The sequence below is a fragment of the Gelidibacter sp. genome, assembly GCF_035515035.1.
GTDB lineage: Bacteria > Bacteroidota > Bacteroidia > Flavobacteriales > Flavobacteriaceae > Gelidibacter.
On sequence record NZ_DATJCA010000152.1, the window covers coordinates 1 to 115,343 of the forward strand.

Genomic DNA, 115,343 nt, shown 5'->3' on the forward strand with positions numbered 1-115,343 from the left:
GCCAGGTGCCCAATACATTAAAAAGGGTTTATCTGGTGAAAAAGCCTGTTGCTCTCTTAACCATTTGATAGCATCTTCAGTAATATCTTCGGTCAAGTGGTAGTAATCGTGCCCTTGCGTAGTATGGGGATGATCAACTACAGTGGTGTTCCTAACCATATGGGGTTCGTATTGCGAGGCTTCACCAGCTAAAAACCCGTAAAAATATTCAAAACCATATCCGGTAGGCCAATAATCAAACGGTCCTTTTGATGTGGTAAGTTCAGCTGGGGTGTTGTGCCATTTTCCAAAAGCACTGGTGTTATAGCCATAGGCTTTTAAAACCTCAGCAACTGTGGCAGAGGTCTTAGGTATAGTACCACTAAAACCATCCCAATCATTCGCGATTTCAGCAATTTGACCGTTACCTACCACCGTATGGTTTCTTCCGGTAAGGATGGAAGCACGGGTTGGCGAACACATTGCAGTTGAGTGAAAGCGATTGTAGGAGATACCTAAATTTGCCACCCTACTTAAATTTGGGGTATTGATATCCCCTCCGTAGGTAGATGGTGTTGCAGGACCCGCATCATCAATCAGAATAATTAAGATGTTAGGAGCATCGGGACTCAGGCGTTGAGGATCCACCCTTTTTTTATAAGTGGATGTTTTCATGGTCAGTCCGGCTTCACTGGCCGAAGGAGTGGGCGGAAATGGCAACACATCCTGGGCGCTGACAAAAGCGGTTCCAAAAAGCAGGAGTGCTGTGGTTATTGTTGATGATAAAGTAGCATGAAATTTCATAATTTGAATGCTTTAATGATGAATACTGATCCAAAAATAGTTACAAGATTCCGGCTATATAAGTTTAATACCGTTACTTAACGGTTAAATATCAATGATATCGGCGCTTTGTAGAAGGTGGTTATTCACACTTCTTAAAATTCTTTTATGAAAAATTTAGGTATATTTGATAAAGGTTAGGTTTTATCGAAATGTGTTGAGAAACCTTTTCATTATATAATGCTTTATCGCCAATTTTATAATAAAAACTAAATATCAAACCTCCTTTCTGAATGTTTTTAGGGAATGTCCATTGCTGATACGACTAATTTATAAACAGCACTTTAACTAATAATTTACCATGCTAATCAATGATAAATATATAAATGCCACTAAACCAATCAGAACATAGTGACCCACCACATTACTCTGATAAGGAGATACTTGGAGAATTAAAGAAGATACTTTCCAGCGATTTATTTTCCCGTTCTTCCGTATTATCCAGTTTTTTAAAATTTATCGTTGAAGAAACTATAAAAGGCCATACGGAGGGCCTGAAAGAATATGTTATTGCCGTGAATGCCCTAGGAAAACCGGAAGATTTTAATCCGCAAATTGATGCTATTGTTAGAATTCATGCAGGACGACTAAGAAGATTGTTAAAGGAATATTACACTACATCGGGAATCAACACTTCGCTTTTAATTGAGGTTGTTAAAGGCACCTATGTGCCGGTATTCCGACCGCACGTCGTTGACACCCTACAGTTACCAAACACAGAGAAGCACAAACCACTGCCCTTGCCGCGTTCAAAACTTACATTGGCCATTCTTCCTTTTCGAAATTTATGCCCAAATAATGAATATCAATTCTTCGTTGATGGCTTAGGCGAAGAGATGACCCGAGCTTTTAGCAATTACCAAGATATTGCGGTCATTGGGCATCATTCCGCCCGAAAATATGCCGCAAGCTTAGAAGATATAAGAGTCATTGGGGCCGACTTAGGGGCGCATTATGTCATCACGGGTTCGGTAAAACGCTCTACCAAAGAGATCCGGGTAAATGTGGCCTTGGTAAAAACCATAAATGGCACTCAAATTTGGTCACATTCCTACAATGAGGCTTTGGATATTGATAATCTATTGGCAATCCAAGATCAGATCGTTGCCAATGTATGTGCACAACTTGGGGGCTATTACGGGTTTATCATTCATGAAAAATCTAAAACTTATGAGGAGGCCATTACGACTATGGAGTCCTTTGATGCCGCACTTTGGAATTATTATTTCCACATGAATTTTTCCGAAACTGCTTATTTGCAAACACGACGAGCGCTTGAAGCAGCATTGGTCCAAGATCCAAATTTTGCTACCGGTCTGGCCATGTTGGCAGAATTATATCTGGATGCCCACGCTCTTGGTTACCCTACCGTAGAGCATCCCGTGAAAGTTGCTTATCAACTTACCAAAAAGGCCATCAAGGTTGATCCACAATGTCAACATGCCTACCAACAACATGCATGGGCACTTCTTTATATGAAACAAAAAGAAGCCTCCATAAAAGCATTGGAACACTGCATTGTAATAAATCCTTCGGCCGTGACTACCATGGGGACGGTGGGATTCATTTATGCATGTTTGGGCGATTACAAACGTGCTGAAGCCATGCTCAAGCATTCCATAAATTTAAACCCACATTGTCCATGGTGGTTTTATTTAGGCTTTTTCTTCATTCATTACCAAAAGGAGGCCTATGATCAGGCGCTGGCCTCTGCCAATAACATACATACGGTAGATGTCTTTTATGATCCCTTGACTAAGGCGCTTGCTAAAAGTCAACTGGGCATGCATCAGGAAGCTAAAGGTGATATGGCACTCTTTAACACCAAGTTTCCCACCATTGCGGCAAATCTTGAGGAGTCACTCTCTACGGTTCTCTACGACAAATTACTGATTGAAAAACTCTTAATGGGGGTCAGAGAATTAGAACTTCCTGATGACACAGAATGAGTCTAACGACACTTTCTAAAAATTCTTTGGCAGCGCCATGCTCATAAGATGGTTAAAAACTCATATTCTTCACCAATAGTTTAAAAATTTATACCGTATTGAATTGCATAGTTATTGTAAGAAAATAGAATATATTCCTTAAAATTTTATCTATATTTGATCTAAAGAGATTAAAAGATCCATTTTTGATAAAGAGGCAGCTAATAATTAGGACCTTAGTTTCATTCAGATTTGTGCTCATGTGCTAATTTTTAGGAGCAAAATATAAAGAAACTGTCATAATGGTTACAACATACAGACCCCTAAGATCGCCGCAATTTTTGGTGCCCTACAGGAAAAGATCTGTCGAATGTTGCTTAAAAAATAAAGTGGATGTCGCCAAACTCATCAGAGCATAACCGTTTACCTGATTACTCCAAAAAGGAGATCTTGGAAGAATTGAATCACATTCTTTCCAGCGATTTATTTTCCCGATCTACCGTATTATCGAATTTTCTAAAATTCATCGTAGGAGAAACCTTAGAAGGCCATACTGAAAGTCTAAAAGAATATACCATTGCCGTTAATGCCTTGGGAAAATCAGAGGACTTTAATCCCCAAATAGACGCTATTGTAAGAATTCATGCGGGACGGTTAAGGCGTTTGTTAAATGAATATTACCAAGGCTCAGGAATTACAGACACCATAAAAATTGAGATGGTAAAAGGTTCTTACGTCCCTGTATTTCGACCCCATTTGAGTATAAAATCTGATGCTATACTTAGAGATACTGAAGTTATAATTAAAGAAACTTTAGAGCCCGTTTCTTTTTCGCGCTCCAAACTTACCTTGGCCATCCTCCCTTTCCGAAATTTATGTGCCCATGGTGATTATCAGTTTTTTGTAGACGGATTTGGCGAAGAACTCACCCGTATCTTCAGTAATTACCAAGATGTTGATATCATAGCGCATCACTCAACCCGTCAATACGCCAACAATCCTGAAGATATTCGAGTGATCGGTTCCAATTTGGGAGTCCACTACCTGATCACCGGTTCTGTAATCCGGTCTTCCAAAGAAATAAGGGTAAATGTGGCCTTGATAAAAGCCTTAAATGGGATGCAGGTGTGGTCTCAAACCTATAACAACCCATTGGATGATGACAACCTAATTGACATACAGGATCAGATTGTTGAAAATGTATCGTCCGTGCTGGGAGGTTATTATGGCTTTATCATTCACGAAAACGCCAAATACAACGAAGAACCTTCAAATCTGGAATCATTTGATGCGACACTTTGGAATTACTATTTCCACATGAATTACTCGGAGGAAACTTACTTAAAGACCCGTACTGCTTTGGAGAAGGCCATAGCAAGTGACCCTAGTTTTGCCACAGGTTTGGCGATGTTAGCAGAGTTTTATGTTTTGGCCCATACGTTGGGATACGCCACCGTCCAGGATCCGCTCAAAGTGGCGCTTGAGCTTAACAAGAAAGCTCTAAAGGTGGACCCACATTGCCAACGTGTCTACCAAGAATATGCCTGGACCCTTCTTCATTTAAAAAGAAAAGAGGAAGCCCTATTAGCTATGGAACAATGTCTTTCTATAAATCCTTCTTCAGTTTCAACAATGGGTGCCATTGGGTTTGGTATGGCCTGTGCCGGAGAATATGACCGTGCCGACGTATTATTGACTAAATCTTTGGATTTAAACCCACATTGCCCTTGGTGGTTTTACCTAGGCTTTTTCTTGGTTTACTATAAAAAACAAGAGTACCAAAAAGCTCTCGAATACGCCAACAAAATGGAAACCGTGGATGCCTATTTGGACCCGCTTACTAAGGCGGCGGCAAAAGGACAACTGGGCATGATTGATGAGGCACATGAGGATGTCAAACGGTTGCATGAAGAGTTTTCAGAAAACATCAGTAATCTATATGAATCTATGGCATTTTTGCTTGATGAAACTTTAGTGGCAGAAATCATTGAAGGGGTAAAAAAAGCAGGCGTCATAACGGGATAGAACGTTTTCCTTAGGCATTGACCAACACAAAAATCCTTAAAAAAAAATCTCTCTCAAACCTTCCAATTCCTTTTCATATAAGGGGATTGGCCTTTCCATTTAACATTCCTTTTTAACCGTTAAGTAACCGTGTAACACTTATTTGCGGGATCCTATTCCTATACATTTACATTAAATAACAGTGTTAGTCTGATCTCTTATGAACAAGAAAATCAATTCTATCGTCCAAATATTTCCGGATTTTGAGGAGAAAATTGATTTTCTATTTCAAACTGATGAGAATTTCCGAGACCTCTGTTCGGATTATATTTTATGTGCCGCGATGGTGCAAAAAATGATGAAAGACCTTAAGAAGGAAACCTCCAATCGTGAAGAATACGAAGAATTACAGCAAAACCTCGAGGAGGAAATTCTGCAAATTCTAACGAAAGATAGGCACTAATCACTATTAAACTTAAAAACAATTAATCCATTACAAACCTTTAAAACATCCATTATCATGAAAAAATTATGTTTAACCTTTATTCTCGTCCTGATTACCTTCACTTCATCTCTTCTCGCGCAAAGCAACAAAGAAGAAGTAGATATGATGCAAGCCGTATTTGGCATGGAAAAGAAAGACATTGTCTCTGAATTTATCCAACTTGACCAAGGCAAAAGTGACGCTTTTTGGGCTTTGTACGATGACTATGAAACCAAACGAAAAGATTTGGGCAAACGTCGGATCAATTTACTCAACACCTATATTGACAGTTATGATTCCTTAGATGATTTGACCACAGGTAAAATTCTTGATGAGATGATGAGCCTTCAGGTCAGCACTGATAAGCTCCTTAGTGCCTATGCCAAAAAAATCAAAAAAGCAGTGGACGTCAAAACAGCGGCCCAATTTTATCAAATTGAAGGCTATGTTTTAAGTAAAATACGCTCCTCCATTATGGAAAATATTCCGGTGATCGGAGAACTTTACAATTAAATTAAAAGAGCGACGCCTCGAGCTGAAGCTGAAAGGTTGAGATAAGCAGTCTGCAGATTGTCATTCTTTCGCTTCTTCTTTACAGTTGGCACTTCTCATACTGCAGTTCCAATTAAGTTTAAGAGCGCCTATTAAAGTGGCTATTAACCAAATAAATATGATAATCATGAATCTAAAACACGCATTGAGCATCTCAATCGGCCTTATTTCAATTATGGCGATGAATGGTCAAAACACCCAAGAGCAGGAAACTGCCAAATCGATCAAGGAGATCAAAGAAAAATTCAACACAGATGTCCCTGAGAATATTTTGACACCGAGTGTGGTAGAAACACGCATTGGAACCCTAAAATTCTTTGATGGTTTGCCATCAAAAGAAACAGTAACAAAAGTTTATGACAACCTTGACTTTATAAGAGGAGTGGAAACTTTTTTAAATGGAATTCCTGCCACTTCAATTGAAGGCCTCCGCCTTGGATTCCGTAGTGCGGGGTCTGACAACTTCAACAAAGTAGCCATTTTTGATGATTTGCTGGATTCAAACCCCTTTTTTCTAACCGGTAATACGAGTACCGTTTATGCCCTCTCTATTTTAAATCTAAATGAAGATGGGCCAATGGTGGTAGAAGTCCCTGCCGGTACCGGACCAGGAACTGTAGATGATGCATTCTTTCGGTTTGTTATAGATATGGGAGGCCCCGGCCCCGATAGAGGCAAAGGCGGTAAATATTTGATTCTTCCTCCGGATTATAAAGGCGAAACACCGGAAGGGTATTTCGTGGCGACATCACCCAGTTATGTCAACTTACTCGTACTGAGAGGATTTTTGGTGGATGGAAAAACTGATGCATCCAAAAAAATGTTTCGTGAAGGCTTAAAAATTTATCCGCTTAAAGACAAAGATAAGCAGCCCGCCATGGAGTTTATCAATGTTTCTACGAAAGAATTCAATACCATTCACGCCAACAACTATGATTTTTACCATGAGTTGAATGAAGTGATTCAGCGTGAGCCTATTGGCCTTCTGGATCCAGAATTAAGAGGCCTGTTCGCCAGTGTAGGCATTGAAAAAGGACAGCCTTTTAACCCAGACGATAGAATGAAAGGAATATTGACGGATGCCGTAGCAGTAGGTAATGCCACTGCCCGAGCAATCCTTTTTAAATCTAGAGACAAAGAGGCTGCTATTTTCAAAACCGGCCATTGGGAAGCAGGTTTTATGGGAGGAAATTATGAATGGTTAAAAAATGATGGAAACGGAGGCCGTTACTTAGACGCAAGAACACGATATTTTTATGGCGCTACCGTAAACACACCCGCCATGGTATTAAAAATGGTGGGTTTAGGTTCACAGTATGCATACGCCATGCTGGATTCTGAAGGAAATTATCTGGACGGAAATAAAAATTATACTCTAAATATTCCTGCCAATGCGCCTGCAAAAGAATTTTGGTCCATTGTGATGTATGACCCACAAACCCGCTCCATGTTGCAAACTGATCAGGAGTTTCCAAGTATAAGCAGCCAGAGAACGCCACTTGTAAAGAATGAAGATGGCTCAATCACCATATATGTGGGACCAAAAAACAATGCGCCTAAAGGCAAGGAAGCCAATTGGTTACAATCCAAGGCTGGGAAAGGGTTTTTCGTGGCTTTTAGATTGTATGGCCCACTAGAACCTTGGTTTGACCAAACTTGGATTCCTGGTGATTTCGAGCTGCAGAAATAAGAATAAATTCAAAGTATAATTGTCTTTTGATGTCTGTACGAGCCTTTCATTTTCGCTGAGGCTGAACTTCATCAAAAGACGAGAAGGGATAACTTAAGAAAACTAAGGGCATATCCTTAAAAAACTTAAATCAACAAATCATGAAAAAAACAAATCTAATTTTAATATCGACAGTGCTAGCAGCATTTCTGGCCATGTCCTGCAATGAAAAGAAAGATAAAAAGGATACTGAAGCCTCTACGGAGTTGTCTTTGGATTCAATAACTGCCATAGCAAAGGAAGCCTACATTTACGGTTACCCTTTGGTGGATAACTACCGAATTCAGTACGCCTATTACGTGGACGAAAACAATCCCGAGTACATGGCGCCCTGGAATAACTTAAAGAATATTCACAAGGTTTATACCCCGGCCGATGTTGCGGTGCAATCAGCAAATTCTGACACACCATACTCTTGGATGGGTCTGGATCTACGTGCCGAGCCGATCGTGATGTCCTTGCCGGAAATTGAAAAGAAGCGGTACTACGACGTCCAAATATGGGATGCCTATACCTACATCATCGGCTATGCGGGCTCGAGAACCACTGGCAACGACGCTGGCAACATTATGGTGGCTGGACCGGGCTGGAAGGGCGAGACGCCCGAAGGCATTAAGAAGGTTTACACCTCCAATACGGACTTTGGCGTTCTCGCAATACGCACGCAGTTATTTGACCCTGCCGATATGGACAATGTTGTAAAAATCCAAGATCAGTATAAGGTGCAACCGCTATCCGCATTCCTTGGTACAACACCACCGCCCGCTGCACCCGCAGTGGATTTCATAAAGCCACCAACCCAGGAGGAACAGCGGACTTCTTTGGAGTTTTTTAATGTCATGAACTTTGTGCTGGGCTATAGCCCGACGGTGCCGAGTGAAGTAGCTCTCAGGGAACGTTTCGCCAAGATCGGGATAGAGGGTGGCAAGATTTTCGACCCCAACAAGTTGTCGCCTGAAATGAAGTCCGCTATTGAAAAGGGTCGTGACGCAGCTTTGCAGGATTTTGCAGGTGGTGTAAAAGAATTCAGCGAAGGGAAGCTTACCTCTGGTGATCTCTTTGGCAGTCGCGAATATTTAAAGGACAACTACATGAATCGCTGGCTTGGCACAATCGGAATCTATGGCAATGCCAAAGAGGAAGCAATGTATCCTGCTTATCGCGTTGACAGCGATGGTGAAGCACTTAACGGCGCCAATCGATACACCCTGCACTTCGACAAAGGCGCATACCCGCCGGTCAAGGCATTCTGGTCATTGACTATGTATAAGCTGCCGGAGAGTCTGCTGGTGGAGAATCCGATCAACCGATACCTCATTAATTCACCGATGATTCCGAATATGAAAAAAGATGCCGATGGTGGACTCACCATCTACATCCAGAACGAATCTCCCGGCAAGAACAAGGAATCGAACTGGCTACCGGCACCAAAGGGACCTTTTGCTGCCTACATGCGCCTATACTGGCCTGACGAAGCTGCATTGGACGGTTCGTGGACTGAGCCAAAAATGGATAAGGTGAAGTAACTTAACCTCGATTTGAACCAAATTTAAAACAGCAATAATGAAAAAAACTAATCTACTATTTGTTACGACTTTGCTAGCAGTATTTCTGGCAATGTCCTGCAATGAAAAGAAGGATAAAAAGGAAACCTCTGCATCCACGGAGTTGTCTTTAGATTCTATAACAGCCATCACTAAGGAGGCTTATATATACGGCTATCCAATTGTTGATAATTACCGAATTCAATACGACTATTTTCAAGATAGTACCAATTCAGAATTTAAAGCACCCTGGAATAATGTGGCAAATATCGCCCGTGTGTATACGCCTAAGGATGTCGCTGTGCAGTCACCTAATTCAGATACGCCATATTCATTTGTAGGGTTTGATTTACGTGCAGAGCCTATTGTGATAACCACACCCGAAATTGAGAAAGATCGTTATTTTATGATCCAATTTATTGACGCCTATACCCATAATTTTGATTATGTCGGCTCACGTACTACGGGCAATAAGGCAGCGAAGTATATGGTTGCAGGACCTAGCTGGAAGGGAGAAACTCCGGAAGGCATAGACAAAGTTATAAAATCTGAGACGCAGTTTGTAATGGCATTCTACAGAACCCAACTTATTAATCCCGGAGATATTGATAATGTAAAGAAAATTCAAGCGCAGTTTAAAGCAGAGCCTCTATCTTCTTATCTGGGGACAGAGCCAGTGAAGGTTGATAAAATTGATTTTTTAAAACCTATATCTCAAGAAGAGCAAAAATCCTCATTGGAATTCTTCAAGGAGTTGAATTTCGCTTTGCAATTTACACCACCCAATGCTACCGAAACAGAATTGATGTCTCGTTTCGCCAAAATTGGAGTGGGTGCCGGCAAAGATTTTGACGTTCAAAAACTATCTCCAGAAGTAAAAGCCGCTATGGAAAAAGGAATTCAGGAAGCTTGGACAGAATTTGCAGGGCTCAAGAAAAAATTTGATTCCGGTGAGGTAACTTCAGGAGACATATTTGGAACTCGTGAGTTTTTAAAAAATAACTATCTCTATAGAATGGCTGGGGATGTGATTGGGATTTTTGGGAATTCGAAAGAGGAAGCCATGTATCCTTTTTACGGCGTGGATGCGGATGGCAATCCACTGGATGGAACTACAAATAAATACACTTTGCATTTTGACAAAGGAGAATTACCACCTGTTAATGCATTTTGGTCGCTGACGATGTATAAAATGCCACAGAGTTTATTGGTCGATAATCCCATCGATAGATATTTATTGAATTCACCAATGATTCCAAATTTCGTTAAAGATAAGGACGGCGGTATTACACTTTATGTTCAAAGTGAGTCTCCTGGTAAAGCGAAGGAAGCGAATTGGTTACCTGCGCCAAAAGGACCGTTTATTATTGTGATGCGGTTGTATTGGCCAAAAGAAGCAGCATTGGACGGCACTTGGAAAAATCCGCCGTTGGAGTTGGTTAAAACTTAATTTCAGATTCCATAATACATTCATTAAACTTAAAAAAAATGAAAAAATTAAATCTATTAATTTTCGCCTGTTTGCTTTGTAGCGCCTTGGCCATTGGTCAAGAAAAAGAACAGGAGCCTCAAGCCGGAGCAGATTTGCAAAGTAAAATTCAAAACCCCATTGCAAACCTGATCAGTATCCCTTTTCAAAATAACACCGATTTTGGAATTGGACCCGATAATCGGACACGCAATACCTTGAATATTCAACCGGTCATTCCGTTTACGTTAAGTGAAAACCTTAATTTAATTACCAGGACCATTATTCCAATAATGTCGCAGCCTGTTGGTCCAAGTGACAACGAGTTTGGATTGGGCGATATTAGTTTAAGCTTGTTTCTTACACCGGCCAATCCAGGGAAAATCATTTATGGCGGAGGTTTGGCATTAGGCCTACCCACCGCAACAGATGCCTATTTAGGATCTGAAAAATGGACGGCAGGACCCTCAATAGTAGCGTTGTATCAACCTACCGGATGGACAATAGGCACCTTAATCCAAAATTCCTGGTCCTACGCTGGTGCGGACGATCGCGGGGATGTCAATTTCTTTTATAGTCAGGTATTCATCACCAAAAACTTGGAAAAGGGATGGTACGTTAATACCGCCCCAATTATAACCGCCAATTGGGAAGCACCAACAGGGGAACAGTGGACCATTCCGTTAGGCGCCGGATTTGGCAAATTATTTCGATGGGGGAAACTCCCAATTAATGCACAAGCCGGTTATTATGTGAATCTGGAAAAACCGACAGGCGGTCCTAATTCACAATTGCGTGTGCAAGCAACCTTGTTGTTTCCTAAATAGAATCCTAATGACTGACCCTTTACGGGAAAGTTTACTAATACTTATTGACATGAAATGGTACTCGGTGATATTAAAGAGAATTTTGAAAGGGATCCTTTTGTTCTTGGTACCAGTCATGCTTCTGCTTATTCTAATTAAAAAAGCTGTGGTTTTAGTACGTGGGCTTATTGAACCCCTTAAAGCAGTCTTGCCCGAAGAACGTTTTTTAGGCATAGGGATGCTTACTTTATTGACGTTGTTCATCATTTTAACCATTTGTTATTTGGCAGGATGGCGCGCAGAATTGAAAGGAACGAAATCCTTCCTTCCATTTTTTGAAGAACATATTTTAGTGCTCATTCCAGGATATACACTGCTTAAATCAAGCGCCGATGAAGCTATTGGTGATGCACCAGAGAACTGGAAGGCAGTTTTAGTAGACGATGACGACAATTTTAAATTTGGGATTGAAGTAGAACGACATGCCGATGGCTACAGTACTGTGTTCTTTCCGGAGCCGCCTGATGCCAAATCAGGGGAAATGAAGATCTTCAAATCATCAAAACTCAAGCCTGTGGATATTCACGCCAGTAAAATGATTGGTATTGCCAGAAAGTATGGTCAGGGGGCAGCGTCGCTATTGGAGAAGTTGGTGAATGAAAAAGGAAAAGGTAAGAATTAAATGTGGGGTATTAAGTATGGGGTATCAAGTATTAAGTATTAAGAACCAAGAGTACCAAGCAGGAATCAAGAATGAAGAATGAGAAAAATAATAGAAATAGATAATATAGTAGTATAACAAATTAATCTCAAACAAAACCATGAAAAAATCAACCCATTTAATTTTAATTCTCACCCTTAGCCTTGTGTTTAGCGGATGTTCCAGTGTTAAAGTCTTGAACTCCTGGAAGGCAGACGATACCGAATCCATCATGGATAATAACTTTTTGGTCATTGCACGAACCGCAGATACACAAGCCCGGATTGCTTTTGAGAACGAGATTGTCAAGCAATTAACCGAAAAGGGAATTAAGGCGACGGCAAGTTTTACAAAATTTCCAAAACTCAACCCTGATCAAGAAATGACCGATGATAGAAAAAATGAGATTATAACCATCTTGGAGAACGAAGGTTTTAATGCCGTGGTTCTCACCGTGGTCAAGGAGGTAGAGAACTTAACTAAAACCACTCAGGAAGGTGGGTATTATTCTGGCGGTAACTATTATGGTTACTACCCAAGATATTACGGTGGATTTTATGGCTATTACCATAACCCGATGTCGTATTCAACACTGGGAAATTATGTTCCTGAGACCTATACAACCGTCAACTCAAAAAATTACGTTCTAGAAACGGTTATTTACAACCTCGACGAAAAAGAAGAAAACCAACTGGTGGCAGTTGTAACCTCAAAAATTGAAGACCCAGAAAGCGCTTCAAAAACAGCAGCGCAATACGTGAAAGCCATTACTAAGAGTTTAGATAAAAAATAAATCTAATTAAGAACCACGGGCTTATTGCTTAGTGACCTAGCCGTAGTACCATGGCTAACCACACAAAAAAAGTCCAATCGAATAATAAATGACCGTCATGATGATCAGACACAATCTATTAATTATAGTCGTAGCGGCACTGTTTATGCAGCAAGCGCATGCGCAATACGCTACAAAAAAAATTAAGGAAATCCACGACGCCTATACGGATAGTCTCAAGCAAGTAAAATACGACAATGTCTTTCCCATCTTTGGCCAAAAGATTTATCAAAAGGGTTTTGATATCCCCTATCCAACAGGAATAATGGTCAACTACGTGTACGCCAAACAGGGTCTTATAATCGAAAACATGAGATTAGGACTGAAAACCGGAAGTGTAGATTTACCTCTAACAGGAGTGGATTTTATAGAATTTGGAAATAATTACAGTACAGCACGAACGGTATTGGTGAGACCCGACGTATGGGTGCTTCCTTTTTTAAATGTTTATGGTTTATTTGGGAGAGGCACCTCAACGACCGAGGTCAATTTAAAATTTCCTATTGAATTGAAATCTGTAGTTGACCAAGGGATCAGTTCCAACGGATTTGGTGCTACCGCTGGCGGCGGTGTAGGTCCAGTTTGGCTCGCTTTAGATTGGAATATAACCTGGAGCAAACCGGAACTCTTGGATAAATCAGTAGAAGTCAACACTTTTGGAGCTCGCATAGGCCACACCTTTGTCAATAGTTCAAAGCCGTATCGGAATATTGGCCTTTGGGTAGGCGCCATGAGTGTGTCCTTAGGTTCAGATACGGTGGGTGAGCTTACCCTCAAAGATGCGCTTCCACCGGAAACTTGGGAACGCGCTGATGAGATTGTGGCCACTTATGATGATTGGTATAACCATACCGCCACCATAGCCCAAAAGAAAATTGCCGACCAAACCATTGGTCCTCTGGTAGATGCCATTGGCGCAGCAGATGGATCGGCTGTCATCAGATATGGTCTTGATAAACGCACCAAAGAGAAATGGAATGGGCTTATTGGCGCACAGTACCAATGGAACAAAAATTGGATCTTTAGAGCAGAAGGTGGGGTGATCGGCGATCGTAAATCATTACTAATTTCCGCTAACTGGCGCTTTTTACTTTAAATTTAATGAAACCGATAGAAACGCATTTTAATAACTAATATGAATTAATACTATATAGAACATGAAATTAGTCTTACGTTTTGCTATCGCTGTCATCTGCATATTTACATTTTTAAATGCCTTAGTATTCGTTGGCATCTCTGTTTACCATAGTATCCACGGTTACACCATAATCTTAAGTGGTAATATGGCGGAACGTCCCGGGGTTCATTTGGCTGAAGCATTGGATACGTTCTTATTGGCTACGGTATTTATTATTTTCGCTATTGGTATTGGTAAGCTTTTTGTCCCGGACAATAAGCTATTAAAAAAAATCCAACTGAGCTGGCTAAATCCCAAAAGCTTTTCTGATCTTAAAGGACTTCTTTGGGAGGCTGTACTGACGACTCTCGTGGTATTGTTTGCAACTTCATTAGTTCATGAAATAAATAATCTGAGATTGGAACTGTTAATACTCCCTGCAGCGATACTTCTCATCGCCATTGCCTTGCGAATGATGAAAAGTTCCCATTGAATAACAATAAACATACAGATATCATGAAGGCTTTTAAATCCAGATTTTCAAGAATGCGGTTGAAAATAATTCAACTCGGCCTCTTCCTGTTGAGTACCCAAGTGCTATTTCCACAGGAAGCCCAATCAATAAATCCTATCCTAACCGATAAATTTATCATCAACGCAGGTTTGTTCAGTACGTTAAGTACACTTAAAATTAACGCTATTGGTGAAGGAACGGACGGTGGAAGGTTGGAAGATATCGATTTTGACGAGCAGTTTAATATTAACGATTACCAAAACACGTTTTCATTGACCTTTACTTGGCGCTTTGCAAAAAACTGGAATCTATCGGCAGAATACTTTGGCGTAAATCGTGAAAGTGAGGTGGTTTTAAAGGAAGATATTGAATGGCGGGACGTGACCTTCAAAAAAGGAACAGGCGTTAAAGGCGGCTTTGATTTTGCCCTTTATCGTGCCTTTATAGGAAGGGTTATTGCCAGAGGCGACCACTTTGAATTTGGTGGAGGCCTGGGAGCCCATACCATTAGAATCTCTCCTTTTATTGAAGGTCAGGCCTATGTTAACGATAAAGAATTTGAATACCAGCGCAATAGGGTCAGCTCCACCCTACCTTTGCCAAACATTGGACTTTGGTTTATTTATGCACCTACTGAAAAGCTCTCGTTAAACGCTAAACTAGATTGGTTTGGAATAAAAGTGGACAATACCGCGGGCGAACTGTGGGATATTACCCCTACTTTAAGTTATCAAGTCTTCCGGAATGTTGGTGTAAGTGTAGGCTACAAGTATTTAACCTTTGGTGTAGACATAGATAAACCCAGATGGCAAAAAAATATTGACCTGCAATTCAAGGGCCCTTCTTTTAGCTTGTTTGGGAATTTTTGATTTGTTTTAGACTTTTCAGCTCTTTTTGAATTTGTTTTCCGATAAAAAATACCATGACAATTAAAATGACTATTGCTGATACCACAATATAAGTGTAAAACCCTTTTGACAAATTTTGTTTGAAAGACGGCAATAAGATGATAAACCCAGTGGCGTAAAGCGCAAGAATAATGGGTGTTGCCACGTAATGCGTGGTTATTCTTTTTTTATAGTAGCTTATCATATCGGTCCTAAAGGCAGCCACATCTTTTGTAAAATCCATACGCTTAAGGTCTTTAATACTTACGTACTCTATCATTATCCTTACTATTAAAGAACCAATCATTAAGAACAGTCCTAAGGTCACAATGAGGTTTGAATAGGCGTTGATATAAAACAAAAAGCCTATCAAAACCAATGTTGTAGTTAAAAGAACTCCGTTGGTGATCCGCTGTTTATTTTTAATTCCATTAATTTTTTGCATGATAATCTTAGAACCATCTTGAGGTATTTTGGGTTGTGGTTGTTCTTCCCACTGCGATTTTAAATCTTCAAATGTTTTCATTGTGTAACACATTTAGTTAATTCGTTTTTTATTCTGTGGATCCTTACTCTAATGGCTTCATGGCTTAAACCCATAATCTCGGCGATTTCCTTTTGGGGCAAACCTTCCAATTCAAGTAAAATAATCGATTTATTATCGGTGCTTAATTTCCCGATGCACTGATACAATTGTTTTAACTGGAATTCTTTGGAAACAGAAAGGCTCTCTTCGGATGCCTCCAAATGGCTCAAATGGTCTGAAAGGGGGACTGCTTTTTTTTGGCGCAGTTCCATAAGACAGGTGTTTACCGCAATCCTATAAATCCAAGTTGATATATTCGATTGGTTGCGAAAGGAATCCCAATGTTGCCAACACTTTATAAAGACTTCCTGCGCCAAATCCTTTGACAAGGCGTCGTCGCCATTGGTGTATCCTTGACAAAGACGGAATACCTTTGGATAATTGGTAGTGAAAATCTGCTCAAACGCTTTCTCTTGTGGTGTCATGGATTATTGAAGGGCTTCAAAGAGGTTTTTTAATAGCCAGTCTGGTTGATCGTACATGATGAAATGGGCCGCATCAGGCGCATATTTGATAGTATATTCTTTAAGGTTTTTATATTGTTCGTCATAAATGGCCTTGACTGCTGCCTCTCCATAGGGTTGGGTAGCCGCCAAAATGGTGACTGGAACCGTAATTTTTGCGATGGTCTCCCTTAAATCCAATTTAAGCAAATCGGTGTAGCCGTACACATAAGTTTCACGATCGGTTTGTAAAATCCATGATTTAATTTGTTCATGCTTGTCCTTATTCAAGGCCATGCCAGAGGTCATTTGCGTTGCCATGGTTTCAAAGTTACCATCATCCATGGTCAGTAAGCTTTGGTTATAAGGATTATCATAAACTATGGTCTCACTATCAAAATTAGGCATTATTAAGGCACCCGTTGAAACTAATGCATCCACAACAATTATTTTTTTAAAATCAAATTGGTTTTCAGAGGCTAGCCATAAGCCCAAGGTTCCGCCAAGGCTATGGCCAACAATGCTTGCTTTTTCTAAATGATTTTCTAAGATGTATTGGGAGATGCCTTCTTTAATCTTGGGCAACCACGGTTTTTCTATGGCAGGCACAGTTCCAAATCCAGCGAAAGTGAACACATAACAGGTGTTGGTCTTGGATAATTCTGAAACCACATCCTCCCATACTTCGCCAGGGCATGTAAATCCCGGAAAGAATAAAATGGGATCGCCGGTTCCTAACGTGATTACTTCGAAAGTTTTGTGTTGGGCAGCAACCGAGAAACTGACCAGACCGATCATTGCAAATAGATAGTTTTTAATTGTTTTCATGATAGCGATTTTAATTGATTTTCCCTTTAGATGCAAAATGATTAAAATGTTACATGAAAAGTTTTTTGGGCATAAAAAAAAGCCTCACTTTGAAAAGAAAGGCTCCTGTTTTCGTCAATGAGACACCCTAGTAAAATTTATCAATAATTTCGATTAGCTGTTTTTGGTTTTCGTCCATTTTTAGTATAATGTTTTTAGTATGTAAAGATTCAGGTAATCTAATTTCGATTTGATACATGTTGTGTGTTAGCTCAACTTTCTCAACGGATAAAGGATATTTTTCTATTTTTAATACTCTTTCAAGTTCTTTGTAAATCGAATAAGCAACGAATGATAGACAGATATGAGCTTCGATTCTTTTTCGTTTTCGATGGTAGATTGGACGTATTCGTAAATCTGTTTTAGACATTCTAAAGGCTTTTTCAATATGCCATAAGTTTCTGTAACTATCGATTATTTCTTCTGGTTTCAGTTTGCAATTGGTGATATATCCTTTTAAACCGTCCCATATTTTATCTTTATCGAACTTGTCTTTATCAATGGTTACCTTGATTTCGCCTTCCATTTTCAAGTACTTATTATAACCTCTGTTATTGATGTTTGATTTGGTGAGTTTACCTGTTTTTATCTTTTTCTCTAACCTTTCTAGTCCTTTCTTGCGATTATGTTCATCTTTTTTAGCTCTTTTATCAGAATAGGCAATGATTAATTTTACATCTTCAGGTTTCTCTATTACGGCAAATTCATTGTTTTTCAAGTTTGATTCAAAAATTTTAATTTTAATCGTTTCGGATTCATTTTTAATTCTTGCACCAAGTATAAATTGATAGTGATTTTCTAGAAGTGCTTTGATGTTATTAGAAGATAATAAACCTGCATCTGCCACTACAATTGGTTTTGATAAATTGAACTTTTTGCTGAGTTTTTCAATAGTAGGTATTAAAGTATGTCCTTCGTAAATATTACCTTCAAAAATATCATAACCTATGGCATAACCTTCCAGACCTACCAACAAGCCTAAAAATATTTGAGGATTGCTATGTTTCCCGTCTTTACTAAAGCCTGTTTTACGCAAATCATCTTCATCACTGGCTTCAAAATAAAGAGTGGTCATATCGTAGAACACAATACTGATATTATTGTTTAATATCCGTTTTGTATGGGCAAAAGCAATCTGCTCAACTATGTTCTTCAATTCATCGTTTAATTTATCCAAAAAACGATAGACTGTACTTATATCAAGGCTGATTCCTTGATAACGATAAAGATATTCGATGGTTTTTAGCTTACTTAGAGGAAAAGTCAATCGAGCAATCACCAAATGTCTAAAAAGCTCTTCATTTATAGCATTAAAGCCTATATGATCGAAGATTTTACCGAAAACCAATTCTGGACCTATAGTGCGTATTTGTCCATTTTCAACTTCGCTCAAAAACGATTCTATTAAAGTATCTTTTTCCAAAACAAACAAACTTGGAGAGGATTCTAATCGACGAATTTCCTGTTTGGCCTTTAGCACATTGCTTAAAATTGTTTCAGGTATTGAAGAACTGCCAAAAGATTTTATAACTTTATATTTTCCGTGAGATTTGGATATTATCTGAACGCTGATGCTGCCTGACTTGTTCTTCTTTTGTCTTATAAACATGGAGCTAAATTAACTAAAAAAACAAACGGGACACCCGAAGTCCTGCTTTACAGATTATAAGTAATACATAATCAGCATGTTAGTGGGTTATTGTTTTGGTGTGACGAAAACAGGAAATGTTACATGAAAAGTTTTTTGGGCATAAAAAAAAGCCTCACTTTGAAAAGAAAGGCTTTTGAATTATAAGGTTAGCTTACGCTGAACCTAAAGGTTTCCTGCCTGCGCAGGAACTTGTTTAGTTGTTTAGGGCTTCCGCGCCACCAACAATTTCTAAAATTTCATTAGTAATCGCAGCTTGACGTGCTTTGTTATAGGTCAATTTGAGTTGATCTCTCAATTCGGTGGCGTTATCTGTTGCTTTATGCATTGCAGTCATACGCGCGCCATGTTCTGAAGCGAAAGAGTCTCTAAGGGCTTTATAAAGCTGTGTCTTTAATGATTTTGGGATGAGTTCCTTTACGATTTCTGCTTTTGAAGGCTCAAAGATATAATCGGTGTCAATTTCCTCAGCACCTTCCATTGGTACAATTGGTAAAAATTGCTCGCTCATTACTTCTTGGGTTGCCGCGTTTTTGAACTTGTTGTATACTAAAACAATCTTATCCGTTCTATGGGTCAAGAAATGGTCCATCAATAAGTCGGCTATTTCTGCAACATTGTCAAAAGTCAAATCGTCAAAAACATCACTTTTATTGGCAATCACTCGGTCGCCTTTCTTAAAAGCATCGCTGGTCTTTTTTCCAATGGCAAAAACAGAAACATTTTTACCGGCATACTCTTCTTTTATCAAACGATTGGTTTCTTTGATAATATTTGAGTTAAATGCACCTGCCAAACCTCTATTGGAAGTTACGGACACCAAAGTTACATTTTGGACATCACGCTGTTCTGCAAATTCACTTCCAGAATCAGCGTCTAAAGTCGCGCTTAAGGTTTGTAATAGTTCCGTTAATTTATCAGAATACGGACGCATCGCCGTAATAGCATCTTGCGCTTTCTTCAACTTTGCAGCAGAAACCATTTTCATGGCACTGGTGATCTGCATCGTGGAAGACACCGATGATATTCTGTTACGTATTTCTTTTAAGTTTGCCATTTTTTGTTAGTATTAAGTATTAAGATGTTAGAATTAAGACTAACAAAAAAATACTTTCTAATAGTTGACCTTATAAATTAGATTTGAAAATTTCTCCTCTCAATCTTCGTACTTGATACTTTGTACTTCGTACTTAATACTATTTTCTATACTTCGCCGATAACTCCTTAGCCACTTCTGCCAATGTATCAGTTATCTCATCCGTAAGTTTTCCTGCTTTTAAGGCTGCCAGTGTATCACTATGCTTACCTCTTAAGAATTCTAAATAATCACGTTCAAATTCTTTTACTTTTTCTACAGGAACATCTCTCAATAAGTTTTTAGATCCGGCGTAAATGATGGCCACTTGCTCTTCAACTTTAAAAGGATCGTTTTGGGCTTGTTTCAAGATCTCAACGTTACGTTTCCCTTTTTCAATAATATTCAAGGTTACCGCGTCAAGGTCAGATCCAAACTTCGCGAACGCTTCCAATTCACGGTATTGTGCTTGATCTAATTTTAAGGTACCCGCTACTTTTTTCATGGATTTGATCTGTGCGTTACCACCAACACGAGATACTGATATACCTACGTTAATTGCTGGACGAACCCCAGAGTTAAACAAGTCACCATCCAAGAAAATCTGACCATCTGTAATAGAAATTACGTTAGTTGGGATATAGGCCGATACGTCACCTGCCTGAGTCTCAATAATTGGCAAGGCCGTTAATGAGCCACCACCTTTTACGATAGGTTTCAACACCTCTGGCAAATCGTTCATTTCTCTTGCAATTGCATCGTTATCGATGATTTTTGCCGAACGCTCCAACAATCTTGAGTGAAGGTAGAAAACGTCACCAGGGTACGCCTCACGTCCCGGTGGACGACGTAGCAATAATGAGATCTCACGGTAGGCTACTGCTTGTTTCGATAAATCGTCAAAAACGATCAATGCAGGACGGCCAGTATCTCTAAAATACTCACCAATGGCAGCACCAGCAAATGGCGCATACACTTGCATAGCAGCAGGGTCTGATGCATTGGCCGCAACAATTGTTGTATAGGCCATAGCTCCTTTTTCTTCCAATGTTTTTGCAATCAAAGCAACTGTTGACGCTTTTTGTCCAACCGCTACATAGATGCAATATACAGGCTCACCTGCATCATAAAATTCTTTCTGATTGATAATGGTATCAATACAAACTGCGGTTTTACCAGTTTGACGGTCACCAATAACCAACTCACGTTGTCCTCTACCTACAGGAATCATGGCATCAATAGACTTGATACCTGTTTGTAAGGGTTCAGTTACCGGTTCACGGTAAATAACACCAGGAGCTTTACGTTCTAATGGCATTTCATAAAGCGTTCCACCAATAGGACCTTTTCCATCAATTGGAGTTCCTAAAGTATCTACAACACGTCCTACGATTTCTTCACCAACTTTTAGGGAAGCAATACGCTCAGTTCGTTTTACAATAGAGCCTTCGCTGACGCCCACTGAAGGTCCCAACAATACGACGCCTACGTTATCTTCTTCAAGATTCAGTACGATGCCTTCAAGACCATCTGCAAATTCAACCAATTCGCCATATTGAACGTTTGCTAAGCCGTAAACACGGGCAATACCATCTCCAACAGTCAAAACTGTTCCTACTTCGTCCAATGAAGCGCTAGCTTCAAATCCTGACAATTGTTGCTTTAAGATTGCTGAAATTTCAGCTGGTTTTACTTCTGCCATTTTCTATTAGATATTAGAGGTTAGACGTTAGAGGATAGTCCTCTATTTCCAACTCTTTAGTTTAATGTAAATTCTCTTTTTAATTTATTTAATTTGTTTGCAATACTTGCATCGTACTGAATATCTCCTACACGCAAAATAAAGCCACCCAAAATGGATTCGTCCACTACATTTACAACTTCTGCTTCTTTTCCGGTAAGCTCTTTTACTTTCGCCAATACTTTAGCTTTAAGATCATCGGATAAAGGCACTGCTGAAGTCACTTTTGCCACTTGCTTGCCTTGACTTTCATTAAATAGCTCCGTATACCTTTGCGCGACCTCACCCAATATAGGAATACGGGTGTTTGTAATTAAAGTATCAATCAAATTTGAACTTAATGGGTTAAGGTCTTTGAAAATTGCCAATAACGCCGATTTTTTTGTTGCAGCAGGTATTACAGCACTCAAAAGCATGTCTTTTAACTCTGTACTTGCTTCTACAGCATTAGCAATGGATTTCATATCAGCATTGACAAGCTCTGCCGAGTTTTGGTCTTTAGACAGATCCAAAACTGCTTTTGCGTAACGTATTGCTGTTCTTGTTTGTGCCATAATATTGGATAATAGACTTTAGCCGCTAGAAACTAGACGTTTTAATCTTAAACTTAATTTAATTTTGCATCACTCAACATAGACTCGACCAATTCTAATTGTCTGCCTTTATTGGATAATTCTTCACGTACTACTTTTTCAGCAATTTCAATAGAAAGGCTGGCCACGTGATTTTTAAGTTCAGCCATAGCCGATCTCTTTTCGTTTTCAATAGCTTCTTGAGCTTGAGTGATCATTTTAGTCGCCTGTTCCTGAGCTTCTTCTTTGGCATCACTGACCATTTTATTTTTGATATCACGAGCATCTTTTAACATGGCTTCACGCTCAGCACGTGCTTCGTTAAGGATGCGTTCATTATCAGCCTTAAGATTTTCCATCTCCATACGCGCTTTATCAGCCGCTTCCAATGCATTCTTAATGCCATTTTCACGTTCATCAATTGCTCCTAAAATTGGTTTCCATGCGAACTTTTTCAATACGATAAGAAGAATAAAAAAAGTGATGAGTGACCAAAAAACAAGTCCTAACCCTGGTGTAATTAAATCCATTTATAAATAGGTTTTAGTTTTAATAATTTAAATTTAAAATACAGAGGCAACCAACCGTTACCTCTGTATTTCTTAATCCTAATTAAACGATTAACGACGCAACAACACCAAAAAGTGCTACTGCCTCTACGAAAGCTGCTAAAATAAGCGCTGAAGTCTGAAGTTTTCCTTGGATTTCCGGTTGACGAGCCATAGCGTTCATAGCTGACTCACCGATTTTACCAATTCCCATTCCTGCTCCAACAACTGCGATACCAGCTCCGATTGCTGCAATTCCTGTAATAGTCATAATACAAAATTTAAATTAATTAATGATTGTCTTCTGCGGTTGCCGAACCAATGTACAATGCTGACAACACGGTAAATATATATGCTTGAATTGCAGTAACTACAATTTCTATGATTAAAATGAACAATGAGAACCCAACAGATACCGGTGCGATAAACACACTCTTAAAGATAAAGATTAGGGACATCAAGGATAGGATGATAATATGTCCTGCTGTAATGTTAGCAAACAAACGAATGGTCAAAGAGAATGGTTTTACAAACATTCCGATCACCTCAATCGGCGCTAAGAATATTTTCATTGGCACAGGAACCCCAGGCATCCAGAAAATATGTTTCCAGTAATTTTTATTACCACTAAAAAGCGTGATGACAAAAGTGAACAATGCTAGGGACAGGGTGAATGCAATATTACCACTCACGTTGGCACCGTTTAAAATAGGAATCAGACCAAAGATATTATTGATCCAGATAAAGAAAAACACGCTCAATAAGAAGGGCATGTACTTTCTATATTTATTTTCACCAATCATCGGAATGGCCACCTCATCTCTAATAAAAATAACGAGTGGCTCCATAAAAGAAGCAATGCCAGATGGCACAAATCGGTTTGATTTTTTATACTTGCGGGCTGAAGAAATAAATATGACAAATAACAGTAACATGGTCACCCACATCATAAAGACGTTTCGGGTAATAGAGAAATCTAAAGGTAGAGCGGCATTTGTAGGATGCGCTTCTTCGTCAAAATTTAAGGTGTCAACACCGGAATTCAATTGGTAGATCTTTTCGTGATATTTTACAAAGCGCTCACCATTTTTTTCCACAATTTGCGATCCTGAATCATCGTGATGAAACTCGCTTGACATAAACGTAACCAAGCCGTTATCCGTATAAAGAATAATTGGCAACGGAATAGTGACAGGTTGTTTATTCCAGTCTACAATGTGAAACTCATGCGCATCCTTAACATGGTGCATGATCATTTCCTTGGCATTGAACCCCTTGTCTTCACTATCATTTTCTTGAGCAGCAACTCCAAAATTGGCAATTGCAACAGAAAAAACTAAAAACAATACGGCTCTTAAAGTGTTTAATGTCATTATAAATAGCTTAAAAATACCTTGCTGTAAATTCCGTGCAAATGTACATACATTATGTTAAATGTCAAACACTTTTTTATCATTATTAAACCCACGGTTGTTATGGGGTTTTTTGGAGGAATTTTGTAATGGAATAAACCTCAAAAGCCAAGTAGATAAAATAAGGAATAAAAAAGTTGAAAATGTCCGGTTGTTTCTTCTCGAAATCCGATAGAATTATAGGTAAAAGGAACAAAATAGCCAGAAACATTTTTACAAATGTACTTCCCATAAAGAGTACAAAAATATCGGTTTTACCAGTGGAAAATTTATAGTTTACTGCAGTATACAGTAAGGTGGTCACTGAAAAATGAAAGACATAAATTTGCCATACGGGGAAAAACAATTTCAGTTCAGATCCAAAATAGGTTAGCAAATAACTATGCATGCCATAGAGCACTAAACTTAAAACCGTGATGAGAAGTAAAAAATTAACTTGTCTTTTTAGAAAGGTTGGATTCATTAAATATGATAAAAATTTGTTGGATATTATTTTTATTCCGCACAAGGTTTCAAAAAACCCATACCTCTGCATGGTGGCATTGAGAAACGATATTCCAATCAGGAAATTAGGCCCTTACCAAAAATGGGAGAAAAACTTTCCTCCCTTTCGCCAAGCACAAGGTACAACGTGAAAAAGTCACAAGTTTTTTGTGATGTACTTTATTTCTCGTCTTTTGAATTTGCAATAATACGTCTTATTACAAAAACTACCGCCACAATGGTAGAGGTTAAGGACAAAATAATAGTCCATAGATTGCCTTCATTACCATAATGGTCGTCAAGCTTGACCCCTATAAAGCTGCCAATTCCGATAATAGCAAACATTTGAATGCCTATACTCGAATATTTCGCATAGCTATTAAGCGGGTTGCCCTTTTTCGGTTGCTCTGGCATTGATTTCTGGTGCTTTTGACGTGTTATTATAGACATGTTCTTTAAGAGTGCCTTTCATGAGGCAGGTGGCATTGAACGCAGCCCCTGGCTCTACGGCCAATTTGCCCACTTCCACTTCGCCTTCAACAAATGCTGAAGATTTTAATGACAAGGTATCTGAAAGAATAAGTTTTCCTGAAAATTTCCCTTCAATATCAGCATTGGCGCCATTAAGTGTGCCTTTGATAATGCCTGTTTTTCCAAGAACTACTTTTCCGGGCGTTTTAACGTTGCCCAATATGGTTCCTTCAACTCTAAAATCGCCATCGCTAATGATATCACCTGTGATGGTGGTGCCTTTGGCAATAGTGTTTTGTTGATTAACTGATTCTGAGGTTGTTTTTCCTTTTTTTGGTTTTTCTGTAAACATAATTCTGGTGGTTTATTGATTTTCTAGGTAGTCTTTGAGGTTTTTATGTCGTTGCACAATTTCATAGTTAGGTGATGAAATGGCAATATAAGGTCGGGTAATATTAGCTTTTCGTTCTCTGAGCAAATCGGCAAATCCGCTAGCTCCGTAAATACTTTTTAGGCCGTGGACCACTATAAACGTCGTGTTGGGGTCATAAACATCTTTGGAAACGCTCAAATCAAAATACCTGATTTGGGTGACCTCATCATTCAACAGCTTTAAAAAGGCATCCAAATCTTCGTTAGTGGCATTATCAAATTGATACAGAACATTGAATTTGGTGCCAATGGAATCTGATTTAAATTCCCTGTCTGACAATGCAGGAATGACATTTTTCATGATTTCCTGAGCGCGTTTGCCCTCTTCGGAATTTGGAAAGTTTAAAGCGATATAATTTACACCCTCTTTATAAGCTTCAAAGCCGTACAAACGGCCTTTTGCCGAAGCTTTTAAAATTTCAAACTTAGGCACGATGGGCTCTCCTTGGAATTCCAGAATGTACTTATCACTCTGATCGATGACTTCTTGAAATTTTTGTGCTTCATAATTGGCATAAGTACGCTCATAAATACTTTCAGGACTGTTCTCATCCTTGGACATTTCCGATTTTGGATTTAAAAGTATGGCCGCATATCTTGATTCTGGATTATTTGTAATGATATCCTGCTTGATCTGCTCGGCTGCATTGGGTTCGTCCAATCGGCCATATAATTTGTACAAGTTGTATTTGGCCGGCAATACGAGGCGCTCTTCTGGATTGTTTTGCATCAAGGTAGTGAGCTTTTCCTTGGCAAGTTCGTATTCTTGAAACTTCTCCTTATAGATGACACCCAATTGATAATAGGCGTAATTTCTGTCTTTATTGAGGCTGTCAATAACTTTTTGATCTGACGGGATTTTTGAAACATAAAACTCCGGATCGTAACGCTCCTCTTCTGAAGCATCACTGCCCAAATTATTACTTTGAACGGTAAGTTCATTACTTCGCGTACTTGAAAGTCGCCAATTATCTTGAAGTGAACGGTCTCCCCAAATTTTTAAAAACTCATTTTTTCCGTAGGCTACGGTATTGGTATTATAAAAATAAAAGGTTGATTTAGCACCTCCCGGCGGATTTGCACTACTTGTAAAGCTTCCAGCATTTCTGTTATTGCCGATATTATCTGCGGCTACAATACCTGAACTTGCTTTTCTTAAGGCAATTTCTTCTTGCTCTTTTAAAACCTGAGCTTCGGCCTTTAATTTATCGATGTAGGTTTCAAAAATGGCCATTCTATCGGCGTCCGATAAACTTACCAAATTCAAGATACTATCGTTGACTTGAGCTACATTTTCATAATAAATGACATCATCCAAATTTTCCCTTTTGCGTTTGATGGTTCGGAAAGGCTTGGAGTCGATCACCATATTGGTCAGCGTACTATCATAATAAGCACCTGCGGTTTTATACTCCGATTTATCAAAACTCATATCACCCAGCGTCACGTAATCGAGAGCTCGTAAGTGTTTATCGCCAGAAGAAGATCTTAGGGATTTGTTATAATAGACAACCGCCAAAGAATCGCGATCCGCAGCTTTATGGAATTCTGCAATCCGGTAATAGATTTTGTCCAAAAATGGTCGGTTTTCACGGTCTTCCTCAAGCTTGGTCAGATAGTCATGAAAGGCCACAACGTCACCAGTATCAAGCATAAAATTGGCAGCTTTAGCCAAATGGGCATTGATATAATAAGCTCGTGGCACTTTTCTGTGCAAATCAATCACCTTATCAAAGGCTATATTGGCACTATCTTTATATCCAAACTCATTGTAAAGTTGGCCTCTAATATAATTGTAACGTGCTTTTTCGTTATTTTTCTTGGTATGGGCGGCCGCTATTGCCAATTGGGCCAAGGCACTGTCTTTTGCTTGAATGTTGATGTAGGCTTCTGCCAGAGTAGCGGTGGCATCAGCTAAATCCTGATCGCTCAATTTCTCCAGTCGCAACAATCGCTTTAAATTCTTGATGGCAAGCTCATTGTTTTCAAGCCGCATATTGGTTTTTTCACGCCAAATCTTGGCTTCATTGATTTTGTCGCTGGCCGCATATTTGTAGAGAATATAATTAAAAGCTTCTACTGCTGGAATAAAACGTTGATCAAAATAACGCGCCTTGCCCAGCAATAAATAGGCTTCATCAATTTGAGGGTTGTATTCCCTGCCTTTGATATTCATCCCATGGGTTTGAACCGCCTTGATTGCTTTTTCTTCAGCACGTTCAAAATCGGAATTTTTGGATTGTCCCGGAAGCATAAAATCATCCGTAGTTTCCATCCGTTCTACGGAAAGCAATTCCCAAAAATTATCGGTAAACGCATTGTCCACGGCGGCCCTTCCGTTTTCCAGCGCAATATTTCCATTATAAAGAATGTTATATTTTGTGCCCATTGCATGGAAATTTCTGTTGATAAAGGTATCCTTTTTGCGCGAGCAACTTGTGACTATAAGTGCCACCAAAAACAGAAATAATATGGATTTAAAAAAGCTGTGCAACGTGGGTCGTATTAGGTTCATAAGATAACTGAAAACAGCTCCTTATATTATGCAATGCTGTAAAAATAAGCATCTTTTTGAATTATAGGAGAAAAATCAGCGGACTTTTCAATGTGCGATACTTGAGGATTTGCGGAGGCGTGGAGGCGAGAAGGCGAAATATTATGTTGAGACTTGACGGGTTTTAAAAATCTATCAGGTCTAAAAGCACTAAATTCCAATCTTACATTAGGTCTCAAATAAAATGGCGCATAGCCATTCGAATCAACAGCCTGAAAGACCTGATAAACTAGTAATCATTTGACACACAAAAAAACCTAAAGACCTAAGAAAAGTGGTTATTCTCCCGCAAAATGTACTTCCAATTCTTTTAACGTGGCGGCACTTGTGGCCAAATCTTTAATAACTTCCCCTTTTTCCAAAACCACAATCCGATCACTCACCTCCGTAACATGCATCAGGTCATGACTTGAGACCAGTACCGTTACGCCCTGCTGCCCTGCAAGATTTTTAATGATCTGTTTCAAACGGATTTGGGTGGTGGGATCAAGATTGGCAAAAGGTTCATCAAGAATGATGACTTCCGGATTCCCGATGAGTGCGGCGATAATGCCTACCTTTTTCTGGTTGCCCTTGCTCAAATCTCTCAAATATTTTTTCTGATTTAATATTTCGCCATGAAAAAAGTCTTCAAATTGCTTTAACAAAGCATCCACATCGGCTTTATTTTGACCTCGCAATTCACCAATAAAATAGAAGTATTCTTCTGGAGTCAAATAACCAATTAAAAACGTTTCATCAATATATGCCGAAGTAAACGGTTTCCAGTCTTCACTTTCATTAACTTGGATGCCCTTACTCTTAATGAACCCCGTGGTCGGTTGGATCAAATCGAGCAGCAGACTGAAAAAAGTAGTTTTCCCTGCGCCATTATTGCCCACCAAGCCAAAGCTCTGACCTTTCGGTATGACAAGGGTTTCAATGTTTAATACGGGGCCTGCATTATATGATTTTGATAGGTTGGATACTGTTATCATAATTAGTTGTTTTGTTTGTAAGCTGCTAATGTTTTATATTTTTCTGACTTATAGACTTTTTCTATAATATCGAATACTTTGTTCTTGAATAAAAGTCCCGTCAATCCAGCAATTGCAACCAAAGCAAAACCGAAAACTTCACCGAGCGTAAAATGTCCAACGGCATAAATGGCCATTGGCAATAGCAATTTTGGAATGGTCAACAACAAGGTCTTCGCATTGAACGCCTGTTTGTCCCCAAACGCTTTTTTACTTGTGGTCAGGTCAATTGGTGTTTTTATATACGCACCTCCCCAAAGAACGAAATGACTATTGACCCCAATATTATAAAAAGCGCCCACTACAACTGCATAAGCTTGCCATCCCCAATACAGGTAAAACACTGAAATGAGTGTGGAAACTATGGTGGCAATGACCATTAAGTACCATTTTGAGGCGATATATTCTTTGTACCGAATGTTTTGACTCATCATTAACGGGTAATATGCACTATCCCAACTTGGCACAAATTGCCCGAAGGTGAATAAAAATCCGCCAGAAATAAAAATACCGGCAAAGATTCTCCAGAAAGGGCCATCATAGGCCTCAACCGAGCCTGTAAAAAACAGTAAGCCGTAGAATATAAACAACACGCTCATAAATAAGGTCGTTTTTGAGCGTTTATTGCGTCTTAATAATTTGATGTCATTTTTAAGGAAGGTGGACATGCTTCCAAATCGGTTCAACCATGTATAATCTTGAGTCTCTGCAAGGTCATGCTTTACAGACAGACCAGCGTCCAGATACAAGTTCTTTATAAAGTAGGTAAACGCTATCTTATAGAACACCACCATTAAAATTACAGGAATAAATGCCAAATAAGGCACGGCATAAAAGGAGTTAAAAATAGGATAGGTAAACTGGGTGATGTCAAAAATTCCGTAATACTGAAGTCCCACCAATACGACGATAACACCAATAACCCCGAAGAAAACTCCATTTTTATTATTGACGAAAATATTGAGGAAGTTATTACAATAAATCCAACCTAAAATAGCAAGGTTCCAGGCCAACACCTGTAAAACAGGGAAACCTTCCATGATAAGTACAATCGAAAATGGAATAAAGAAAAATGCATGAAGACAATTGAAAAACGAAATCATGGTTTTACCAATAGCAAAATTGACAATTCCTTTTCTCTTAATGGGCAGATACATGAGGGGCTTGATGTTCATAACGGGCATTTTTTGAAGAAAATACCTAAACACCAAGTCAAACAGCATATAATAAATTAAGACTTGATTGACCACTTGAAAGGGTTCCATTTTCAAGCCGTCCTCAATCATAAAATAAACCCCAAAACCTATGATTGAAAATGAGGCGATCATCCACAGTGCGCCAAAAACCATCATTATTTTTAGGAAGAGATTGGTCTTAAAAGAAGCAGATCTTATAAAAGATTTCCACTCCAGACTAATAAAATATTTAAACATACTGTTTTGGTTGTGATTTAAACATATGTAATATTAATACCCTTTTTGTTACAAAGAAACTACAACTAAAGAAAGTTTAAGAAGACATTCACCTTAAAAACAGTCGTACCTCTCTTATAATTTTGTTAGAGAGGTGGCATTTATTATAAGCTTTCGTTACTTTTGGGGAAAAATTAAAACATGTCACATTTTCACACCCTAACCATAAAAAATATTGAGAGGGTAACTTCCAAAGCGGTCACCCTTAACTTTGAAGTCCCTCAACATCTCAAAGACGTATTTCAATTTAAAGCAGGCCAATATATCACCATAAAATGTAACCTTAATGGCACAGAAATAAGACGTGATTACTCCTTATGTTCCTCTCCAAAAAGTGGCGATTTAAGAGTGGCTGTAAAAGAAGTGAAAGATGGTACGTTTTCTGCCTATGTCAACCAAGAATTGAAAGTTGGAGACCAATTGGAAATCGCGGCACCAAGAGGCCATTTTATTTTTGAGCCGAATGATATAAAAACCAAACATATTGCAGCCTTTGCGGCAGGAAGTGGAATTACACCCATTTTAAGCATCATTAAATGCGCTCTGGAAGAAGAGGTCATGAGCAATGTGGTTTTGGTTTATGGTAATAAAACTCCCGACGATACGATGTTCATGAGCGAATTATTGGAACTTCATCGTCAGTACAGCGATCGTTTGGCCATTCAGTTTGTATTTAGTCAAGCACAAGCAGATGATTCTATTTTTGGACGCATTGAAAAAAGTACGGTCAACTTAATTTTAAAGCACAAGCATAAAGATCTGAGCATTGATGCTTTCTATCTCTGTGGCCCGGAGGCTATGATCCACACGGTTAAGGATGTACTTTCAGAACATGAAATTCCTAAAGACCGCGTGTTTTTTGAACTGTTCAAGGCTGCCAAACCTACAGAAAGGGATACAGCGACCATTCCTGATGGGCAAACAAGAATCTCTGTTGTGTTGGATGATGAAACCACAACCTTTGAAATGTCGCAAAAACAAACCATCCTTGAAGCTGCTCTAGATAACGATTTAGACGCACCTTATTCGTGCCAAGGCGGCATTTGTAGTAGTTGTTTGGCAAGAGTAATTGAGGGAGAGGCAAAAATGCGCCAAAACAATATTTTGACGGATGGTGAAGTAGCCGAAGGATTGATCCTAACCTGTCAAGCGCATCCTTTGACCCCAAACATAAAAATAGATTATGATGATATTTAATATGCTTTAAACTGCAGATTAGATGGCATTAATCCTAAAAAACATTAATTTCATCGAAAAAACCGAAGTAATTGTCTTAAAATTGTGTTAATAAAAATGAATTCTTTATTTTTATAACTGATTTAATTGTTACTATTATAAGGACTATCTATTAACATAAGATTAAATCTAACCCTGCTTTTTAGCGGGGTTTTTTTATTATGTTTTCGATCTTTTCAACGACATCTTTTGGACTGATAGTTTCCATACAGGTCTCATAGCCTTCTGGAAATTTATTGCCGTAAATAGAAGTGGGGATTTTAGGATATTTTTCTCGATCGGCTAAAAGAGCATTGTTTTCATTCTGATGAAATGGAAAAAATCCAGCATAGGGATGGGTCACTCCCCATAGTGTCACTACTTTGATTCCCATCATGGCCGCCATATGGGCATTGCCAGAATCCATGGAAAGCATGACATCTAAATTTGAAATTAGGTCCAATTCCTCATCAAGACTTAATTTTCCGGCGATACTCCTTATCCTATCATTTTCAAGAGAACTTAAATACTCTGCTTCTGCTTTTCCGCCAAATAAGAAGATCATGGAATTTTTTGATAACTCTTTAATCACTTCTTCCATCAACTCCAGCGGATACATTTTGCTTTTGTGAGCTGCAAATGGCGCAATTCCTATCCAGCTTTTGGTATTCTTTCCTACCAATTCAAGGGTTTTGGAATTCAATTGGGCACGCTCGGGAAAATTGGGTTCTGAATCTTTAATAGGATACCCCAACTTTTCAAAGACATCCCGATAACGCCGGTGTGTTGTTTTAAGCTGTTTGAAAACTTTACCGTTCACTAAAGCTTTCTTTTCGTTTCTTCCCTTATCTATTTGAATGATTTTAAGATCCAATAGAAAGATTTTTAAGATTTTACTTCGAAGAACGTTGTGCAAATCGGCAACGGCATCAATTCCCAAAATCCGTAATTCTTTTGAAAGCTCCAAAAGCCCAAAAAAGCCTTTATGTTGACCTTTTAAATCTGCAGCATACACCGATACATTTTTTAAATCGCGAAAAAAAGGCGTAAAGAATTCCCGCGTCAAAACGGTTAACTTAACCTCGGGATACTGTTCCGTGAACGCCCTTAAAACAGGGACGGTCATGGCAACATCTCCCATGGCAGAAAGACGGATGACGAGAATGTGTTTTGGTTGTTTTGGCATATTATAAATGAGGTTCCTGCCGGTGCAGGAACTGGATGGTTTATTTTCGTCCCCGCAATACAGGATTCAACTCATCGTCATTGTACATTTTCATTTGCTTGTACACTTTCATGTATTTATCGCCATTCTTAATATCGTCAAGCAAATCGTCAATGGCCTTGCTCAAATCCTTACGCTGTTCTAAAAGCACATTGAGTTTGGTGGTACAATTGAGTTTATGGGATGAAGAAGCGTCAGGACGCTCAACCTCTTCATTCATGTGGTAAATTTTTAATGCTAAAATGGATAATCTGTCAATTGCCCATGCTGGACTTTCGGTATTGATAGTCGCATCTGGTTTTGGTTGCACATCACCGTAGAGACTTAAAAAATAACTATCAATATATTCTACCATATCTGTCCGATCTTGGTTGGAAGCATCAATTTGACGCTTTAGTTTTAAGGCTTCTACAGGATCAATATTTGGGTCTCTGATAATGTCTTCATAATGCCACTGCACAGTATCTATCCAACATTTTCTATACAAAAGGTGCTCAATCAATTGCTCGTCTTCGTCGTAAATGTTCTTAAAAACTTGGTCAACGGTATTTTTTATGTGATATGTATCGATGACTTTTTGAAAAATTTCATTGGCTTTTGCTGTAAACATAATCTGATGAATTTAAGTCGTAAATATACTTCTAATTAATTAACTTTACCATTCAATACAGAGATTAGGCCTTATGCACATTCACAATTTAACAGAAGAAAATTCGATTTTAAACACGTTTATTTCAGAAATGAGAGATGTGAATGTCCAAGAAGATAGGATGCGATTTCGCAGAAATATTGAACGCATTGGAGAGATTTTGGGTTACGAAATAAGTAAGGTTTTAAATTATAAATCTGCTATTATAAAAACGCCCTTAGGCACCTGCAATATGAATATTATGAACAATGATATTGTACTCTGTTCGATCTTAAGAGCAGGCGTGCCATTGCACAATGGGCTATTGAACTATTTTGACAATGCAGATAATGCATTTATTTCGGCGTATAGACACCATCATGAAAATCCGGATAGTTTTGAAATTGTTGTAGAATACTCGGCATGCCCAAATTTAGAAAATAAAACCCTTATTCTGGCAGATCCTATGTTAGCCACAGGACAATCTCTTGTGGCCACGTATGAAGCATTAAAACCCTTTGGGAACCCTAAAGAGGTGCATTTGGCTTGCGTTATTGGTGCACAAGAGGGTATTGATTATATCCGTAAACATTTTAGTAAGGACACGCATTTATGGATTGCTACCGTAGATCCTGATCTAAATGAAAAAGGCTATATTATTCCTGGTCTTGGAGATGCTGGCGATTTGGCATTTGGCGAAAAACTACAGCACTAAGTTCAATAAAGAGGCCAATATCAATACAATAATCAGCCCTTCCTTAAACCATTTTTCTGGTATAATTTCTAAATAATTAGACATGATAATAGCCAAGGGCGCGAATAAAAAGATGAATTCACTGCCGTCCTTATAAGGCGAAAGCAAAATGACGGTCAAGGCAATCAACGAGGACACAATAACAATGACAAAGGATGGTCTATAGCTTTTTAATTGTTGTTTTATACTTCTCATAAAATAAAAAGAAGCCCATACACCGTAAGATAGCAATAAGGTAGCCGCTATAATAATACGCGTTGAATTTAGGGACGTAAAATCAAAACTTACATCAAAAAAACCATGGAGATAGGACTCAAAATCCATCCCCGTTACAATCATATAAGACGCGGCTATCACTGCAACGCAAAGAATTCCGATAAATGGAATGATCCAATTTTTTACATCTTCTATAGAATGCAGAAACAATGCGAGAAAAATCAGAATATAAAATAAGGACGCCCAAAAGAATAAGAGCGATGCCAAGCTGATCCAAAAGGCAGCATCAAAAAGCTTTTTCTTAATTTCTTTTCTAGATCTTAAACTTATGATCCGCCTAAGTGCCAATAAAATAAATAAATTGGCAATAAGTAATTTAGAATTGCCCAAACTTTCCGGTAAAACGGCCACAAACAGACCGAACATCAAAATTTTATAACTATTTCTTTTGGTAAGGTTGTTTTTGCTGACAAAGAAATCCAATACAAAAAGCGATGCCAAACACACGCCAAAAAGAAAGGACTGCTTTAAGAGAAGTTCTACCGAAAAAAGCGCGGTAAGCGTTGTTATTTTAGTCACCACAAAAACAACGAGAAGCATTGCACTTACGACCAGAAGATGTACTGGTTTTGCTTTACTAAAAAAATTTGAAATCATTTAGGGCTTTGTTCTGTTTTTGTTACTGAGGCTTTACTTTAAAGGAAAAAATTCGTTGTCACTTTATGGAACTTTTCAAATAAAAAAAACGTAATTTTGTCATGTAAATATAATATATATTATCATGACTGAGTTTTTTTACGGTGTTGCAGCCTTTTTTGAATTTTTACTAATTCCTTTCGACGCTTTAAGAGAATTGGAGCTTAGCAGTTGGTGGCTTGCAAATTTTGTCTCTTGGATCCTTATCCTCATTACTTTTGCAGCATTTGTCTATTGGATGCTCCAATTAAAAGAACATGACGATAATAATGAAGATGATAAAAGCATCTCATCCCATTCCTATTTATAGATCGAAACCAATATCCTTACGGTAATACATCTTATCAAAATGTAGTTTTTCTATATTTTGATAAGATTTTTTTATGGCCTTCTGATACGTGTTTCCAAAGGAGGTAATCGCCATGACTCGTCCTCCGGAGGTCACCACTTTACCATCTTTTAGTATGGCCCCAGCGTGAAAAGGGATGACGTCTGTTAGATCTTTCAATCCGGTGATTTCCTTACCTTTTTCATAACTTTCTGGATAGCCTCCAGACACCAACATGACTGTAGTAGCTGCACGTGGATCAATTTCAATTTCAATTTTGTCCAATGTTTGATTGGCAATGGCCTGAAAAATAGCTACCAAATCATTTTTGAGCCTCGGCAGCACCACTTCAGATTCTGGATCTCCCATCCGCACATTATATTCAATAACCTTTGGATCGTCCCCTACTTTTATCAGCCCAATAAAGATGAAACCTTTATAATGCAAGCCATCTTTCTGAAGACCAGAAACTGTAGGTTTGACAATGCGCTCTTCAATTTTCTTCAAAAATGACTCTGTCGCAAAAGGTACCGGAGAAACCGCACCCATCCCGCCTGTATTTAATCCGGTATCCCCATCGCCAATACGTTTATAATCCTTCGCCGTTGGTAAAATCTTATAGTTTTTCCCGTCGGTAAGAACAAAACAACTAAGTTCAATGCCGTCTAAAAATTCTTCAATCACCACTTTGTTGCTGGCAATCCCAAATTTAGCATCTACCAACATACTTTTCAGCTCCGCTTTGGCTTCATTAAGATCATTTAGAATCAAAACGCCTTTTCCTGCCGCCAAACCATCCGCCTTTAAAACATAAGGTGGCTTCAAAGTTTCCAAAAAGGCATAACCTGCTTCTAAAGTAGTGGCATCAAAACTCTGATAAGCCGCGGTTGGAATATGATGGCGGAACAAAAATTCCTTAGCAAATTCCTTACTGCCCTCCAATTGTGCTGCGTCTTTTTGCGGACCAATGACCGCCACGTTTTTCAACTCTTCGTCTTCCAAGAAGAAATCGTGGATGCCTTGCACCAAAGGATCTTCTGGTCCCACAACAACCATATCAATTTGTTTTTCCAGGACCAATTTTTTTATGGCCTGAAAATCGGTAACTTTCAGATCGACGTTTTCAGCGATTTCAGCAGTTCCTGAGTTCCCTGGGGCAACAAATAATTTATGGCATAATGAACTTTGTACGATTTTCCAAGCAAAAGTATGTTCCCTTCCACCGGAACCGAGAATTAAAATGGTCATATTAATTGATGTTTGGTGCAAAAATATAGTTTATGCCCTGAAAACAATAATATTTTTGACGATTAAATCGAAGATGGAAGATAAAAGGATCAAGACCGCCCCGCTGTTAGAATCATGAATCCAGATTTAATTATAAATGATTTAACAATCGTCCGAATTAGCATGTAATGTGATGTTACCAAAATTGACCACTGCTTGCTATCATCCGATTGTGCCTTTTATACTGACGATCTCTCTTCCACAGACCCCATCTTAGAAAATCTTTTAAAACCACAAAGTTTCAATCGGAATAGGACGGAATTATATCTTGAATGTTCGAGATTGATTGTAGGCGGGAGTTTAATAAATTTCTTTACTTTACATTCTCAAAAACTATGTGTCATTGAATTTATTCGATCTTTCTTTAAAATTGAACGGTTTTCCGATTAAGGAAGCTCGACGGGTATTGAATTCTGTTCAAAACCTTCATGACGAAGGATTTCGTGATTACATTGAAAAGCAAAAGGCACAAATTGTCCATTATCATTTAAATCACAATCCTTTTTATCAGTCTATCTTTAAAGATACCGAATATACAGCTTGGGACGCCGTTCCTATCATGACAAAAAGGGATTTACAACAACCTTTGATCAATCGATTGTCTGCAGGTTTTTCACCAAAAAACGTCTATGTAAATAAAACCTCAGGTTCTTCGGGAGACCCTTTTGTTTTTGCCAAGGACAAATTTTGTCACGCACTCACTTGGACCATCATTCAGGACCGATTTGGTTGGTTCAATCTCAATTTCAATAATTCTAAACAGGCGCGGTTTTACGGAATTCCCTTAGACAAAAAAGGGTATTATAAAGAACGATTTAAAGATGTGTTAAGCGGTCGGTTTCGCTTTTCTGTTTACGACTTAAGTGACACGGCTCTCCAAGGCTATTTAAAAAAGTTCAAAACCACTAACTTTGATTATATCAATGGTTATACCAGTGCGATTGTTCAATTTGCAAAATTCCTGGAAAAAAGAGACTTGATTTTAACCCACTTCTGCCCTACTCTGAAAGCGTGTATCGTGACGTCAGAAATGCTGTTTGAAAATGACAAGCTGCTCATGGAAAAACATTTCGGTATTCCAGTTGTGAATGAATATGGAGCCTCCGAGTTGGATTTAATAGCGTTTCAAAACCCTAAAAACGAATGGATTGTCAATAGCGAGACTCTTTTTGTGGAAATTATAGATGATCAAGATCAAGTTTTGCCTTACGGCGAGGAAGGCCGTGTGGTCATTACCTCATTATACAATAAAGCCCATCCCTTTATTCGCTATGATATTGGAGATGTTGGAATCCTCTCGAAAAAAAGTACACTTCAAAAACCTCAGCTCGAAAAAATAATTGGTCGAACCAATGATCTTGCCATCTTGCCAAGTGGAAAGAAAGCCGCTGGACTTACCTTTTACTATATTACCAAAAGTATCGTTGAAGATGATGGCAATGTCAAGGAGTTTATGATTGAGCAATTGGATCTTCAGACCTTCAAAATTATCTATGTCAGCGATGTGAAACTATCGGATAGCCAGACTAAATTTATAATTAAAGAAATAGAAAACTATCTTGAAAAAGGATTAAAAATTATCTTTGAGCGTCAACCCCGTTTAAAACGTTCTAAATCAGGAAAATTAAAACAATTTTCATCATTATTAAATAAGACATGACCATAACCATTATCGCTGGAGCACGCCCAAACTTCATGAAAATAGCACCCATTATCGAGGCTATCAAACAGAAACAATCAGAAGGGGTTGCTATGCATTATCAATTGATCCATACCGGCCAACATTATGATAAAAACTTGAGTGATACCTTTTTTGAAGAATTAAACATTCCGTTTCCAGATATCAACTTGGAGGTAAAAAGCGGCACGCAAGCGGAACAAACCGGCGCTATTATGATAGGGTTCGAGAAGGTTTTGGCTGAAAATCCGACAGATTTGGTCATGGTAGTTGGTGATGTTACCTCAACCATGGCCTGCACCATTGTGGCAAAAAAAGCAGGGATAAAAGTGGCCCATGTCGAAGCAGGAATTCGTTCAGGAGATCTCAATATGCCAGAAGAAATAAATAGAATTGTTACCGATAGCTTAACCGACTATTTTTTCACCACCACACCTTTAGCTTCACAAACCCTTGAAAATCTTGGCGTGCCTGAAAACCAAATTTATTTTGTGGGCAATGTAATGATTGATACGCTCCGTAAAAATGAAGACCGTCTCCAACAACCCAAACTATGGGAGGTGTTACAACTGCAGGAAAAAAAATATATGGTCCTGACCTTACACCGGCCAAGTAATGTAGATGAAGAACAGCAACTCAAAACTTTAATTACACAATTGACCCAATTGGGGAAAGACTTTCCCATCATTTTCCCGGTCCATCCAAGAACCAAAAAACTTTTGGAAGGATTAAACTTAAATTTTGAAAACCTCCATTATGTGGCGCCTTTGGGGTATTTAGAGTTCAATTATCTTGTTAAAAACGCCTTTGCTGTACTGACGGATTCTGGAGGAATTACAGAAGAAACCACAGTTATGAACGTGCCCTGTATCACTTTAAGAGATACAACAGAACGACCGGAAACTTGCACTTTAGGCACCAATGTATTGGTAGGGAATGATCCAGAGAAAATTTCGGACGCTTTTGAAAAGTTATTTTCTGGCGATTGGAAAAAGGGTGAGATCCCAGAATTATGGGACGGTCATGCTGCAAAACGCATCATCAACCATCTCGTGGACCTCTACATAGTGTGATGAAAGAGATACTGATCATTACCAGTTATTTTCCCCCTGAAATTGGTGCGGCATCCAATAGGATTTTTCATTTGGCAGAAGGTTTAAAAGAGCGAAACTTTAAGGTTTCCGTCATCACACCATTGCCCAACTATCCGACAGGTAAAATTTTTACACCCTATCGTGGAAAATTTAGGCATACTTCTGACGAAAAAGGGATGACCATCCATCGGTTATGGATTTACGCTACGGTTTCAAAAAATAAAGTCATCCGTTTGTTGGCGATGCTCTCCTACAGTCTTAGTCTCATCTTATATTTCTTATTTCATAAAATTCCAACAACGGTTATTGTACAATCGCCCCCACTTTTGGTAGCTTTTACGTGTTGTACATTTCTACGGTCAAAAAAACGCAAGCTTATTCTCAATGTCAGTGACTTATGGCCACTTGCTGGACTGGAACTGGGCGCTTTGAAAAAGAACTTTAGTTATCGTGTTTTAGAGCGCATTGAACATTTAAATTACAAAAAGGCAAATTTGATTTTGGGTCAAAGCGAAGAAATCCTGACCCATATTAAAATCCTTTTTCCTAATAAAGAAACCTTCCTATATAGAAACTATCCTGACTTTGGTATTCCGGCAATAAGTCCTCCAATTGAAACAGCTCCTGGTAAAATCAAAATGGTTTATGCCGGATTACTGGGAATTGCCCAAGGAATTTTAAGACTTTGCCAAGAACTCGATTATGAACATATTGAACTCCACATTTATGGTTCTGGGGCAGAACAGGTGAACATAGAAAATTACATTGAGGCGCATCCAGAGTTGCCCATTAGCTATCATGGCGAAGTTACGCGGGAGGTGTTGCACCAAGTGCTTTTAAAATACGATTTAGGCATCATTCCGCTACGCAATAGGATTTATGGATCAGTACCCTCAAAAATATTTGAATACGCTAGAATAGGGCTACCTATGCTTTATTTTGGAGGTGGTGAGGGAGAAAGTATCGTTACAAAGTATCAAATAGGCTGGGCGGCGAAGTCGGGTGATTATAACGATTTAAACAAGACACTTTCAAATCTCAAAAAATCCAGTCTCAATGAAGACTTCAGGGAGCACATTAAAGCCTCCGCAACACGTCACTTCGATTTTAACAAACAATTGGACACATTAGTTCAACGACTTTAATAGGCTTTTTCATCGCCTTTTATAGCGTTCATGAAGGTTCTTAAAATAATTCTTAGATCGAGCAATAAAGACCAGTTTTCAATGTAAAAAATATCATATTTTACACGCCCAATAATGTCCTTATCCGTCTCAATTTCGCCTCTGAACCCACTTATTTGAGCCAATCCCGTGATGCCAGGTTTCACAAAATGCCTGACCATAAACTTATCAATTCGCTTTGCATACATGCTGGTATGACTCACCATGTGCGGTCTTGGCCCTACGACGGACATATCTCCAAAAAGAACATTGAAAAACTGTGGTAATTCGTCAATACTGGTTTTTCTTAAGAACTTCCCTACTCTCGTCACGCGTTGATCGTCTTTGGTGGCTTGGTTAAGGTGGGCATTGTTGTTTGGGGTCATCGATCTAAACTTATAACAATCAAACTCTTTATAGTTAAACCCATTTCTGGACTGTTTAAAAAACACGGGGCCTTTGGATTCCAACTTGATCAAAATAGCGATCAAAGGCGTGAGCCAAGATAAAATTAAAACAATAACCATGCTTGAAAAAACAATATCAAAACTCCTCTTTATCACCTGATTTACAGAATCTTCTAAGGGGATGTTTCTTAGTGAGAGTATAGGGATATAATTGTAATACTCATATTTCAGTTTTTTGGCATAGATCTCTTTGTTGTCCGGTAAGAATTTTAGGATTTTGAGATTGTTATCGGCAAAATCGGTAATTTCCATGATTTGCGCATTTGAAAGCTCTGATATGGAGCAATAGATTTCATCAATTGCATTTTCCTTAATATATTCAAAGCAAACATGGAGATCAACATCTTTTTTATCACGAAAGCTAAAGGTTTTCTTGTGAATGTACCCATATTCTGGATTCCTATTGAAAAAATTCTCTAAGGCCAACGTTTTCTTATTAACCCCTAAAATGACCGTATTCCGATAGTTTCCGCCAAATGCTATGCGATATTTCTGAAGTAAGTAATACACCGCAAATTTGAAGATGGTAATACACAAAAAGACTGAGAGCACATATTTTATAACCGTTTTAGGCGCGATATTAAATTGCTGATGATACCCTGAAAAGGCAAAAATAATTAAGGTGAATAGAATCATCTGACGCAACACCAAAGAAAGGATAGTCACTTCTCTGGTATATCGATACACTTCATAGAATTTTGAAGCTATGGATAGAATCACCCAAGCACTGGACACCACCAATACAAACAGGATGGGATCAATATTTTTGAAAAAATAAAAAACCGCAAGACCATTGATGACACTTAAATCTATTACATATGAAATAGGTCTTAAATACCCAGAATATCGGCCTTGCTTAAAAGTATTCACATTATTTTTTTATATGGTTGGTAAAATCTTTATGTGCACTTTTATAAAGTTCTTCCTCTGAAAGACTTTTGAAATAATTGTAAGTAATCATCATGCCTTCTGCCCTTCCCACCTTAGGCTCCCAATCCAATAACCTTTTAGCCAAACTAATGTCTGGTTGTCTTTGCATTGGATCATCGACCGGGAGGTTTCTATAAACCACTTTTTGATTGGTATTGGTAAGCTTTATGATTTCCTCAGCAAAATCCTTAATCGAGATTTCGTGAGGATTACCAATATTAACAGGATAGGCATAATCACTGAATAACAGTCTGTAAATGCCTTCTACTTGATCATCAACATAGCAGAAAGATCGGGTCTGTGAGCCATCACCAAAAATGGTTAAATCTTCGCCTCTTAGGGCTTGTCCCATAAACGCAGGAATAACGCGCCCATCATTGAGTCGCATTCGCGGGCCATAAGTATTGAATATTCGCACGATACGGGTTTCAAGCCCATGAAATCTATGGTAGGCCATAGTTATGGATTCTTGAAAACGTTTGGCTTCGTCATATACGCCACGCGGACCAATGGTATTGACATTGCCGTAATAGTCCTCCCTTTGTGGATGTACCAAAGGATCACCATAAACCTCAGAAGTAGACGCAATGAGCAATCTGGCTTTTTTCGCTTTGGCCAACCCCAATAAATTGTGCGTACCCAAAGACCCCACTTTTAAAGTTTGAATGGGGATTTTTAAATAATCGATAGGGCTTGCAGGCGATGCAAAATGAAGGATATAATGCAGTTCTTCCTCTATGGCAATATGCTTGGTAACGTCATGGTCAATGAACGTAAACTGTGGATGATGTTCTAGGTGTTTTATATTGTCTGGACTTCCTGTAATGAAATTATCCATGCCAATAACATTGAATCCTTCTTTTATAAAGCGATCGCTTAAATGAGATCCAAGGAATCCTGCGGCTCCTGTAATGAGTACATTTTTAGACATTAAATTCGAATTATTATAAGCACATTTCATCATCAAATATGCAATTAACTCATTGATTGAACTACAATGATTTGATTTTTCAAATATAATGTGTTATTTCAATTTGGAGTTCAACAAGTTGATAATTATATACGGTATTGAACAAAATGGTAACGAAGTAAAAATTGTTGTTGTAAAATAAACATCGCTTAACGACTGAGATCTATTTAATCTTAAAAAGTTTAAAATCAATAGAGATTAAGGATCATGATTTGAATATTCTTTCTTTTAGAACAAGAAAAATAAACTTTGTGTTACCAAAAAGATAACGCTTCCACATACGTTTTGGTTCTTGAATAAAACGGTAAAACCATTCCATTCCTGTGTTTTGCATCCATATGGGCGCACGTTTTACCTTACCGGATACCACATCAAAGCTACCTCCAACACCCATAATAAAGTTGACATTGCTAAGAAGTTCCTTGTTCTCGTATAAAAAGTTTTCTTTGGTGGGAGAGCTTATGGCCACAAAGAGAATATTGGCACCACTTTTAGATATTTCTTTCGCTATTTCCCGCTCTTCTTCTTTTTTGAAATAGCCATTTCTATAGCCAGCGATAATGTTTGGCGAATAGGCCTTAGAATATATATTTACAACTTCTTTGACCACGTCCTCCTTGGCTCCAAAAAAAAATATTTTGGTGTTGTTTCTATGTGCACATTCCACCAAATTTATCATCAGATCAATACCTGCAACGCGTTCTTTTAAAGGCTTTCTTAAAAACCGAGAAGCCCAAACCACAGCTTGGCCATCGGCATTTATTAAATCACTTTCATTAACACTTTTACGCAATTGCAAATCAGATTGCATGGCTACAATTTTGCCTGCATTTACGACGGTGTGATGTATTTGCTTTTTATTCTTAATGGCATTTTCAACAATCGCCAGTGTTTCTTCGGTAGAATAGTTATCTATAACCGCATTAAGAATTTTAATCCTGCTCATTGCTCTTTTGATTCGACAAAATAATAACTAAACGCATAAAACATCCAGGATTGAGCCCATCTGATATAAGGGATTCCTGATGTAAAATGCTTCTTTTTTTGATAGTAAAAATACCCTTTTGGAGATTGCATGTTATTGATCGTCCAATTAAGAACACGATCTACCAGTGCTTTCTGAGACGTAAAATTACCACATTTTGCCAAGGTAACAATTAATTGTGCGGGGGCATGAATGTCAATTGGAAATATGCTGTTATTGTAATATTTGGAAATTCCTTCGTCAGTGAAAAACGTATTTAAATAATAAGTCATTCCTATATCAAAGTGTTCATCATAGGAGGTGTCTCCTGAGACTGTACGATAGACATGAATACATTCAAGATTATATCCCGTATGAAAACTATCTATCCATTGGTGGAAAGGCAAAGTTCCATAGCTCCATGATCCATTGTGATACTGCTTTTTACACACGTAGGAGACTACTTTTTTGGCTTCGTCCAATAAATGGGCCTCTTGGGTATATTTATAAACCAAACTCAGTAATTTGGCACCTAACAAACCTGCATTATAAACTTGGGTATGATCTAAAGGTGAATATGAAAAGGTAAAATCGCCGTCATCGTCATAGGATTTGTTCAAATCGTTCAGAATAAATTTAGAGGCACTAATAGCGGTCTCCAAATACAGCTTATTTTGAGTCATCTCATAAGCTTCTAAAAGCGCTTCTGAGATAAAGGTTGTGGCAACTACAGTGGGCGTGAATTTTGGCTGAAAAAAGGCTCGCGCTTGCCAATCAAAATTATAGCCCCAACAAGCTCCGGAATAACCTTTGGTTTGAAGACTGATGATGTGATGGGCCAACGTGTTTATTTTCTCTAAATGGGCTGGGTTTTTCTCAAGCCTATAAAGATTACAATATCCCGTCAAAAAAAGTCCCAATCCCTTAGGATTGTAATCCTTTTCAACCCCAAATAAAGGACGTAAATTAATCGGACTTCTTTTAAAAAGTTGGATCCAAGCCAATCTGAATACTCTGGATTTTCCTAAAACCGTCTTCTGAATGATCCAACTGTTTAAACCATCATAGGGATCCCATCCTTTAAAGTTTTCTTTTTCACAATATGCCTTGAGTTTTTCAAAGCTCTCACTCATCTGATGGTATTCCAATTTTTTCTGACAGTTTAAATATTAAACCAAATAACACAATCCAAAAGATGGACGAAGAATGCGGAAGCTCTAAAATGACATTAAAAGCACAAAAAACCACCATTCCAAACAAACTTAAGGTCAAAAATAAAATTTCTTTATCCATTCTTAAGCTTTTATTGGTGAAAAACTCTTTAATAGGATAGAATAAAAATACAATTGACAGAATACCAATATGAATGGCCATAGATAGAAATGAGTTATGGGGAGCCGTAAGGTATATTTCATCGCCAATAATCCTAGGACTCTTTGGCACATCGGGATATAGTGAATTCAAGTTTTTAATGGTCTCTTCGGTGCCATATGGGATTCCAAACCCATCACCAAAAATAAAGTAGTTGTTTGCAATCCGTAACAAGGAATCTTTCCAAAATAATAATCGCCACTTTACATTAACGTCTGTAAATGAAGGGATAAAATAAAAAACCAATACTATCGCAATAAAAAGAGACATCGTTAAAATAATTCTATGATTTCTTGAGCTCACCACAAACAGATAAGCAATGTAAATCATGGATAAACTCAAATATGTCGAATCGTGACCGGTAGAAAACGAAACAATAAAAACGCTGGCGAAAAGTATATTTTTCAGTAATTTATCCTTAACATTAAGCAAAATATAACTGGCTAAAATAAAAATACCCATCATTATTATGGGCGAAAAATACCATCTTTCAAAAAAAGGATTTTTGCCTTCGTAAAGAAAAACAAAAGGAATGTATAAAATTTGCACTGTTACACACGCCAAGCCAAAATACATTACGGATTGAGCGAAATTCTTGCGTATGGTCTTGTTTATAAAAACCGACTTCATAATGACATAAAGACAAATGCCATAACCAAAGATCATGAATTGCCTTAAAATAATTTCTACATTCTCAATCCCTGGATTAAAGAAAGAATATATTAAGTAGAAAATGGCCATTAAAAACAATAACTCTATACTTCTGATGCGTGGAGAGAATTTAAAATAGGGAATGCACAAAAGTACCATGATCAACAACATCACATCATGGGCATAGAAAAACGGAGGAAACAAAGTGAGCGTGGAATATGATTTTGCAAAAGCCAATAGAAAGACCAAATCCAACGCTAAAAGAAAACTAATACCTTTGATTACCTTTGATTTCATGTTCTTTTTGGACGCATTAGAATAAGGGCATAAAAGAAGCTAAAAAACACGATTCCTTGTTGCCTTTCTAAAACATCTTCGGTCATAAAAAACGTCAAGGTCATAATTAAAAACCAAAAATACAGACTATCGATTTTAATATCTTTTAAGTAAGGCCCGAACAGGGTTATAAAAAACAGCAAAAATCCAAAAACACCAAAAGCTGCTAATATTTGGAGATATTGATTATGTGGTCCAAATCTTCGCTCTGCAGCAAAATCAAAACCTTTATCAATATATTCGCCAACGAGATCATGCCTCAAATCGCCTGGACCAACACCTAAAACCGGGTTTTCTAAAAACAAATTGAATGTGGAGCTCCACTTAACCAATCTAATAGAAAGTACATTCCTGGTGTCCTGATTATCTGTTATTTCCATTTTGGTTCTTTTAAGCTGCTGAATCTTATCAATCTTAAAGGGGTTGAGAATATAAAAAGCACTCGCCATGATAATAACAAGAAATACCGCACCAAACTTATAAGGTTTCCTTTTTATCAAAGAGAACAAGAACAACACCGTCACGCCCATTAAACATATAATAGCAATTAAAGACTTAAGCAAAAAAATGTTTATGATTATGAAAATCGCTAAAAGAAGCGCTAAAAATTTCTTGGGTTTAAAAAGATACTTGACCGTCAAAACCAAACTAAACATCAAAAACAACGATACAACAGTAGGATGCCAATCAGAAAAAATCCTTGTTAAACCATAAGATAAAAACTTATAGTAATCACCTTTAGCTACCCTAACGATATAACGCTCCGTTTGAATGATGTCAACAACGGCATACACATCGGCGATAAAGACAAATAACACTGTCGAAAAGAGAAAAATAAGCAGTATGTTTTTTTTAATTTTATCATCAATCACATCGCTAATAAAAACCAGTGGAATGAGCAGATAAGACAAATGCATAGTGATTTGATCAAAGCCACTTGACAAATCATTTGTATAAAATAAACTTAATGGGTATAACAAAAAAAAGAAAGGAAGTAAAAACGGAAGAATTGTAGTTTGACTTTTTATTTCTTTGTATTGCTTGGTCACCAGCCACAGCAAGAATAGTAATGCGATAATAACACCTTCAAAATTGTAAATTCCTGAAGGTATCATAAAAGCCAACACATACATTACATAGATATAGAGGCTTTTTAAGTTTGCTTGTGACAACATATTTAGCTAATTGTTTGCGGCAAACCAATATTTAAACTATCTATTATTTTAAATGTAGTTTCAGTGGTAAGCCTTATGGATTCAAAGCTTATTGGACTGACAGTGCCTTCTTTTATCGAAGTCAAAAATGCTTCTACTTCCTGTTTATGTCCTTTTGAGCTGGACTTTATTTTTGTGATTTTATTTCCTTCATGCAGTTCTCCAGACCTAAAATCGTGGATTCTACCAGTTTTACCGCCTCCAAAAACTTCAATCATTTCTTTTGGCAAAGATTTGTCGCCATTGGCCAAATAATTAAGACTTCCTACAGAGCCGTTTTTAAACTTTACTATTATAGAAATAGTATCATCAGCTTTCAGTTTCTCATTAGTGGTGTTGATACATTCCGCATAAACCTTAATAGGTGCAGAATCCGTGAAATATTGCATCAAATCTATAAAATGGCACATTTCGCCAATGATTCTTCCACCACCAATTTCAGGGTTTTGTGTCCAATGTTCTTTGGGAATAAATCCTGCATTTACTCTTATATTTACAAATACAGGTTCAGTTAAATTCTCGAAGGCCTTTTTAATGGCCTTAGAAACATCTGCAAAACGTCTGTTAAACCCAACCATAAGCGCGACGTCTGCTTCTTTATAAGCCGCCTCAACGTCTTTTAGCTCTTCTGGAGTCATGGCTAAGGGCTTTTCTACAAAAACGTGCTTATTGGCCTTTAAAGCACTAATCGCATATTGTGCGTGTGAGTTATGAGGTGTAGCAATAAAAACCGTATTGATTTGAGGATTTTCCATAACATCATCCGCATTTGAAGAAGTATGGTTAAATCCGAATTTTTCAGCGACATTTTTAGATGTAATTCCCTTAGTTGTAACCACAGTGTCCAATGAGGCCCCCGCAGTTTTAACATTGGGAATCAAATAACTTTGGGCAAAACTTCCCGCACCTATAAATCCGATATTGATGTTTTTAACAGGATTTGTATTGACTTTAAACTTTGTAACGTTTTTTAGTGAATTACTATCATCATATTTTAATAAAAGGCCTAGGGAAAATTCTTCTACTTTTCCTAAAACAATATCATAAGCTTTCTCAGCTTCCACAATATCAAAGACATGAGTGGTAAGAGGTTTTAAATTGACATTTCCATTAGAAATTAATTTTAAAAAAGCTTCCATATTTCGTTGTTCCGTCCAACGCACATAAGCATAAGGATAATCTTGACCGTTTTCTTCATAATTCACATCATAACGACCAGGACCATATGAACATGACATCCGCAGATCCAATTCCTTTCTAAAAAAATGAGGATCTCTTGGGATGTCCATTTTCACCGCGCCCACGACAACTATTTTTCCTTTTTTACGTGCGATCTCCGCTGATAGTTCAATTGGATCATTGGACGGTGTGGCAGCAGTGATAATAATACTATCAAAACCATGTCCATTTGTAAAGTCGTCTATTGTAGGCAAAAGATTGGAGTCACTTCTTAACATTGCATTATCTGCGACTGTTTCATTGGCAAGTGCTACCAATCTGGAAGATAAATCAATACCAAACACATTGCAACCATTTGCTTTTAGAAGTTGACATGTGATCTGGCCCAATAACCCCAAACCGATGACACAAACATTATCCCCAATAGTTGGTTCGCTTTGCCTTACACCTTGCAGCGCAATTGCTCCTAAAGTTGTATAACTGGCATCTTCAAAGGAGACATTATCCGGTATTCTTGCGATTAAATTTTGCGGTACGGCTACAATTTCAGAATGTGATGCATAATCTTGTCCGGCACACGCCACTCTATCGCCAACTTGAAACATGTTGTTAGTGTCCATGGATGCACTAACAACTCCAGATGTACTATATCCTAAAGCTTTTAAACTATCTAATTTTGTTTTTACCTTGTCTAATGTAGCCTTTAAACCTTCTTTTTTGATGTTTTGAATTACTTGCGCAACTAAATCTGGCCGTTGTTTTGCTTTTCCAATTAAGCTGGCCTTACCAACTTTAACCGTACCTCGCTCCGTCCCGGCACTTATTAATGAAAATTTGTTTTCAACCAAAACCATGCCTTCTGAAATTGAGGGCAAGGGCACATCATCAACATATAACTCACCCGATTTAAAATTTTGTATGACTTGTTTCATGAATTTGAATTATTACCAACTGCTGTTAGTTGAGTGCATTTTTTTAAGAGTAGTAGTTACTTCTGAATATAGTCCTTATACTGATTATCATAAATATATGTGATATTGTCATACATTTTTTCTAAATCATAAACAACTTGCCACGTCCTACCTTCATTATTAAATTGGCCTACGCCTACCTCAACAATTTTCTTTTCTGATGGCACCTCTTTTCTGATTACTGTAAAATTTTTATACTTTGATCCAAGTCTCTGATCTATTTGAGCCTCTCTCCCATTGAAATCCAAGACCATGTTTTCCTCAGTATTTTCAAATTTGAGATGCAAGTAAAACCTGGTATCTACATCTACATCAATGTTTGTTGGTTTTATAAAGTAAACAATATTCCCGTTAACCAATACATCGTAACCTTCCGGGTACATCATAAAGTAACCTTGGCCTAATGCCAATTCAAATTCTTTTAAATATCTCGTTGATTTAATGTTTTTAGCATATTCATTTCTATAGTTACGGATATCTTGACCTAACATTCCTGATTGAATCGTTGTGGTCCAAACCCTTCCCACATTATCATATTGGCCTACTATAATTTCATATTCGCCTTCCACCTTAGGCAAAACAAACTTGTGGACGGCAACGTTATTATAATTTTTACTCAAACTATCATTTAAGTTTATGTCGGAAGGTGGTAAATTAAAATTTTGCAAACTTCCGTTTTTTGGAATGACATCAACAAAGAAGTTGGTTGTTTTATCTTTTTCTGAAGGATTGGCTTTAAGCATATAAAGTGTATTATTCTTTAAAGCGATATCATAGCCTGAAGGATTTTTTACAAAATAACCCTCAAAAAGTGCCTCTTCAATTTTGCGATCTTCAAAAGCCGTTTCTGATGTTGATATTTCTGAGACTTCGTCAGCTTTACTGCGTTTGGAATCCTGTTTACAGGATACCACAATCATTACTAAAGCCAGAATAACAATTAATTTTTTGAGCATTTTATTTTAGGTTAATTTTAAAATTCTTTAGACTTTAATTTTATTTAGCATAGACATGATCGTCTCTTGTATAGTGAAGGTTCTCATGTCTTTTTTAAACATTTCCGATAAATGATAGGTTGTTAAAGCGGTTTTTATCAAGTCTCGGACGCTATAGTTAAAATCAACATTGCCATGGTACAAATCTACGACATATTTATACATTTCATCATGCCCTTTAATACGTTTAATGCTGTTTCTATTATGCTTTTTGCCGTTTTTTGTGATGAAATACATTCTTTGGTAATCGTCAATATGATAGGTTTCACCCTCAGTACGTATCTCTATTTTTTCCTGGACCCCTCTCAAGGAGTTACCTTTATCAGATACTGTGATATTTGCAAGTGACCCGTTACTGTATAAAATTGATACGGCAAAGGTCTCGTCTTTAGACGCACTTTTTAGCATGTTCAGTTCTACCGGTACTTCGTCTTCTAACCAAAAATTACAGATATCAATCCAGTGAGTTAAATTGCCTGTGATGCGCGTGCCTTGGTTTTCCCAGAAATACCAGTGATTGTCATTTATGAGTATTTCTTTTATAGAGATATTGATAACCGCTCTTTGACCTTTCAAACGCTTCTTGATTTCCTGATTAATTGGGATATATCTCCTATTATATCCTATTTCAATTTTAGCTCCATTTTGGTAAAGTTGGACTAATTTTGAAATGTCATCTAAAGTGACACATGGGGGTTTTTCTATAAAGAAAACTGTATTTGGATTGATCTTAAAAATCTCCCCAACAATCCGTGTATGATCAGAATGATAGGTGGCTATAATGACCAATGGCTTTTTCACCAAAGTTAGTTTTTCATAACTCTCTTGTGGTACCAAGCCACTGAATTCGTAATTATAGGATGTTTTGTAATAATCAGCATAGGTTGAGACATAATCAATGCAATAAATCCGCTTTAAATTCTTCAGATTAGGTGCTATATAAACACGTGAATAATCACCTAAACCATATAAAAACACACCCTCTTCATAGGTTGGTGAAATGGCATTTAAGGGGATCTCCTTTTTTTCAGAAATGACTATTGGTTTAATATTGTCCTGATCAGAATATTCCTTTCCAACAAATTGATTGAAGTTCAAGTTGGTGTTTTCAAAAGAATAATTGCAACTTTCATTAAACTCAAAAAAGGCATTCCTAATCACAAAATTCTCAAGTTCCCTTGAAGTTTGAAGGCTAAAGTTTAAATAAGTTTTATTTTGATACTTAACCCTTATGATGGTTTTATATTTATGTAGATCCAACAACCTATTCTTTTTGGATCTTATTTTCGCTAATGTCCTATTAAAACCTTCAGCAAAAAGGAAAAACCAAACCTTTCGAAGTTTATGTTCAGCTTCTGGCCTATCCTTGATCACTCCGTGTTCAATTTGTTCTACAGAAATCAATTCATCATACTCCAGAGCATCTAATCTATTAATCTCAAACATATGCTTCTTCTAATATAGTTTCAAAAATAACATTAAGATCCCTGTCAAAACGGTCTAGGGAATAATATTCGCTAAACTGAGAACGACAGTTGGTGCTCATTCTCATTAATTGTGGCGTATTGTCAAGCATCTTTACAATTGTATCAGCTAACATCCTTGGTTCGTTTTTGGGTAAAAGAATTCCTGTGTTTTGATCAATAATTTCAGGGATAGCCCCTTCATAGGTAGAAATTACAGGAAGTCCGTATTGTAAAGCTTCTAAAATAACTAATGGAAACGCGTCGTTGAGTGTTGGGTGTACAAATATTTTTGACGATTCAAAAAAAGCGTTTTTCTCAGCACCAGTTTTTAAACCATGTACAATGACATTTTCCTTTAATCCATAGGACGCTATCCTATCATTTACTCCTTGCAAAATATCCGCATTTACAGTGTCACCAACAATATTCACTTTAATCAAGGGCCGTTTTTTAATGACCAATTGTAATGCTTCTAAGAGAACAAATATACCTTTAGAAGGAAATAAGTTGGATAAAAACAGAATATCATCCTCTTTTTCCTCTATGTTAAACAACGACGTACCTTTTACTTTTTTTATTCCGTTTTGTAGTGTATAGGTTTTTGTATTGGTTAATTTCAACGGGGTTATTTCACTAGCCAATAGGCCATCTGAGAGATGGATTATAGTGGCATTATTAAATACCCATCTGTAAATCTTCAATAAAAAACCATATTTAGTAATATTATCAGCAATTCCTTTCCCATGCAAATGATAAACTGGACGTACGCCCATTACTTTAATAATGAACACATACAGTAAATCTCTATAAAAAGTATTGTTGGCTGGGGAAATTGTAAAATAAATGAAATGTGGTCTAAATTCGACGCATTTCTTAATTAAATTAAAGCCAATTTTAAAAGTGCGCACTATCTTTTTAAAACTTATTTGAGAAAGTGTTTCCAGGTTAGTTGAAAATTTTAGCTCGACATAATCTTTTTTGAAAGATCCATCAAAAATATCCAAATTATAAATATGTTCATTTAAAACGGAGACGCCATGAATTGGAGGTGGTAGTTGTATTAGAAATAAAATTTTATTCCTTTGACGTTCTTTTTTCATAAAAAATATATGTGAAGTAAATGAGCCAAAAATAGATGGCAGAATGAGGCAACTCTAAAATAACATTAAAAAATACCCAAACGATTAATCCCCATAATGTAAAAAACAAGAATAACCGATCCTTGTCCATGGATCTTCTTTCGTTAAATATTTGACTAAATAAGCCTTTTATTGGCAAAAACAAAAGTAACAGGGGCACTACGCCAATATGATGTATAATAGTTAGAAACGAATTGTGCGGCGGCGTTACCCATCTTTCATATTTATAATTAACTCCAGTTTCCATAAATGAAGAATTAATTTCTCTAGTAAAGACTTTGGCATCTTCTAAGGACATGTAAGGCTGTCCAAAACCATCACCAAAAATCATGAAATTATCGATAATGGCCCGGTGTAGTACTTGCGACCAATAGATAATTCTCCAGGTAGCATTATTATCATTAAATTGAGGTAATTGAAACAAAAGCACCAATAACACTAATAATACGCCAGCAGTAATAAATCTAACCTTTGGCGTAAAGGAAATATAGAAATGGATCAAAAGCATAACAAACAATGCAAAAAAAGAAGATGCGTGACCCAAAAGTCCAGAAATTATTAAGGTCATTAAAAACACCAAAACTCTTTCGGAACCTTTGAAAAACACCAAAGCATAAGCTCCATATGTCAAAACGCCCATGACAACAACAGATGAAAAGTATGAAAACCATTCCAATGGTGAATAGTTTGGTACCGTTGCATATAAGTATGCAAAATATATTAATTGAACGACAATAGACCAAAAGGCGATTTTTTTGATAATAACAAGGGCCTTATCAATGTTTTCAGGTCTTTCGAACACCTTATTTGCTATGATATAGCAGCATATAAGATAGAAAAACATAAAGAATTGCCGGAAGAGATAAATGATATAATCCTTGCCTAAGTCAAAGAAAAGTAATGATTTTACTAAGTAAATTATTGAAATAAGGCAAAATAAAAAGATCGACGGAAATTTAAAAGTCAACTTTTCTCGTACCAAAGCAAAGATTGTAGCCAAAACCAGTAAAAAGTCGTGTACATATATGGGTCCTTTGAGCGGTAATTTAGAGAAGCCTCTATCAAAGAGAAATAACGCAACAACGATAATCATAAATATCGAAGCTGCTGGTTGTATTTTTATTTTTGATCGTTCCGCACTCATCTATTAATTTCTATATACCAACTAATTTTCAATATTGACTTTCTTACCAATTTTGTTTTTCAAAATTAGTAATATATAAACCGATACTATACCAACGAATGATATCAATGAGATTAATTTAGAGTTTATCAACATTAAGAGAAAATTAAGTGTTACTAATGCAATAGCACTTGGGATGAAATATAAGGCTCTATCTTTAAAAAACTTGAACTTACCTAAACCCCATCCGTGGATTAAAATGGCACATAATTCGCCTATAGAAATAGCTAAATAAATATAGGATTCGTTTGTATTGTCTACAAAACTGAATATAAAAACTAATAGCAATACGACTACAGCTCCAAAAATAAATCCGAGAGAATAAATCCTGTCTTTATTCTTTAAAATTAACTCTAATGGCCCAGCAAAGGATATAGATGTAAAAAAGATTGCTGGCAATAAGTACACCAAGCTATCCAGTGATTTTTGATAATCCTTAGTAAAAAACTTAATTGAAAACTCAGGGTAATAATAAAACACTATGATTACAGCAATAGATACAAATACGCCTATTTGATCGACAGATTTGACCAAATCTTCATCCGTAAGTTCTTTAAACAGAATTTGTACGAGCAATCTTTTAATTCCAATGTAAAAAACATAAATTTTTAATAAGAGATACGCATTTGCAATGGCGTGTTCGGTAAAAAAGAAACTTGCAAAAGAAACAATTCCCAAACCAAAAAAAACGAGCGCGAAAGAAGCAATACCCACACTGAATGACGCATAATAAGATTTATAAAAATCTTTTTTAGGTATCAAAAAGTAAGTTAGTTTATTAAAATATGAAGAAAGCAATCCTACTAAAAAATAAGTTAACAGTACTGTTATGATATAGGTAATTTTGACGTATTCATTATCAAATACCACACTTAGAATAATAAATACGGATAAAATAAAAACCCTTAAGAAAGACAGAAAAGCACCTTTTACGGGCTCACCCTTACCATAAAACGAATAATCGGAATTTAAAGCTATTAAGGGGATCACTACATAGAACAAAAGATGGTCCAGTTTAATTTCTTTAAAAAACAAATCAAAACTGATGACACTTACAAATAGGAGCAGAGAAAAAGTAAAGCGATCTCTTTGGCTATTTATTAATATTTTTTGCCATTTATCAGTTAATGCAATATCTCTTACAGTAACCAATTGAAGGCCTAAGGCTATAATTGCAGTAAAAATAACAACAAGAGATTCAAAATTTCCAATATCATAAACCAGCGTTTCATCCAGCGATTTTAAAAACCCAACTGAGGCCAAAGATATGATTTGAGAAAATCCTGTTAGTAGTGCAACAATAAATATTCTTTTAATCATATTACAGGTTTATAGACCTTAATTTAACTAAAAAACTAGCGTTTATCTTGCTAGCCTCGTTAACAGGAAATTAATTATCTATTTCTTTAAAACAAAATAAACTGATTGAGGAAAAAGCCTTCGAAACTTATTTTCAGTGTGATATTTAACATTATTTCTGAAAACGCTTGATAACACCTTATCAAAGTATACATAGGGTTTATAAGCATAAATAGGCTTTGAAAGTATGTTCTGGGTTAATCTTGAGAATAGGGTTGAAAGTGTAAAGCAATATTTCCGACTTAGGATGTCAAATTCAAGCCGCTTCAACTGGTCGTTAAGAAATGATTCAGGAAGGCCCCTTTCGTTTTTGGTGAGCGCATATCTTGGCTGTCTCCAGTCTCCCATGGACACTATGGGTTCTCTTAGTAACAATATGCCATCTTTCCTCATTGTTCTGTGGATTTCTTTCATTACATGAGAAACATTTGGGATATGATGGAGCACACCAAAACAGGTGACTAAATCAAAAAAGCCATCTTCAAAAATTATATCACCATTAATTTGTGGCTTGACATAGGTTATGGATTTGCCCTTAATTTTTTGTCCTTTAAGTTTATCTGAGGGTTCAAGAATATACAAATTTTCAACCTTATCTAAAATAGGTAAAAACTCATGGCCAGTGGCGGATCCAATACCCAAAACATTTTTATAAGTTTGGTTTTTGTCCAAATACTGATAGCCATGAACCCTATTGATATGTTCATAAAGATATATGTCCTGATCTAAAAGAGCCAATTCCCTTGAGTCAAGTTTAGCATAACCTTCCTCTTCTTCCTTATACCATTGGGTTATTTGCTCAATGTTGAAGTCGTCTCCATATAATTTTTGCCCTTTAAAATATTCTTCCATCTTAATAATTTAACCTAAGACTATGATCTTTTGTTATTTCTTCACCGGTACCAAACCCAATTTTATCAGAAGACAAACTTAATGTTTTCAATTCTTTATGAACTACAGCGTGAAATAAAATATCTACTTTTTCAAACTTTTCTTATAGAGACTAGGCTTTAAGTTTATACATTAAACTATTGAGCACCGCAATAAAAATTTGATCATTGGCGTAGTACCAAATTCGGAAAACGTATAGTCTCAGTGTACACTCAAGCAATAATCTGATAAGTGTTTTTTCTCACTCTAATCTCAATTACACGTATTATTAATGGTAACTGAAAACTATTTTACCTTAGAAAGTGCACAAATTAAACTATCTCTCCAAAATGGAATTTCTAGCGCAAATTCATCAGAAATTTTAGTGGTATCCAACACACTGTATTTAGGTCTCTCCGCTAAAGTCGCATAATCTCTCGAAAGAATTGGGTTTAAGATAAGGTTGTTGTTAGTCTGTTCAAAAATAGTTTTAGCAAAATCAAACCAACTGATATGACCCCGATTGGAATAATGGTAAACACTATAGTTGTCTGTATCCAGTTGAATTATTTGTATCAACGCTTCTGCTAGATCTACCGCATAGGTTGGGGAACCTATTTGGTCATTAACTACACTTAGCTGATCTCTTTCCGAACCCAACCTCAGCATGGTTTTCATAAAGTTATTTCCAAATTCAGAATACAACCATGAGGTCCTCACGATAAAGTGAGAGGGACAATTCTTTTTAACCTCTACTTCTCCATTTAATTTTGTCCGTCCATAAATACCCAGAGGATTAACACAATCTGTTTCTTTATAGGGGAGGGATTTTTTTCCATCAAAAACAAAATCGGTAGATATTTGAATTAACTTACTACCGTTCCAATGACAGGCATTGGCTATGTTTCTTGCACCAACTACATTAACTTGGTGTGCCAATTCCCGATTTTCTTCAGCATGATCTACCGCTGTATATGCTGCACAATTAATACACCAATGGATGTGATGATCTTCAAAGAATTCTAGCACATTCTTTTCAATAGTAATATCGAGTGTGTTTTTGTCTACAAACAAAAAACTAAGAGCCGGAAACTGCTTGGCAATGCTTTGGATGCATTGTCCCAATTGCCCATTACCACCTGTGACTAGAATCGTTGTTTTCATTTGAACAGAGTTTCAAACGTTGGAAGTTCTTTATCTTTTTCTGAAATAATAAGTTCGGATTCTGAAAATTTCCAATTGATCTGGAGTGTTTGATCATTAAAAATGATGCCACTTTCAGATGCTTTGTTGTAGTAATTATCGCATTTATATGAAAAAATGGTATGGTCTTCCAAAACTAAAAATCCATGTGCAAACCCTCTAGGAATATATAATTGTTTATTGTTTTGGGCACTCAAAACCATTGAGAAGTGTTGTCCAAAAGTTTTAGATTCTGGTCGAATATCTACGGCAACGTCCAAAACACTGCCTGTAATAACTCTAACCAATTTTGCCTGTCCAAAATCCCCTGTTTGAAAATGTAGTCCTCTTAAGACACCTTTTTGGGACTCTGATTGGTTGTCTTGAACAAACTCAATGGAAAGCCCTGTTAATTTTAAAAATTGCTGTTTATTGAAACTTTCAAAAAAACTGCCGCGTTCATCCGTAAAAATTTTTGGCGTAATTAAATAACAATCTTTTAAGTTCGTCTCTTCTATTCTCAAAATAACTTATTTTAAATCTATCAAATTTTGTCCATAGCCACTTTTTAAAAGCGGTTTGGCCAACGCATGTAATTGTTTTTTATTGATGAACCCCATTTTATAGGCAGCCTCTTCAATTGAGCCAATTTTTAAACCTTGACGTTCTTCAATTACTTGGACAAATTGAGCAGCCTGCATGAGCGATTTAAAGGTGCCTGTATCTAGCCAGGCGGTTCCTCTGTCCAAAATACTCACACTCAGTTTACCTTCCTTTAAATATGCTCTATTGACGTCGGTAATTTCCAATTCCCCTCTTTTACTTGGTGTAATACTCTTAGCTATTTCAATAACTGAATTATCATAAAAGTAGATTCCAGGAACAGCATAATTAGATTTTGGCGTGATCGGTTTTTCTTCTATAGAAATAGCATGCCCAGCATCATCAAATTCAACCACCCCATAACGCTCTGGATCATTGACATGATAAGCATAGATAATACCGCCATCTGGGTTGCTGTTGGCTTGCAATAGCTCAGACAGACCAGATCCATAGAAAATATTATCACCCAATATTAAGGCAACTTTTTCTTTCCCAATAAATTCTTCCCCAATTAGGAATGCTTGAGCTAAACCTTTAGGTTCTTCCTGTACTGCGTAATGAAATTCACAGCCAAACTGAGTGCCGTCACCCAACAGTAGTTTAAAAAGCGGTAAATCTTGAGGTGTCGAAATAATCAGAATTTCTTTAATACCCGAGGAGATTAAGGTCGATATAGGATAGTATATCATCGGTTTGTCATAGACAGGCATCAATTGCTTGCTTATGGCAAGGGTTAATGGATGTAACCTCGTTCCAGATCCTCCGGCTAAAATAATTCCTTTCATGTTAACTGTATTGCTTTTTATAATACGACTGATACGCCCCACTGGTCACATTTTTGAGCCATGCTGCATTCTCTAAATACCAATCAATAGTTATAGCAAGACCTTCTTCAAAAGTCAATGAAGGTTCCCATCCCAGTTCATTTTTAAGTTTATTGGCATCAATGGCATACCTTAAATCATGACCAGGCCTATCCTTGACATAAGTAATAAGTTTGTGGGAAGTTCCTTTGTCATTCTCCAATCTAAGATCCATCTGATCACACAAAAGGTTGATCAAATCAATGTTTTTCCATTCATTAAATCCGCCAATATTATAGGTTTCATTAATTTTACCTTTATGAAAGATTAAATCTATCGCCTCCGCATGATCTTCCACATAAAGCCAATCCCTGGTATAATTGCCATCGCCATAGACGGGGAGTGATTTTCCACTTACAATATTATTGATGAATAAAGGAATCAGTTTTTCTGGAAATTGAAAAGGTCCATAATTGTTTGAACAATTGGAAATGATATAAGGCAATCCATAAGTTTCTCCATATGCCCTTACAAAATGATCTGAGCTTGCTTTGGACGCTGAGTAAGGTGAATTAGGATCATAAGGTGTATCTTCTGTAAATAACCCCTCTTGACCTAGGCTGCCGTAAACCTCATCCGTACTGACATGGTAAAAAAGCTTGCCATTAAAATCATCTTTCCAGAGCATTTTAAAAGCATTCAGCAGATTCATAGTGCCTATAACATTTGTTTTTACAAATGCCAACGGATCTTCTATAGATCTGTCCACATGCGATTCGGCCGCTAGGTGTATAATCTTATCAAACCTATAGGTTTTAAATAAATTGTCAACAAAATCTTTATCAACAATATCTCCTTTTATAAAGTTGTAATTTGGTAGATCCTCAACATCTTTAAGGTTCTCTAAATTTCCGGCATATGTAAGGTTATCGAGATTATAAATTTGATGGTCAGGATATTTAGTTAAAAATAATCTAACAACGTGAGACCCAATAAAACCCGCTCCTCCTGTTATTAAAATTGACGTTTTACCTTGCATAACCTCGAACATATTTAACGGTTCGGTTGATCATAAAGATAATGATCATAACTAAAAACCCAATCAATGGAAATAGGATGGTATATCTTTCATTGAACTTGGAAGTTATACTACCCACCTCCTGAAATCCAGACACAACATCAAAAAAACTATCCTCTTCTACTTTCATTTCATCTAGTTTCGCTAATTTGTTTCTTAGAACAATTTCTCTTTCGAGCAATTCAAACTCTTTAGTTTTAGACTTACTTTCAGGTTCGAAAGAAAGACCTTCTCCAAAGCTAATTTTAGTAGCGCCCTTTCGGGATTCTTCTCGAAGAACCGAGATGTAAACTTTACTAAGGGAGTCAACTGAAGTAAGGGAAGCTAAAATGTTTGATTTCTGTATTGCAATCAAGGTATCCCTCCTTTGTTTCATACGCTCAGAATAGGTGGTCCTGAATGTTCTATTTAATCCATCTTCTAGATTTTTAAATATATCTTTTTTTGTTGATTCTACGTTGATCTCGAAAATTACTGAAGAGTAAATATCTCTATTTTGGATAAATTCTTTATAGGTAATAGTTCTTGCGCTAGATGTGTCAATAGATTCAAGAAAATTGCCATATGCTTGAGCTTTGTCATTATCACTCTCTGGTCCTGGCTTCACTTCAAAAGATTTTAGTTCTAAGGCAGATTCTACAGGAATTTCAAAGACATTTGATAACTCTTCGTAACCTTGTGTTTTAATCAACGTATTAAAATAATTGACGTTATTTATCAATTGATATTTAGAATCAAAATAAGGTTTTACCAGCAGTTGGGAAGAATAGACAACAGGCTGTCTTTTTTCAATGATAAAACCTAATATAAAGGCACTAATCAAGACAGCTAAAATAAGTTTAAAGTTGTCAATTATGACTTTTAGAATGAATATAATAAAACTGAATATGGCAGTAAATATTGAGCCTATAAACCGAAAAAACCGTTCAAAAAGCCTTCCGATTGCATTAAATAATTGACCCAAATCAACCTCATCATTTGGAGGCTGATGTTTACTTAAATTTTCATTCATAATAGTTATTTAATTAAATATTTGATGTAATATTTTTCTAGTGATCAAATAGGTTGGTTTTACACCTGTAGTTCCCAAACCCCCGGATGCTAGTGTGCTACCAGTTTCTAACGGATTATCACTGGCATAATACGCATATCTTACCTTAACATCAGGGTTGATACTGCCTCTAACTTTTGAAGCTGCCTGAATGGCTTTTTGGTAATGAGCACCTTCCATTTCCAAGCCAATGACATTCCACGTAGAATTGAAGAAGAATTTTAATATTTCCTTATTTTGAAGGGAGGTGCCTAAAACCGTAATCATTGTGCCTTCATAAACGTCAATATCATGTCCTTCAAAATCCGATTTGGACAGCTGATTTTCCAATGGGTAATTATCCGCAGTGCCTTCAAAAATATGTGCGGATGGAATCATAATATCACCTTTGCCTCCTTCTAAAATTCCGGCTTTACCCATAATGGAGATAGAATCGATATTCAGATGGATTTGCTTATCCTTTAATTTTATCGGTTTTAGCAGCTCATCAATGGTTTCATAAGCTTGTTCTCCAAAGGCGTAATCCATCACAAAAAGAACGGGTTTTTCTGAATCCTCAAACACTTTGGAATTCTCTAAATCTGTTTTGACGAAATCTATTTTAGCCGTGTCAAAAATTTGAACGTCAATATTGGTTCCTGACGCATCTGGAATGTAGATCATTCCTTTTGACAAGGCTTCTTTGGTGACTTTATTTCGTAATTCTTGATTTTCCTTTTGGCTTAATGCTTCGTAGACTTCAAACATACTCTTTTTTGTAGCCAAGGTCTTTAATGCTTGAGGCGCAAAAATAGAATTCATAACGCTGTGCATATTGGCACTGATGACATGGATAGGCCGATCAATCAGTCCGTTTTTTATTAAGGCTTCTTTAATGGTATCCGACCAAATTTCACCATGGATATGATGGCCCAATCGTTCTCTTAATACGGGACTAAAGGTTACCGTTCTTCCTTTGTTATTGACCACTTCCTCTATAGCAAGTTTGCCTAACCAATAGATTAAATGTAGAAATCGTTCTGGTTGGTCTGGCAAGGCAAAAGAACTGTACATTTGAGTCAGTTCATTAAACGTCCTGCCTAAAATATTCGCGGTATGCGCGATGGCAATCTCTCTTTCCGGTTGCGTCAATTCTTGATTGGAACGTACTGCTTTTTCCAATTTTAGCCAATCTCTCGTAGTAGTGCCCTCCTCATCAATAAGCACCCGCTTACTTATTTTGTGGGACTCTACAAACATGAAGGTCAAATGTGTTAAAATATCATAGATTTCAGAGCGGCCACGCGTGATCTCAATATTCATTTGCTCACTGTCTATACGGAAACAATTCCGTCTTCTTTTTGGTGGAATTATCGCTTTAAAATGTGAATTGCTATACCCTTCATCGCTAGTTAAGTTGATAAAAGTACATTCTTCAATCCCATAAGGTAGTCTGTCAACAACATAAAGCAGTCCTTCCAATTCCGCCTTTTCTTCTCCAATTGATCCATATATCTCAGGTCTCAAAAGTAATAACGACTCCCGAAGGGTTTCGCCAGAAATACCCATTGGCTTGTAAAATCCGCGATTAAACAAATGGCGCATTGTAATATACATTCTTTCAATGGCATTTGAGCTTTCCTGGGCTCTCGTTCGGACATGATACTTTTTATTCATAATTAGTGTTTATCCTGTAAAGATAGAATTATTTAGTTAAATTTTGTTGGGTTAGGGTGTCCGCTATTTTTCGGTCATTGGACAGCCTCGGGAGTTTATTTTGACCACCCAGTTTTCCTATAGATTTCATATAATCTTGAAAACCATTCTTTTTGACCCTGGAAATTTTTAAAGGTTGTAATACCTTACCCTGAATCAAGTCGAAATAGTAGCTGTTTTGCTTTTGGAGTGACATCTCAATCTTCTCTGCCAATTCCGAAAGATTATCAGGCTCATTTTCAAATTCAATAAACCATTCATGGAATGGCAGCCCGCTGGAGGGATTGATTTGTGGTGCCACCGTAAATTCTGAGACTTGAACGTTGGTTCCTTCAATCGCTTCATGAAGCGCCTGCTCTACTTCCTTACCAATTACGTGTTCGCCAAATGCAGATATGAAATGCTTAATCCGTCCGGAAACAATCACCCGATAGGGTTTCAACGACGTAAACTCAACCGTATCTCCAATATTATATGCCCATAGTCCTGCAGTTGATGAAATGATCATGACATAATTGGTTCTCAATTCCACATCTTTAATGGTAATTCTTTTTGGATGTTCATCAAAAAACTCCTCTGCTTTGATAAATTCATAAAAAATACCCGAATTTAATTGTAGCAGCATTCCTTTTTGATTTTGCTGGTCCTGATACGCGAAAAAACCTTCACTGGCAGGATAAAGTTCTATACTATCCACTTTTCGTCCTATTAGGCTTTCAAACTTTGCCCGATAGGGTTCATAATTAACACCTCCAAAAATAAATAGGTTGAAATTCTTAAAAACATCACCCACCTTTTTCCCTGTTTTTTCATTGATTCTTTCAAAATACATCTGTACCCAAGAAGGAATTCCTGAAATTACGGTCATGTTTTCCGGCAGGGTTTCAGCAACAATAGCCTCCACTTTCGTTTCCCAATCTTCAATACAGTTGGTTTCCCAGGAAGGCATTCTATTTTTTTGAAGATATTTTGGAACGAAATGGGCAACAATCCCTGATAAACGCCCAAGTTGGATCCCGTTTTGTTCCTTTAAAATGGGGCTGCCCTGCAGAAAAATCATTTTACCATTCACAAACTCAGAATTCCCGGTTTCTGCAATGTACATGAGAATGGCATTTCTGGCAGCTTCAACATGTGTTGGCATGCTTTCTTTGGTGAGCGGAATGTATTTCGAACCCGAAGTAGTTCCGGATGTTTTAGCGAAATATAAAGGCTTGCCCTTCCATAAAATATCTGATTCTCCCGCAACCACCCGTTCTACATAAGGCTTTAATTCTTCATAATCCCGAACGGGAACACGGGAAATAAAGTCAGCATGCGATTGGATCTTCCTGAAATCGTGGTCCTTCCCAAATTGGGTGTTTTGCGCTTCGTAGATGAGCTTTTTGAACACAGCGTTTTGGGTTTCAATGGGGTTATTCGCCCATTTCAAAACCGACTTTCTAACGAAGTGCGCAAAGACTTTGGCAAGAGCCGATTTTATTGTAAACATTATTTAAAATCTATAAAATTGGTTGGATTGATAGGATAGCCTTTACTCCATAATTCAAAGTGCAAATGTGGCCCTGTCGTGTATTCACCTGTATTTCCTGAAATGGCTATGACTTCTCCTGCTTTAACTATATCACCTTGTTCCTTGGTAAGCGATGCATTATGCTTATATACCGAAATAAGTTCATAACTGTGTTCGATGATAACCACGTACCCCGTTTCTGAGGTCCATTCTGCAAAAATAACGGTCCCATCTGCTGTAGCCTTCACTGGCGTGTTTTTAGCAACAATAATATCAACGGCATAATGTTTTTCCTTCACATTATAACCTTCTGATATAGTTCCATTTACCGGTGGAAACAAAACGAAATTTGAGGCAGAGATGGCCGATTCAAAAAAGTTGTACTTATCTTCCTTATCCACTTTTTCGCGTAATAAGGAATCTTGCTTGGTCGGTTTAATATCTATTTGCCCTGTTTCGTCATGGAAAGCGTTTAAAATAGAGTCTTTGTTGAATTCTACGGTTTTAACATCCCCTGTAAGCACACGTTTAATGGACGCAAAATATTTTTCATTGACCTCGATCACCTGCTTCAAGGAATCAGTTTTAAAACTGAGCTGTGTGGCTTGCTTTTTTAATTTCGCCGAAGAATACCCCGGTATATACTCCCTCAAAGGCGTAAAAGCGATTAAAAAGATCGTACCCGCTACAAGCAGAATACTGCTCAAAGACACAATAACAAACACATTCAAGCGTGTTAACTTAATAGCAAAGCGTTCTTCAAAGGTGTCCTCATTAAGGATTACCAATCGGTACTTATGAAGTAGCTTTTTTGTGAATTTCTTCTCTTTTTTTCTAGTGGTCATGCTAAACAAAATTAAATAAAATTAAGGCAATCTATATTGTCTTTCATCTAAAGTTTGATTTTAACGTTTAATTTGAAGTTTAATTATTAAATTTGCTGTTCAAATCAAATGTTATGATAGCATCAAGTATTTTTTTAGCAGTTGGACCATGGCAAATAGTAGTCGTAGTCGTGTTGGTATTATTGCTTTTTGGAGGCAAGAAAATTCCAGAACTCATGAGAGGTTTAGGAAGTGGCATTAAAGAGTTTAAAGATGCCAGTAAGGAAGAAAGCGATGAAACGACCACTTCCACTAATAAAAACAAGTAAGAATTTCCTATAAAACCAAAAGAGCCAACTTTATCGTTGGCTCTTTTTTTTGTATGATATGTTCTGCTCAATGAGATTATTTTATCTTAATGGATTTTATAATAGCTTCCAATTCAAAAATATTATTCCGTTTTTCAACCGACGGAGAAAAAACGTAACCTTCAATGACAACATATCTATCGTTTGCTTTATCTTCAATGGCGTAGTTTATAAAAGGCCCCGACATAAAAGCGTTCTTCACGTCCCAAATACCTCTGGTTTCAAATGTTGGCTTCCCATCAACACTAGTTTCATATAAATAAGGTGTATAAGCATTTTCTGTAATCATATAAGAACCTTCCACGGGACCAGGAATATGGACTTTCCCGATAGAATCCCTCATTCTAATAATATCAATGATGGTGCTATCTCCTTTTTTTATGGTGTTAAGGGGCACTTCATATATCATGATGTCCATTGTGCCCGTTGGAATATCTTTTCTGATCCAAAAGAAATCCTTTTCTTGTTTGGCGATCCGATAGGCCGTTTGAAAATTTAACTTGACACCTAAGGATTCTTGTAGTGGACCGTCATCTCTTAATGAAATCCTAATGCGCCGTTGGTTTTCCTTCAACTCTTCTTTCTTGAAAGCAGCAATTATTTTATCGCCATTCATCTCTAATTGATCATTAATTTCCTGATCGGACTTTCCAGAAACAACCGCAACGGTTTGAGGTCTTGCGTACACATCATTTCTAATGACGACACCCGCTTCGCCCCCTTTTTCTATTTTTAAAATGATCCTGTTTTTAGTGGCAAAGCCTTCAAATACCATAGGTGGTATTTGATTAAGTGAAAACACAGGTTCTTCTGGACTTAAAAGCGGTATAGAGGCCGCAACAACGTCTCTAATGGTTTCCCCTACACTATCATCCCAAAGTAAATTGTCAACGACCACCAATAGGTTATTAATGTTTCCATTAGATCCAGGAATGATTCGTTGATCTTTACCTTTGTTACAAGAAGTAAACAAGATTAAAGAAAAGGCAATAGCGTAAAAGGTTTTCATGTTGTGGTTTTTAAATTTATAACACTTAACGTGAAAGTTTAAGTGTTGTTCCTGCTTTTAAATTATTACCACTAATATCGTTCCAATCTTTGATATTTTGAATTGAAACGCCTGGAAACTTTTTAGAAATGCTCCACAACGAATCTCCAGACTTCACTTTATAAGTCTTTGAAGAATTTGAAGTACTGCTTTGAACCGTTGATTTTGTTGAAGCATTAGCCAACGATTTTGACGCCGACGTAGTTGGCTGTGTTCTATAAACTGTGAGGCGCTGGCCTATTTTTAAATCATTGCTCCGCAGTCCGTTCCATTGTTTTAACTGGGATACCCTTACATTAAATTGCCGGGCAATTTTTCCTAAGTTATCACCCGACACCACTCTATACGTGGTTTTTGTTTCTGACTCAAACAACTGTGGTAAGGGCTTTTCACGTTTGTTCATTTCATTGGTCACAAACTCGTAAATACTGGCTTCATTGGTCACAAACTTTCCAACGGCATGCCTTGGCAATCTTAGGGTGTAATTTTTTCCTTCCACATACGGAATGATATCCAACTTATAAGATGGGTTTAAAAACTGAAGTTCTTCCATGGGAAGATCCAACAATTCAGACACTTGATCCAGACTGATCATTTGTTTGACGTGAATGGTATCCGTATCAATATATCTAAATTCTGGTCGGTGTTTTTTAAATCCATGCTCCTCGGCATATTCAAAAATATACATTGTAGCTAAAAAAGCCGGCAAATAGCCTGCAGTTTCCTTTGGTAAATAAGGTCTGATATTCCAATAGTTTTCATACCCTCCTGATCGTCGGATGGCTTTACTGACATTACCCGGTCCACAATTATAAGATGCCAAAGCCAAATCCCAGTCGCCAAAGATCTCGTATAGCCTGGCAAGATATTTACTGGCCGCTTCTGTAGATTTAAGCGGATCACTCCGTTCATCCACATAACTGGTGACATTTAAATTATACTGCTTACCGGTAGCAAACATAAATTGCCATAAACCTGTAGCCCCTACTCGCGACTTTGCTCTTGGCTTTAATGCCGATTCCACAATGGCCAAGTATTTTATTTCCAAGGGAATATTATAATTGTCCAGTTCTCTTTCAAACATTGGGAAATAATAATCGCTCAAAGACATTAAACGCTCCAAAGAATTGCGTCGGTGTTTTAAGTAAGATTTGATCACACTTTCTAAAGACTCATTGTATTCTATGTTAAAAGGTGTTTTGGAGCTCAGTTTATGAAGCCTTGCTTTCAACGTGTCGGTAGGCAACTCAGGATAGTCAACAGCATCGTATTTTAAATCTGTAACAGAGGCATAGATACTGTCAAACAATTCATTGCTGTATAATTCGTCGAGCCACTTTTGGTCGATTTCTGATGCTAATTGTAAATCCTCAATGGTTTTTGCGGATAGGGAATCGGCTACTGTAGCCATTTCAATGGCGGCCAAATTCTTCCCATCACTAATGGAATCAATTTGAACTGAAACAGTTTTGTCAGGTGCGACGGGAGTGTCTGTTTTTTTAGTTTTAATTTGAGAGAAACTAAAACCACATACACACAAGGCACCAAAAGTCAAGGATACTAGTTTTTGGTTCATTAGTAAGGTGTTTTATAAGTCAACGATGAGTTGGTTAAATTCGTACAATAATATCTAAAATGATTATATAAAACAACAATTTAACATACACAAGTGCATCTCACCGAATAAATCATCCTCTTATCTATGGTTTTGATGAGAAAGTTCCAATTTTTACAAGCTTATTATTTCAAGATGGCTGCAATTCCTGGTAGCGTTTTTCCTTCTAGACTTTCTAGCATAGCACCACCGCCCGTACTCACATAACTTACTTTATTTTCAAAGCCAAATTGTTTCACGGCAGCCACTGAGTCGCCACCTCCAACAAGAGAAAAAGCGCCCTTTTTGGTGGCTTCCGCGATTGACTTACCAAGTTCAATTGTACCATTTGCAAAATTCTCCATCTCAAAAACTCCCAAAGGACCGTTCCATAATATGGTTTTGCACTGAAGGACGACCTCATGAAAATTTCGAATAGTTTGTGGGCCGGCATCCAAACCTTGCCATCCATCAGGAATTTCATTAACCTTTACAATTTGGGTATTGGCGTCATTGCTAAAGGCATCTGCAGCAATGACATCAACAGGAAGATGGACTTTTACATTTTTTTCCTTAGCTTTTTCGAGGATTTCCAATGCCAATTCCATTTTATCATCTTCACAGATAGAATCCCCTATTTTCCCTCCTTGTGCTTTTACGAATGTAAAAGTCATTCCGCCACCAATAATCAAGTGGTCCACCTTATCTAATATATTTTCTATAATGGTGATTTTAGAAGATACCTTAGCTCCGCCAAGAATTGCTAAAACAGGTTTTTCACCATTCTCCATCACTTTCTTGATACTTTCAATCTCCTGCTCCAATAAATAACCGAAGTATTTTCTTTCTGGGAAAAAATCCGCAATTACAGCCGTTGAAGCATGTGCTCTATGTGCCGTTCCAAAAGCATCATTCACATAAACATCACCTAATTTTGATAGTTGTTCGGCAAAATCTTTATCTCCTGCCTCTTCCTCCTTATGAAATCTCAAATTCTCAAGAAGTAAGATTTCACCTGGTTCTAAATTATCTGAAGCCGCTTGTGCTGCCCCTCCTACACTACTTGAAACAAAAATGGTTTTTACACCAATAATTTCTTCCACTTTCTTATGAATATGTTTCAATGAAAATTCTGCCTGAACCCCTTTTGGCCGTCCCAGATGTGACATTCAGATACAACTGCCACCATCTTCCGAAATTTTCATAATGGTAGGTTTTGCCGCAACAATTCTGCTATCATCAGTGACCATAAACTGATCGTCTAAAGGCACATTAAAATCTACTCTTATCAGAGCTTTTTTATTTTTAAAATTGAAATCGTTCAAGGTTTTCATGAGTATCTATTTATTATAACATCAAAACAAATGTAACCATTTCTAAAATGATTATAAATGCATTCTTTTGAGAATTCAACTTCCATAAATTTTTAATGAAAAAAAATACATAGTTTTGTCCCATGCAATTCATTAGCGTTTTAGGACAGGAACATCTCAAAAATCATTTAACCCAGAGCGCGGACAATGGACGTATTCCACATGCGCAATTGTTTGTGGGTCCAGAAGGATCGGGTACTTTACCAATGGCCATTGCTTATGCACAATACATCCTATGTGGCAATAAGAATTCTGAAAACAAAGGAGGAAATGATAATTGCAATTTGAAGTTCAAAAACTTCTCCCATCCTGATTTACATTTTGCTTTCCCTGTTGCAACCAACGATAAAATCAAGAGCCATCCCGTTTCCAATCATTTTATGGAAGAATGGCGACAGCTCCTTAAAGAACAACCTTATGGAAATCTTTTTGATTGGTACCGCATGCTGGGCATTGATAACAAACAAGGACAAATAGGTGTTGATGAAGCTTTGAACATTGTCAAATCCCTTTCATTAAAATCCTATGAAGGTGGTTATAAAATCATGGTGATTTGGATGGCAGAAAAAATGAATACCGCTGCCGCCAATAAACTCTTGAAACTTATTGAGGAACCACCGTCAAAAACCGTTTTTATCCTTATTGCTGAAGATGAAGGACAGATTATCAATACCATTAGATCGCGATGTCAAGTACTCAATTTTCCGCCGTTGGCTGACGCCGTTTTAACGGAAGCCCTCAAGAAAAACTACCAGTTAGACCAGGAGACCGCCACAAAAATTGCCCGGCAGTCTAACGGCAACTATAATAAAGCTTGCGATTTAGTCTATCAGGACTCTGAAGACATACAATTTGAAGAATGGTTTGTGTTTTGGATCCGAAGCGCGTTTAAGGCGAAAGGCAATAAAAGCGCCATCCACGATTTGATCAGTTGGAGTGAACAAGTTGCAAAAACCGGTCGGGAGACACAAAAGCAATTTTTGCAATTTTGCCTCGATTTTTTCAGGCAGGCCCTTTTACTGAATTATAATGCCCACCAATTGGTATTTATAGAACCTAAAACCAAAAACTTTAAACTTGAAAATTTCGCGCCTTTTGTGCACGAAGGCAATATTATGGAGATCAGCCAAGAGCTTCAAGATGCTATTTATCATATTGAACGCAACGGAAATTCCAAAATTATATTAACCGATCTCTCAATTAAGTTGACCCGTTTATTACATAAAAGAGCCAGTTAAAAACTGGCTCTTTTTGAATATTAATTTTATTACTCAAGAATTAATCCTTCTTTTTCTCAGCGTTAAGAGCTTCCAAAATATCTTTGGTCAAATCTTGACTTTCTTTTCCGTACATGACACTACCAGCTTCATTACTTCCTAAAATAAAAGAATAACCATTCTTTTGTCCGTAATCTTTAACAAAACTTCTAATGTCTTTAATGAGTGTGTCTATTTGAGATTGGCTTTTCTTTTGGATTTGTTGTTCTTCCATTTGAAACTGCTGCTGAAAACGTTGGTACTGTTGTGCCAAAGCTTGGTACTCCTCTTGAGAGCTTTTTTGAACCATTTGTGGGTCCTTTTTTTGCATTTCTGCAGCTAAAGTTTGAAAAGATTGACCGATACTATCTACTTTTCTATTAAACGCATCAATTTCAACTTGAAATTTTGCCTCAATATCTTTTTTCTTCTGGTAATCATTAATCAATTTGCTATTATCAACAAATCCAATTTTTGTTTGCTCCTGACATGATGATAACACCACTAAAGTTAATAGAGCGATAAAACCTTTTTTCATTTTTATGTTTTTAAAATTTTGATGCAAATGTAATAAAGTCAATGTGAATTTTAATAAAATATATAGTATAGTTTAAACTAATCGAAATAAAGAAGTGCATTAGTTTTGTCGATAAGAAACTGCCCTTTCAGGAGTGATTTAAGAAGGCTTTAATAAAAAGCATAGATAAATCCCATTAAAGATTAAAAGCCTTTCTTAAAACGGCTAAATTCACGTATTTTGCTGCTTTAAGACATAAATTAGGGAAGAATACTCACTTGTGCGCGCCGCTTTCCAATTCGATCGACATCCATTCCAAAATCCCTTGAAATAATTCATTCTCCCAAACTTATATTTCTCGGAAAGCAAACTTACATAAAACGCATCAAATTTCATTGGAGTTGTTTTAATCAATTTCATTTCCACGCCATTTGCCAATCTCTTTATTGACTCTTGACTAAAATGCCAAAGATGTCGGGGGACATCATAAGCGGCCCAAAACTCTTTATATAATTGCGCATCATAACTTTTAAAATTAGGAACCGCAATGATCAAAACACCATTCGGTTTTAATAATTTATTAAACAAGGAAAAGTGGGCCTCAAGTTCTGGTAAATGTTCCAGCACATGCCACAAGGTAATGACGTCAAAACTTTGCGGTTTGAGATTGAAAAGTTGTTCACTATCAAAAACAGATTGGTTTGTTTTTTGATTGGCAATTGCCCTCGCCTGCTCATTGGGTTCTATTCCTGTTATGGCCCAACCAGACTCAAGAGCTACTTGCAGAAAATCGCCAGTGCCACAGCCTACATCCAATAGAGATTTTGTATTTTTTGAAACGGAATTGATAAGTCTAATCTTTCGTTTTAAAGCGATCCCTTTTACAAGGTGATATACTTTTTCAAAGACATTCCGTTTACTGTCTGTATGCGAAATATAATCGTCGCTTTTATAATAATCCGGCAATCTATCTTTAGAAGGTTGTGGAAATGTTTCGAGCATTTCAAATGCGCCATTATATAATAACTCAAAACTTTCCTGAGAAACAGAGTGATCCTTAACTGTGATATAGGTTTTTTTTTGCAATTGACTTGACACGTTCAATGGAATGATTTAGATTGATTTCAAGTGAGCGAAAATAATCAATAGCTTAGATCTATTCCAAGAATCAATCAATACTTTTCACCAAGAAATCTTATGAAAGGCTTCTCACCTCTTCATCTCAAAACAACAGAAAGCAGATAACGCGGATTCATTATGATGTTCATGATAGGTTTTCTTGCGAAAATACTCCCAACTAGAAACTATCGAGCTTCAGTCTGTTCACTTCGCTTTAGAGAATAAGGTCAATCTTACACAAATGACCATAGTTTGTAAATCCATAATTTAATTCAAGCTTAGTGAAAATCTGTTTCGTTGAATAGCCAAAAAAACAACAGCAAACACATCATTATTCATGATAGGTTCGTGGCTAAAAAACATATTGAAACCGAAGTAGCAGTAACAAATTTTAAGGCTTAACCTTTATCTAAAAAATTTAAAATTACAATTAATCATTATAAATACTCGCACGTTCCACGTGGAACATATAGCACTTGTAAAAACTTATCGACCCATATATACTAAAAGTACCGAAACATCACTAGGTGTGACACCGCTGATACGGGAAGCTTGTGAAATGGTTCGAGGACGGATTTTATCCAGTTTTTGCCTTGCCTCAATGCTCATAGATTTCATTTGTGAATAGTCAAAACCATCGGGAATCTTCAAATCTTCCAGACGATTAAGCTTGTCAGCATTGTTCTTTTCCTTGTCGATATATCCAGAATACTTGACCTGTATTTCAGCTTGTTCTATGGTTTCCTTATCCAAGTCATGTTCCAAAATATAAGCATCCACTGTTCTAATTTTCCGCATGTCCTCCATAGAAATGTTCGGACGTGCAAAAACTTTAAACAGCTTTCCGGATTGATTGACTAAAGCAGAATCATTATCACCTAAAATAGGATTGATATCTTTTGCCTCGACGCTGGTCTGTTTAAAAAATTCAACGAAAGCGTCAGACTTAGAATGCTTTTCCTCCATCCTTCTCAATCTCTTTTCACTTGCCAATCCAAGTTCATATCCTTTTGGGGTAAGTCTTAAATCGGCATTATCCTGTCTTAGAAGTGTTCTATATTCGGCGCGCGAAGTAAACATGCGATACGGCTCTTCAGTGCCTTTAGTAATCAAATCATCAATTAACACCCCAATATAAGCCTCATTACGCTTAAGCGTAAACTCATCTCTTTCCTGAACAAGAAGCGCCGCATTAATTCCGGCCATCAATCCTTGTGAAGCAGCTTCTTCATACCCGGTCGTTCCATTAATCTGTCCAGCAAAAAACAAGCCTTGGATCAACTTGGTTTCTAACGTGTGTTTCAATTGCGTTGGCGGAAAATAATCATATTCAATAGCATATCCAGGTCTGAAAAACTTTACCTTTTCAAAACCGACTACAGAACGTAATGCCTTAAATTGGACATCTTCCGGCAGCGATGTAGAAAACCCGTTGACATATACTTCAACGGTGTTCCATCCTTCTGGCTCCACAAATATTTGATGACGGTCTTTAGTTGCAAACCGATTGATTTTATCTTCAATAGAAGGACAATATCGTGGGCCAGTACTTTTTATTCTGCCATTGAACATCGGTGAACGATCAAAGCCTTCGCGGAGCAAATCATGGACCAAAGGGCTCGTAAAGCTCATATGACAATCCCGCTGATGTGTCAAGGGTTTCGTAATATCCGAATAAGAGAATTTTTCTGGAACTTCATCCCCTGGCTGCACCACCATTTGGGAATAATCCAATGATCTTCCATCAACTCTTGGAGGTGTTCCGGTCTTCATTCTTCCAGATTCGAATCCCAACTCAACCAGTTGTTCTGTAATTCCTGTTGCCGCTCTTTCTCCTGCTCTGCCGCCACCAAAACTTTTATCTCCTATATGGATCAATCCATTTAAAAAAGTGCCATTGGTAAGGACCACGGTTTTGGCCTTCACTTCTAGACCCAAAGAAGTTTTGACACCTACAACCTGATAGTTTTCCACAAGAAGCCCTGACACCATATCTTGATAAAAATCAAGATTTGGAGTTCGCTCCAACATCAATCGCCAATCTTCAGCAAAACGCATCCGATCACTTTGCACTCTTGGGCTCCACATAGCAGGACCTTTAGACTTGTTCAGCATTTTAAATTGGATAGCCGAAGTGTCACTCACGATTCCGCTATAACCACCTAAGGCATCAATCTCACGCAAAATCTGTCCCTTGGCAATTCCTCCCATAGCAGGATTACAAGACATTTGCGCTATATTTTGAAGATTCATTGTAATTAATAATGTAGAGCACCCCATATTGGCCGCCGCAGCTGCAGCTTCACTGCCAGCATGGCCCCCACCAACAACAATTACATCATATACTTTATCAAACATTGTTTGTTAATTTAAAAATTCGATTGTTCCACGTGGAACATATTCCTTTTCTGATATCAAGAACTAGAAATCAACCTTTAGTAATGGAGCTAACTAATTTCCCTAAATAGAAAAGTTTGCAAATATACGTTGATTTCCCGATACTTAAGGTAATTTAGATATGTAGTAGTTTTCTTTCGAGCGCATCTCAGCCTCGTCACTCTCGGTTTTATCCTTGTAGCCGCAATAATGAAGAATTCCATGAATCATGACCCGACTTAATTCGTTTTCAAAAGTAACATCGAAATCCTTCGCATTCTCCTTCACTCTTTCAACTGAAATATAAACATCCCCACTGATGAGCTTTCCTAGGGTGTAATCAAAACTTATAATATCGGTCAGAGTATCATGTTCAAGAAACTTAACATTAAGATCTAATAGATAAGCGTCATCGCAAAAAATATAATTGATCTCTCCCTCCCTAAAACCCTCATTGCTTATGGTATCAGAAATCCATTTAGACAACTCGTCTTCATTTGGTAATTCAAATTCTGTTTCGTAGTTAAAGCTGATCATTCTCCTTTTTTAAAATAGTCCTGTACCTTTTGTTTATAAATTTGTTGCAAAGGTAAAGCTTGTCTATTTAATATTTCAGTAGTATTAAAATATTCTTTGGCCGTCGGAATCTGATCATTGGCAGTGTTCTCAAATTGTTTCTTGTTCGTATTGGATTCACGCCTATTTTCTTCCCCTTGCATAAAAGTAGCATTGTCCAATTTCAAAAGCTGATGTTGCAAGTTCATCATACGCTGCAAAGTTTGATTGGTAAAACCCTTATTTATCAAATCCGATTCAATGTTCTCCATTTGTTTTAAGAGCTGCTGTCCCTCACCAGACTTTCCCAATTGCTTTAGTCTGTCCTGTAAAGCCTGTCGCAATTGTTGCTGTTGCTGATAAATACGATACAACTCACCATTCATCATCTCAGAGGAACCTTCACCCTCTCCCTGCTGATTACCGCCATCGCCTTCCTTTCCATCCTTGCCAGACTTATTATCCCCCTTTTCGCCATCTTTGCCATCACCATCTTCTTTTCCTTCACCCTCCTTTTCCTTACCTGATTTACTTTTTTTAAGCCCTGCTTCCATTTGCTTATTCAGTTCTTCCTGACTCATGATAATATCAGGCAATTGCATACCACCAGAACCGCCACTTTGTCCCTGACCCTTCCCTGATCCTTCACCTTGTGCAGCATTCATATCAGCTTCCATATTATCCAACACATCACTTAAAAAATTCGCCAGATCATTTGTTGCCGTCATGGTGTATTGTTGAGTTGCAACGCCTTGGTATAACATGTTTTCAGAAAGTTGTTCCATAGATTTATCAATATTGAAAAACACATCAGTAATCTTGGAATTAACCTGTTCTGAAAGCTTAGGCTGACGCAGGGATAACGCAAACAAACTATCGTCAATATGCTCGAAATGTTCGCGTAAACTACTTTGTTTTCGTAAAAAACTTCCGTACTGGTTATGATTGATTTGAATGCTTTTAAATTGATCCATTAAATCTTCTTGCGCAAAGGAAAAAAGTAAAAGATTCTTCAAAATCTGACGTAACATAGTCGCGTCTTCCTGGATTTGCTGTTGTCCTCCAGACATCATGGATTGAGCCATTTCTGAACTCATCTGTTTCATTTTCTTTGCAGCATTCTTCTGTTTTTGTTGTGCATCCTTCTGCTTTTGCTCTGCGTTCTTTTGATCATTCTTTTCTTCAGCATCTTCCTTCTTCTGAAGATCCTCCGAGGCATCTTGTTGATCTTTTTGAATTTCCTTCTCCGCCTCCTTATCCTGTGGCACCTCCAATGGCTTTTTTAAGGCCATGTTCTCTTTTTGTAGTTCTTCCAATTCCTTAAGAAAATCCTCAAAATTTTTATTTAACTCTTCCTGTTTTTCTTTCGTGTTTGATTCTTTATCTTCTTTGGATAACTGATCTTGTTTGTCAGCTAATCTCTCGAGTTCCCGCTGCAATTTTTCGGTCTTTATCGCAACATAATAACGTTTGGTCAATTCCAATAACTGCTGTAAGCTCTTCTGTTTATTTTTATTTTGCTTTGCCAATTGGTCAAGTTTCTCTGTCAACTCTTCTTTTTGGATTTTATCCTGAAGCAGTTCTAGTTCCTTTAAAAGTTTCTCGTCTTTTTGGAGTTGTTCCTCATTGTCCTTTAACCGCTCTTTCAGCTGTTCCTTAAAGGGATCATTTTCGGTGTTTTCCTTTTGAAAATCTTCCAAATTATCCATAAGTCGCTTATTGAAATTTTGCATCATTTCCTCTTGTTGCTTCTGACGCTTGATGAAGTTTTCCAGTTTTTTCCGATCACTGAAATTAAGTTGCTCTTTTTCCTTTTGCGTTCTAGATAACTCTTCCAATTGCTTCTCCTGAAGTTTCATTTTTTCAAAAGATTGGTCAAGATTCTTGATGGTTTCACTCTGCTCTCTCAGTTGTTTCACCTCCTCTTCATCCTTAGTGAGTTTTCTATAGGAAAATACGGCGCTTTTTATACTTTTATGGTTATGAATTGCATCATTATCAAATACTTGAAAATACAATTCGTAAGTCATACCTTCTTCCAATGGTAAATTATTTGGAAATGCGGTAACAAATTCCTCGAAATTAGATTCACCAATAGGAATGATCTTCACTCCCTTATCAGATTCATTATCAGTTGTGTAATACACCAATTGTATCTTACTCACTCCATAATCGTCACTAGCCTGACCGTAAAAATAGAGCGATTGATTGTCAATAGTATCTCGTTCAACCTTGATATTGAGTTCAGGATAAGCGTCTTTAATCACTTGAATACTGTAGGCCAAATTCTCGTAGTCCTTTAGCGATTCATTGCTTGTGGTGATATTATAATCCCATTTGGAATACAGTTTTTTGGAAATTTCAAAAGTAGCGTTGGTCTTAAGTTCAAAGTGTAACGTATCCTTTGCATACATGACCACTTGGTTTGTAGCTCGGGTTTTAATTTTCCAGGTCACGTTAGTCCCTTCCGGGATGGTGGTATTACCGGTACTTTTCAAAACCTCATCCGCTCTGTTGGTATAGGACGGATAATTCAAAACCATTTCAAAATTGACCAGGCTTGGGACGTTTATCACATTTAAATGGTAAGCTTTGGACACCACTTTATTGGCAGAAAGTGTAAATGATACTGGATGTTTCAATTGTGGAAAAACATATTCAAAAGACCCAGGATCGGTTTGCCTCAAAAAATAAGTTTCACCACCGTAATGAATTTGTGCGTTCTCAGGAACCACATTTCCTGCGGTTTTAACCATTAATTTAAAGTCCTTATATTCTATGGCTTGAAGCTCCTCATTGACCACAAAAAACTGAAAAGGCGCTGGCGGTTCATACGCAGTTTTATAATTAACAACACGTGTATAGCTATCACTGAACCAGTTAAAATGCCCGGTAATAAAGGTCACTAATAAAATCAGGATTGGAATGGCGGCATACTTTAGGTACTTTACATTCTTTCTAAAATTAACCGCCATCTTAAAAGGCACAGGTCGAAGTTCAGCAGATTTTTGTTCAATACCCGCCAACAAAAGTTCAGACTGATCTGAACTATTTTGAAGTTGAAGCACGTTCAACAATTTATCACTCACTTCAGGAAAGTGTTTGCCGATGATCTTGGAGGCTTCTTCATAATCGATCCCCTTTTGAAGCTTGAACAATTTTGATAATGGCCACACAATAAACCTGACAAATAAACCCAACTCTACAATTACAAAAGACCAGAATAAAATGGTTCTTGCCGTTGGATCCAACCATAATACATATTCAATAAACAGTGTGAATAGCAAATACAACAAACCAATGGAAAAAAAGAGAATGCCACCCTTTAGCAGGTCGTTAGTATAATAACGCCTGATAAATTGTTCTAGTTTGGATTGTATGGTTTTGAAGTTGTTTGACACAGATTTGGTAATTTTTTTCGAGGTTTCATTTTTAAGAGAAATGATCTCATATATAACCTACTAAACTACAATTTTATTTTAATCTGTAAATGCTTAAATTGGATAAGCTTGTGTTAATTAAGAAGAAGAGTCTAACGAAGATAAAATTATAGTTGAAGTTGCTCGTCTGAATAAAACTGAAACTAGAATACTGAGCTTTAAACTTTGATTGCCAATCCTTGAACCTTGAACCTGAAAAATCTATCTTTGCAATTCTAAATATAGAAAAATGACTGATCAAGTTCGTGTGCGTTTTGCACCAAGTCCAACCGGACCTTTACATATTGGCGGTGTCCGTACTGCCCTATTTAATTACTTATTCGCCAAAAAACATAATGGAACTTTTATTTTAAGAATAGAAGACACCGATCAAAACCGTTATGTGGAAGGTGCTGAACAATATATTATTGACGCTTTAAATTGGTGCAATATCCCTTTTGATGAAGGTCCAAATCACAACGAAAAATTTGGTCCGTACCGTCAAAGTGAACGCAAACATTTATATCAAGACTATGCGGAAAAGCTTGTAGCTTCTGGCAATGCCTATTATGCATTTGATACCGCAGAAAGCTTGGATCATCATAGAAAAGAACACGAAGCGCAAGGAAAAACCTTTATTTACAATTGGCATAACAGAAACCTCTTGCTCAATTCATTGGCACTCTCAAAAGAAGAAACACAAAACAAATTGGACAATGGGGAGGATTATGTGATCCGATTTAAATCGCCTAAAGATCAAACTTTACATCTAACGGATATTGTAAGAGGTGACATTACCATTGATACCAATATTTTAGATGATAAAGTATTGTTTAAAAGTGATGGCATGCCTACCTACCATTTGGCAAATATTGTTGACGATCATTTAATGGAGATTACCCACGTGATCCGTGGTGAGGAATGGTTACCTTCTTTGGCCTTACATTACCAATTATATGAGGCCTTTGGATGGGAAAAACCGCAATTTGCCCATTTACCTTTACTGCTTAAGCCTACTGGGAAAGGAAAGTTGAGCAAGCGTGACGGCGATAAATTGGGTTTTCCGGTATTTCCTTTGGAATGGAAGGATCCTCAAACTGGCGATATTTCTCGCGGTTATAGAGAAGACGGCTACTTTGCCGATGGCTTGATTAACTTTTTAGCATTTTTAGGATGGAATCCAGGTACGGAACAAGAACAATTTACTTTGGAAGAACTTGTTGACGCTTTTGAATTGGAGCGTGTCCACAAATCAGGAGCCCGATTTGATCCAGATAAAATTAAATGGTTCAATCATCAATATATGCAGTATCAAAATGATGACGAATTAGCTGAAATCTTTAAAGAGAATCAACCACAACTAAAAGATATTGACGTCAATTATGTAGCTATGGTTGTTGGATTGATCAAGGAACGCGCAACATTTATTTCCGATTTTTGGGATTTATCCTCATACTTTTTCGAAGCGCCTACAACCTATGATGAGAAAGCTTTTGCTAAAATCATGACCAATGAGACGCGGGAACTGATGAGTGAATTGGAGCAAATAATTACACATACTGCAGATTTTACGGTTGAAAATATCCAAACCGATGTCAAAGCATGGATCGGTAAAAAAGGTGTTGGTTTTGGCAAAGTCATGCAGCCTTTGCGATTGGCATTGGTTGGTGCCATGCAAGGTCCAGATGTTTTTGAAATCATGTTTATGATTGGGAAGGCTGAAACGATCCAACGTCTTGATAAGTTGGTGCAAACCTTATAAATCTTGATTTGCCCATTAACAAAAAGAATAAGAACCTTAGTAAATATAATTTAAATGAGTACTTTTCATTTTCTAACAAAATAAAATTCATATTATGTTTGCTATTCCTTTTATTATCATTGGATTAATTATATTCTTTTCCTCTTTTTTTACTGTAAAACAACAGTCTGCGGCTATTGTGGAGCGCTTTGGAAAATTTCAGAGTATTCGCCATTCCGGTCTGCAGATGAAAATTCCAATTGTAGACCGTATTGCAGGAAGGATGAGTCTTAAAATCCAACAGTTGGACGTGATCGTGGAAACCAAAACTTTGGATGATGTTTTTGTGCGTTTGAAGATCTCGGTTCAGTTTATGGTCATTTCCAAAAAAGTATATGATGCGTTTTATAAATTAGATTATGCGCATGACCAGATTACAAGTTATGTTTTTGATGTGGTTCGTGCGGAAGTTCCTAAAATGAAGTTGGATGACGTATTCGTCAAAAAAGATGATATTGCCATTGCAGTAAAAACGGAATTGAACGATGCCATGTCAGATTATGGCTATGATATTATTAAAACCCTCGTCACGGACATTGATCCTGATGCGCAGGTAAAGGCCGCAATGAACAGAATTAACGCCTCTGAGCGCGAAAAAATAGCAGCACAGTTTGAAGGAGATGCTGCCCGTATTTTAATTGTAGAACGTGCTAAAGCCGAAGCGGAAAGCAAGCGGTTACAAGGTCAAGGTATTGCAGACCAACGTCGTGAAATTGCACGTGGCTTAGAAGAATCTGTTGACGTATTGAACCGTGTTGGAATCAACTCACAGGAAGCTTCTGCGCTAATTGTAGTGACACAACATTATGATACGCTTCAATCAATTGGTGAGCATGTCAACAGCAACCTGATATTACTACCTAATTCACCTCAAGCCGGAAGTGATATGCTGAACAATATGGTTGCCAGTTTTACCGCGAGTAACCAGATTGGTGAGGCCATGAAAGAAGCAAAGTTGAAGAAGAAAAATGAAGATAAGCAGTCTAATTCTTAAAATAACCGGACTAAAAATTAAAGAAATGGCTGAATCATAAAGTTATGATTCAGCCATTTTATTTACTACGTGCTCTTCTTGTATTTCTTGACCAAGTTCTTTAAGCTACTTAAATATTTCTCTAAAGCTTCATTGTCAACCTTAGCATCCGGATCATTTTCATCAGGAAGGGTCATTGGCCGTTCGTCCAGAAATTTCTCAAGTTCTGGGTAATTTTGTTCAATGTCTCTTGTGACCTGCATAATCTCTGACAATATACTCTGTGATAATTTCATTTTTTAGGGTTTTTGTGAATCTTAGAAAGTTAGACAATTTAACAAAGAGAACAAAATCTTTGATTTTAAGTTAAGAATCTTCTGAATTTTTGAAAGGATGGCGTTCCTCCCATCGTTGTTCAGTATCCATCAATTTAAAAATAGGTTGATAGAGCGCATTTAAAAAAACATTAGTGTGTTTAAAATACATGGACATCGGTTGTGGCTGTGCTCCCACCGAAGATTTAATTTCCATAGCAGTTCTGGCGTATACGATGCTTTTGAAACGATGGCTAATCCCAAAGCCCATCATATCATAGAGCATATTTAAATACAGCTGATTGTCATATTGGTTTGCTTCTTCATATCCCAAAAAATAAGTTTCCAAAGTGTCATTATTTAAAATTAAAGTGTAAAACCCGATGAGTTGATCATTCAAGTAATACCCAAATATTCTAAATTTTTCCTTTAACTGTTGTTTAAAGGTATAAAAGTGATGCTCTGGTAGATCAAAGGTATTAAAAGAAGCATTATTTGACACATTTTTGTAAAGTTGATGTAAATGTTGAGAGGCATCAAAAATCTCTTTCTCAGTCAATTCTTTTGAGGTGATGTTTCCCAGTTTCTTTTTAGCCCGTTTGTACCGCGTTTTGTATTTCTTATTGAGATCCTTGAAATAATCGTCCATATGATGCCAATGCGGTCGGATGTCTAAGATCATATTAGGTTGTGCATCCATAGGGTATAAACCATATTTTTCCAACAAACTAGACGATTTATGAATGGTGTCTTCCTTGAAATAATCCTTAAATAAAATCGCCCTGATCGCTTTATAGTTTTCCTTACCGATAAAAGTTCTGAGATCGTCAATCGCTTCAAATATAGTTTGGAGAAAAAGGTCTTGCGAGATAAGTTCAGGATTAAAATACATTCCATGTTGTCCTGTATGGGTCAAGTTACCTAACACTAGGATATTTCCTCTTAAAATTCGGGTGAGTCCATCTTTCAAAATAGATAATAATTTTGAAGACGAGGCCTTCCTAAACATATCCTTAGCATATAATTTTACACGTTGAATAATGGCCATTCCCACTAAAATATCGTCGTTAAAAACGCCTATATAATACAGAGAAATAGTTGTTGGTGCAGCATTTTCGAGGGCCTCTAAATAGGTGGTCTTAAGAAATAAATCATGTGCAACCAAAACATTCCATTCGGATGGAATTTCAGAAATAGAACCGTAGCGTTTAAAGTATATCACAATCGAAAAAAGAAAACCGAATCATCAAATTCAGTTTCTGTAAATGTAAGTGGTTTATTTTATTCTCTGAAGCTTGATGCCATTTATCTCACCAAAGGGTATGTAATAAGAAGGAATAATTTAGCATTACCATTTGTACGCTCCTTAAAAAAGTGAGTCCACACAATACCAAATTTAATCCACCCTGCAGTAAGGACAATTAAATTTTGACCAACATTTGGTTAAAAATAAAATGCCGTGCAAGCCGATGGAAATCGGTTGCACGGCAGATCAATAAAAAGAAATTATTAGTTCTAAAAAGATTTTAGATGCTTTTTGTAATACCAACCAAAGTTTCATTTTTATCCTCTAATCCCGCAGCAATAAAGGCATCAACATCCTCATTTCTTTTCAAACCCCGACCCAACAATACTCCAAGGGTGATCATTGTGGCAATACGGGTGCCCACTTTTTTAGCTGCTGTATTAAACCATGGCTGTAATTCTTCATAACTGACATTTTTAGCCAATTCTTGAATTTCCGCCTTGGTAACCATTTGTTTCTCTTCAGGGAGATTGGTGTATTTTTTACCCAATTGCTGAATAATATCAATGGCTTTACGTTGTGGCTGGTGGTTTTTTGGTTTTACCTGACTTTCAGTTTTCTTTGCTACAGCTCCAATATTTTGCGATTCTTTCGCCCATGAATCGCGTAGACCTACTGTTTTGTTGAATACCAAGTTTTCTGAGGTAGAATCCTTATCAACACTAAAATAACCCAATCGCTGAAACTGGAATCTGTCGTTAACTGCTGCCTCTTTTAAGCTTGGCTCTACATAAGCGGTTACTAAATTTAAGGAATTTGGATTTAAAAACTCCATAAAATCCTTTTCAGGATGTGTATCTGGAGATTCATGCATAAACAAGCGGTCATATTCCCTAACTTCAGCTTTTACAGCGTGTTTTATAGAGACCCAATGGATCGTGCTTCTCACTTTTATAGAAGGGTCTTCAGAAAAGGTAGCGTGAATTTCCAGGATATTTCCAACCTCATCTTTAACTACATTTTCAACTTTTACAATATAAGCATTCTTTAAACGCACTTCCTGATCTAAGGTCAATCTGAAAAACTTACTCCCTGCCTGTTCTTTAAAATCATCTCTTTCAATGTATAGTTCTCTTGAAAAAGGAACTTTTCTAAAGCCTGCACGGTCATCTTCCTGATTATTTTCTGCTTCCAGCCACTCCTCTTTTCCTTCTGGATAATTGGTAATCACCAATTTTACGGGATCTAAAACTGCCATCACTCGTGGTGCTGTTTTGTTCAAATCCTCACGGATACAAAATTCCAAAAGCGCCACATCAATAATGTTATCACGTTTGGCAACACCTACGGTTTCAATAAACTTTTTGATGGCATTTGGCGTATATCCGCGACGGCGTAAACCGGAAATGGTGGGCATTCGTGGATCATCCCATCCAGAAACAATGTTCTCTTCCACCAACCTGAGCAACTTACGTTTGCTCATTATGGTATAACTCAGGTTTAAACGGGCAAATTCGCGTTGTTTAGGGCGTAACTTACCTTCTTCGACTACTTGGTCAAGGAACCAATCATAAAGCTCTCTGTGCGGCTTAAATTCGAGAGAACATAAACTGTGCGAGATGCTTTCAATATAATCACTCTCGCCATGGGTCCAATCGTACATTGGGTAAATACACCAATCATTACCGGTTCGATGATGGGTTTTTTTTAAAATACGGTACATCAACGGGTCGCGCATGAGCATATTTGTGTGTGCCATGTCAATTTTAGCACGCAATACGTGGGAACCTTCTTCAAATTCCCCGTTTTTCATCCGTTCAAAAAGATCGAGATTCTCTTCAATACTCCTATTTCTATAAGGACCATCCACACCAGGTTGGGTTGGGGTCCCTTTTTGTTCCGCCATAGCTTCAGAAGATTGTGAGTCAACGTATGCCTTTCCTTCTTTAATAAGTTGTACGGCCCAGTCATATAACTGCTGAAAATAATCTGAAGAATACAGTTCGTTTTCCCATGTATAGCCTAACCACGCCACATCTTCCTTAATGGCATCTACATATTCCTGCTCTTCTTTGATAGGATTGGTATCATCAAAACGTAAGTTGACCGGTGCATTATATTTTTCACCCAATCCAAAGCTGATACCAATAGCTTTGGTATGTCCGATATGCAAGTATCCATTGGGCTCCGGAGGAAACCTGAAACGCAGGTCGTCTCTAGACATCCCGTTGGCTAAATCTTCTTCTATGATATGCTCAATAAAGTTGAGCGGTTTTGTTTCTTCTGACATACGACTATTCGTTATTTCCTATTATTTATTTAATTAAAATATCCAATAAGAATTCCTGTGCAAAATTAAGGATTTTTTTAGTTCTAGAAATGCCTTATTTTTGCAGGTATAAAAGGAATTATGGGGACTATAAAAGTTGAAAATATCCGAGTATTCGCACATCATGGCTGTTTAAAGGAAGAAACGACAATTGGAAGTGATTATCGTGTAGATCTAAAGGTAAAAGCTGATTTAAAACTTTCTGCAACTTCAGATAAATTAAGGGATACTGTAGATTACGTCTTGCTCAACCGAATTATAAAGGAAGAAATGAAAATACCTTCCTATTTACTAGAAACAGTGGCCCAACGCATCTTGAACCGTATTTTTAATGAAGACCATTTGGTGAAAAAGGCGACGGTTTATGTGAGTAAATTAAATCCTCCCATTGGAGGTGATGTTGAAAAAGTGACCATAAAATTAACATCACGCCGAAATAAATAAAACTATATAGCTTACCAAGTTTATTTTTTTTACCTTTGCGCTTCCAAAAACTGGCATCATGGCCGAGTGGCTAGGCAGAGGTCTGCAAAACCTTCTACAGCGGTTCGAATCCGCTTGATGCCTCAAAAAAACCTTCAACTGACGTTGAGGGTTTTTTTATACCTAAATTTTTACCAAGGAACGCAGGTGACACAGATTGAGCAGAAGGACACTGATTTAGATTAAAAAAACCTCCCAGGTTTTAGGTCCTGGGAGGTTTAAGTTTTTTTAAAATGACTTTTTATATTTATATAAAACGCTTTAAAATTAGTGACTATCTTAAGAAATCAGCGTCATCCGTGTTCTATCTATAAAATAATTTAAAACGGATTGATTTGCTCTAGTCGGTCTTTGAGCAATTCCTTTTCTTTAGGGAAGAAAGCCTGCGACAACAGCAATACTCCAAAAGCCAAAATGACCAAGGCAATGATTTTTTTAGTTTTGAAAATACGGCGTGGGGTTAATTTATTCTTTAATTTTTTTGCAATTAAAATCTTAAAAAGATCAATAATAAAATAAGTGACTAAAATGGTACTCAGAAAAACAATCACCCCGCTTTTAGTCTCCGTAAATGAGTTGGCAATGATGATAAAACCCACCCAGCCTACCAGTACGCCAATATTGATGAAATTTAATAAAAACCCTTTTAAAAATAGCTTTCCGTAATTCTTTTGGATTTCCACTCGATGATATTCCCTGACGATTGAGCGAAATGATTTTGAGGTTTTCGTGAACGTAATAATTCCGTAAACCACTAAAATAACCCCACCAAATACAAGAAAATTGGAATCATCCTTAATTTTATCCAGTAACTTATTGGTACTTAAAAAAGCAACAGCAATAAATAAAATATCAGCCAACATGACACCCAAATCAAAAATAAGGGCACTTTTAAAACCTTTGGTAGCACTGGTTTCCAAAAGTACGAAAAACACAGGGCCAATCGTAAATGCCAATAGAATACCAAAAGGAATAGCTGATAAAATCTCGTCAAACATATAACTTGTGTTTCAACAAAGCTACATAATTTTTTATCCTCTTAAAGCTTTGAAATCTTCAAAACAGTAACCGTAGCTAGGGATATATTAATATATACTCACTGATTAATGAACTTAGTGGCGTTCTAATCCATCCGATTGATACGACCGCCAAATAATTTATTCTCGTTGACCGTTTCTGGATTGCCGTAAATATAAACATCACCTCCTGCCCTAATTTTTATATCTGCCAATCGAGAAGCATTGATATGTGCTTCCCCAGCAGCTCTTATGGCTACATAAGTAGCTTCCGATTCTAGTGATTTCCCTCGAAAAATTCCACCAGTATTAATGGAAATATCCTGTCTATCCGCCTTTCCGGAAACTTCAATATCACCACCAGTAACCGCTTTAACCTGAATATCGGTGACTTCTAAAGGTACTTTTATCACCCCGCCTTCTTGGGCTCTCAATTCTATTTTGTACTGTTGAAATATACCGTCAGAAGACACATAAGCCCCTTCATTCACATCAATGATAGCAATATTTTTATAATATAAACGGACTGTAGTCTTGTTGCCTACAAAGCTTTCTCCAAGACGCATTTTTATTTTTAAAGTGCCATTTTTATTGACCAATTCAACATCACTTTTATTATCGCCAGAAATGATGGCCTTATTGTCATCAGATTTAACCAATTCAACATTGATCATATCATAGACTTTAATTTCTTTAAAATCGCCCAAATTCATCTCAAGGTCTTGTTGTGCAATCGCACTTACACTTAAAAAAAGTGACACTATCGATAGTAATATTTTCATTTTTAATATTTTAATTCCTGTAAACTTTATCAAATCATCATATGAATAACAAATGGTCTTATCAATCACGGAAAGCTTTGGAGGATAAAACGACTCTGGTGAAAAAACTGCAATTTTAAGCGACAGTTACTGCCGTTCCCGTTACTGAAACCGTCACATAATTGGTCGTGGTCAATTCAATATCCACTTTGATTCCCACAATAGCATTGGCATTCAATTTTCTTGCATTGTCCTGTAATTGTTGAAATGCCTGTTCTTTGACCATGCTCATACTTTCCGCAATGGCCTGATAATATTTTTCCATATTAAAAGTCATTTTCATTTTTTGGACATTCACTGAAATTCCAGAAACAATGCCCTTGTATTCCAATATTTTAAACCCTTCTATGGAGTTGGTTGTGGTGAGGATCATAAATTTAAATTTAATGTATCAGTAGAACTTACTGTAGAATTGTTACAATTGAATAATTTGAGGTTTTCCAATCAGCGTAAAATCAAGGTGTTTTTTAACTAAATCTGTATTTTTCACCTTTACCACCACTTCTTCACCAAGTTGATAACTTACACCGGATTTTTTCCCAATCAATGCATATTCTGTCTCATCAAATTCATAATGATCATCAGTCATATCCCTTACAGATACCATACCCTCACATTTATTGGAAATGATTTCCACATAAATTCCCCAGTCGGTCACGCCAGAAATAACTCCCACAAATTCTTCGTTTTTATGGTTTTCCATATACTTGATCTGCATGTATTTTATAGAATCACGTTCTGCTTTGGTAGAGAGGTTTTCCATATTACTGGAATGGTTACATTTTTCCTCATAGATAGCTTCATTTGCCGATTTTGCGCCATCAAGATAATGTTGCAATAACCGGTGAACCATCACATCAGGATACCTACGGATAGGAGATGTAAAATGTGTATAATAATCAAACGCCAAACCATAATGCCCGATGTTGTGCGTCGTATATTCCGCTTTGCTCATCGTTCTGATGGTCAAGGTATCCACTAAGTTTTGTTCCTTTTTACCCTGAACATCGCGTAATAATCCGTTTAAGGAAGAAGCAATACTACTGCGATCCTTGAAATTTAATTTATATCCAAATTTCGAAACAACCCCTTGAAGTGTCGCTAATTTTGTGGCATCTGGCTCATCATGCACACGGTACACAAAAGTCTTTTTTGGGGATTGTTTGCCTATAAATTCGGCTACCTTCTTATTGGCCAGCAACATGAATTCTTCAATCAACTTATTGGCATCTTGACTGGTCTTAAAAAACACCCCTATCGGATTGGCCTCTTCGTCCAGATCAAACTTCACTTCTACTTTATCAAATGAAATAGCACCTTCTCTCATACGTTTACCGCGCATGATCTTTGCCATTTCATCCATTTTTAAAATAGCGTAGCCTACGTTTTTGTCCGCTTGATATTCTTTTCCTTCAATAGCAATGTCTTGAGGAATTAGCGTATCAATGGAAGAGATATCCTTTTGTGAAGGACTATTTGTATTGTTTTCAATAATGGCTTGTGCTTCTTCGTAAGAAAAACGTGCATCACTGTAAGTGACCGTTCTTCCAAACCATTGTTCCTTAATCTCTGCCTCATCATTCATCTTAAACACAGCCGAAAACGTATATTTTTCTTCATTAGGTCTTAAGGAACAGGCATTATTGGAAAGAACTTCAGGAAGCATTGGCACCACTCTATCCACTAAATACACCGAAGTTGCGCGTTCATAGGCTTCATCATCCAAGATTGTGCCTTCTTGCACATAATGGGATACGTCAGCAATATGGATTCCTATTTCATATAAGCCATTATCCAATACTTCAAAGGATAAGGCATCATCGAAATCTTTGGCATCTTTTGGATCAATGGTAAACGTGAGCGCTTTTCGCATGTCGCGACGCTTGGCAATTTCATCTGGACTGATGGAGGTATCCAAGGAATTGGCATAGTCTTCAACATCCTGAGGAAATTCGTAAGGTAACCCGTATTCCGCTAAAATGGCGTGGATTTCAGTATTGTGTTCTCCAGGTTTTCCCAACACTTTTAATACAGCTCCTTTAGGTGAATCTTCGCCTTTTTCCCAACTTTCTAGAGAGACAAGCACAACATCACCATCTTCAGCTTTATTGATTTTATTGATCGGCACAAAAATATCGGTGTACATTTTGGTACTATTGACCACTACAAAAGCATAATTATCGTGAATTTGGATAACACCCACATATTCACTTTTGGCACGTTTGATAATATTGGTGATTTCACCTTCAAATTTTCCTTTTTTCCGACGTTTATAGGCATAAAATTCCACCTCATCGCCATTTAAAGCCTTATTGATGTTATTTGAAGCGATATAGACATCTTCGTCAAAGTCTGGACTAATGATATATCCTGACCCTCTTGAGGCCATATCCAAAATTCCTGTATGATATTCTGTAGTAACAACGGCCTTAAATTTGCCACGTTCTGTTTCTTCAATTTCCTTTTTAGCCAGGAGTTCTTGAAGTTTTTTTATGATTTGATTTCTGCTAGAAGCATCATCCACCTCAAGTTTAGCAGCAATTTGTTTGTAATTGAAGGATTGATTTCTATCTTTTTTTAAAATACTTAGAATTGTATTTGTTAGGTTAGAGATCTTATTTGATGATCCCTTTCTTCTTTTTTTTGTCATTTATTTTATAATGTAATCTTATTGAATTTCTAAAGTTAGCGAAATTCAGTTATTCGTAACTTAATTAAAGGAGAAGATTGGTAATTAAGTTTTACAAAACTACGTTTTTAATATGAATTTATTCGTATTTAAGCATAAGTTAACGAAAAAATGCTCTTAAAATAATGTAAACCTCTATTATTTAATAGGACTTTAATAGAATTTAGTTCAATATAAACATTGATGATCTTGCCTTGGCTAATCTGTATTTCAGTAAAATAAAGACCTTTTGAATTGTTAGAAACACAATGTGAATGTCCTTTTTCTCTGAAACCAATTGGACTTTATTTCTAAAGGACGTGGATTATTTGAGTGCTGAACCCCCGTTCAATTCTATTTTCAATAAATTCAGATGTGGAATTTGAGAATAACCACAGGATCTCCATAGCTAAGTATTATAATTTTGACTCTTTACCGCTGTTTCTTTGGGAATAGGATTTCAATAAAATGGCTCAGATTTGGATATAAAAACAGTTATCCACATTTATATATATAATAATCAGTTTTTATTAAAATTTAAAAAAAATAATGGTGGTTATGATAGCTTGTTAATAACCGTTATAACTTTATTCGGTTTTACTTTGGAATGTGGTTATTGACAATCCATCAAGGAGTAGTTAACATGTTATATAGAAGGAACTCATTGATTATAAAGCTTAGTCCAATAGTTATCAACAACTGTCCATAACTGGACTGAACATCATATTCCCTATAAGATTATTGATTTTTTATGTTCATAGCGCCTCATTTTATGGTGATAACTGAACAGCAAAAAATGGGTTAAATTTTAGGCTCTATGGTTTATGTCCTTGGTTGCAAAAAAAAATGGAATTTGGAAATATTTCTATTAGAAATTAGCCACAAGATATCAACAGGTAATGAAGAGAAGTTTGCCAATTGTTAACAACGCTTAAAGGTGCTGATATAGTAGTACAAATATATCTTTTTATTAAGGTGCATTTACTAACTTTATCGGCTAAACAAAATACATTAAAAATGAGAATTTCAATTGGTAATGATCACGCGGGAACCGAATATAAACAAGCTGTTATAAAGCACCTGGAAAAGAAAGGATATACCGTTAATAATTATGGTACCAACAGTAATGATAGTGTGGACTATCCAGATTTTGTGCACCCTGTAGCTAAGGATGTGGAAGATAAAACAGTTACTTACGGAATTATTATCTGCGGCAGCGGGAATGGCGCCAATATGACGGCAAATAAGCATCAAGGTGTCCGATCTGCCTTATGTTGGACTAAGGAGATTGTCGCTTTGGCTAGACAACATAACGACGCGAATATTTTGAGTATTCCTTCACGATTTACAGCATTGCCCCAAGTGCTTGAAATGGTAGATACCTTTTTAGATACGGCGTTTGAAGGCGGTAGACACGAAAACCGAATTAAAAAAATTCCTGTGCAACACTAATTTAGTGTCGCAACTCTTCGACTAATTATATAAAGGATTTAAAATAGGTTGTTTTTTATTTTTTAACCGATAGACCAGATCTTATAAGATAGCTCATGCTAAACATCAAAACCAAAACTTTCAAAGAGCTTTCCATTGACGAGCTTTACGCCATTTTACAATTGCGAAGCGAAATTTTTGTAGTAGAGCAAAATTGTGTCTACCAAGATATTGATGGTAAGGACCAAAATGCCTTACATGTTATGGGGTTTAAAAATGATCAATTAGTTGCCTATACACGTCTTTTTAAACCCAATGATTATTTTGAGTTTGCAAGCATAGGAAGGATTCTGGTTAAAGCGGGAGAACGACATTTAAACTACGGTTATGATATTATGAAAGCTTCTATACAGGTCATTAAAGAGGTCTATGACGAAACTAAAATTAAAATTTCTGCACAGACCTATTTGAAGCGCTTTTATAATAATTTAGGATTTGTAGAAGTTGGTGAGGGCTATCTGGAAGATGGGATTCCTCATATTGGGATGCTAAAAAGTTAATTGACTTCGTTCACATAAGTTACTAAAATTTCTACGCGTCGGTCATATTTTGCTTCGCCTCCAAGTGGAAATTTACGTCGCATCCCCACATATTTCATACGCCTCGGATCCACGCCTTTTTTAGCCAAATAATTATAAATATATTGCGCTCTAGCTAAGGATAAATTTCGTTTTTTAGTTTTTCTATCAATGGCGTCCCTACTGTTTTGCGTGCAGCATACGTGGCCTTGAATAGTAAAATAAATATCCTCTCTTTTGAGCAGTACTTTAGAAATTTCTTCCAAGGTTTTTATAGATTCAGGAAGTAAATAGCTGTAACCTGTTTTAAAGAGAATATTATCCAATAGAATATAGTCCCCAATCTTTATATCTCCTGCCAAAGTTTCACTGGCAGTTTTTGTTTTGGTGACAATTTCAGGTCTCGGAGGAAAAAATGGGGTTACAATAATTTCCACTTTTCGGTTCAATCCCCTTATTTTACTAACATCTTCTTCTTTGATGAGTTTTAGTAAGATTTTTCCTTTGCCATCTACATTTGTGATAATGGATTCATCAAACTCATTATTTGAAAAGATGGTTTTAATGCTGTTGGCCCTATTCTGCGAGAGGACCAAATTATATTCCGCACTGCCCCGATCGTCCGTAAAGCCATAGATGGAAATTTTCTCGATGTCTAAGGATTCAATATCTGATAGAAATAATAATAATCTGCTGTGTTCGGTATCGGATACATCGTAAGCATCCGTTTTAAAAAATACCTCGTGCTTCAATTCTTCTTGTGCCCAGATAATTTGGGAGAAAAGAAAACCTAAGAAGAAGATTTTTTGCATAGTTTAGTCTCTTGAAAGATTAAATATAACTAATTTTTCAAGAATCTCATTTTCTTATCGATGTATGGAATTTATTGAAGATAACTTAGATAAGTAGATGGATTTTTAAGGATTTCAGCACTTTTTTTGATTTCTGTATTATGGGCAATATAATAGGCGTACATCCCTTCTCTATAAAAATAGCGTTTTACGATCTCTTCTGCCAATAAACCCATGAGTTGTGTTTTGTTGGCATCAATTGCTTCTGATTTATAGGTATTGAGTGTTTTTAATAAGGTATTGTATTGTGTATCAATCACACTGTTTAATGCTTCTTCCTTGGCGACTAAAAGGGCATCGTCAAATGCTTTTTCGGTTTTGGTCTCAAACGTAAAATTATTTGATTTCAAGAACTCTTTAAAGGCATTGAAATCCGCATCCGTCAATTCAAAGGTTTTTAAATCAGTGACTTGATGGGAATAATAATATTGCGTTGCAAAGTCGAAAATGAGGTTTTCGTTGACAATGGCACTTGTAATAGGACTTAATTTAGTAATACCAAGTTCCACATCAGGCTGGATCCCGCCACCATCATAAACCGTTCTCCCACGTTTGGTTTTGAAGGCCGTATAATTTTCGGTTTTTACACGTGTGGCCTTGCCCAGTTCATCTCTATTCCAATAATCCAAAGACTGGATACAGCGTCCTGAAGGCGTATAATAACGTGAGATTGTAATTTTTAATTGCGTGCCATAAACCAAGGGTTTTGGACGTTGTACCAAACCTTTTCCAAAACTTCTTGCACCTACAACCACTGCTCTATCCAAATCCTGTAAGGCGCCGGCAACAATTTCACTTGCTGAGGCACTTTTGCCATCAATGAGGACCACTACTGGAATTTCTGTGTCAATTGGCTCCTTTTGGGTATAATAGGTTTTATTGTATTTATCTACTTTTGATTTTGTGGTCACTACCAATTGATTTTGAGGGACAAAAATATTGGTCACATTTACAGCTTCATTCAATAAACCTCCCAAATTTCCCCTAAGGTCTAAAACAATCTGTTTTGCCCCTTGGGTTTTCAAATCTCTTATGGCTTTAATGGTTTCTGACGAGGCTTTTTCATTGAATTTACGCAATACGAGATACCCCGTTTTATCATCAATCATAGAATAATGTGGAACGGCATGAATTTCTACGGCTTCACGTTTAATGGATGCCGTTTGGGTTTTTCCTTGGCGGACATAAGTTACATCTACTGTTGTTCCTGCAGTGCCTTGCAATAAGTTACCGGCATCATCGCTAAAATCTGCAACCACGGTATTATCTACCTTGATGATCTCATCACCTGCCTTTAATCCCGCCTTATCTGCTGGAAAACCTTTATAAGGCTCTATGATGACCAGTTTATCCTTTAAAGTCAATACACTGGCTCCAATGCCTGTATAATCACCAGTATTGTTAATTCTTGATGCTTCTACATCCTGTTCATTATAAAAATTGGTATAAGGATCCAAATCCTGGAGCATACTTTTAATGGCCGTATCCATCAAATCTGCCGGATTTGTTTCGTCAACATAATTCATATTGACTTCTTTAAATAGCGTTGTAAAAATTTCTATTTGTTTGGCAATTTCAAAGAAATCATTTTTAAATGCGGATCCGGTGATAAATAAAACACCTATAAAAATAGGGAGCACTATCTTTTTGGTCAATAATTTTTTCATAATCTTAGTCTCAAAAATTAGGGTTTTGGGAGGGATTGTTGTTTTAAAAAAGCGTCCATCAGCGTATTCATTTTTTTTGAAACGGTTTCAAAATCGGTTTGGGTCTTACCAATGTACAAAATCATAAACGCATATTGATCAGGAATGTTGTTAAAATACTTCGATTTATTAAGGCGATAAGCCTCTCTCATCAAGCGTTTTATTCTGTTCCTATCCACCGCTTTTTTGAAATTCCGTTTGCTAACCGAAACACCTGCCTTTATTTTTACAGGCGTGTCAAAATTGGTCTTTAAATAGACCAATCGTAAGGGATAAGCAACAACAGAGTTGCCTTCAGAAAATAGCTTTTCAATAAGCTTTTGACCTTTAAGTTTTTCTATTTTTTTATACGACTGATCCATAGGACATCAAAGGTAAGGCTTTGTGGAATAAAAAAACCGCCTGTTGGAAGCGGTTTTTTATAAGTGAGTGCGTTGATTAATTAATTTTTAGCACATTATTTTCTCTGTTGACATCTGCCATATATCCTCTCGGATCAATGGTGATGGACGTTATAGCACTTTTAGGTTTGTCAATTTCAAAAGTATAGAATGAATGTGCCCAAGCCCAATTTGGTAAAACTGTTGTTGTATTGGGTGTTGGTTTAACGCCTCTAGTCATTCGTAATGGAATATGGTAGGCTGCTTTTGAACCATCGGCATAACTTATTTCTACATCCAATGGCATTGGCATTAATCCAATACGTTCAAAGGTCACGGTTGTTTTATTGCCCTCAGAATCTACATTCTTTACCGCATAATCAATGGTGTTTGTAGTTTGGGTCCAATCGGTTAAGTACCAATCCAATTCCATCCCTGAAACTTTTTCGGCAATCCTAATGAAATCCATAGGTTTTGGATGCTTAAAGGCCCATTCTTTATAATATTGCTTAAGGGTTTTATCTAAATTTTCTTCGCCTATGATATAGCCCAACTGACTTAGAAATATGGATCCTTTACTATAAGATGCAATAGAGAATGCGCGATTATAGGCGTACCGATCAGAATGGGTGCTTTGTGGTTGTTCCCTATCAGAATTGGCCAATGAAATATAAGAACGGTATGATCCAGTAAACGGATTATCGCTATTGGTGCCCGTAATGGCATCTAACGCTCTATCTTGAATATAGGTAGTAAAACCTTCATCCATCCAAGAATGTTTATTCTCATTGCTCGCCAATACAAATTGGAACCAGCTATGTGCTAATTCATGCGCCGTCACGCCTATCAAACCACTGATGGTACCTTCACCAACAATAAGGGTGCACATTCCGTATTCCATGCCCCCATCACCACCTTGTATCACGGAATATTGATCGTAAGGATAGTCGCCAACGTGGGTGCTGAAATACTGCATCAATTGCTCTGTAACAGGTTGTAATATTTTCCAGTTTTCTAGATTGGCCGCTGGCATCGTTTTTTTATATAAAAAATGCAAAAGCGGTCCATTCTCAACCTGAAGTGTGTCATGGATATATTCCGGATCTGCAGCCCAGGTAAAATCGTGAACGTTTGGTGCTTTAAAATGCCAGGTCAAGGTTTTTCCTTTTTGTTTTTTTACGGTTCCAGTTTCATAACCGTGCCCAATTTCATTCGGGTTTTGAAGATATCCTGTGCCACCAATAGTATAATTTTTATCGATGGTGATTTTGACATCAAAGTCTCCCCATACTCCATAAAACTCTCTCGCAATATACGGATCGGCATGCCATCCTTCGTCATCATATTCTGCTAATTTAGGATACCATTGCGACATGGATAATGCCACCCCTTCTTTATTGTTTCTTCCAGAACGGCGGATTTGGACAGGCACTTGGGCATCAAAAACCATATCAAAAGTGGTCTTTTCTCCCGGTTGGATCGGTTTGTCCAAAGTAACGATCAAAATGGTGCCCTGTGTTTCATGACGGACTTTCTTGCCATCCTGAGTCAAGGAAGTCACGTTGATATATCCTATTTCATCCGGACTTAATTTACTGATTCTACTTTCATAAATGGGAGCTGCTTTGGTGCCTAGATTATTCACCATTCGCCCATCAGGATCTGGAATGCTTTGTAATCTGGCATCCATTTCACTATTCGGTTGAAAGGCATTTGGATACAAATGATAAAATACCCGATCTAAAACATCAGGTGAATTATTGGTATATACCAATTTTTGCGTACCTGTATATTTGTAGGTTTTGACATCCATATCAATAGCCATAGTATAGTCCACATGTTGTTGCCAATAATGTGGTTTTGAAGATGGTGGTGTCTCGTTTTGGGAATGGCCTTTGGTAAGCGGCATTAACAAAAGCAAACTAAGACTTAATGCAATACTGATTTTCATTTTAAATACCATTTAATTAGAGGTTATTTGCTGTTTGTTCCGCTAAAATCATAGCGTTATAAGCATTGGCAATTCTTCCAGATTTTGAAAGCGCACTGAACGGTCTTACGTCAGATGTTTTTCCACCAACGATAACTTTGTTTGTGAGTGCCAGTCCAGAATCCAGGATTATTTTTTTAACCTGTGGCGCGGTCAGTTTTGGATAATAAGAACGAATCAATGCTGCAATTCCTGCAACTGCCGGAGAGGCCATAGAGGTTCCACCAATGGATTTGTAAGTGTTTTCAGGATAGGTTGAATAGATATCCCCCCCTGGAGCAAAAATATCCACGTTTATTTTTCCATAATTTGAAAAACTTGAAATCATACTAGAACCATATTTTGAATCTAATGATCCCACACTTATAAAATTATCAGAAATTTCAGGACCAGTTCCGATCGCGTCATTTGGATATACGTCTTTGGTATCCAGGTCTGCACCTTCATTTCCCGCGGCATTGACAATCAAGACATCTTTTGAGGCTGCATAAACAATGGCATCTCTAACCCAGTCACTGTGTGGGGAGTAGTATTTTCCAAAACTTGTGTTGATAATATGGGCGCCATTATCAGCTGCATATCTAATGGCCAAGGCGATATCCTTATCATATTCATCGCCGTTTGGAACCGCTCTAACGCTCATGATTTTTACATTGTTGGCAACCCCATTTGCTCCTTTTCCGTTATTTCTTACAGCGGCAATAATTCCGGCAACATGTGTGCCGTGGCTTTCGGAAGGTTTTTTCGGTTTGACGTTATTGTTCCCGTAAAATTTTTCTACCATGTCATCAGGATTATCTCCTGTTTTACGTCCTCTGAAATCGACATTGAGGTTATAGTTCAATCGAGCTTTAATGTCTTCCAAACCTTCACTGATATCTTTTTTAGCTGCTTTAAGACTCTCAAAGTCCATGGTGTACACGTATTTTGCAATAGCGATGTATTGTTGTAAGGTTTGATTGTTGGTGCTGATGGCATCTACATCTTCTCTCGTGTAGTTTTTCTTTTTGGTTTCCTTTTCCAAAGCATCATCAGCATTGGTGATTTGTTGTAAAAACTGCTCATAGTTGGTTTTGATACCCGAGTATTTTTCGTATTCGGCTTGACGCTCTGCTTTTGCTTCTGCATAGCGTGGATGTGATGTATTGCCACTGGCCAATAGTCGTACATATTCCAACTGTTCGTTATAACCATCACCTAAAAAATTCCACCCATGGACATCATCAACATATCCGTTTTTATCATCATCTATTCCATTACCCGGAATTTCTTTTTTATTGGTCCAGATCACACCTTGAAGATCTTCATGGTCGATATCAATTCCTGAATCAATAACGGCGACAATAACGGTACTTCCTTTTTTGTTTTTGATAATTTCATCGTAGGCTCGGTCAACGCTCATCCCGGGAATGGTATCCTTTTTCAGGTCCAAATGGCCCCAATGTTGCTTTTCAGCTTCGGTCAATTCAGAAGTTTTTAAGGGCAGCGAGTCAATGTTTTCCAACGGTGTTGAAATCACGCCAGAAGATGAACCGCAATTAAAGAGGGTACTTGCTGTAAAAACAACAATAGCGAATGATTTAAAAAATTTCATGAGATCTAAATATTAAGTTGTAAAAATGTCTTTTGTAGTAAAGGTTTGATCCAAACGGACGCCTTTATCCGTATGTTTTACCGTGATGATTTGGTTGTGGGCATCGTGTTCCAAAAAGAGATAATAATTTTTGTCCGCTGCGGTATTAAGGAAGAGTTCCTTTTCATCTAAGGTCAATAGCGGTCTGGTATCATATCCCATAACAAAAGGCAAAGGTATATGGCCAACGGTTGGCAGTAAATCCGCCATAAAAGCGATGGTTTTATCCTTATAGGTGATGAGCGGAATCATTTGCTTATCGGTGTGACCATCGGCAAAAAAGATATCGAAGCCCAATTCTGAGTTTTTTAGTAAGCGATTTTCAGGAAGTGACGTAAACTTAAGTTGGCCACTTTCTTCCATCGGAAGGATATTTTCTTTTAAAAAGGATGCTTTTTCACGATTATTGGGTTGGGTTGCCCATTGCCAATGTTCAGAATTGCTCCAGTAATGGGCATTTTTAAACGCAGGTTCGTATCCGGTTTTGTCTTTGTTCCATTGGATGCTACCACCACAATGATCAAAATGTAAATGGGTCATAAACACGTCCGTGATGTCATCCCGATGAAATCCATATTGTTTTAAGGAATTATCAATGGAGTCATTTCCCCATAAAAAGTAGTAGCCAAAAAACTTATCACTTTGTTTGTTTCCCATTCCTGTATCAATCAGGATGAGTCGGTTACCATCTTCAATCAATAAACAACGTGCCGCAATATCAATCATATTGTTGGCATCGGGGGTGTTGGTACGCTGCCATAGTGATTTAGGGACAACACCAAACATAGCACCACCATCAAGTTTGAAATTACCAGATTCAATAGGATATAGTTGCATAGTTGTTACTTTAGGCGATCGTTAAAGCTGCAAATTACTAAAACACTTAAAATTTGTCCGTTTTCAGCAATGATATTGGCTGTTTTTTAACATATAGAAGCGAACTTACGACTCATAAAATTTGAAAGCACTGAAAATTATTCTAATTTTATAAAAAAGATTTATGAAAAGAATTGTTCCAGCATCTTTAAAGCTAAGCAAAATCAAACTTTTGAGGTTCGGACGGGATTTCAAACCAGATCAAGAGGTTATTTTAAGAGACTATCTTGCTATAGAACGAACCCGATTGGCAAATGAGCGGACCTTATTGTCTTACATTAGATCGTCACTCTATTTGATGTTGGGCGGGATTGCTTTTTTTCAATTAAAGAGTTTTCCGGATTTTAAATACTTGGCCATGTTGTCTTTATTTTTTAGCGCCATCTTTTTTATTATCGGAATCTATCGTTTTACGGTGCTTAAAAGAAGCTTAAAAACATTATACTACAATTCAGAAGCACAAAGCCGGAATAAGAAATAAATGGCGTGCCAAAAACCGTTATTCCACTGACTTTTCTACCATCCCAATTCATTTTTTATGATATATTTTGGGGTTCTTAAGACAAAAAAAATAACTTTACCATATTAACAAAGGTAAAAACAGTATATGGTTGAACTATCAGGAATTGTCATATTAGGTATCTTGGCGCAATGGGTGGCATGGAAGTTGAAAATCCCGGCGATTCTTCCTTTAATCTTAATAGGTCTTTTGGTGGGTCCATTTGCTGCTGAATATCTTTCAAGTGATGGAACGAAATGGATCCAGCCCATTTATAATGGTGAAAAGGGCCTTTTTCCTGGAGAAAGCCTTTTTTATTTTGTGTCCTTGGCCATAAGTATTATTCTATTTGAAGGTGGATTGACCTTACGGGTTAAAGAGATCAAAAACATTGGACCAGTGATTACAAAATTGATCACCATTGGTTCTACCGTCACCTTTTTTGGTGGTGCAGTTGCAGCCCATTATATTTTTTATCTCAGCTGGGAAATGTCTTTCCTTTTTTCGGCACTTATAGTGGTTACCGGCCCAACCGTTATCACTCCTATTTTACGTCATATACCTTTAAAACAGGACGTTTCTGCCGTTTTGAGGTGGGAAGGCATACTCATTGATCCTATTGGTGCTTTAGTGGCCGTATTGGTGTTTGAATTTATCAGTGTGGATGTTGGCGGCGCCTTTACGAAAACTGCGTTCATTGAGTTTGGAAAAATTGTCTTGTTTGGAAGTACTTTCGGATTTGCATTTGCACATGGTCTCAATTTTATCATGAACAAGCGTTTGATTCCGCATTATTTGCTGAATGTTTTTGCCCTGGCCAGTGTGTTGGGCGTCTTTGTATTGGCTGATATCTTTGCACATGAATCCGGGCTATTGGCCGTTGTGGTCATGGGCATGGTTTTGGGTAACTCCAATTCACCTTATTTAAAAGAACTGTTGTATTTCAAGGAATCCTTAAGCATCTTATTAGTTTCTATCTTATTTATTTTACTCGCGGCCAACATCAATATGGAAGATTTAAGGCTGGTGCTCAATTGGAATATGGTGGCACTTTTTGCCATTGTGGTGTTTATATTAAGACCGATAGGTGTTTTTTGGAGTACTTATAATTCCTCACTAAAATTTAATGAAAAGGTCTTTATAAGTTGGGTAGGTCCACGAGGAATTGTTGCGGCAGGAATTGCGTCATTATTTGGATTGAAGTTGGCAAAAAATGGCGTTCAAGATGCTGAATTTATTACACCTTTGGTGTTTATGATTGTATTGGGAACCGTCATTCTGAACGCTACAACTGCACGTTATATCGCAAAATTATTGGGTGTGTTTCTTAAAAAAGCAAACGGTATTTTAATTATTGGAGCGTCTAAATCCTCTCGACTCATTGGTAACTACTTACAGAAAAATGGACGACGCGTCGTGCTTCTTGATAATAATGAAATCAATATTTCAAAAGCAAGGGAATTGGGCTTGGAGGGCATTGTTTCCAATGTGTACGAAGCCTCTTTGGAAGATAATATTGAGTTGAATGATATCGGCTATATTATTGCCTTGACTGGAAATTCTGATATCAATCAATTTGCCATCAATAGGTTTGGTGAAGAATTTGGTCAAAATGGGGTCTTCAGGTTGATTACTTCGGATGAATTAAGTGATCCTGATTACGTGCCTAAGGAACATATTTTTATGCAAACCGATGATTTTATCTCCTTGACCGAAACGACAAGAAAACACCCTTCCATTCATGAAATAGATATTCAAGATAAAGAGCATCTTCAAAGTTTGATTGAATTGAGTGGAAAGGATGATGACATTATTCCGATGTTTTTGAAGGACGAATCAGAAGTATTGCACATCATTTCAGATGTCAACCAAGATGATGAAAAATTTACCGAAGGATGGCAATTGGTTTATTTAGGAAAACCCTATGATGTAGAGAAAATTCAGAAAGAAAAGACAGCAAATAAGGACAAAGAAAAAGCCCCAAACGAAAAGAATTGAGGCTTAACTTAATTTTTATATTTAGGTTCTAAATGACCGTTCCATGAGGAATAGTCGCGCCTTTCTTGATGACGATAATGCCTTCTTTGATCACGTAAGTATCGGTTTCTTTATCTTCTGAATTCTCGTCCACATTGATTCTCACATCATTTCCAATGCAACAATTTTTATCAATAATGGCGTTCTTTATAAAGCAACGCTTACCAATACCCATCGGTATTTTTGATGTGGAGGTGACTTCAGCTAGGGATTGATAAATATCACTACCCATCATATACGTATTGATAATGGTAGAATCATGGCCAATTCTGGCACGGATTCCAATAACAGAATGCTCAATTTTTGCAGCATTGATAATACAGCCTTCTGCGATAACTGCTTTATTGAGCGTAGTGCCGCTAATTTTTGTGGTCGGGAGCATTCTGGCCCGTGTGTAAATACGCTTTTTATTGTTAAACAGATCAAAGGCAGGAATATCATCGGTGAGCCCCAAATTGGCCTCAAAGAATGAATCTACATTTCCAATATCGGTCCAATAACCCTCAAAAGGATAACTTAATGTTTTATGCTTGTTAATAGACTGCGGAATGATTTCTTTTCCAAAATCATTGGTATCAGGGTTGTCCATAAGATCGATAAGCAGCTGACGATTAAAGATATAAATTCCCATGGAGGCCAAGTGATTCCGCCCCTGTGCTTTCATTTCGTCACTCACATCAGAGGTCCATTCGGGCAACAAACTCGCGTCAGGTTTTTCTATGAAGGAGGTAATGATACTGTTTTCATCAGTTTTTAAAATTCCAAAAGACGTGGCTTCTCTTTCCACAACAGGCAAGGTAGCAATGGTTATTTCGGCATTACTGGCCACATGCGCATCCAACATCTTATTAAAATCCATTTGATATAATTGGTCGCCAGACAAAATTAGGGCGTATTCAAACTCGTGATTCAAAAAATGGTGCATATTTTGGCGTACGGCATCAGCTGTGCCTTGAAACCATGAGGTACTGGTCATCGTTTGCTCGGCGGCCAAAACGTCTACAAACGCTTGACTAAAGAAACTGAAATGATAGGTATTTTTAATGTGTTTGTTCAAGGACGCCGAATTAAATTGCGTCAATACGAACATGCGTTTTATTTCTGAATTGATACAATTAGAAATAGGAATATCTACCAATCTATATTTTCCCGCAATGGGAACAGCTGGTTTTGATCGTGTTGCGGTAAGCGGATAAAGTCGAGAGCCTTGCCCACCACCTAAAATGATAGAAATTACTGAGTCGTGGTACATAGTTACTGGATTAATGAATTATAAAGATTAATATAAGCTTGAGCCGAGGAATCCCAAGAATGGTCAATTTTCATGATTAAATTACGGTTTTTTTTGAACCTTTCGGTATCACTGTAAAAATTAATGGCCCGATGGATCGCAAAACTACCTTCGTGCACAGTTGCGCCATCATGTAAAATTCCAAAACCGTTATCGTCAAAATCCTTAACCGTATCTTTCAGCCCACCAACTTTGTTGACAACAGGTACTGTGCCATAGCGCAAAGCGTACATTTGGTTAAGCCCACAAGGTTCTACACGTGATGGCATGACTAAAAAATCGGCAGCAGCGTAAACAATATGTGCCAAACGTTCGTTATACCCAATATAGTTGTTGTAATACCCGGGATGGCGATATTTTAATTGGTCTAACTGATGTTCTACAGAGGTATCTCCAGAACCCAACATGATTACGGTCAAGTTTTTATGAACTAGGGAATTATGAAAAATTTCAGGTAATAAATCGGCTCCTTTTTCACCTACCAGTCGTCCAATAAATGCAAATAACGGAAGTGCGGGATTGAGATTGAACTCTTTGCAAAGCCATTCTTTATTGCCTTTTTTACCTGAAACAGCGGTTTTTATGGAATAGTTTTGAATCAAATTATCGTCGGTAGCGGGATCCCAAACCTTATCATCAATACCATTCAAAATTCCCACACATTTACCGCTTTCATAGCGCAGCAAATCTTCCAGACCATTGGCAGCATATTTAAGTTCTTCCATGTAATTTGGAGATACTGTGGTCACTTTCCATGCGCACTTTATAGCTGATGCCAACGGATTTATGAGATGGTTCCAATCTAATAACCCAGCTTTAGAAAAATCAAAAGGTGGGATGAGGTGGATTTTATTATGACTGAACCAGCCTTGGTATTGCCCATTGTGAATGGTAACCACCGTTGGTGTCCTTCTTAATTTATGATAGGCATAGGATTGTGACATCATAAACGGAATCAATCCTGTATGATGGTCATGGCAATGTACAATATCCGGTTTTGTTTCTAACTGCACCAACCAATCTAAGGTAGCAATCTGAAAACCTAAAAACCGATCGGTATCATTGGAAGAATATACATAATCTGTATATAATAATTCTGGAATATGAACAAGGTAAAGGTCATAACCCAAGGTGTTATCTTCAAGGGTGAGGATGTCAAAATTAAAGGGTCTACCTAAATTGAATCGGCCATTAAAAACTCTTTTGAACGCATGGGATTGGGTAAATTTATTATTATAAAAGGGCATGATGACGCTGCTGGCCTGACCCAAATCATTCTGATATTTTGGAAGTGCACCAACGACATCTCCCAAACCTCCAACTTTGGCAATAGGATAGCATTCCGCACTGATATGAAATATGTTCATTGGTTAGTTTTATTAGTTTTTTAAAACTACAAAATATTTGAGCATATCACATACTTATAAAAAAAATATATTTTAAGATTTATTTGAGATGAATGTTGCTCAAATTTTAATATTCGTGAATCATTTGAGCAAATATCACGTTATTTAGTGGGTTCATTAACGAAAATTGATTGGTGGAAGTACAGATTGAAAAATCCTGCTCTGATGGACACAGGAGACCGTTTGGTTTAATGTAGTTAATCTTGATGTTTTATATAAAAAGCGGACACAGGAATCTTTTGGTTCAACGGAGTTGATTTTATACTCTCAGCTCAAACCAGAAGTGGCTAAAAGCGTTACAAAACTAGAATGATCATTTAATTATGAGGTTCCTGCCTTCGCCAAATTCCTGCGGACGCATATGACATCCAAATTATGAGATTCCTGCCTGCGCAGGAATTAGGTTAATCTTTAGGTTCAACGGAGTTGATCTTATACTTTTAGCTCAAAAACGAACTAGGTAAAAGCGTTAAAAACTAGAATGGTCTTTTTATCATGAGGTTCCTGCCTTCGCAGGAACTTATAGTCTAGTCATTCAACTTAAGCACCGCCATAAACGCTTGCTGAGGAATTTCGACGTTCCCAACCAGACGCATACGTTTCTTACCTTTTTTCTGTTTTTCAAGAAGTTTACGTTTACGTGAAATATCACCGCCATAACATTTTGCGGTAACATCCTTACGCAAGGCTTTAATAGTTTCTCTTGAAATAATTTTAGCTCCAACAGCGGCTTGAATAGGGATATCAAATTGTTGACGTGGAATCAATTCACGTAGTTTTTCGCACATTTTCTTGCCAATCTCCTGAGCGTTATCGGCGTGAATCAAGGCTGAAAGGGCATCCACAGGTTGCGAGTTAAGTAAGATATCCAAGCGAACCAATTTGGAGGTTTTCATGCCCATTGGATGGTAATCAAAAGAAGCGTAGCCTTTTGAGACTGTTTTTAATCGGTCGTAGAAATCAAACACTATTTCAGCCAACGGCATTTCAAAAGTAAGTTCAACCCGTTCTGGAGTCAAATAGGTTTGGTTAATGATATTTCCTCTTTTTTCAATACAAAGCGACATCACATTACCCACAAAATCTGATTTTGTGATTATGGTAGCCTTAATATATGGCTCTTCTACCCTATTGATGGTAGACGGATCTGGTAAATCTGATGGGTTGTTCACAATAAATGGAACATCCGGATTTTTATTGGTATAGGCGTTGTAGGACACGTTAGGTACGGTAGTAATCACGGTCATATCAAATTCGCGTTCCAAGCGCTCTTGGATAATCTCCATGTGAAGCATTCCCAAGAAACCACAACGGAATCCAAAACCTAGGGCAGCTGAACTTTCTGGAATAAAAACCAAGGAAGCATCGTTAAGCTGTAGTTTTTCCATGGAATTACGGAGCTCTTCAAAGTCATCGTTGTCCACAGGATAAATTCCTGCAAATACCATGGGTTTTACGTCTTCAAAGCCTTCCACAATATTAGTGGTTGGTCTTGCAAAATCCGTAATGGTATCCCCTACTTTTACTTCTTTAGCGGTTTTGATTCCTGTTATCAAATAGCCAACATCTCCAGCTTTAACGCTTTGTTTGGGTATTTGAGTAAGTTTTAAGGTACCCACTTCATCCGCATAATATTCTTTATCTGTAGCAACAAATTTAATTTTTTGCCCTTTTTTAATTTCGCCGTTAAATACCCTAAAGTAGGTTTCAATCCCCCTAAACGTATTGTAGACCGAATCAAAAATCAGAGCTTGCAAAGGGGCATCCACATCACCTTTTGGAGCAGGAATGCGTTCAATTACAGCGGCCAGAATGTTGTCGATTCCAAAACCTGTCTTGCCACTGGCATGAATGACATCTTCGGGTTTGCAACCTAATAACTCCACAATATCGTCGGTCACTTCTTCTGGATTGGCACTTGGTAAATCGACTTTATTCAAGATTGGAATAATTTCCAAATCGTTTTCTAAGGCTAAATATAAATTTGAAATGGTTTGTGCCTGAATGCTCTGTGCCGCATCAACGATCAATAAAGCACCTTCACATGCCGCAATGGATCGGGAAACCTCATAAGAGAAATCAACGTGGCCGGGGGTGTCAATCAGATTAAGGATATATTTTTCACCTTTGTAGGTATAATCCATTTGTATGGCGTGAGATTTTATGGTAATACCACGCTCACGCTCTAAGTCCATACTATCAAGAAGCTGATTTTGTTTTTCACGTTCAGTTACTGAGCCCGTGAAATCCAATAATCGATCTGCAAGCGTACTTTTACCATGATCAATATGTGCTATAATACAGAAATTTCTAATGTTCTTCATAAAATAAGGGCTAACTAAGTTGCAAATATAACTGAATTATTACGCTTTTAGATGATTTTTATTTATCTAAAAACATTCATAACTACGGGAATACCGTAATCCTAAGTCTAAAACAATTTATATATTGCGGGTTTAAACCAAATTAAATTTGAAACGCCCTTTCAAGACCTTCTTATTTTTGTCCCTTATTCTTGTAACCGCCATGGGTTTTGCTCAAAACCATGCTATTTCTGGATTTGCTGAGGACATAGACGGACGACCGGTTGCATTTGCGAATGTCATTTTAATGAAAGTGGCAGATTCTTCCGTGGTTAAAGGAGTTTCAACTAATGATAAAGGATTTTTTCTTCTCGATAAATTAGAATCAGGCAGCTACTTGTTAAAAATCAGTTATTTAGGTTTTAACGATGATTATAAATCTCTTTTGGTTGATCAAGTGATGGACCTTGGGATTATTGTGTTATATGAATCTTCAGAAGAATTGGACGAAGTAAGTATTATCGTGAAAAAACCAACACTCAGAAAAGAAGCCGATCGTCTGGTTTTCAATGTTGAAAATACGGCATTAATTGAGGGAAATATGTTTGATGTACTCAAAAGCACCCCCGGCGTTTTGGTGATGGACAACAACATTCAAGTAAAAAATTCCACCCCCACGGTTTATATAAATGATAAAAAAGTGCATTTAAGCAGTGAAGAGTTGGTTCAATTACTGGAGAGTTCTTCAGCAAATTCTATAAAATCCGTTGAAGTCATTACCAATCCATCAGCTAAATACGATGCCGAAAGTGGTGCCGTGATCAATATTGTCATGAGTAAAAACTTGGTCACAGGTTATAGAGGCAATGTTTTTGCAAATTTCACCCAAGGCGTTTTTCCTAGGTATGATGCAGGCATGAGTCACTTTTTTAAGAATGATAAGGTTGACTTTTTTGCCAACTATACCTATTCCCATGATAAAATCAATAGAGGTCAAGAGGACGTGATCAATTACTTGGACGGCGCCGGTAATATCAACGAGATATTTAAGTCTGAAACCAACCGGAATACCTGGTCAAGAACGCATAATTTTAATTTTAATCTGGATTATAACATCAATGAAAAAAACACCTTGAGCTTGTCTTCAAACGTCTTGGTGCTGCCATATTTTGAATATAAAATTAATAATAACACGAACGTTTTTGAAGCGAACCAGAATTTGGATTATTATTTTGACGCTAATAATCTTTCAAATGATGATAAGTACAATTTAGGTTTTGATCTTAATTATGTACATCAATTCGAAAAGTCCGGAGAAAAGCTCTCTGCCAACGCCCATTTCACAACGTATAATTACAATAGGAACCAGAATGTAAAGAGCAATTATTTTGATAGTGATAATAGCTTTTTAGCTACAAACGCTTTTAGAACTGATAACCATCAGGATACGGAAATTTATACCGCAAAACTGGATTACAACTTACCTATAGATGAGGCGACAAATTTAGAAATAGGTGCTAAAGGTTCCAACATAAACAGTGCAAGTAATATTACCCAGTTTGATATCGTCAATGGCACCGAAACCATTGATCCTAACAATACCAACGCTTTTGATTATGATGAGACTATTTATGCCGGTTATGTCAACTTTTCTAAAGATTGGGAAAAACTAAATCTGACCACGGGACTGCGTGCAGAGAAAACAATGGTTGAAGGTCTGTCTGTTTATGATAATGTTACCAACACACAAGATTATTTGGAATGGTTTCCTACGGCAAGTTTAAATTATACGTTTTCAGATAATTTTTCGCTTTATACCAATTATAAAAGAAGTATAGGAAGACCGGATTATCAAAGTTTGAATCCTTTTCAATTTTATTTAAATGATGTAACCATAGTTGTTGGAAACCCAAATTTGAAGCCGGTTATCGTAGATAATGTGGTGTTAGGTACGTCTCTAGGTCAAGGAGTTTATACCATTGAGGCGTATTATAAAACCTATAGTAATAATATATTTGAGCTGCCGCTTCAGGACAATGTCAACAATATTTTAACCTACACGCCTTTAAATCTTGATAAAACAGTGGAATATGGTATAGATTTCATTACCTATTTCAATGTTGTTGATACCTGGTCGGTTTATTTTGCGACCTCGTTCTTTAACGCGGAAGATCAAGGTCAAATTGAGGGTTCTGATTTCAAAAAAGACTTGTGGTCAAATTACAGTGTCGTGAGCAACGATATTTCGTTTTTAAAAGACCGCAGTTTGAATGTAAATTTCACATTGGTTTATTTGAGCAAGAGCATCAGTGGTTTTAGAGAGGTCAATGAGATGTTGATGTCTAATTTATCCCTATCCAAAACAATTTTAAAGGATAAAGCCACTATTTCATTAGCGGTTTCAGATCTCTTTAACACTCAGGATTTTAATATCCGTTCACGTTACCTAAACCAAAACAACTCGACGTATTTTGATCAAGACACATGGACCATTAAGTTAGGATTTAGATACAAATTTGGAAACACCAATTTAGAAACCAACCAACGTCAGGTAACTGAAGAGGAAACGGAGCGTTTGGAGAAAAAGCAGAATTAATGCTTCTAATTCTTCAGTCTTGCCATTCTGCAACAAACAAATTGGTCTCTTGCTTTATACTGTTTCAGAATGTCAATCCTTTCAGTCTTGCCATTCTGCAACAAATAAATTGGTCTCTTGCTTATACTGTTTCAGAATGTCAATCCTTTCAGTCTTGCCATTTTGCAACAAACAAATTGGTCTCTTGCTTATGCTGTTTCAGAATGTCAATCCTTTCAGTCTTGCCATTCTGCAACAAACAAATTGGTATCATGCCCACCACCGTTGTTTCTATTGGAAGAGAATATAAGTTTTTTACCATCATTTGAAAATACAGGAAAGGCATCAAAGGTATCACTGTGGGTCACACGCTCCAAGCCTTTTCCATCAATCCCTATGATATAGAGATTAAACGGAAATCCACGTTCTGCCTCAAAATTGGAAGAGAAGATAATACGTTTGCCGTCAGGTAGAAAAAACGGACTCCAATTGGCATTCCCAAGGTTGGTCAATTGTCTCAAATCACTGCCGTCTGCATTACAAATGTACAGTTCCATCTCAGTGGGCTGGACCAAACCTTCTTTTAGCAAGCTTTTATATTCTGCAATTTCTTCATCAGTTTTTGGACGTGAAGACCGGAAGATAAGTTTTGTGCCATCAGGAGAAAAGAAGGCACCGCCGTCATATCCCAATTCGAAAGTAATTTGCTTAACCTCTGAACCATCAATGTTCATGGTATATAAATCGATATCGCCATTTCTGGTGGAGGTAAATACAATTTTATCCCCTTTTGGAGAAACTGTCGCTTCGGCATCATAACCGGGTTCATTGGTCAGTTGTGCGGTAATATTACCTTCTAGATCGGCTACAAAAATGTCGTACGAATCATAAATCGGCCAAATGTATTTCCCGTCTTTTTTCAATGGTGTATCCGGACAATTTTCATCACCTAAATGAGTAGAGGCATATACAATGTGTTTATTGTCGGGCAAAAAATAAGCACAAGTGGTTCTGCCTTTTCCTGTACTGACCATAATGGGCATTTTATCCTTAAAGGTATCGTCTGCATTCATTAAAAACATCTGGTCGCACTTCACGTTCCAATTTGTGTTGTTGGATTGGAATACCAATTGCTTATCGTCAAAACTCCAATAGGCTTCAGCATTATCTCCCCCAAATGTGATTTGTTTTAAGGACTTGAAATGCTTTTCATCTGGAAAAATAAGCGAATCCGTAACGGTTATTTCGATAGTTTCAACCTTCTCAGAATTTGATTTGTTTTCGTCTTTACAGGAGATGCTAACGACGAAAACTAATAGTATAATTAAAATGTGTTTCATAGATTATAGTTTTAAATCACAGATTTCTCAGTCTGATAATCCCTTATTTGGAAACTTGAACTTTTGAGAATAAGATAAGAAAACCGCAAATAATGCCTAATTTTGTATAAAATTAACATATATAATCATGAAATATATAATAGGTCTGTTTTTTTTCGTTTTAATCGCATCTTGCAAACAAGAAACCTTCAAAGAAATAAGCATTAAGGACGACATTGCTGTTTTAGCTTCCGATGGCTATGAAGGTAGAGAAACGGGTACAAAAGGCGAACAGGAAGCGGCCAAATATATTTCAGAGCGGTTCAAGGCTTTAGGTCTGGAACCAAAAGGAACCGATGGGTATTTCCAAACCTTTAGTTTTAAACCTAAATCGGATCCTCATGGCGAAGTGACTTTTGCAAAAACAGCCACGGACAGCATGATTACGGGTACCAATGTCTTAGGATATATTGATAATAATGCGGAAAACACCATCATTATTGGCGCACATTATGACCATTTGGGTTATGGTGGTGAAGGCTCATTATATCGTGAAAAAGACAAAGCCATCCACAATGGCGCTGATGATAATGCCAGTGGGGTTGCTGTGCTTCTCAATTTAGTCGCAAAATTAAAAAAAGCGAACAGCCATAACAATTACTTATTCATGGCCTTTTCCGGAGAAGAAATGGGCTTATTGGGAAGTAATTATTTTGTGAAACACCCAACATTTGATATCAGTACTGCTAACTATATGATTAACATGGATATGGTCGGACGGTTGAAATCCGATAGCACTTTAGCTGTTTATGGGACAGGAACTTCACCGCGTTTCAAACAGGTTTTGCATGCGGTCAACAAAGGTTTTAAATTGGTAGAAGATGAGTCTGGGGTTGGACCATCAGATCATACTTCGTTTTATCTAAATGATATTCCGGTCCTCCACTTTTTTACGGGACAACATGAAGATTATCACAAACCCAGTGATGATGCTGATAAGTTGAATTATGAAGGCATGGAACTCATTTCTGACTATATTTTTGATGTGATCAAAGAACTGGATTCCAGTGGTAAATTGGCCTTTAGAAAAACAAAGGACAATAGTGGAGAAATGGCGCGATTTAAAGTGGGCTTAGGCGTCGTACCAGATTATTTATACGATGGAAAAGGCATGCGGATTGATGGTCTTAGGGATGACACGCCTGCCTCAAGAGCTGGTTTGCTCAAAGGCGACGTGGTTATTAAATTGGGCGACAGTACCATTACGGATATATATGGCTATATGCGAGCGCTTTCGGTTTTTGAGGAAGGCGATCAGACCAAAGTAATTGTGGATAGAAAAGGTGAGAAAATTGAAGCCGATTTGAAGTTTTAATCCAAACTTTTCCAGATGAATGGCTTAAAGCTTTCCTATTCCAAAATTTCTAGAATACAACCAGTTAGCTCCACATAACTTTAATTCCATAAAAAAAAGCTAATTTTGCACAAAAATTTCTACAGTGATAAAAATAGGCGACATACAACTTCCAAATTTTCCATTGCTTTTAGCACCTATGGAAGACGTCAGTGATCCACCCTTTCGAGCTTTGTGCAAAGAGAACGGTGCCGATGTGGTATACACAGAATTTATCTCCAGTGAGGGATTGATTCGCGATGCCGCAAAAAGCATCATGAAATTGGATATCTATGAAAAAGAACGCCCGGTAGGCATACAGATTTTTGGCGCCAACCTAGAAAGCATGTTGCAGACCATTGATATTGTTCAAAAATCCAATCCCGATATTATTGATATCAATTTTGGTTGTCCGGTCAAAAAAGTAGTCAGCAAAGGTGCAGGCGCAGGCATTTTGAAAGATGTGTGCTTGATGGAGAAATTAACGGAAGAAATGGTCAAACGCACGAATTTACCCATTACCGTAAAAACCCGTTTGGGTTGGGACCATGACTCCATTAAAATTGTTGAAGTTGCCGAACGTTTGCAGGATGTGGGCTGTAAAGCAATTTCAATCCACGGCCGCACGCGCGCTCAAATGTATAAAGGTAATGCCGATTGGGGACCAATTGCTGAGGTTAAGAACAATCCTCGAATGCATATACCAGTTTTTGGAAATGGAGACGTCAATACTCCAGAGAAAGCCATGGAAATGCGTGATCTATATGGATTGGACGGCTGTATGATTGGTCGCGCGAGCATCGGAAACCCTTGGTTTTTTAAACAGGTCAAACATTTTTTCAATACTGGCGAACATTTGGATCCTGTTTCTTTGGAAGAACGTGTGGATGCCGCAAGAAGACACCTTCAGATGGCCATTGATTGGAAAGGCGAAAAATTAGGTGTTTTTGAAACCCGACGCCATTACACCAATTATTTTAAGGGCATTCCAAATTTTAAGGAGTATCGCACGAAGATGGTGACGAGCGATGATTCGTCAGATGTATTTGCAGCGTTTGATGAAGTGCTGGGAGCTTATGCGGGCTACGAGTTTGTTTGAAAGAGCTAGAAGCACTGAGCACGAAGTTTGAAGAGGGTATGGGTAGAGGAAAGATCCCGATAAGAAATTGGGATCGCAAACGATGTTTCTGAAGATTTATCTTAACATATACATTTTCTAAAGAATTCTGCATTCCGTATAGTTGGAAGTATGTGGTAAGTTTTTTAAGAATCATGTCATTATCAATGCGATAAAATTTATCCTATACTCCTAAACTTTAAACTCTGCCTGCCAGTCCAGAACATTTGCGAAGGTGGGACGACTAATTTTGCATTAACTTTTCATTGATGCGTGCAGAAGCAATTTTAGACGCAATCAGTCCCAGAACAGCAATAGTTACCAAGACTAGAAGAATATTCACCACTTGAATTTTCACTGGGTAGGGAAGCGAAGGCGTGATCATTACCAACGCGAATTGCTGTTGTAGCACCACAAGGATAAAACCGATCAAAACGCCGGCAAACCCACCTAAAATCGTCATTAAACTTCCCTGAAGGAAAAACACCCGACGGATATCCTTCGTGGTGGCGCCAATATTATAAAGCGTATTCAATGAGCCTTTTTTGTCTAAAATCATCATGATCAAAGCACCAATCACATTAAATAAGGCGATGATGATCACTAAAGTAAAAATCAGATAGACCACCAGATTCTCAGTATTCAGCATTTTATAGAGCGAATCATTTAACTGTGCTCTGTTCTTAACGATGACCTCGGTATCAAAGCGCTCTAAAATCGCTTTTCTAACCGTTTTTTCATCAGCATTAGGTTGGAGTTTAATTTCAATGCTGGTCACTTGATTGTTGGCGTAATCCATCAAGTAGCGCGCATTTACAATATCCGTATAAACATAGGTCCCGTTGAGATCTTCATTTACGTCAAAAACGCCAATATT

The 115,343-nt window shown here is 37.2% G+C and carries 98 protein-coding genes, 1 tRNA gene and 1 pseudogene (1 of these 100 running past the window's edge); 32 read left to right on the plus strand and 68 right to left on the minus strand.

Annotated features, from left to right (window positions below):
- Positions 1–783: sulfatase-like hydrolase/transferase (locus VLZ86_RS12075; RefSeq protein WP_325451664.1), on the minus strand; the 783-nt coding region annotated here is incomplete at its 3' end.
- A 365-nt stretch (positions 784–1,148) separates the two neighbouring features.
- On the opposite strand from VLZ86_RS12075, the gene VLZ86_RS12080 reads away from it, so the two are divergent.
- The 13 genes from VLZ86_RS12080 (at position 1,149) to VLZ86_RS12140 (ending at position 15,369) form a co-directional block, all read left to right on the plus strand.
- A complete protein-coding gene (locus VLZ86_RS12080) occupies positions 1,149–2,771 on the plus strand; it encodes a hypothetical protein (protein WP_325451666.1) in 1,623 nt (540 codons plus the stop codon).
- Between the two features lie 372 nt (positions 2,772–3,143).
- Positions 3,144–4,775: a hypothetical protein gene (locus VLZ86_RS12085; protein WP_325451668.1), complete on the plus strand. Its 1,632-nt coding sequence runs from the start codon at positions 3,144–3,146 to the stop codon at positions 4,773–4,775.
- 199 nt (positions 4,776–4,974) lie between these two features.
- Positions 4,975–5,217, plus strand: a complete 243-nt coding sequence (locus VLZ86_RS12090; RefSeq protein WP_325451670.1) for a hypothetical protein — start codon at positions 4,975–4,977, stop codon at positions 5,215–5,217.
- Positions 5,218–5,274: 57 nt separating this feature from the next.
- Positions 5,275–5,751, plus strand: a complete 477-nt coding sequence (locus tag VLZ86_RS12095) for a hypothetical protein (protein WP_325451671.1) — start codon at positions 5,275–5,277, stop codon at positions 5,749–5,751.
- Positions 5,752–5,917: 166 nt separating this feature from the next.
- The gene (locus VLZ86_RS12100) at positions 5,918–7,480 is read left to right on the plus strand and encodes a DUF1254 domain-containing protein (protein WP_325451673.1); all 1,563 of its coding nucleotides are present in this window, start codon (positions 5,918–5,920) and stop codon (positions 7,478–7,480) included.
- 140 nt (positions 7,481–7,620) lie between these two features.
- The gene (locus VLZ86_RS12105) at positions 7,621–9,045 is read left to right on the plus strand and encodes a DUF1254 domain-containing protein (protein ID WP_325451675.1); all 1,425 of its coding nucleotides are present in this window, start codon (positions 7,621–7,623) and stop codon (positions 9,043–9,045) included.
- Between the two features lie 37 nt (positions 9,046–9,082).
- On the plus strand, positions 9,083–10,513 hold the full coding sequence (locus VLZ86_RS12110; RefSeq protein WP_325451677.1) for a DUF1254 domain-containing protein: 1,431 nt from the start codon (positions 9,083–9,085) through the stop codon (positions 10,511–10,513).
- Positions 10,514–10,551: 38 nt separating this feature from the next.
- On the plus strand, positions 10,552–11,358 hold the full coding sequence (locus VLZ86_RS12115; RefSeq protein WP_325451679.1) for a neuromedin U: 807 nt from the start codon (positions 10,552–10,554) through the stop codon (positions 11,356–11,358).
- A 7-nt stretch (positions 11,359–11,365) separates the two neighbouring features.
- Positions 11,366–12,019, plus strand: a complete 654-nt coding sequence (locus VLZ86_RS12120) for a hypothetical protein (RefSeq protein ID WP_325451681.1) — start codon at positions 11,366–11,368, stop codon at positions 12,017–12,019.
- A gap of 139 nt (positions 12,020–12,158) precedes the next feature.
- Entirely contained in the window at positions 12,159–12,830 is a 672-nt protein-coding gene (locus tag VLZ86_RS12125; RefSeq protein WP_325451683.1) for a hypothetical protein, read from the plus strand.
- Positions 12,831–12,927: 97 nt separating this feature from the next.
- Positions 12,928–13,965, plus strand: coding sequence for a hypothetical protein (locus VLZ86_RS12130; RefSeq protein ID WP_325451685.1), 1,038 nt, complete (start codon positions 12,928–12,930; stop codon positions 13,963–13,965).
- A 61-nt stretch (positions 13,966–14,026) separates the two neighbouring features.
- Complete coding sequence (locus VLZ86_RS12135) at positions 14,027–14,479, plus strand: YqhA family protein (RefSeq protein ID WP_325451687.1); 453 nt, start codon at positions 14,027–14,029, stop codon at positions 14,477–14,479.
- A gap of 53 nt (positions 14,480–14,532) precedes the next feature.
- A complete protein-coding gene (locus VLZ86_RS12140) occupies positions 14,533–15,369 on the plus strand; it encodes a hypothetical protein (RefSeq protein WP_325451689.1) in 837 nt (278 codons plus the stop codon).
- On the opposite strand, the gene VLZ86_RS12145 is transcribed toward VLZ86_RS12140, so the two are convergent.
- The 16 genes from VLZ86_RS12145 to VLZ86_RS12220 all read right to left on the minus strand — a co-directional run bounded on the left by VLZ86_RS12145 (position 15,347) and on the right by VLZ86_RS12220 (position 30,668).
- The gene (locus tag VLZ86_RS12145) at positions 15,347–15,913 is read right to left on the minus strand and encodes a hypothetical protein (RefSeq protein WP_325451691.1); all 567 of its coding nucleotides are present in this window, start codon (positions 15,911–15,913) and stop codon (positions 15,347–15,349) included. The two genes, VLZ86_RS12140 and VLZ86_RS12145, sit on opposite strands and share 23 nt — an antisense overlap.
- Positions 15,910–16,398, minus strand: coding sequence for a sigma-70 family RNA polymerase sigma factor (locus tag VLZ86_RS12150; protein ID WP_325451693.1), 489 nt, complete (start codon positions 16,396–16,398; stop codon positions 15,910–15,912). Before VLZ86_RS12150 ends, VLZ86_RS12145 begins: the two co-directional genes overlap by 4 nt.
- 3 nt (positions 16,399–16,401) lie before the next feature.
- The gene (locus VLZ86_RS12155; protein WP_325451695.1) at positions 16,402–17,244 is read right to left on the minus strand and encodes an alpha/beta hydrolase; all 843 of its coding nucleotides are present in this window, start codon (positions 17,242–17,244) and stop codon (positions 16,402–16,404) included.
- Positions 17,245–17,371: 127 nt separating this feature from the next.
- On the minus strand, positions 17,372–18,892 hold the full coding sequence (locus tag VLZ86_RS12160) for an IS1634 family transposase (protein ID WP_325451697.1): 1,521 nt from the start codon (positions 18,890–18,892) through the stop codon (positions 17,372–17,374).
- Between the two features lie 235 nt (positions 18,893–19,127).
- Positions 19,128–19,988 carry an ATP synthase F1 subunit gamma gene (gene atpG, locus VLZ86_RS12165; RefSeq protein WP_325451699.1) on the minus strand — a complete coding sequence of 287 codons (861 nt, stop codon included), beginning with the start codon at positions 19,986–19,988 and terminating at the stop codon, positions 19,128–19,130.
- 139 nt (positions 19,989–20,127) lie between these two features.
- Entirely contained in the window at positions 20,128–21,708 is a 1,581-nt protein-coding gene (gene atpA, locus VLZ86_RS12170) for a F0F1 ATP synthase subunit alpha (RefSeq protein ID WP_325451701.1), read from the minus strand.
- Between the two features lie 56 nt (positions 21,709–21,764).
- Complete coding sequence (gene atpH / locus VLZ86_RS12175) at positions 21,765–22,301, minus strand: ATP synthase F1 subunit delta (protein ID WP_325451703.1); 537 nt, start codon at positions 22,299–22,301, stop codon at positions 21,765–21,767.
- A gap of 53 nt (positions 22,302–22,354) precedes the next feature.
- A complete protein-coding gene (locus tag VLZ86_RS12180) occupies positions 22,355–22,849 on the minus strand; it encodes a F0F1 ATP synthase subunit B (protein WP_325451705.1) in 495 nt (164 codons plus the stop codon).
- 82 nt (positions 22,850–22,931) lie between these two features.
- Positions 22,932–23,138, minus strand: a complete 207-nt coding sequence (gene atpE / locus VLZ86_RS12185; RefSeq protein ID WP_325451706.1) for an ATP synthase F0 subunit C — start codon at positions 23,136–23,138, stop codon at positions 22,932–22,934.
- Between the two features lie 19 nt (positions 23,139–23,157).
- Positions 23,158–24,240, minus strand: coding sequence for a F0F1 ATP synthase subunit A (atpB, locus tag VLZ86_RS12190; RefSeq protein WP_325451707.1), 1,083 nt, complete (start codon positions 24,238–24,240; stop codon positions 23,158–23,160).
- A 100-nt stretch (positions 24,241–24,340) separates the two neighbouring features.
- Entirely contained in the window at positions 24,341–24,742 is a 402-nt protein-coding gene (locus VLZ86_RS12195; RefSeq protein ID WP_325451708.1) for a hypothetical protein, read from the minus strand.
- A 200-nt stretch (positions 24,743–24,942) separates the two neighbouring features.
- Positions 24,943–25,176, minus strand: coding sequence for an AtpZ/AtpI family protein (locus tag VLZ86_RS12200; RefSeq protein WP_325451710.1), 234 nt, complete (start codon positions 25,174–25,176; stop codon positions 24,943–24,945).
- Positions 25,142–25,585, minus strand: a complete 444-nt coding sequence (locus VLZ86_RS12205; RefSeq protein ID WP_325451712.1) for a polymer-forming cytoskeletal protein — start codon at positions 25,583–25,585, stop codon at positions 25,142–25,144. Before VLZ86_RS12205 ends, VLZ86_RS12200 begins: the two co-directional genes overlap by 35 nt.
- Before the next feature lie 12 nt (positions 25,586–25,597).
- On the minus strand, positions 25,598–28,054 hold the full coding sequence (locus VLZ86_RS12210) for a hypothetical protein (protein WP_325451714.1): 2,457 nt from the start codon (positions 28,052–28,054) through the stop codon (positions 25,598–25,600).
- A gap of 443 nt (positions 28,055–28,497) precedes the next feature.
- On the minus strand, positions 28,498–29,196 hold the full coding sequence (locus VLZ86_RS12215; protein WP_325451716.1) for an ABC transporter ATP-binding protein: 699 nt from the start codon (positions 29,194–29,196) through the stop codon (positions 28,498–28,500).
- 2 nt (positions 29,197–29,198) lie between these two features.
- Positions 29,199–30,668, minus strand: a complete 1,470-nt coding sequence (locus VLZ86_RS12220) for a DUF5687 family protein (protein WP_325451717.1) — start codon at positions 30,666–30,668, stop codon at positions 29,199–29,201.
- Positions 30,669–30,848: 180 nt separating this feature from the next.
- On the opposite strand from VLZ86_RS12220, the gene VLZ86_RS12225 reads away from it, so the two are divergent.
- Complete coding sequence (locus VLZ86_RS12225) at positions 30,849–31,904, plus strand: ferredoxin--NADP reductase (RefSeq protein ID WP_325451719.1); 1,056 nt, start codon at positions 30,849–30,851, stop codon at positions 31,902–31,904.
- 181 nt (positions 31,905–32,085) lie between these two features.
- Here VLZ86_RS12225 and VLZ86_RS12230 read toward each other — a convergent pair whose 3' ends face one another.
- Together VLZ86_RS12230 and VLZ86_RS12235 are read right to left on the minus strand one after the other, a co-directional pair.
- Positions 32,086–33,108, minus strand: coding sequence for a glycosyltransferase family 9 protein (locus tag VLZ86_RS12230; RefSeq protein WP_325451721.1), 1,023 nt, complete (start codon positions 33,106–33,108; stop codon positions 32,086–32,088).
- Between the two features lie 40 nt (positions 33,109–33,148).
- Positions 33,149–33,757, minus strand: coding sequence for a DUF4254 domain-containing protein (locus VLZ86_RS12235; RefSeq protein ID WP_325451723.1), 609 nt, complete (start codon positions 33,755–33,757; stop codon positions 33,149–33,151).
- 73 nt (positions 33,758–33,830) lie between these two features.
- On the opposite strand from VLZ86_RS12235, the gene upp reads away from it, so the two are divergent.
- Positions 33,831–34,490, plus strand: coding sequence for a uracil phosphoribosyltransferase (gene upp / locus VLZ86_RS12240; RefSeq protein ID WP_325451725.1), 660 nt, complete (start codon positions 33,831–33,833; stop codon positions 34,488–34,490).
- On the opposite strand, the gene VLZ86_RS12245 is transcribed toward upp, so the two are convergent.
- Complete coding sequence (locus VLZ86_RS12245) at positions 34,479–35,402, minus strand: DUF6427 family protein (protein ID WP_325451727.1); 924 nt, start codon at positions 35,400–35,402, stop codon at positions 34,479–34,481. The two genes, upp and VLZ86_RS12245, sit on opposite strands and share 12 nt — an antisense overlap.
- Positions 35,403–35,526: 124 nt before the next feature.
- Between VLZ86_RS12245 and VLZ86_RS12250 the strand changes: the two genes are divergently transcribed.
- Entirely contained in the window at positions 35,527–35,751 is a 225-nt protein-coding gene (locus VLZ86_RS12250) for a DUF6341 family protein (RefSeq protein ID WP_325451729.1), read from the plus strand.
- Here VLZ86_RS12250 and purD read toward each other — a convergent pair.
- Positions 35,746–37,017 carry a phosphoribosylamine--glycine ligase gene (gene purD, locus VLZ86_RS12255; RefSeq protein WP_325451731.1) on the minus strand — a complete coding sequence of 424 codons (1,272 nt, stop codon included), beginning with the start codon at positions 37,015–37,017 and terminating at the stop codon, positions 35,746–35,748. The two genes, VLZ86_RS12250 and purD, sit on opposite strands and share 6 nt — an antisense overlap.
- A gap of 382 nt (positions 37,018–37,399) precedes the next feature.
- Between purD and VLZ86_RS12260 the strand changes: the two genes are divergently transcribed.
- From VLZ86_RS12260 to VLZ86_RS12270, 3 genes are read left to right on the plus strand one after another with little or no spacing between them, the layout of a single operon-like run.
- On the plus strand, positions 37,400–38,716 hold the full coding sequence (locus VLZ86_RS12260; RefSeq protein ID WP_325451733.1) for a phenylacetate--CoA ligase family protein: 1,317 nt from the start codon (positions 37,400–37,402) through the stop codon (positions 38,714–38,716).
- The gene (gene wecB / locus VLZ86_RS12265) at positions 38,713–39,807 is read left to right on the plus strand and encodes a non-hydrolyzing UDP-N-acetylglucosamine 2-epimerase (protein WP_325451735.1); all 1,095 of its coding nucleotides are present in this window, start codon (positions 38,713–38,715) and stop codon (positions 39,805–39,807) included. Before VLZ86_RS12260 ends, wecB begins: the two co-directional genes overlap by 4 nt.
- A complete protein-coding gene (locus tag VLZ86_RS12270) occupies positions 39,807–40,973 on the plus strand; it encodes a glycosyltransferase family 4 protein (RefSeq protein ID WP_325451737.1) in 1,167 nt (388 codons plus the stop codon). The genes wecB and VLZ86_RS12270 overlap by 1 nt, the downstream gene beginning before the upstream one ends.
- On the opposite strand, the gene VLZ86_RS12275 is transcribed toward VLZ86_RS12270, so the two are convergent.
- The 21 genes from VLZ86_RS12275 to VLZ86_RS12375 all read right to left on the minus strand — a co-directional run bounded on the left by VLZ86_RS12275 (position 40,970) and on the right by VLZ86_RS12375 (position 65,826).
- Entirely contained in the window at positions 40,970–42,328 is a 1,359-nt protein-coding gene (locus tag VLZ86_RS12275) for an undecaprenyl-phosphate glucose phosphotransferase (protein ID WP_325451738.1), read from the minus strand. The genes VLZ86_RS12270 and VLZ86_RS12275 overlap by 4 nt on opposite strands.
- 1 nt (position 42,329) lies before the next feature.
- Positions 42,330–43,319: a UDP-glucuronic acid decarboxylase family protein gene (locus VLZ86_RS12280; protein ID WP_325451741.1), complete on the minus strand. Its 990-nt coding sequence runs from the start codon at positions 43,317–43,319 to the stop codon at positions 42,330–42,332.
- A gap of 244 nt (positions 43,320–43,563) precedes the next feature.
- The gene (locus VLZ86_RS12285) at positions 43,564–44,304 is read right to left on the minus strand and encodes a WecB/TagA/CpsF family glycosyltransferase (protein ID WP_325451743.1); all 741 of its coding nucleotides are present in this window, start codon (positions 44,302–44,304) and stop codon (positions 43,564–43,566) included.
- Entirely contained in the window at positions 44,301–45,455 is a 1,155-nt protein-coding gene (locus VLZ86_RS12290) for a delta-aminolevulinic acid dehydratase (protein WP_325451745.1), read from the minus strand. The genes VLZ86_RS12285 and VLZ86_RS12290 overlap by 4 nt, the downstream gene beginning before the upstream one ends.
- Entirely contained in the window at positions 45,448–46,641 is a 1,194-nt protein-coding gene (locus VLZ86_RS12295) for an O-antigen ligase family protein (RefSeq protein ID WP_325451747.1), read from the minus strand. Before VLZ86_RS12295 ends, VLZ86_RS12290 begins: the two co-directional genes overlap by 8 nt.
- Positions 46,638–47,855: an O-antigen ligase family protein gene (locus VLZ86_RS12300; protein WP_325451749.1), complete on the minus strand. Its 1,218-nt coding sequence runs from the start codon at positions 47,853–47,855 to the stop codon at positions 46,638–46,640. Before VLZ86_RS12300 ends, VLZ86_RS12295 begins: the two co-directional genes overlap by 4 nt.
- 2 nt (positions 47,856–47,857) lie before the next feature.
- Positions 47,858–50,005, minus strand: a complete 2,148-nt coding sequence (locus VLZ86_RS12305; RefSeq protein WP_325451751.1) for a bi-domain-containing oxidoreductase — start codon at positions 50,003–50,005, stop codon at positions 47,858–47,860.
- 56 nt (positions 50,006–50,061) lie between these two features.
- A complete protein-coding gene (locus VLZ86_RS12310) occupies positions 50,062–51,000 on the minus strand; it encodes a hypothetical protein (protein ID WP_325451753.1) in 939 nt (312 codons plus the stop codon).
- Positions 51,001–51,027: 27 nt separating this feature from the next.
- Positions 51,028–52,485, minus strand: coding sequence for a hypothetical protein (locus VLZ86_RS12315; protein ID WP_325451755.1), 1,458 nt, complete (start codon positions 52,483–52,485; stop codon positions 51,028–51,030).
- On the minus strand, positions 52,478–53,509 hold the full coding sequence (locus tag VLZ86_RS12320) for a glycosyltransferase family 4 protein (RefSeq protein ID WP_325451757.1): 1,032 nt from the start codon (positions 53,507–53,509) through the stop codon (positions 52,478–52,480). The genes VLZ86_RS12315 and VLZ86_RS12320 overlap by 8 nt, the downstream gene beginning before the upstream one ends.
- A 70-nt stretch (positions 53,510–53,579) precedes the next feature.
- Complete coding sequence (locus VLZ86_RS12325) at positions 53,580–54,284, minus strand: hypothetical protein (RefSeq protein ID WP_325451759.1); 705 nt, start codon at positions 54,282–54,284, stop codon at positions 53,580–53,582.
- A 525-nt stretch (positions 54,285–54,809) separates the two neighbouring features.
- The gene (locus tag VLZ86_RS12330) at positions 54,810–56,147 is read right to left on the minus strand and encodes a hypothetical protein (protein ID WP_325451761.1); all 1,338 of its coding nucleotides are present in this window, start codon (positions 56,145–56,147) and stop codon (positions 54,810–54,812) included.
- Between the two features lie 78 nt (positions 56,148–56,225).
- Complete coding sequence (locus VLZ86_RS12335; protein WP_325451763.1) at positions 56,226–57,038, minus strand: class I SAM-dependent methyltransferase; 813 nt, start codon at positions 57,036–57,038, stop codon at positions 56,226–56,228.
- Positions 57,039–57,362: 324 nt separating this feature from the next.
- Positions 57,363–58,220, minus strand: a complete 858-nt coding sequence (gene rfbD, locus VLZ86_RS12340) for a dTDP-4-dehydrorhamnose reductase (protein ID WP_325451765.1) — start codon at positions 58,218–58,220, stop codon at positions 57,363–57,365.
- Positions 58,217–58,762 carry a dTDP-4-dehydrorhamnose 3,5-epimerase gene (rfbC, locus tag VLZ86_RS12345; protein WP_325451767.1) on the minus strand — a complete coding sequence of 182 codons (546 nt, stop codon included), beginning with the start codon at positions 58,760–58,762 and terminating at the stop codon, positions 58,217–58,219. The genes rfbD and rfbC overlap by 4 nt, the downstream gene beginning before the upstream one ends.
- Before the next feature lie 6 nt (positions 58,763–58,768).
- Positions 58,769–59,626, minus strand: a complete 858-nt coding sequence (gene rfbA / locus VLZ86_RS12350) for a glucose-1-phosphate thymidylyltransferase RfbA (protein ID WP_325451769.1) — start codon at positions 59,624–59,626, stop codon at positions 58,769–58,771.
- Position 59,627: 1 nt separating this feature from the next.
- Positions 59,628–60,683 (minus strand): dTDP-glucose 4,6-dehydratase, encoded by a 1,056-nt coding sequence (gene rfbB / locus VLZ86_RS12355; protein ID WP_325451772.1) that lies wholly within the window; start codon positions 60,681–60,683, stop codon positions 59,628–59,630.
- Positions 60,673–61,734, minus strand: a complete 1,062-nt coding sequence (locus VLZ86_RS12360; RefSeq protein ID WP_325451774.1) for a hypothetical protein — start codon at positions 61,732–61,734, stop codon at positions 60,673–60,675. Before VLZ86_RS12360 ends, rfbB begins: the two co-directional genes overlap by 11 nt.
- A gap of 9 nt (positions 61,735–61,743) precedes the next feature.
- Positions 61,744–63,429: a DUF6909 family protein gene (locus VLZ86_RS12365; RefSeq protein WP_325451776.1), complete on the minus strand. Its 1,686-nt coding sequence runs from the start codon at positions 63,427–63,429 to the stop codon at positions 61,744–61,746.
- Between the two features lie 28 nt (positions 63,430–63,457).
- Positions 63,458–64,960, minus strand: a complete 1,503-nt coding sequence (locus tag VLZ86_RS12370) for a GH3 auxin-responsive promoter family protein (RefSeq protein WP_325451778.1) — start codon at positions 64,958–64,960, stop codon at positions 63,458–63,460.
- Positions 64,960–65,826 (minus strand): M23 family metallopeptidase, encoded by an 867-nt coding sequence (locus tag VLZ86_RS12375; RefSeq protein ID WP_325451780.1) that lies wholly within the window; start codon positions 65,824–65,826, stop codon positions 64,960–64,962. Before VLZ86_RS12375 ends, VLZ86_RS12370 begins: the two co-directional genes overlap by 1 nt.
- A 113-nt stretch (positions 65,827–65,939) precedes the next feature.
- On the opposite strand from VLZ86_RS12375, the gene VLZ86_RS12380 reads away from it, so the two are divergent.
- Positions 65,940–66,134, plus strand: coding sequence for a twin-arginine translocase TatA/TatE family subunit (locus VLZ86_RS12380; protein WP_325451782.1), 195 nt, complete (start codon positions 65,940–65,942; stop codon positions 66,132–66,134).
- 76 nt (positions 66,135–66,210) lie between these two features.
- Here the strand turns inward: VLZ86_RS12380 and VLZ86_RS12385 are convergent, their stop codons facing one another.
- The 3 genes and pseudogenes from VLZ86_RS12385 to VLZ86_RS12395 all read right to left on the minus strand — a co-directional run bounded on the left by VLZ86_RS12385 (position 66,211) and on the right by VLZ86_RS12395 (position 70,149).
- On the minus strand, positions 66,211–67,182 hold the full coding sequence (locus VLZ86_RS12385; RefSeq protein WP_325451784.1) for a DUF4837 family protein: 972 nt from the start codon (positions 67,180–67,182) through the stop codon (positions 66,211–66,213).
- A gap of 25 nt (positions 67,183–67,207) precedes the next feature.
- The gene (locus tag VLZ86_RS12390; RefSeq protein WP_414652556.1) at positions 67,208–68,797 is read right to left on the minus strand and encodes a lytic transglycosylase domain-containing protein; all 1,590 of its coding nucleotides are present in this window, start codon (positions 68,795–68,797) and stop codon (positions 67,208–67,210) included.
- A 164-nt stretch (positions 68,798–68,961) separates the two neighbouring features.
- Positions 68,962–70,149 (minus strand): annotated as a pseudogene (locus tag VLZ86_RS12395) (phosphoglycerate kinase).
- 122 nt (positions 70,150–70,271) lie between these two features.
- Here VLZ86_RS12395 and VLZ86_RS12400 point away from each other — a divergent pair.
- Positions 70,272–71,426, plus strand: coding sequence for a DNA polymerase III subunit delta' (locus VLZ86_RS12400; RefSeq protein ID WP_325451786.1), 1,155 nt, complete (start codon positions 70,272–70,274; stop codon positions 71,424–71,426).
- 40 nt (positions 71,427–71,466) lie between these two features.
- Here VLZ86_RS12400 and VLZ86_RS12405 read toward each other — a convergent pair whose 3' ends face one another.
- The 5 genes from VLZ86_RS12405 to VLZ86_RS12425 form a co-directional block, all read right to left on the minus strand.
- Positions 71,467–71,982 carry an OmpH family outer membrane protein gene (locus VLZ86_RS12405; protein WP_325451788.1) on the minus strand — a complete coding sequence of 172 codons (516 nt, stop codon included), beginning with the start codon at positions 71,980–71,982 and terminating at the stop codon, positions 71,467–71,469.
- Positions 71,983–72,192: 210 nt separating this feature from the next.
- Positions 72,193–73,059 (minus strand): class I SAM-dependent methyltransferase, encoded by an 867-nt coding sequence (locus VLZ86_RS12410; protein ID WP_414652558.1) that lies wholly within the window; start codon positions 73,057–73,059, stop codon positions 72,193–72,195.
- Positions 73,060–73,566: 507 nt separating this feature from the next.
- Positions 73,567–75,438 carry a tRNA uridine-5-carboxymethylaminomethyl(34) synthesis enzyme MnmG gene (mnmG, locus tag VLZ86_RS12415; RefSeq protein WP_325451792.1) on the minus strand — a complete coding sequence of 624 codons (1,872 nt, stop codon included), beginning with the start codon at positions 75,436–75,438 and terminating at the stop codon, positions 73,567–73,569.
- A gap of 144 nt (positions 75,439–75,582) precedes the next feature.
- Positions 75,583–75,993, minus strand: a complete 411-nt coding sequence (ybeY, locus tag VLZ86_RS12420) for an rRNA maturation RNase YbeY (RefSeq protein WP_325451794.1) — start codon at positions 75,991–75,993, stop codon at positions 75,583–75,585.
- Positions 75,990–79,412 (minus strand): DUF4175 family protein, encoded by a 3,423-nt coding sequence (locus tag VLZ86_RS12425; RefSeq protein WP_325451796.1) that lies wholly within the window; start codon positions 79,410–79,412, stop codon positions 75,990–75,992. Before VLZ86_RS12425 ends, ybeY begins: the two co-directional genes overlap by 4 nt.
- A gap of 268 nt (positions 79,413–79,680) precedes the next feature.
- Between VLZ86_RS12425 and gltX the strand changes: the two genes are divergently transcribed.
- Positions 79,681–81,192, plus strand: coding sequence for a glutamate--tRNA ligase (gene gltX / locus VLZ86_RS12430; protein ID WP_325451798.1), 1,512 nt, complete (start codon positions 79,681–79,683; stop codon positions 81,190–81,192).
- 94 nt (positions 81,193–81,286) lie between these two features.
- The gene (locus tag VLZ86_RS12435; protein ID WP_325451800.1) at positions 81,287–82,225 is read left to right on the plus strand and encodes an SPFH domain-containing protein; all 939 of its coding nucleotides are present in this window, start codon (positions 81,287–81,289) and stop codon (positions 82,223–82,225) included.
- 65 nt (positions 82,226–82,290) lie between these two features.
- Here the strand turns inward: VLZ86_RS12435 and VLZ86_RS12440 are convergent, their stop codons facing one another.
- The 3 genes from VLZ86_RS12440 to VLZ86_RS12450 all read right to left on the minus strand — a co-directional run bounded on the left by VLZ86_RS12440 (position 82,291) and on the right by VLZ86_RS12450 (position 86,054).
- On the minus strand, positions 82,291–82,500 hold the full coding sequence (locus VLZ86_RS12440) for a hypothetical protein (RefSeq protein ID WP_325451802.1): 210 nt from the start codon (positions 82,498–82,500) through the stop codon (positions 82,291–82,293).
- Between the two features lie 70 nt (positions 82,501–82,570).
- Positions 82,571–83,740, minus strand: coding sequence for a GNAT family N-acetyltransferase (locus tag VLZ86_RS12445; protein ID WP_325451804.1), 1,170 nt, complete (start codon positions 83,738–83,740; stop codon positions 82,571–82,573).
- Positions 83,741–84,044: 304 nt separating this feature from the next.
- Entirely contained in the window at positions 84,045–86,054 is a 2,010-nt protein-coding gene (locus tag VLZ86_RS12450; RefSeq protein WP_325451806.1) for a glutamine--tRNA ligase/YqeY domain fusion protein, read from the minus strand.
- A 120-nt stretch (positions 86,055–86,174) separates the two neighbouring features.
- Between VLZ86_RS12450 and folB the strand changes: the two genes are divergently transcribed.
- Together folB and VLZ86_RS12460 are read left to right on the plus strand one after the other, a co-directional pair.
- Positions 86,175–86,537 carry a dihydroneopterin aldolase gene (gene folB, locus VLZ86_RS12455; protein ID WP_325451808.1) on the plus strand — a complete coding sequence of 121 codons (363 nt, stop codon included), beginning with the start codon at positions 86,175–86,177 and terminating at the stop codon, positions 86,535–86,537.
- Positions 86,538–86,589: 52 nt separating this feature from the next.
- Positions 86,590–86,660 (plus strand) — tRNA-Cys (locus tag VLZ86_RS12460).
- 236 nt (positions 86,661–86,896) lie between these two features.
- Here VLZ86_RS12460 and VLZ86_RS12465 read toward each other — a convergent pair.
- From VLZ86_RS12465 to rnr, 4 genes are all read right to left on the minus strand, one after another.
- Positions 86,897–87,574, minus strand: a complete 678-nt coding sequence (locus VLZ86_RS12465) for a LysE family translocator (protein ID WP_325451810.1) — start codon at positions 87,572–87,574, stop codon at positions 86,897–86,899.
- A gap of 125 nt (positions 87,575–87,699) precedes the next feature.
- On the minus strand, positions 87,700–88,374 hold the full coding sequence (locus VLZ86_RS12470; RefSeq protein WP_325451812.1) for a head GIN domain-containing protein: 675 nt from the start codon (positions 88,372–88,374) through the stop codon (positions 87,700–87,702).
- A 115-nt stretch (positions 88,375–88,489) separates the two neighbouring features.
- Positions 88,490–88,786 (minus strand): YbjQ family protein, encoded by a 297-nt coding sequence (locus VLZ86_RS12475; protein WP_325451814.1) that lies wholly within the window; start codon positions 88,784–88,786, stop codon positions 88,490–88,492.
- A gap of 42 nt (positions 88,787–88,828) precedes the next feature.
- A complete protein-coding gene (gene rnr / locus VLZ86_RS12480; protein ID WP_325451816.1) occupies positions 88,829–91,063 on the minus strand; it encodes a ribonuclease R in 2,235 nt (744 codons plus the stop codon).
- A gap of 1,035 nt (positions 91,064–92,098) precedes the next feature.
- On the opposite strand from rnr, the gene rpiB reads away from it, so the two are divergent.
- Both rpiB and VLZ86_RS12490 read left to right on the plus strand, forming a co-directional pair.
- A complete protein-coding gene (gene rpiB, locus VLZ86_RS12485; RefSeq protein ID WP_325451818.1) occupies positions 92,099–92,533 on the plus strand; it encodes a ribose 5-phosphate isomerase B in 435 nt (144 codons plus the stop codon).
- Between the two features lie 95 nt (positions 92,534–92,628).
- Complete coding sequence (locus VLZ86_RS12490) at positions 92,629–93,072, plus strand: GNAT family N-acetyltransferase (RefSeq protein ID WP_325451820.1); 444 nt, start codon at positions 92,629–92,631, stop codon at positions 93,070–93,072.
- On the opposite strand, the gene VLZ86_RS12495 is transcribed toward VLZ86_RS12490, so the two are convergent.
- From VLZ86_RS12495 to VLZ86_RS12520, 6 genes are all read right to left on the minus strand, one after another.
- Positions 93,069–93,902 (minus strand): OmpA family protein, encoded by an 834-nt coding sequence (locus VLZ86_RS12495; protein ID WP_325451822.1) that lies wholly within the window; start codon positions 93,900–93,902, stop codon positions 93,069–93,071. The two genes, VLZ86_RS12490 and VLZ86_RS12495, sit on opposite strands and share 4 nt — an antisense overlap.
- Positions 93,903–93,973: 71 nt before the next feature.
- Entirely contained in the window at positions 93,974–95,608 is a 1,635-nt protein-coding gene (locus VLZ86_RS12500) for a S41 family peptidase (RefSeq protein ID WP_325451823.1), read from the minus strand.
- A 17-nt stretch (positions 95,609–95,625) separates the two neighbouring features.
- Positions 95,626–96,009, minus strand: coding sequence for a ribonuclease P protein component (rnpA, locus tag VLZ86_RS12505; RefSeq protein WP_325451825.1), 384 nt, complete (start codon positions 96,007–96,009; stop codon positions 95,626–95,628).
- A 76-nt stretch (positions 96,010–96,085) separates the two neighbouring features.
- A complete protein-coding gene (locus VLZ86_RS12510; RefSeq protein ID WP_414652557.1) occupies positions 96,086–97,978 on the minus strand; it encodes a M1 family metallopeptidase in 1,893 nt (630 codons plus the stop codon).
- Positions 97,979–97,994: 16 nt separating this feature from the next.
- A complete protein-coding gene (locus VLZ86_RS12515; RefSeq protein ID WP_325451827.1) occupies positions 97,995–99,611 on the minus strand; it encodes a S8 family peptidase in 1,617 nt (538 codons plus the stop codon).
- A 12-nt stretch (positions 99,612–99,623) separates the two neighbouring features.
- Positions 99,624–100,487 (minus strand): MBL fold metallo-hydrolase, encoded by an 864-nt coding sequence (locus VLZ86_RS12520; RefSeq protein ID WP_325451829.1) that lies wholly within the window; start codon positions 100,485–100,487, stop codon positions 99,624–99,626.
- Between the two features lie 163 nt (positions 100,488–100,650).
- Between VLZ86_RS12520 and VLZ86_RS12525 the strand changes: the two genes are divergently transcribed.
- A complete protein-coding gene (locus tag VLZ86_RS12525) occupies positions 100,651–101,007 on the plus strand; it encodes a DUF202 domain-containing protein (RefSeq protein WP_325451831.1) in 357 nt (118 codons plus the stop codon).
- A gap of 126 nt (positions 101,008–101,133) precedes the next feature.
- A complete protein-coding gene (locus tag VLZ86_RS12530; RefSeq protein ID WP_325451833.1) occupies positions 101,134–103,023 on the plus strand; it encodes a sodium:proton antiporter in 1,890 nt (629 codons plus the stop codon).
- 28 nt (positions 103,024–103,051) lie between these two features.
- Here the strand turns inward: VLZ86_RS12530 and VLZ86_RS12535 are convergent, their stop codons facing one another.
- The 3 genes from VLZ86_RS12535 to lepA all read right to left on the minus strand — a co-directional run bounded on the left by VLZ86_RS12535 (position 103,052) and on the right by lepA (position 108,083).
- Positions 103,052–104,314 (minus strand): glucose-1-phosphate adenylyltransferase, encoded by a 1,263-nt coding sequence (locus VLZ86_RS12535; RefSeq protein WP_325451835.1) that lies wholly within the window; start codon positions 104,312–104,314, stop codon positions 103,052–103,054.
- 2 nt (positions 104,315–104,316) lie between these two features.
- Positions 104,317–105,720: a glycogen synthase gene (locus tag VLZ86_RS12540; RefSeq protein WP_325451837.1), complete on the minus strand. Its 1,404-nt coding sequence runs from the start codon at positions 105,718–105,720 to the stop codon at positions 104,317–104,319.
- A 566-nt stretch (positions 105,721–106,286) separates the two neighbouring features.
- Positions 106,287–108,083 (minus strand): translation elongation factor 4, encoded by a 1,797-nt coding sequence (lepA, locus tag VLZ86_RS12545; protein WP_325451839.1) that lies wholly within the window; start codon positions 108,081–108,083, stop codon positions 106,287–106,289.
- A gap of 148 nt (positions 108,084–108,231) precedes the next feature.
- Here lepA and VLZ86_RS12550 point away from each other — a divergent pair, with 148 nt between their 5' ends.
- The gene (locus VLZ86_RS12550) at positions 108,232–110,658 is read left to right on the plus strand and encodes an outer membrane beta-barrel family protein (protein ID WP_325451841.1); all 2,427 of its coding nucleotides are present in this window, start codon (positions 108,232–108,234) and stop codon (positions 110,656–110,658) included.
- Between the two features lie 215 nt (positions 110,659–110,873).
- Here VLZ86_RS12550 and VLZ86_RS12555 read toward each other — a convergent pair whose 3' ends face one another.
- On the minus strand, positions 110,874–111,977 hold the full coding sequence (locus tag VLZ86_RS12555) for a hypothetical protein (RefSeq protein ID WP_325451843.1): 1,104 nt from the start codon (positions 111,975–111,977) through the stop codon (positions 110,874–110,876).
- A 127-nt stretch (positions 111,978–112,104) separates the two neighbouring features.
- Between VLZ86_RS12555 and VLZ86_RS12560 the strand changes: the two genes are divergently transcribed.
- Complete coding sequence (locus tag VLZ86_RS12560; RefSeq protein WP_325451845.1) at positions 112,105–113,331, plus strand: M20/M25/M40 family metallo-hydrolase; 1,227 nt, start codon at positions 112,105–112,107, stop codon at positions 113,329–113,331.
- A 124-nt stretch (positions 113,332–113,455) separates the two neighbouring features.
- A complete protein-coding gene (gene dusB, locus VLZ86_RS12565) occupies positions 113,456–114,448 on the plus strand; it encodes a tRNA dihydrouridine synthase DusB (RefSeq protein ID WP_325451847.1) in 993 nt (330 codons plus the stop codon).
- Positions 114,449–114,710: 262 nt separating this feature from the next.
- Here the strand turns inward: dusB and VLZ86_RS12570 are convergent, their stop codons facing one another.
- Positions 114,711–115,343, minus strand: the 3' portion of a protein-coding gene (locus VLZ86_RS12570; RefSeq protein WP_325451849.1) for an ABC transporter permease. Its footprint extends 570 nt past the window's final position; 633 of the gene's 1,203 nt are visible here — the last part of the coding sequence; its start codon lies beyond the right edge, outside the window; the stop codon is at positions 114,711–114,713.

What these genes read in the sequence shown, in the direction of transcription:
- VLZ86_RS12105 (WP_325451675.1), top strand. Translation starts at nt 7,621, where the DNA reads ATGAAAAAAACAAATCTAATTTTAATATCGACAGTGCTAGCAGCATTT.
- VLZ86_RS12310 (WP_325451753.1), bottom strand. Translation starts at nt 51,000, where the DNA reads ATGCTCAAAAAATTAATTGTTATTCTGGCTTTAGTAATGATTGTGGTA.
- VLZ86_RS12125 (WP_325451683.1), top strand. Translation starts at nt 12,159, where the DNA reads ATGAAAAAATCAACCCATTTAATTTTAATTCTCACCCTTAGCCTTGTG.
- VLZ86_RS12195 (WP_325451708.1), bottom strand. Translation starts at nt 24,742, where the DNA reads ATGAATCCAACCTTTCTAAAAAGACAAGTTAATTTTTTACTTCTCATC.
- VLZ86_RS12555 (WP_325451843.1), bottom strand. Translation starts at nt 111,977, where the DNA reads ATGAAACACATTTTAATTATACTATTAGTTTTCGTCGTTAGCATCTCC.
- VLZ86_RS12085 (WP_325451668.1), top strand. Translation starts at nt 3,144, where the DNA reads ATGTCGCCAAACTCATCAGAGCATAACCGTTTACCTGATTACTCCAAA.
- VLZ86_RS12280 (WP_325451741.1), bottom strand. Translation starts at nt 43,319, where the DNA reads ATGTCTAAAAATGTACTCATTACAGGAGCCGCAGGATTCCTTGGATCT.
- lepA (WP_325451839.1), bottom strand. Translation starts at nt 108,083, where the DNA reads ATGAAGAACATTAGAAATTTCTGTATTATAGCACATATTGATCATGGT.
- VLZ86_RS12090 (WP_325451670.1), top strand. Translation starts at nt 4,975, where the DNA reads ATGAACAAGAAAATCAATTCTATCGTCCAAATATTTCCGGATTTTGAG.
- ybeY (WP_325451794.1), bottom strand. Translation starts at nt 75,993, where the DNA reads ATGATCAGCTTTAACTACGAAACAGAATTTGAATTACCAAATGAAGAC.
- VLZ86_RS12520 (WP_325451829.1), bottom strand. Translation starts at nt 100,487, where the DNA reads ATGCAACTATATCCTATTGAATCTGGTAATTTCAAACTTGATGGTGGT.
- VLZ86_RS12250 (WP_325451729.1), top strand. Translation starts at nt 35,527, where the DNA reads ATGACTGAGTTTTTTTACGGTGTTGCAGCCTTTTTTGAATTTTTACTA.
- VLZ86_RS12315 (WP_325451755.1), bottom strand. Translation starts at nt 52,485, where the DNA reads ATGTTTGAGATTAATAGATTAGATGCTCTGGAGTATGATGAATTGATT.
- VLZ86_RS12115 (WP_325451679.1), top strand. Translation starts at nt 10,552, where the DNA reads ATGAAAAAATTAAATCTATTAATTTTCGCCTGTTTGCTTTGTAGCGCC.
- upp (WP_325451725.1), top strand. Translation starts at nt 33,831, where the DNA reads ATGCACATTCACAATTTAACAGAAGAAAATTCGATTTTAAACACGTTT.
- atpA (WP_325451701.1), bottom strand. Translation starts at nt 21,708, where the DNA reads ATGGCAGAAGTAAAACCAGCTGAAATTTCAGCAATCTTAAAGCAACAA.
- VLZ86_RS12360 (WP_325451774.1), bottom strand. Translation starts at nt 61,734, where the DNA reads ATGAATGAAAATTTAAGTAAACATCAGCCTCCAAATGATGAGGTTGAT.
- VLZ86_RS12540 (WP_325451837.1), bottom strand. Translation starts at nt 105,720, where the DNA reads ATGAACATATTTCATATCAGTGCGGAATGCTATCCTATTGCCAAAGTT.
- VLZ86_RS12305 (WP_325451751.1), bottom strand. Translation starts at nt 50,005, where the DNA reads ATGAAACAAGTCATACAAAATTTTAAATCGGGTGAGTTATATGTTGAT.
- VLZ86_RS12180 (WP_325451705.1), bottom strand. Translation starts at nt 22,849, where the DNA reads ATGGATTTAATTACACCAGGGTTAGGACTTGTTTTTTGGTCACTCATC.
- VLZ86_RS12400 (WP_325451786.1), top strand. Translation starts at nt 70,272, where the DNA reads ATGCAATTCATTAGCGTTTTAGGACAGGAACATCTCAAAAATCATTTA.
- VLZ86_RS12510 (WP_414652557.1), bottom strand. Translation starts at nt 97,978, where the DNA reads ATGAAAATCAGTATTGCATTAAGTCTTAGTTTGCTTTTGTTAATGCCG.
- VLZ86_RS12205 (WP_325451712.1), bottom strand. Translation starts at nt 25,585, where the DNA reads ATGTTTACAGAAAAACCAAAAAAAGGAAAAACAACCTCAGAATCAGTT.
- VLZ86_RS12120 (WP_325451681.1), top strand. Translation starts at nt 11,366, where the DNA reads ATGACTGACCCTTTACGGGAAAGTTTACTAATACTTATTGACATGAAA.
- VLZ86_RS12490 (WP_325451820.1), top strand. Translation starts at nt 92,629, where the DNA reads ATGCTAAACATCAAAACCAAAACTTTCAAAGAGCTTTCCATTGACGAG.
- VLZ86_RS12495 (WP_325451822.1), bottom strand. Translation starts at nt 93,902, where the DNA reads ATGCAAAAAATCTTCTTCTTAGGTTTTCTTTTCTCCCAAATTATCTGG.
- VLZ86_RS12500 (WP_325451823.1), bottom strand. Translation starts at nt 95,608, where the DNA reads ATGAAAAAATTATTGACCAAAAAGATAGTGCTCCCTATTTTTATAGGT.
- atpE (WP_325451706.1), bottom strand. Translation starts at nt 23,138, where the DNA reads ATGACTATTACAGGAATTGCAGCAATCGGAGCTGGTATCGCAGTTGTT.
- VLZ86_RS12215 (WP_325451716.1), bottom strand. Translation starts at nt 29,196, where the DNA reads ATGATAACAGTATCCAACCTATCAAAATCATATAATGCAGGCCCCGTA.
- VLZ86_RS12470 (WP_325451812.1), bottom strand. Translation starts at nt 88,374, where the DNA reads ATGAAAATATTACTATCGATAGTGTCACTTTTTTTAAGTGTAAGTGCG.
- VLZ86_RS12325 (WP_325451759.1), bottom strand. Translation starts at nt 54,284, where the DNA reads ATGGGCGTTTTGACATATGGAGCTTATGCTTTGGTGTTTTTCAAAGGT.
- rfbA (WP_325451769.1), bottom strand. Translation starts at nt 59,626, where the DNA reads ATGAAAGGAATTATTTTAGCCGGAGGATCTGGAACGAGGTTACATCCA.
- VLZ86_RS12290 (WP_325451745.1), bottom strand. Translation starts at nt 45,455, where the DNA reads ATGAGTGAGAGCTTTGAAAAACTCAAGGCATATTGTGAAAAAGAAAAC.
- VLZ86_RS12225 (WP_325451719.1), top strand. Translation starts at nt 30,849, where the DNA reads ATGTCACATTTTCACACCCTAACCATAAAAAATATTGAGAGGGTAACT.
- atpH (WP_325451703.1), bottom strand. Translation starts at nt 22,301, where the DNA reads ATGGCACAAACAAGAACAGCAATACGTTACGCAAAAGCAGTTTTGGAT.
- VLZ86_RS12270 (WP_325451737.1), top strand. Translation starts at nt 39,807, where the DNA reads ATGAAAGAGATACTGATCATTACCAGTTATTTTCCCCCTGAAATTGGT.
- VLZ86_RS12300 (WP_325451749.1), bottom strand. Translation starts at nt 47,855, where the DNA reads ATGTTGTCACAAGCAAACTTAAAAAGCCTCTATATCTATGTAATGTAT.
- folB (WP_325451808.1), top strand. Translation starts at nt 86,175, where the DNA reads ATGGGGACTATAAAAGTTGAAAATATCCGAGTATTCGCACATCATGGC.
- VLZ86_RS12220 (WP_325451717.1), bottom strand. Translation starts at nt 30,668, where the DNA reads ATGTTTAAATATTTTATTAGTCTGGAGTGGAAATCTTTTATAAGATCT.
- mnmG (WP_325451792.1), bottom strand. Translation starts at nt 75,438, where the DNA reads ATGTTTGATAAAGTATATGATGTAATTGTTGTTGGTGGGGGCCATGCT.
- VLZ86_RS12135 (WP_325451687.1), top strand. Translation starts at nt 14,027, where the DNA reads ATGAAATTAGTCTTACGTTTTGCTATCGCTGTCATCTGCATATTTACA.
- VLZ86_RS12295 (WP_325451747.1), bottom strand. Translation starts at nt 46,641, where the DNA reads ATGAAATCAAAGGTAATCAAAGGTATTAGTTTTCTTTTAGCGTTGGAT.
- VLZ86_RS12095 (WP_325451671.1), top strand. Translation starts at nt 5,275, where the DNA reads ATGAAAAAATTATGTTTAACCTTTATTCTCGTCCTGATTACCTTCACT.
- VLZ86_RS12390 (WP_414652556.1), bottom strand. Translation starts at nt 68,797, where the DNA reads ATGAACCAAAAACTAGTATCCTTGACTTTTGGTGCCTTGTGTGTATGT.
- VLZ86_RS12245 (WP_325451727.1), bottom strand. Translation starts at nt 35,402, where the DNA reads ATGATTTCAAATTTTTTTAGTAAAGCAAAACCAGTACATCTTCTGGTC.
- atpB (WP_325451707.1), bottom strand. Translation starts at nt 24,240, where the DNA reads ATGACATTAAACACTTTAAGAGCCGTATTGTTTTTAGTTTTTTCTGTT.
- VLZ86_RS12535 (WP_325451835.1), bottom strand. Translation starts at nt 104,314, where the DNA reads ATGTACCACGACTCAGTAATTTCTATCATTTTAGGTGGTGGGCAAGGC.
- VLZ86_RS12375 (WP_325451780.1), bottom strand. Translation starts at nt 65,826, where the DNA reads ATGACCACTAGAAAAAAAGAGAAGAAATTCACAAAAAAGCTACTTCAT.
- VLZ86_RS12150 (WP_325451693.1), bottom strand. Translation starts at nt 16,398, where the DNA reads ATGACACCACAAGAGAAAGCGTTTGAGCAGATTTTCACTACCAATTAT.
- wecB (WP_325451735.1), top strand. Translation starts at nt 38,713, where the DNA reads ATGACCATAACCATTATCGCTGGAGCACGCCCAAACTTCATGAAAATA.
- rpiB (WP_325451818.1), top strand. Translation starts at nt 92,099, where the DNA reads ATGAGAATTTCAATTGGTAATGATCACGCGGGAACCGAATATAAACAA.
- VLZ86_RS12385 (WP_325451784.1), bottom strand. Translation starts at nt 67,182, where the DNA reads ATGAAAACCTTTTACGCTATTGCCTTTTCTTTAATCTTGTTTACTTCT.
- gltX (WP_325451798.1), top strand. Translation starts at nt 79,681, where the DNA reads ATGACTGATCAAGTTCGTGTGCGTTTTGCACCAAGTCCAACCGGACCT.
- VLZ86_RS12515 (WP_325451827.1), bottom strand. Translation starts at nt 99,611, where the DNA reads ATGAAATTTTTTAAATCATTCGCTATTGTTGTTTTTACAGCAAGTACC.
- VLZ86_RS12235 (WP_325451723.1), bottom strand. Translation starts at nt 33,757, where the DNA reads ATGTTTACAGCAAAAGCCAATGAAATTTTTCAAAAAGTCATCGATACA.
- atpG (WP_325451699.1), bottom strand. Translation starts at nt 19,988, where the DNA reads ATGGCAAACTTAAAAGAAATACGTAACAGAATATCATCGGTGTCTTCC.
- VLZ86_RS12200 (WP_325451710.1), bottom strand. Translation starts at nt 25,176, where the DNA reads ATGCCAGAGCAACCGAAAAAGGGCAACCCGCTTAATAGCTATGCGAAA.
- VLZ86_RS12440 (WP_325451802.1), bottom strand. Translation starts at nt 82,500, where the DNA reads ATGAAATTATCACAGAGTATATTGTCAGAGATTATGCAGGTCACAAGA.
- VLZ86_RS12285 (WP_325451743.1), bottom strand. Translation starts at nt 44,304, where the DNA reads ATGAGCAGGATTAAAATTCTTAATGCGGTTATAGATAACTATTCTACC.
- VLZ86_RS12380 (WP_325451782.1), top strand. Translation starts at nt 65,940, where the DNA reads ATGATAGCATCAAGTATTTTTTTAGCAGTTGGACCATGGCAAATAGTA.
- VLZ86_RS12080 (WP_325451666.1), top strand. Translation starts at nt 1,149, where the DNA reads ATGCCACTAAACCAATCAGAACATAGTGACCCACCACATTACTCTGAT.
- rnpA (WP_325451825.1), bottom strand. Translation starts at nt 96,009, where the DNA reads ATGGATCAGTCGTATAAAAAAATAGAAAAACTTAAAGGTCAAAAGCTT.
- VLZ86_RS12330 (WP_325451761.1), bottom strand. Translation starts at nt 56,147, where the DNA reads ATGATTAAAAGAATATTTATTGTTGCACTACTAACAGGATTTTCTCAA.
- VLZ86_RS12365 (WP_325451776.1), bottom strand. Translation starts at nt 63,429, where the DNA reads ATGAATAAAAAGTATCATGTCCGAACGAGAGCCCAGGAAAGCTCAAAT.
- VLZ86_RS12435 (WP_325451800.1), top strand. Translation starts at nt 81,287, where the DNA reads ATGTTTGCTATTCCTTTTATTATCATTGGATTAATTATATTCTTTTCC.
- rfbB (WP_325451772.1), bottom strand. Translation starts at nt 60,683, where the DNA reads ATGCAAGGTAAAACGTCAATTTTAATAACAGGAGGAGCGGGTTTTATT.
- VLZ86_RS12465 (WP_325451810.1), bottom strand. Translation starts at nt 87,574, where the DNA reads ATGTTTGACGAGATTTTATCAGCTATTCCTTTTGGTATTCTATTGGCA.
- VLZ86_RS12405 (WP_325451788.1), bottom strand. Translation starts at nt 71,982, where the DNA reads ATGAAAAAAGGTTTTATCGCTCTATTAACTTTAGTGGTGTTATCATCA.
- rfbD (WP_325451765.1), bottom strand. Translation starts at nt 58,220, where the DNA reads ATGAAAACAACGATTCTAGTCACAGGTGGTAATGGGCAATTGGGACAA.
- VLZ86_RS12525 (WP_325451831.1), top strand. Translation starts at nt 100,651, where the DNA reads ATGAAAAGAATTGTTCCAGCATCTTTAAAGCTAAGCAAAATCAAACTT.
- VLZ86_RS12335 (WP_325451763.1), bottom strand. Translation starts at nt 57,038, where the DNA reads ATGGAAGAATATTTTAAAGGGCAAAAATTATATGGAGACGACTTCAAC.
- VLZ86_RS12110 (WP_325451677.1), top strand. Translation starts at nt 9,083, where the DNA reads ATGAAAAAAACTAATCTACTATTTGTTACGACTTTGCTAGCAGTATTT.
- VLZ86_RS12160 (WP_325451697.1), bottom strand. Translation starts at nt 18,892, where the DNA reads ATGTTTATAAGACAAAAGAAGAACAAGTCAGGCAGCATCAGCGTTCAG.
- VLZ86_RS12475 (WP_325451814.1), bottom strand. Translation starts at nt 88,786, where the DNA reads ATGATCCTCACCACAACCAACTCCATAGAAGGGTTTAAAATATTGGAA.
- VLZ86_RS12560 (WP_325451845.1), top strand. Translation starts at nt 112,105, where the DNA reads ATGAAATATATAATAGGTCTGTTTTTTTTCGTTTTAATCGCATCTTGC.
- VLZ86_RS12145 (WP_325451691.1), bottom strand. Translation starts at nt 15,913, where the DNA reads ATGAAAACATTTGAAGATTTAAAATCGCAGTGGGAAGAACAACCACAA.
- VLZ86_RS12530 (WP_325451833.1), top strand. Translation starts at nt 101,134, where the DNA reads ATGGTTGAACTATCAGGAATTGTCATATTAGGTATCTTGGCGCAATGG.
- VLZ86_RS12230 (WP_325451721.1), bottom strand. Translation starts at nt 33,108, where the DNA reads ATGCCAAAACAACCAAAACACATTCTCGTCATCCGTCTTTCTGCCATG.
- VLZ86_RS12100 (WP_325451673.1), top strand. Translation starts at nt 5,918, where the DNA reads ATGAATCTAAAACACGCATTGAGCATCTCAATCGGCCTTATTTCAATT.
- VLZ86_RS12130 (WP_325451685.1), top strand. Translation starts at nt 12,928, where the DNA reads ATGATGATCAGACACAATCTATTAATTATAGTCGTAGCGGCACTGTTT.
- VLZ86_RS12140 (WP_325451689.1), top strand. Translation starts at nt 14,533, where the DNA reads ATGCGGTTGAAAATAATTCAACTCGGCCTCTTCCTGTTGAGTACCCAA.
- VLZ86_RS12210 (WP_325451714.1), bottom strand. Translation starts at nt 28,054, where the DNA reads ATGGGCACAAAATATAACATTCTTTATAATGGAAATATTGCGCTGGAA.
- VLZ86_RS12370 (WP_325451778.1), bottom strand. Translation starts at nt 64,960, where the DNA reads ATGTTTACAATAAAATCGGCTCTTGCCAAAGTCTTTGCGCACTTCGTT.
- VLZ86_RS12450 (WP_325451806.1), bottom strand. Translation starts at nt 86,054, where the DNA reads ATGTCAGAAGAAACAAAACCGCTCAACTTTATTGAGCATATCATAGAA.
- VLZ86_RS12155 (WP_325451695.1), bottom strand. Translation starts at nt 17,244, where the DNA reads ATGAAAACAATTAAAAACTATCTATTTGCAATGATCGGTCTGGTCAGT.
- rnr (WP_325451816.1), bottom strand. Translation starts at nt 91,063, where the DNA reads ATGACAAAAAAAAGAAGAAAGGGATCATCAAATAAGATCTCTAACCTA.
- purD (WP_325451731.1), bottom strand. Translation starts at nt 37,017, where the DNA reads ATGACCATTTTAATTCTCGGTTCCGGTGGAAGGGAACATACTTTTGCT.